95 protein-coding genes, 1 pseudogene and 1 riboswitch (2 of these 97 cut by a window edge) are annotated in these 115,343 nt (G+C 63.1%); of the genes and pseudogenes, 52 read left to right on the top strand and 44 right to left on the bottom strand.

Annotated elements, in window-relative coordinates; genetic code table 11:
- The 3 genes from AAHM40_RS05135 to AAHM40_RS05125 form a co-directional block, all read left to right on the top strand.
- Positions 1 to 241, top strand: the end of a protein-coding gene (locus AAHM40_RS05135; protein WP_342243699.1) for a transporter substrate-binding domain-containing protein. The gene continues 551 nt to the left of window position 1, outside the view; 241 of the gene's 792 nt are visible here — the last part of the coding sequence; its start codon lies beyond the left edge, outside the window; it ends in the stop codon at positions 239 to 241.
- 80 nt (positions 242 to 321) lie between these two features.
- Positions 322 to 1,284 (top strand): amino acid ABC transporter permease, encoded by a 963-nt coding sequence (locus tag AAHM40_RS05130; protein WP_342243698.1) that lies wholly within the window; start codon positions 322 to 324, stop codon positions 1,282 to 1,284.
- Complete coding sequence (locus tag AAHM40_RS05125) at positions 1,277 to 2,011, top strand: amino acid ABC transporter ATP-binding protein (protein WP_342243697.1); 735 nt, start codon at positions 1,277 to 1,279, stop codon at positions 2,009 to 2,011. The genes AAHM40_RS05130 and AAHM40_RS05125 overlap by 8 nt, the downstream gene beginning before the upstream one ends.
- 120 nt (positions 2,012 to 2,131) lie before the next feature.
- On the opposite strand, the gene AAHM40_RS05120 is transcribed toward AAHM40_RS05125, so the two are convergent.
- The 10 genes from AAHM40_RS05120 to ubiE form a co-directional block, all read right to left on the bottom strand.
- On the bottom strand, positions 2,132 to 2,554 hold the full coding sequence (locus AAHM40_RS05120) for a UPF0158 family protein (RefSeq protein ID WP_342243696.1): 423 nt from the start codon (positions 2,552 to 2,554) through the stop codon (positions 2,132 to 2,134).
- A gap of 39 nt (positions 2,555 to 2,593) precedes the next feature.
- Positions 2,594 to 3,301, bottom strand: a complete 708-nt coding sequence (locus tag AAHM40_RS05115) for a 16S rRNA (uracil(1498)-N(3))-methyltransferase (RefSeq protein WP_342243695.1) — start codon at positions 3,299 to 3,301, stop codon at positions 2,594 to 2,596.
- On the bottom strand, positions 3,298 to 4,098 hold the full coding sequence (gene tatC, locus AAHM40_RS05110) for a twin-arginine translocase subunit TatC (protein ID WP_342243694.1): 801 nt from the start codon (positions 4,096 to 4,098) through the stop codon (positions 3,298 to 3,300). The genes AAHM40_RS05115 and tatC overlap by 4 nt, the downstream gene beginning before the upstream one ends.
- The gene (tatB, locus tag AAHM40_RS05105) at positions 4,095 to 4,613 is read right to left on the bottom strand and encodes a Sec-independent protein translocase protein TatB (protein ID WP_342243693.1); all 519 of its coding nucleotides are present in this window, start codon (positions 4,611 to 4,613) and stop codon (positions 4,095 to 4,097) included. The genes tatC and tatB overlap by 4 nt, the downstream gene beginning before the upstream one ends.
- Positions 4,614 to 4,619: 6 nt before the next feature.
- The gene (locus tag AAHM40_RS05100) at positions 4,620 to 4,877 is read right to left on the bottom strand and encodes a twin-arginine translocase TatA/TatE family subunit (RefSeq protein WP_028629820.1); all 258 of its coding nucleotides are present in this window, start codon (positions 4,875 to 4,877) and stop codon (positions 4,620 to 4,622) included.
- Between the two features lie 25 nt (positions 4,878 to 4,902).
- Positions 4,903 to 5,238, bottom strand: coding sequence for a phosphoribosyl-ATP diphosphatase (locus AAHM40_RS05095; protein ID WP_342243692.1), 336 nt, complete (start codon positions 5,236 to 5,238; stop codon positions 4,903 to 4,905).
- On the bottom strand, positions 5,231 to 5,632 hold the full coding sequence (gene hisI / locus AAHM40_RS05090) for a phosphoribosyl-AMP cyclohydrolase (RefSeq protein ID WP_342243691.1): 402 nt from the start codon (positions 5,630 to 5,632) through the stop codon (positions 5,231 to 5,233). The genes AAHM40_RS05095 and hisI overlap by 8 nt, the downstream gene beginning before the upstream one ends.
- A gap of 78 nt (positions 5,633 to 5,710) precedes the next feature.
- Positions 5,711 to 7,303, bottom strand: coding sequence for a ubiquinone biosynthesis regulatory protein kinase UbiB (gene ubiB / locus AAHM40_RS05085; RefSeq protein WP_342243690.1), 1,593 nt, complete (start codon positions 7,301 to 7,303; stop codon positions 5,711 to 5,713).
- Positions 7,300 to 7,917, bottom strand: a complete 618-nt coding sequence (locus AAHM40_RS05080; protein ID WP_342243689.1) for a ubiquinone biosynthesis accessory factor UbiJ — start codon at positions 7,915 to 7,917, stop codon at positions 7,300 to 7,302. Before AAHM40_RS05080 ends, ubiB begins: the two co-directional genes overlap by 4 nt.
- Positions 7,917 to 8,687 (bottom strand): bifunctional demethylmenaquinone methyltransferase/2-methoxy-6-polyprenyl-1,4-benzoquinol methylase UbiE, encoded by a 771-nt coding sequence (gene ubiE, locus AAHM40_RS05075; protein ID WP_342243688.1) that lies wholly within the window; start codon positions 8,685 to 8,687, stop codon positions 7,917 to 7,919. The genes AAHM40_RS05080 and ubiE overlap by 1 nt, the downstream gene beginning before the upstream one ends.
- Before the next feature lie 130 nt (positions 8,688 to 8,817).
- On the opposite strand from ubiE, the gene AAHM40_RS05070 reads away from it, so the two are divergent.
- From AAHM40_RS05070 to AAHM40_RS05060, 3 genes are all read left to right on the top strand, one after another.
- Entirely contained in the window at positions 8,818 to 9,093 is a 276-nt protein-coding gene (locus tag AAHM40_RS05070; RefSeq protein WP_342243687.1) for a polyhydroxyalkanoic acid system family protein, read from the top strand.
- Positions 9,094 to 9,269: 176 nt separating this feature from the next.
- Positions 9,270 to 9,701 (top strand): phasin family protein, encoded by a 432-nt coding sequence (locus tag AAHM40_RS05065; RefSeq protein ID WP_342243686.1) that lies wholly within the window; start codon positions 9,270 to 9,272, stop codon positions 9,699 to 9,701.
- A gap of 10 nt (positions 9,702 to 9,711) precedes the next feature.
- On the top strand, positions 9,712 to 10,641 hold the full coding sequence (locus AAHM40_RS05060; RefSeq protein WP_342243685.1) for a phasin family protein: 930 nt from the start codon (positions 9,712 to 9,714) through the stop codon (positions 10,639 to 10,641).
- A gap of 48 nt (positions 10,642 to 10,689) precedes the next feature.
- Here the strand turns inward: AAHM40_RS05060 and AAHM40_RS05055 are convergent, their stop codons facing one another.
- From AAHM40_RS05055 to AAHM40_RS05010, 10 genes are all read right to left on the bottom strand, one after another.
- The gene (locus AAHM40_RS05055; RefSeq protein ID WP_342243684.1) at positions 10,690 to 11,304 is read right to left on the bottom strand and encodes a TetR/AcrR family transcriptional regulator; all 615 of its coding nucleotides are present in this window, start codon (positions 11,302 to 11,304) and stop codon (positions 10,690 to 10,692) included.
- 75 nt (positions 11,305 to 11,379) lie between these two features.
- The gene (gene phaC, locus AAHM40_RS05050) at positions 11,380 to 13,062 is read right to left on the bottom strand and encodes a class II poly(R)-hydroxyalkanoic acid synthase (protein ID WP_342243683.1); all 1,683 of its coding nucleotides are present in this window, start codon (positions 13,060 to 13,062) and stop codon (positions 11,380 to 11,382) included.
- A 172-nt stretch (positions 13,063 to 13,234) separates the two neighbouring features.
- The gene (gene phaZ / locus AAHM40_RS05045; RefSeq protein WP_342243682.1) at positions 13,235 to 14,092 is read right to left on the bottom strand and encodes a poly(3-hydroxyalkanoate) depolymerase; all 858 of its coding nucleotides are present in this window, start codon (positions 14,090 to 14,092) and stop codon (positions 13,235 to 13,237) included.
- A gap of 153 nt (positions 14,093 to 14,245) precedes the next feature.
- Positions 14,246 to 15,925 carry a class II poly(R)-hydroxyalkanoic acid synthase gene (phaC, locus tag AAHM40_RS05040; RefSeq protein ID WP_342243681.1) on the bottom strand — a complete coding sequence of 560 codons (1,680 nt, stop codon included), beginning with the start codon at positions 15,923 to 15,925 and terminating at the stop codon, positions 14,246 to 14,248.
- A gap of 276 nt (positions 15,926 to 16,201) precedes the next feature.
- Entirely contained in the window at positions 16,202 to 16,576 is a 375-nt protein-coding gene (locus AAHM40_RS05035; RefSeq protein ID WP_342243680.1) for a DUF971 domain-containing protein, read from the bottom strand.
- A gap of 59 nt (positions 16,577 to 16,635) precedes the next feature.
- A complete protein-coding gene (gene hslU, locus AAHM40_RS05030) occupies positions 16,636 to 17,973 on the bottom strand; it encodes an HslU--HslV peptidase ATPase subunit (protein WP_342243679.1) in 1,338 nt (445 codons plus the stop codon).
- A 29-nt stretch (positions 17,974 to 18,002) separates the two neighbouring features.
- Positions 18,003 to 18,533, bottom strand: coding sequence for an ATP-dependent protease subunit HslV (gene hslV / locus AAHM40_RS05025; RefSeq protein WP_028629805.1), 531 nt, complete (start codon positions 18,531 to 18,533; stop codon positions 18,003 to 18,005).
- Positions 18,534 to 18,628: 95 nt separating this feature from the next.
- Positions 18,629 to 19,345: an SPOR domain-containing protein gene (locus tag AAHM40_RS05020; protein WP_342243678.1), complete on the bottom strand. Its 717-nt coding sequence runs from the start codon at positions 19,343 to 19,345 to the stop codon at positions 18,629 to 18,631.
- Positions 19,346 to 19,351: 6 nt separating this feature from the next.
- Complete coding sequence (argS, locus tag AAHM40_RS05015; RefSeq protein WP_342243677.1) at positions 19,352 to 21,091, bottom strand: arginine--tRNA ligase; 1,740 nt, start codon at positions 21,089 to 21,091, stop codon at positions 19,352 to 19,354.
- 138 nt (positions 21,092 to 21,229) lie between these two features.
- Positions 21,230 to 23,452: a primosomal protein N' gene (locus AAHM40_RS05010; protein ID WP_342243676.1), complete on the bottom strand. Its 2,223-nt coding sequence runs from the start codon at positions 23,450 to 23,452 to the stop codon at positions 21,230 to 21,232.
- A 167-nt stretch (positions 23,453 to 23,619) separates the two neighbouring features.
- Between AAHM40_RS05010 and rpmE the strand changes: the two genes are divergently transcribed.
- The 4 genes from rpmE to AAHM40_RS04990 all read left to right on the top strand — a co-directional run bounded on the left by rpmE (position 23,620) and on the right by AAHM40_RS04990 (position 27,476).
- Positions 23,620 to 23,832: a 50S ribosomal protein L31 gene (gene rpmE / locus AAHM40_RS05005; protein WP_028629801.1), complete on the top strand. Its 213-nt coding sequence runs from the start codon at positions 23,620 to 23,622 to the stop codon at positions 23,830 to 23,832.
- A 26-nt stretch (positions 23,833 to 23,858) separates the two neighbouring features.
- Entirely contained in the window at positions 23,859 to 24,659 is an 801-nt protein-coding gene (locus AAHM40_RS05000) for a thermonuclease family protein (protein WP_342243675.1), read from the top strand.
- On the top strand, positions 24,656 to 26,107 hold the full coding sequence (locus tag AAHM40_RS04995; RefSeq protein WP_342243674.1) for a M48 family metalloprotease: 1,452 nt from the start codon (positions 24,656 to 24,658) through the stop codon (positions 26,105 to 26,107). The genes AAHM40_RS05000 and AAHM40_RS04995 overlap by 4 nt, the downstream gene beginning before the upstream one ends.
- A gap of 100 nt (positions 26,108 to 26,207) precedes the next feature.
- Positions 26,208 to 27,476, top strand: a complete 1,269-nt coding sequence (locus AAHM40_RS04990; protein ID WP_342243673.1) for a malic enzyme-like NAD(P)-binding protein — start codon at positions 26,208 to 26,210, stop codon at positions 27,474 to 27,476.
- 126 nt (positions 27,477 to 27,602) lie between these two features.
- Here AAHM40_RS04990 and AAHM40_RS04985 read toward each other — a convergent pair.
- Positions 27,603 to 28,342 (bottom strand): annotated as a pseudogene (locus tag AAHM40_RS04985) (transposase).
- Between the two features lie 110 nt (positions 28,343 to 28,452).
- Positions 28,453 to 30,888, bottom strand: coding sequence for a penicillin-binding protein 1A (locus AAHM40_RS04980; RefSeq protein ID WP_342243672.1), 2,436 nt, complete (start codon positions 30,886 to 30,888; stop codon positions 28,453 to 28,455).
- 184 nt (positions 30,889 to 31,072) lie between these two features.
- Here AAHM40_RS04980 and AAHM40_RS04975 point away from each other — a divergent pair, with 184 nt between their 5' ends.
- The 12 genes from AAHM40_RS04975 (at position 31,073) to AAHM40_RS04920 (ending at position 47,724) form a co-directional block, all read left to right on the top strand.
- Positions 31,073 to 32,137 carry a pilus assembly protein PilM gene (locus tag AAHM40_RS04975; RefSeq protein ID WP_342243671.1) on the top strand — a complete coding sequence of 355 codons (1,065 nt, stop codon included), beginning with the start codon at positions 31,073 to 31,075 and terminating at the stop codon, positions 32,135 to 32,137.
- The gene (locus AAHM40_RS04970; protein ID WP_028630567.1) at positions 32,137 to 32,733 is read left to right on the top strand and encodes a PilN domain-containing protein; all 597 of its coding nucleotides are present in this window, start codon (positions 32,137 to 32,139) and stop codon (positions 32,731 to 32,733) included. Before AAHM40_RS04975 ends, AAHM40_RS04970 begins: the two co-directional genes overlap by 1 nt.
- Entirely contained in the window at positions 32,730 to 33,353 is a 624-nt protein-coding gene (pilO, locus tag AAHM40_RS04965; protein ID WP_342243670.1) for a type 4a pilus biogenesis protein PilO, read from the top strand. The genes AAHM40_RS04970 and pilO overlap by 4 nt, the downstream gene beginning before the upstream one ends.
- Positions 33,350 to 33,883: a type 4a pilus biogenesis lipoprotein PilP gene (gene pilP, locus AAHM40_RS04960; RefSeq protein WP_342243669.1), complete on the top strand. Its 534-nt coding sequence runs from the start codon at positions 33,350 to 33,352 to the stop codon at positions 33,881 to 33,883. Before pilO ends, pilP begins: the two co-directional genes overlap by 4 nt.
- A 57-nt stretch (positions 33,884 to 33,940) precedes the next feature.
- The gene (pilQ, locus tag AAHM40_RS04955; RefSeq protein ID WP_342243668.1) at positions 33,941 to 36,037 is read left to right on the top strand and encodes a type IV pilus secretin PilQ; all 2,097 of its coding nucleotides are present in this window, start codon (positions 33,941 to 33,943) and stop codon (positions 36,035 to 36,037) included.
- Between the two features lie 5 nt (positions 36,038 to 36,042).
- Positions 36,043 to 36,561, top strand: coding sequence for a shikimate kinase AroK (aroK, locus tag AAHM40_RS04950; RefSeq protein WP_280284964.1), 519 nt, complete (start codon positions 36,043 to 36,045; stop codon positions 36,559 to 36,561).
- A gap of 51 nt (positions 36,562 to 36,612) precedes the next feature.
- Positions 36,613 to 37,716 carry a 3-dehydroquinate synthase gene (gene aroB / locus AAHM40_RS04945; protein ID WP_342243667.1) on the top strand — a complete coding sequence of 368 codons (1,104 nt, stop codon included), beginning with the start codon at positions 36,613 to 36,615 and terminating at the stop codon, positions 37,714 to 37,716.
- Positions 37,717 to 37,725: 9 nt separating this feature from the next.
- Positions 37,726 to 39,384, top strand: a complete 1,659-nt coding sequence (locus tag AAHM40_RS04940; protein WP_342243666.1) for an AAA family ATPase — start codon at positions 37,726 to 37,728, stop codon at positions 39,382 to 39,384.
- A 252-nt stretch (positions 39,385 to 39,636) separates the two neighbouring features.
- Positions 39,637 to 44,082 (top strand): glutamate synthase large subunit, encoded by a 4,446-nt coding sequence (gene gltB, locus AAHM40_RS04935; protein WP_342243665.1) that lies wholly within the window; start codon positions 39,637 to 39,639, stop codon positions 44,080 to 44,082.
- Between the two features lie 36 nt (positions 44,083 to 44,118).
- Positions 44,119 to 45,537, top strand: a complete 1,419-nt coding sequence (locus tag AAHM40_RS04930) for an FAD-dependent oxidoreductase (protein WP_342243664.1) — start codon at positions 44,119 to 44,121, stop codon at positions 45,535 to 45,537.
- Between the two features lie 132 nt (positions 45,538 to 45,669).
- Complete coding sequence (gene hemE, locus AAHM40_RS04925) at positions 45,670 to 46,737, top strand: uroporphyrinogen decarboxylase (RefSeq protein ID WP_342243663.1); 1,068 nt, start codon at positions 45,670 to 45,672, stop codon at positions 46,735 to 46,737.
- A gap of 222 nt (positions 46,738 to 46,959) precedes the next feature.
- Positions 46,960 to 47,724, top strand: a complete 765-nt coding sequence (locus tag AAHM40_RS04920; RefSeq protein WP_280284958.1) for a ParA family protein — start codon at positions 46,960 to 46,962, stop codon at positions 47,722 to 47,724.
- Between the two features lie 53 nt (positions 47,725 to 47,777).
- Here the strand turns inward: AAHM40_RS04920 and AAHM40_RS04915 are convergent, their stop codons facing one another.
- The 4 genes from AAHM40_RS04915 to AAHM40_RS04900 form a co-directional block, all read right to left on the bottom strand.
- Positions 47,778 to 48,602, bottom strand: a complete 825-nt coding sequence (locus AAHM40_RS04915) for a universal stress protein (protein WP_342243662.1) — start codon at positions 48,600 to 48,602, stop codon at positions 47,778 to 47,780.
- Positions 48,603 to 48,675: 73 nt separating this feature from the next.
- On the bottom strand, positions 48,676 to 49,119 hold the full coding sequence (locus AAHM40_RS04910) for a PaaI family thioesterase (RefSeq protein ID WP_342243661.1): 444 nt from the start codon (positions 49,117 to 49,119) through the stop codon (positions 48,676 to 48,678).
- Between the two features lie 197 nt (positions 49,120 to 49,316).
- Positions 49,317 to 49,751, bottom strand: coding sequence for a thioredoxin TrxC (trxC, locus tag AAHM40_RS04905; protein WP_342243660.1), 435 nt, complete (start codon positions 49,749 to 49,751; stop codon positions 49,317 to 49,319).
- Positions 49,752 to 49,819: 68 nt separating this feature from the next.
- Positions 49,820 to 50,794 carry a sulfite exporter TauE/SafE family protein gene (locus AAHM40_RS04900; RefSeq protein WP_342243659.1) on the bottom strand — a complete coding sequence of 325 codons (975 nt, stop codon included), beginning with the start codon at positions 50,792 to 50,794 and terminating at the stop codon, positions 49,820 to 49,822.
- Between the two features lie 249 nt (positions 50,795 to 51,043).
- On the opposite strand from AAHM40_RS04900, the gene AAHM40_RS04895 reads away from it, so the two are divergent.
- A complete protein-coding gene (locus AAHM40_RS04895) occupies positions 51,044 to 51,739 on the top strand; it encodes an aspartate/glutamate racemase family protein (RefSeq protein WP_342243728.1) in 696 nt (231 codons plus the stop codon).
- Positions 51,740 to 51,818: 79 nt separating this feature from the next.
- On the opposite strand, the gene selO is transcribed toward AAHM40_RS04895, so the two are convergent.
- The 4 genes from selO to AAHM40_RS04875 all read right to left on the bottom strand — a co-directional run bounded on the left by selO (position 51,819) and on the right by AAHM40_RS04875 (position 61,260).
- Entirely contained in the window at positions 51,819 to 53,279 is a 1,461-nt protein-coding gene (gene selO / locus AAHM40_RS04890; RefSeq protein WP_342243658.1) for a protein adenylyltransferase SelO, read from the bottom strand.
- Between the two features lie 41 nt (positions 53,280 to 53,320).
- Positions 53,321 to 56,650: a mechanosensitive channel MscK gene (gene mscK, locus AAHM40_RS04885; protein WP_342243727.1), complete on the bottom strand. Its 3,330-nt coding sequence runs from the start codon at positions 56,648 to 56,650 to the stop codon at positions 53,321 to 53,323.
- Positions 56,651 to 56,817: 167 nt separating this feature from the next.
- On the bottom strand, positions 56,818 to 58,560 hold the full coding sequence (locus tag AAHM40_RS04880) for a potassium/proton antiporter (RefSeq protein WP_342243657.1): 1,743 nt from the start codon (positions 58,558 to 58,560) through the stop codon (positions 56,818 to 56,820).
- Positions 58,561 to 59,457: 897 nt separating this feature from the next.
- Positions 59,458 to 61,260: an acyl-CoA dehydrogenase gene (locus AAHM40_RS04875; protein ID WP_342243656.1), complete on the bottom strand. Its 1,803-nt coding sequence runs from the start codon at positions 61,258 to 61,260 to the stop codon at positions 59,458 to 59,460.
- 136 nt (positions 61,261 to 61,396) lie between these two features.
- Between AAHM40_RS04875 and AAHM40_RS04870 the strand changes: the two genes are divergently transcribed.
- Complete coding sequence (locus tag AAHM40_RS04870; protein ID WP_342243655.1) at positions 61,397 to 62,236, top strand: 23S rRNA (adenine(2030)-N(6))-methyltransferase RlmJ; 840 nt, start codon at positions 61,397 to 61,399, stop codon at positions 62,234 to 62,236.
- Here AAHM40_RS04870 and AAHM40_RS04865 read toward each other — a convergent pair whose 3' ends face one another.
- The 5 genes from AAHM40_RS04865 to aceE form a co-directional block, all read right to left on the bottom strand.
- Complete coding sequence (locus AAHM40_RS04865) at positions 62,237 to 63,487, bottom strand: HD-GYP domain-containing protein (protein ID WP_342243654.1); 1,251 nt, start codon at positions 63,485 to 63,487, stop codon at positions 62,237 to 62,239.
- A gap of 67 nt (positions 63,488 to 63,554) precedes the next feature.
- Positions 63,555 to 64,202, bottom strand: a complete 648-nt coding sequence (gene msrA / locus AAHM40_RS04860) for a peptide-methionine (S)-S-oxide reductase MsrA (protein ID WP_342243653.1) — start codon at positions 64,200 to 64,202, stop codon at positions 63,555 to 63,557.
- A gap of 70 nt (positions 64,203 to 64,272) precedes the next feature.
- Positions 64,273 to 66,969, bottom strand: coding sequence for a putative bifunctional diguanylate cyclase/phosphodiesterase (locus AAHM40_RS04855; protein ID WP_342243652.1), 2,697 nt, complete (start codon positions 66,967 to 66,969; stop codon positions 64,273 to 64,275).
- A 256-nt stretch (positions 66,970 to 67,225) separates the two neighbouring features.
- A complete protein-coding gene (aceF, locus tag AAHM40_RS04850) occupies positions 67,226 to 69,202 on the bottom strand; it encodes a dihydrolipoyllysine-residue acetyltransferase (protein WP_342243651.1) in 1,977 nt (658 codons plus the stop codon).
- A gap of 11 nt (positions 69,203 to 69,213) precedes the next feature.
- Positions 69,214 to 71,859, bottom strand: a complete 2,646-nt coding sequence (gene aceE, locus AAHM40_RS04845) for a pyruvate dehydrogenase (acetyl-transferring), homodimeric type (protein WP_342243650.1) — start codon at positions 71,857 to 71,859, stop codon at positions 69,214 to 69,216.
- A gap of 280 nt (positions 71,860 to 72,139) precedes the next feature.
- On the opposite strand from aceE, the gene glnE reads away from it, so the two are divergent.
- From glnE to AAHM40_RS04770, 15 genes are all read left to right on the top strand, one after another.
- Positions 72,140 to 75,073, top strand: coding sequence for a bifunctional [glutamate--ammonia ligase]-adenylyl-L-tyrosine phosphorylase/[glutamate--ammonia-ligase] adenylyltransferase (gene glnE, locus AAHM40_RS04840; RefSeq protein WP_342243649.1), 2,934 nt, complete (start codon positions 72,140 to 72,142; stop codon positions 75,071 to 75,073).
- Between the two features lie 42 nt (positions 75,074 to 75,115).
- A complete protein-coding gene (locus AAHM40_RS04835; protein ID WP_280284942.1) occupies positions 75,116 to 76,039 on the top strand; it encodes a branched-chain amino acid transaminase in 924 nt (307 codons plus the stop codon).
- A 93-nt stretch (positions 76,040 to 76,132) separates the two neighbouring features.
- The gene (gene waaF, locus AAHM40_RS04830) at positions 76,133 to 77,176 is read left to right on the top strand and encodes a lipopolysaccharide heptosyltransferase II (RefSeq protein WP_342243648.1); all 1,044 of its coding nucleotides are present in this window, start codon (positions 76,133 to 76,135) and stop codon (positions 77,174 to 77,176) included.
- Positions 77,177 to 78,238: a lipopolysaccharide heptosyltransferase I gene (gene waaC / locus AAHM40_RS04825; protein ID WP_342243647.1), complete on the top strand. Its 1,062-nt coding sequence runs from the start codon at positions 77,177 to 77,179 to the stop codon at positions 78,236 to 78,238.
- On the top strand, positions 78,238 to 79,359 hold the full coding sequence (locus tag AAHM40_RS04820; RefSeq protein WP_342243646.1) for a glycosyltransferase family 4 protein: 1,122 nt from the start codon (positions 78,238 to 78,240) through the stop codon (positions 79,357 to 79,359). The genes waaC and AAHM40_RS04820 overlap by 1 nt, the downstream gene beginning before the upstream one ends.
- Positions 79,356 to 80,171, top strand: a complete 816-nt coding sequence (rfaP, locus tag AAHM40_RS04815; protein ID WP_342243645.1) for a lipopolysaccharide core heptose(I) kinase RfaP — start codon at positions 79,356 to 79,358, stop codon at positions 80,169 to 80,171. The genes AAHM40_RS04820 and rfaP overlap by 4 nt, the downstream gene beginning before the upstream one ends.
- Positions 80,168 to 80,905 (top strand): lipopolysaccharide kinase InaA family protein, encoded by a 738-nt coding sequence (locus AAHM40_RS04810; protein ID WP_342243644.1) that lies wholly within the window; start codon positions 80,168 to 80,170, stop codon positions 80,903 to 80,905. The genes rfaP and AAHM40_RS04810 overlap by 4 nt, the downstream gene beginning before the upstream one ends.
- Positions 80,902 to 81,657, top strand: a complete 756-nt coding sequence (locus tag AAHM40_RS04805) for a lipopolysaccharide kinase InaA family protein (RefSeq protein ID WP_342243643.1) — start codon at positions 80,902 to 80,904, stop codon at positions 81,655 to 81,657. Before AAHM40_RS04810 ends, AAHM40_RS04805 begins: the two co-directional genes overlap by 4 nt.
- Positions 81,654 to 83,111 (top strand): lipopolysaccharide kinase InaA family protein, encoded by a 1,458-nt coding sequence (locus tag AAHM40_RS04800; RefSeq protein ID WP_342243642.1) that lies wholly within the window; start codon positions 81,654 to 81,656, stop codon positions 83,109 to 83,111. The genes AAHM40_RS04805 and AAHM40_RS04800 overlap by 4 nt, the downstream gene beginning before the upstream one ends.
- A 4-nt stretch (positions 83,112 to 83,115) precedes the next feature.
- A complete protein-coding gene (locus tag AAHM40_RS04795; protein WP_342243641.1) occupies positions 83,116 to 84,873 on the top strand; it encodes a carbamoyltransferase family protein in 1,758 nt (585 codons plus the stop codon).
- Entirely contained in the window at positions 84,857 to 85,771 is a 915-nt protein-coding gene (locus AAHM40_RS04790) for a glycosyltransferase family 2 protein (RefSeq protein WP_342243640.1), read from the top strand. The genes AAHM40_RS04795 and AAHM40_RS04790 overlap by 17 nt, the downstream gene beginning before the upstream one ends.
- On the top strand, positions 85,768 to 86,724 hold the full coding sequence (locus AAHM40_RS04785) for a glycosyltransferase (RefSeq protein ID WP_342243639.1): 957 nt from the start codon (positions 85,768 to 85,770) through the stop codon (positions 86,722 to 86,724). Before AAHM40_RS04790 ends, AAHM40_RS04785 begins: the two co-directional genes overlap by 4 nt.
- Before the next feature lie 8 nt (positions 86,725 to 86,732).
- The gene (locus AAHM40_RS04780; RefSeq protein ID WP_342243726.1) at positions 86,733 to 87,611 is read left to right on the top strand and encodes a glycosyltransferase; all 879 of its coding nucleotides are present in this window, start codon (positions 86,733 to 86,735) and stop codon (positions 87,609 to 87,611) included.
- Position 87,612: 1 nt separating this feature from the next.
- Positions 87,613 to 88,617, top strand: coding sequence for a glycosyltransferase family 2 protein (locus AAHM40_RS04775; protein ID WP_342243638.1), 1,005 nt, complete (start codon positions 87,613 to 87,615; stop codon positions 88,615 to 88,617).
- A 131-nt stretch (positions 88,618 to 88,748) separates the two neighbouring features.
- Positions 88,749 to 89,912 carry an O-antigen ligase family protein gene (locus AAHM40_RS04770; protein ID WP_342243637.1) on the top strand — a complete coding sequence of 388 codons (1,164 nt, stop codon included), beginning with the start codon at positions 88,749 to 88,751 and terminating at the stop codon, positions 89,910 to 89,912.
- Here the strand turns inward: AAHM40_RS04770 and AAHM40_RS04765 are convergent.
- A complete protein-coding gene (locus AAHM40_RS04765) occupies positions 89,870 to 90,472 on the bottom strand; it encodes a lipopolysaccharide kinase InaA family protein (RefSeq protein ID WP_342243636.1) in 603 nt (200 codons plus the stop codon). The two genes, AAHM40_RS04770 and AAHM40_RS04765, sit on opposite strands and share 43 nt — an antisense overlap.
- A 56-nt stretch (positions 90,473 to 90,528) precedes the next feature.
- Between AAHM40_RS04765 and msbA the strand changes: the two genes are divergently transcribed.
- The 6 genes from msbA to AAHM40_RS04735 all read left to right on the top strand — a co-directional run bounded on the left by msbA (position 90,529) and on the right by AAHM40_RS04735 (position 98,793).
- On the top strand, positions 90,529 to 92,325 hold the full coding sequence (msbA, locus tag AAHM40_RS04760; RefSeq protein ID WP_342243635.1) for a lipid A export permease/ATP-binding protein MsbA: 1,797 nt from the start codon (positions 90,529 to 90,531) through the stop codon (positions 92,323 to 92,325).
- Positions 92,326 to 92,386: 61 nt separating this feature from the next.
- Positions 92,387 to 93,283 carry a GNAT family N-acetyltransferase gene (locus AAHM40_RS04755; protein WP_342243634.1) on the top strand — a complete coding sequence of 299 codons (897 nt, stop codon included), beginning with the start codon at positions 92,387 to 92,389 and terminating at the stop codon, positions 93,281 to 93,283.
- Between the two features lie 4 nt (positions 93,284 to 93,287).
- Positions 93,288 to 94,724, top strand: coding sequence for a PIG-L deacetylase family protein (locus tag AAHM40_RS04750; RefSeq protein WP_342243633.1), 1,437 nt, complete (start codon positions 93,288 to 93,290; stop codon positions 94,722 to 94,724).
- A 45-nt stretch (positions 94,725 to 94,769) separates the two neighbouring features.
- Positions 94,770 to 96,191 carry a bifunctional D-glycero-beta-D-manno-heptose-7-phosphate kinase/D-glycero-beta-D-manno-heptose 1-phosphate adenylyltransferase HldE gene (gene hldE, locus AAHM40_RS04745; RefSeq protein WP_342243632.1) on the top strand — a complete coding sequence of 474 codons (1,422 nt, stop codon included), beginning with the start codon at positions 94,770 to 94,772 and terminating at the stop codon, positions 96,189 to 96,191.
- A 105-nt stretch (positions 96,192 to 96,296) separates the two neighbouring features.
- A complete protein-coding gene (locus AAHM40_RS04740; protein WP_342243631.1) occupies positions 96,297 to 97,577 on the top strand; it encodes an acyl-CoA dehydrogenase family protein in 1,281 nt (426 codons plus the stop codon).
- A gap of 10 nt (positions 97,578 to 97,587) precedes the next feature.
- Positions 97,588 to 98,793, top strand: a complete 1,206-nt coding sequence (locus tag AAHM40_RS04735; protein ID WP_342243630.1) for an acyl-CoA dehydrogenase family protein — start codon at positions 97,588 to 97,590, stop codon at positions 98,791 to 98,793.
- Between the two features lie 60 nt (positions 98,794 to 98,853).
- Here AAHM40_RS04735 and AAHM40_RS04730 read toward each other — a convergent pair whose 3' ends face one another.
- From AAHM40_RS04730 to AAHM40_RS04715, 4 genes are all read right to left on the bottom strand, one after another.
- Complete coding sequence (locus tag AAHM40_RS04730) at positions 98,854 to 99,759, bottom strand: metal ABC transporter ATPase (protein WP_342243629.1); 906 nt, start codon at positions 99,757 to 99,759, stop codon at positions 98,854 to 98,856.
- Between the two features lie 26 nt (positions 99,760 to 99,785).
- A complete protein-coding gene (locus AAHM40_RS04725) occupies positions 99,786 to 100,595 on the bottom strand; it encodes an aldo/keto reductase (protein ID WP_342243628.1) in 810 nt (269 codons plus the stop codon).
- On the bottom strand, positions 100,592 to 101,767 hold the full coding sequence (locus AAHM40_RS04720; RefSeq protein ID WP_342243627.1) for an NAD(P)/FAD-dependent oxidoreductase: 1,176 nt from the start codon (positions 101,765 to 101,767) through the stop codon (positions 100,592 to 100,594). The genes AAHM40_RS04725 and AAHM40_RS04720 overlap by 4 nt, the downstream gene beginning before the upstream one ends.
- A gap of 74 nt (positions 101,768 to 101,841) precedes the next feature.
- Positions 101,842 to 102,174 (bottom strand): DMT family transporter, encoded by a 333-nt coding sequence (locus AAHM40_RS04715; RefSeq protein ID WP_342243626.1) that lies wholly within the window; start codon positions 102,172 to 102,174, stop codon positions 101,842 to 101,844.
- Between the two features lie 92 nt (positions 102,175 to 102,266).
- On the opposite strand from AAHM40_RS04715, the gene AAHM40_RS04710 reads away from it, so the two are divergent.
- Entirely contained in the window at positions 102,267 to 103,151 is an 885-nt protein-coding gene (locus AAHM40_RS04710; protein WP_028630618.1) for a LysR family transcriptional regulator, read from the top strand.
- 36 nt (positions 103,152 to 103,187) lie between these two features.
- Positions 103,188 to 104,453 carry a lipid IV(A) 3-deoxy-D-manno-octulosonic acid transferase gene (gene waaA / locus AAHM40_RS04705; protein ID WP_342243625.1) on the top strand — a complete coding sequence of 422 codons (1,266 nt, stop codon included), beginning with the start codon at positions 103,188 to 103,190 and terminating at the stop codon, positions 104,451 to 104,453.
- A gap of 184 nt (positions 104,454 to 104,637) precedes the next feature.
- Here the strand turns inward: waaA and AAHM40_RS04700 are convergent, their stop codons facing one another.
- From AAHM40_RS04700 to AAHM40_RS04690, 3 genes are all read right to left on the bottom strand, one after another.
- The gene (locus tag AAHM40_RS04700) at positions 104,638 to 105,228 is read right to left on the bottom strand and encodes a cupin domain-containing protein (RefSeq protein WP_342243624.1); all 591 of its coding nucleotides are present in this window, start codon (positions 105,226 to 105,228) and stop codon (positions 104,638 to 104,640) included.
- A gap of 61 nt (positions 105,229 to 105,289) precedes the next feature.
- Entirely contained in the window at positions 105,290 to 107,245 is a 1,956-nt protein-coding gene (locus AAHM40_RS04695; RefSeq protein WP_342243623.1) for an oxidoreductase, read from the bottom strand.
- A 223-nt stretch (positions 107,246 to 107,468) separates the two neighbouring features.
- Positions 107,469 to 108,908, bottom strand: coding sequence for a TolC family outer membrane protein (locus AAHM40_RS04690; RefSeq protein ID WP_342243622.1), 1,440 nt, complete (start codon positions 108,906 to 108,908; stop codon positions 107,469 to 107,471).
- 218 nt (positions 108,909 to 109,126) lie between these two features.
- A riboswitch (TPP riboswitch) is annotated at positions 109,127 to 109,233 on the top strand.
- 89 nt (positions 109,234 to 109,322) lie between these two features.
- Here AAHM40_RS04690 and thiC point away from each other — a divergent pair.
- Complete coding sequence (gene thiC / locus AAHM40_RS04685; protein WP_342243621.1) at positions 109,323 to 111,206, top strand: phosphomethylpyrimidine synthase ThiC; 1,884 nt, start codon at positions 109,323 to 109,325, stop codon at positions 111,204 to 111,206.
- A gap of 126 nt (positions 111,207 to 111,332) precedes the next feature.
- Positions 111,333 to 112,634 (top strand): putative hydroxymethylpyrimidine transporter CytX, encoded by a 1,302-nt coding sequence (gene cytX, locus AAHM40_RS04680; RefSeq protein WP_342243620.1) that lies wholly within the window; start codon positions 111,333 to 111,335, stop codon positions 112,632 to 112,634.
- On the opposite strand, the gene AAHM40_RS04675 is transcribed toward cytX, so the two are convergent.
- Entirely contained in the window at positions 112,591 to 113,331 is a 741-nt protein-coding gene (locus AAHM40_RS04675; protein WP_342243619.1) for an RsiV family protein, read from the bottom strand. The genes cytX and AAHM40_RS04675 overlap by 44 nt on opposite strands.
- A 196-nt stretch (positions 113,332 to 113,527) precedes the next feature.
- Here AAHM40_RS04675 and AAHM40_RS04670 point away from each other — a divergent pair, with 196 nt between their 5' ends.
- The 3 genes from AAHM40_RS04670 to cpdA form a co-directional block, all read left to right on the top strand.
- Positions 113,528 to 114,145 carry an NUDIX domain-containing protein gene (locus AAHM40_RS04670; protein WP_342243618.1) on the top strand — a complete coding sequence of 206 codons (618 nt, stop codon included), beginning with the start codon at positions 113,528 to 113,530 and terminating at the stop codon, positions 114,143 to 114,145.
- Positions 114,136 to 114,591 (top strand): DUF1249 domain-containing protein, encoded by a 456-nt coding sequence (locus tag AAHM40_RS04665; protein WP_342243617.1) that lies wholly within the window; start codon positions 114,136 to 114,138, stop codon positions 114,589 to 114,591. Before AAHM40_RS04670 ends, AAHM40_RS04665 begins: the two co-directional genes overlap by 10 nt.
- A gap of 138 nt (positions 114,592 to 114,729) precedes the next feature.
- On the top strand, positions 114,730 to 115,343 hold the 5' portion of the coding sequence (gene cpdA / locus AAHM40_RS04660; RefSeq protein WP_342243616.1) for a 3',5'-cyclic-AMP phosphodiesterase. The gene runs 202 nt beyond the window's last position; the window shows 614 of its 816 coding nt (coding positions 1-614); its start codon is at positions 114,730 to 114,732; its stop codon lies off the right edge, out of view.

Here is a 115,343-nt window from a genome sequence, read left to right as displayed (position 1 = left end):
CGCCTTCATCTACGACGCCCCGTACAACGTGGTGGCGGTGAACAAGGCCGGCGCCGGCAAGCTGGTGTTCCTGGAAGAGCCCTTCACCTTCGAGCCCCTGGCCTTCGGCCTGAAGAAGGGTGACTACGACAGCATCAACTGGATCAACAACTGGATGCACCAGATCCGCCACGACGGCACCTACGATCGCATCCATGCCAAGTGGTTCAAGAAGACCGACTGGCTTAAAGAGATGGAATAAGTCAGCTGACGCTGGCTTTGACAGGCCCGGCCCACAAGGCCGGGCCTGCCTTTTGTACCCCGCCATGAGCGAGATTTCCCGTGACTAGTAAACATCGCCGCACCTGGCCCTGGCACGTCCTGACCGGTCTGATCCTGGTCGTGACGGGCTGGGGCCTCTGGTACTCCACTTCACTGATTTCCTACGAATGGCGCTGGAATCGCGTGCCCCAGTACTTCGCCTACCAGGCAGAGGAAGGTCAGCGCGCAGCCGACTACGGCAGCGTCAGCGCCATTGCCGATGCCGGCGATAACGCCCGTGTGACCCTGACCGCCGAGGGTGGTGAGGAACAGGTGCTGGAAGTGGCCCGCGACAGCCTGCAGGTGAGTCAGGGCGACGATGTTTCCGAAGGCGACCTGATTGGCGTGACCCGCCACTGGGCTGCCGGTCCGTTGCTCTGGGGGCTCTGGACCACCCTGTGGATTTCCGTGGCCTCCGGCGTCTTTGGCTTGCTGATTGGTCTGGTGACCGGCCTTTGCCGCCTGTCCAGCAACCCCACCCTGCGCGACCTTTCCACCGTGTACGTCGAACTGGTACGCGGTACGCCGCTGCTGGTGCAGATCTTCATTTTCTACTTCTTCATCGGTACCGTGCTGAACCTCTCCCGCGAGTTCGCCGGGGTGGCGGCGCTGGCGCTGTTCACCGGCGCCTATGTGGGTGAGATCGTCCGCGCCGGGGTGCAGTCCATCGCCCGCGGCCAGAACGAGGCCGCGCGCTCACTGGGGCTGACCGCGGGCCAATCCATGCGCCATGTGATCCTGCCGCAGGCCTTCAAGCGCGTGCTGCCGCCGCTGGCCGGGCAGTTCATCAGTCTGGTGAAGGACACCTCGCTGGTTTCGGTGATCGCCATCACCGAACTGACCAAGAGTGGCCGCGAAGCGATCACCACGTCCTTCTCCACCTTCGAGATCTGGTTCTGTGTCGCAGCCCTCTACCTCGTGATCAACCTGCCGCTGTCGCAAATCGCCAGCCGTCTGGAGCGGAGGCTCGGGAAAAGTGATTGAAGTCCGTAATCTGGTGAAAGTCTTCGATGCCCGCGGCCATGAAGTGCGGGCTGTGGATAACGTCACCACGCAGGTGAAGCGTGGTGAGGTCGTGGTGGTGATCGGTCCCTCGGGCTCGGGTAAATCCACCTTCCTGCGCTGCCTGAACGGCCTGGAAGAGCTGGACTCCGGTTCGGTGAGCATCGACGGCGTCGACCTCGCCAACCCGAAAACCGACGTGAACGCCTACCGCCGAGAGGTAGGCATGGTATTCCAACATTTCAATCTGTTCCCGCACATGACCGTGCTGGAGAACCTCTGCCTGGCTCAAAAGGTCGTGCGCAAGCGCGGCAAGGCCGAGCGCGAGGCCAAGGCCCAGGCGCTGCTGGCCAAAGTGGGCATCGCACAGAAGGCCAACGAATACCCCTCGCGTCTCTCGGGCGGCCAGCAGCAACGCGTGGCCATCGCCCGCGCCCTGTGCATGGAGCCCAAGGTGATGCTGTTCGACGAGCCCACTTCGGCTCTGGACCCGGAAATGGTCGGCGAAGTGCTGGACGTGATGAAGCAGCTCGCCCAGGAAGGCATGACCATGGTCTGCGTGACCCACGAAATGGGCTTCGCCCGCGAGGTTGCCGACCGGGTGCTGTTCTTCGATCACGGCAAGCTCCTGGAAGATGCGCCCCCCGCGCAGTTCTTCGAGAAGCCCCAGGACGCGCGCGCGCAGAGCTTCCTGCGGCAGGTGCTGTAGGGGCGAATTCATTCGCCAAGGGCGGCGCAGCTGCCCCTTTGACGCCCAAAGGCAGGCCTGCGGCCTGCTTGGCGATTCAAATCGCCCCTACAAGGAATGGGTACGGCTCAACGCCAGGCTTCAATGCAACGGCGTGGCCGGACGCAGTTCGTTCTCTTCCAGCCAGTCCTGGGCGAGCTCGCGCAGGCGGGCGGCTTCGAACTGGTGCCAGGCTTCCAGCAGTACCGGGTATTCCATCAGCACGTGGCGGAAGGTGCGTACGGGCTTGCGGCCCGCGAGGGCCTGTTGCAAGGCGGCGAAGGCGTGGGGATGGACCACTTCGCTGAGGAATTCCTGCATCAACGCCAGCTCATCGCCCTGGCCGAGCGGCTCCACCAGCAGGAAACGCTCTGGCTCGTCGCGCAGCAGGGCTTCGAGTTCGGGGTCGGCGTCTTCTTCGGGAATCAGCAGGACTTTGCCGCTGAGCAGGTCCAGGTAATGGTCGAGGCCGGCGGTGTTGAGGGCGAAGGCGAGTTGGTCGAGGTCGATGGTCAGCGGGCGCATGGCTCAATCTCGATGTCGAAAGGATGCCGCCAGCCTGCCTCAGAAAAGCCGGGCGAGCAATGCGGTTACCGCTGTCTCGACGCGCAGGATGCGCTCGCCGAGTTGCACCGGCTGCAGGCCGGCCTCGCGCAGTTTCTCCACTTCATAGGGAATCCAGCCGCCTTCCGGGCCAATGGCCAGGGTGATGGGGTGGCTAACCGCGCGCGGGCAGGGCGGGTAGTCGCCAGGATGGCCTACAAGACCCAGGGTGTTGGCGGCGAGTTGCGGCAGGCGGTCCTCGACGAAGGGCTTGAAGCGCTTCTCGATGATTACCTCGGGCAGGACGGTATCCCGCGCCTGTTCCAGCCCCAGGATCAACTGCTCACGGATGGCAGCTGGTTCGAGGAAGGGGGTTTGCCAGAAACTCTTTTCCACGCGGTAGCTGTTCAGCAGCACCAGGCGCGGCACGCCCATGGCAGCAACGGTCTGGAACACGCGGCGGAGCATCTTTGGCCGTGGCAGCGCCAGCAGCAGGGTGATGGGCAGCTTCGCAGGAGGCGACTGGTCGAGGCTGACTTCCAGTTCTGCGCGGCTGGCTTCGAGGCTCAGCAGGCGGCCCTGACCCATTTGTCCGCCAAGGCGGCCAACTCGCAGGCTGTCGCCGGTCTCGGCGCGGTGTACCTCATGCAGGTGCTTGAGGCGACGGCCTTCGAGGCGTGCGCGGTCCGCCGCGATGAAGTCGGCGTCTTCGAGTAGAAGCAGATTCACGGGCGGGTAGCAGGCGGTTGGTCGCCGTCTTCGGGTTCTTCGGCGCCGTCATCCGGATGGTCGCCGCGCTTGCGGATCATGCCGCCGAAGAACACGCCGACTTCGAACAGCAGCCACATGGGCACGGCCAGCAGGGTCTGCGAGAAGATGTCCGGCGGGGTCAGGATCATGCCCACGACGAAGCAGCCAATGATCACGTAGGGGCGGATGCGCTTGAGGTAGGCAACGTCGACGATGCCGATCCAGATCAGCAGGATCACCGCCACGGGAATCTCGAAGGCCACTCCGAAGGCGAAGAACAGCGTCATCACGAAGTCGAGGTAGCTGCTGATGTCAGTCATCATCGACACGCCTTCCGGGGTCACGCTGGCGAAGAAATGGAAGATCAGCGGGAACACCAGGAAGTAGGCGAAAGCCATGCCGGCGTAGAAGAGGACGATGCTCGACACCAGCAGCGGCAGGGCAATGCGTTTCTCGTGCTTGTACAGGCCCGGTGCGATGAAGCCCCAGACCTGGTGCAGGATGACCGGCATGGCGAGGAAAAGCGCCACCACCATCGTCAGTTTGAATGGCGTGAGGAAGGGCGAAGCCACGTCGGTGGCGATCATGGTCGCGCCTTCCGGCAGGTACTGGCGCAGGGGCGCGGATACCAGGGTGTAGATCTTCTGGGCGAAGTAGAACAGGCCGGCGAAGATCAGGAAGATCGCCGCCACGCAGCGCAACAGGCGCGTACGCAGTTCGGTGAGGTGCGAGACCAGGGGCATTTCCTGGTCTTGTTCCGGCTTCTGGTCGCTCATGGGATGCGGGACGGCTGCTGCGGTTCGATGGGGGCCTGTGGCTGGGGAGCCGACGTGGCGTTGGGCGCCTGGGCGGGCGTGCCCGGGCCGGGCTGGTTCGGCGTGGCCGGAGCTGGAACCGGAGCTGCCGCAGTCGCCGCCGGAGCTGGCGCTGCTGTTGCCGGTGCTGCTTGCGCGGCCGGTGCTGCGGGTGCGGGGTTCGCGGGAGCGGGAGCGGGCGGCGCAGTGTCGCTTTCAGGCTCGGCTTCGGAAAGCAGGGATTCGGCGGTCGGAGGCACAATGCTCTCCTTGATCTGCTTCTCCAGCGCCATGATGTGTTCGTTATGCAGCTGGCGACGGATCTCGTCGGCGCCGATTTCGCGCTCGACCTCGGTCTTGATCGCATTGAAGCTGCGTTTCAGGCGACCGATCCACAGGCCGGCGGTGCGCGCCGCGCCGGGCAGCCGTTCAGGCCCGAGCACCAGGAGGGCGATCAGGCCAATCAGCAGCAGTTCACCAAAGCTGATACCGAACATGGGGCATCAATCCTTGCGGGTCACCGGGTCCTGCACCTTCTGCGCCTGACCGTCGATGGTGTGCGGCTGGTTCAGCGGGGTGTTGGATTGCTGCGCGGCGGGTTGCTCGGGCTTGGCACCTTCTTCTTCGGTGTTCATCGCCTTGCGGAAGCCCTTGATGGCGTCGCCGACGTCGGAGCCAAGGGTCTTCAGGCGCTTGGTGCCGAATACCAGGACGACGACGATGAGAATGACCAGCCAGTGTTTCCAGTCGAAAATACCCATGGAGTGTTCCTCTTGATTGTCTTTGTCAGGCGGAAGGCTCGCGGGCAGCCTTTTCGGCGTGCCCGGACAGGCCAAAGCGACGGTCCAGTTCATCGAGCACGGCCTGCGGGTGCTGGCCGAGGGCGGCGAGCATGACCAGGCTGTGGAACCAGAGGTCGGCGGTTTCGTAGATCAGGTCGCTGTGGTTGCCGCTGACGGCGGCGTCCTTGGCGGCGAGGATGGTTTCCACCGCTTCTTCGCCGACCTTTTCCAGGATCTTGTTCAGGCCCTTGTGGTACAGGCTGGCGACATAGGAGCTGTCAGGCGCGGCATTCTTGCGCTCTTCCAGCACTTCGGCCAGGCGGGCGAGGGTATCACTCATGGCTGTGTCCTGCGGCGTAGATGGCATGCGGGTCCTTGAGCACGGGGTCGACGGTCTTCCATCCGCCGTCCTCGAAGACGCGGTAGAAGCAGCTTTCGCGTCCAGTATGGCAGGCGATGCCGCCCAGTTGCTCGACCAGCAGGATGATGACGTCGGCGTCGCAGTCCAGGCGCAGCTCGTGGAGGCGCTGCACATGGCCGGACTCCTCGCCCTTGCGCCACAGCTTGCCACGGGAGCGTGACCAGTAGATGGCGCGATGCTCGGCAACGGTGAGGGCGAGGGCTTCGCGGTTCATCCAGGCCATCATCAGCACGCGGCCCGTCTTGTGGTCCTGGGCAATCGCCGGGACCAGGCCTTCGGTATTCCAGTGAATCTCTTCCAGCCAGTCTTTCATCGTGTCTTCCACAACTGGGCCGGCCTCACGCGGCCGGCACTCGGATCGAAATAGTGTGCCAGTGCCACTCGGGGCTGGCTATCGGCGCAGCACCAGATATAGACCGCCGGCCAGCATCAGCCAGCTGGGCCAGGTTTCGGCCGTGGGGGCCAGGCCTTGCGTGGCTGCGCCGGCGATCAGCAGGGCACCGAGCAGACGTGCCGGCCACTGGGCGCCAATCGGTTGTTCGACCTTCTGCGGGGCGCCTGTAGGCCGGGCCAGGCGCTCCAGCGTGTCGCGCGCAATCTGCGACAGGTGCGGCACCTGCTCGGCCTGTTGCTGCAGGTTGCGCAGCAGGTGCAAAGGGCTGACCCGTTCGCGCATCCAGCGCTCGAGGAACGGCTGCGCAGTACTCCACAGGTCCAGGTCGGGGTAGAGCTGGCGGCCCAGGCCTTCGATGTTCAACAGGGTTTTCTGCAGCAGCACCAGTTGCGGCTGGACTTCCATATTGAAGCGGCGCGCGGTCTGGAAGAGGCGTAGCAGCAGCTGACCGAAGGAGATGTCCTTGAGCGGCTTCTCGAAGATCGGTTCGCAGACCGTGCGGATGGCCGCCTCGAAATCGTTGACCTTGGTTTCTGGCGGCACCCAGCCGGAATCGATGTGCAACTGCGCCACGCGGCGGTAGTCGCGCTTGAAGAAGGCGATCAGGTTGCGCGCGAGGTAGTCCTGGTCCTCGGGGGTGAGGCTGCCGATGATGCCGCAGTCAATGGCGATGTACTGCGGATTCCAGGGCTGGCGGGTGGCAACGAAGATGTTGCCGGGGTGCATGTCGGCGTGGAAGAAGCTGTCGCGGAACACCTGGGTGAAGAAGATCTCGACGCCGCGCTCGGCCAACAATTTCATGTCGGTGCGCTGGTCGGCGAGGGTGGCCAGGTCGGTCACGGGGATGCCGTAGATGCGTTCCATCACCAGTACCTTGGGGCGGCACCAGTCCCAGTAGACCTGCGGGACGTAGAGCAGCGGCGAGCCGTCGAAGTTGCGCCGCAGCTGGCTGGCGTTGGCCGCTTCGCGGAGCAGGTCGAGCTCGTCGTAGATGGTCTTCTCGTAGTCGCTTACCACTTCCACTGGGCGCAGGCGGCGGGCATCGGCGGACACGCGCTCGGCCAGGCCTGCGAGCGTGAACAACCAGGCGAGGTCCTGGCGGATGATCGGCCGTAGGTTGGGGCGGATCACCTTGACGACCACTTCCTCGCCGCTCTTGAGCTGGGCTGCGTGGACCTGGGCCACCGAAGCCGAGGCCAGCGGCTCGACGTCGAAGCGGGCGAACACTTCGCTGACTTTGGCGCCGAGTTGTTCCTCGATGCGCTCAACGGCCTTCGCCGGTGCGAATGGCGGTACCTGGTCCTGCAGGCGCGCCAGTTCATCGGCCATATCCGGCGGCATCAGGTCGCGACGTGTGGAGAGCAATTGGCCGAACTTGATGAAGATCGGGCCGAGGTCTTCCAGGGCCAGACGCAGGCGCTCGCCACGGGACAGGGTCAGTTCCTTGCGCGGTAGCCAGCGCCAGGGCAGGACATAGCTCAGCGTGCGCAGCCACCAGGGCAGCGGCAGTTCGAGCAGCAGGTCATCGAGGCGGTAGCGGATGACGACCTGCTGGATGCGCAACAGGCGGCGGGCGGCGAGCAGCTTCATGCGTTGGGCTTGAGTCTCTGGTTCAGACGCTCGACGCGGGCGTCGAGGCGGTCGAGGGCGAGCTTGAGGCGATCCAGTTCAGCGAAGCGCGCGTCGGCTTCACGGCGGCCCACCAGGGTACGTGACTCCTCGGCCAGGTAGTCGGCGAGGTTCTGGCGCAGGCTTTCCAGGCCCTGTCCGGCCCAATTTACGCGGCTCTTCAGGTGGCCGGCGAGCAGTTGGGTACCGACCGGGCCTAGCCAACGCGACAGCTCATACTCCCAGTCCAGTTCCAGGTCCTGGAGGATGGCGGCCAGTTCCAGCAGCGCAGCACTGTCGCCTTCCAGGGTGACTTCCGGGCTGTGCAGGACGGCGGTCTTCTCCCGCGTGGTGGCCAGCTTCAACAGGCTGCTTGCTGGCGCGCGCAGGCGGCAATCGGCAGGGGCGGACCAGTGGGCGGAAAGCTTAAGGCCATCGCCGCCGGGAAGCAGGAAAAGGGTGAGTGCCGGGCTCTGGCAGTCGACTTCGATGACACTGCCTTCCAGAGCGGCCATGCGCGGCAACGCGGTGCTGTCCAGGGTCAGCACCCGGTTGAGGCCGAGCTCGATACCGGCCAGCAGCGCCTGGGTCAGCATCAGGGCTTGATGCCGCGGTGCAGGGCGACGATGCCGCCGGTCATGTTGTGGTAGGTGACGCGTTCGAAGCCGGCCTCGACCATCATCGCTTTCAGGGTTTCCTGGTCAGGGTGCATGCGGATCGACTCGGCCAGGTAGCGGTAGCTTTCGGCGTCGTTGGTGATCAGCTTGCCCATCAGCGGCAGGAGGCTGAAGGAGTAAGCGTCATAGGCCTTGGACAGCAGACCGCTGGTGGGTTTGGAAAACTCCAGGACCAGCAGGCGGCCGCCCGGTTTGAGCACGCGCAGCATGGAACGAATGGCTTCGTCCTTGTGGGTGACGTTGCGCAGGCCGAAGGCGATGGTGACCACGTCGAAGTGGTTGTTGGGGAAGGGCAGCTTCTCGGCATCGGCCTGGACGAAGCTGACGTTGCCGGCGACGCCACTGTCCAGCAGCTTGTCGCGGCCCACCTTGAGCATGGAGGCGTTGATGTCGGCCAGCACCACTTCGCCGGTCACGCCTACCAGGCGCGAGAACTGGCGGGTGAGGTCACCAGTGCCGCCGGCGATGTCCAGCACGCGGTTGCCCGGGCGGACTCCGGACAGCTCGATGGTGAAGCGCTTCCACAGGCGGTGGACGCCGCCGGACATCAGGTCGTTCATCAGGTCGTACTTGGCTGCCACCGAGTGGAACACCTCGGCGACCCTGTCGGCCTTCTGGCTCTCGGGGACCTGTTGATAGCCGAAGTGGGTCGTGGGTTCGGCGTCGTTGCCTTTACGAGGATCGGTCATGTCGCTGCCACCGGAATTGAATGGCGGTCATTCTAATGCCCGCGTCCGGCTTTGTCTTGGCAACGGCGTGCGGCGGCCAGGGTGGGCGCGCTATAGTCGCGCGACCGAAAGTCGCAGTCAGGAGTTGTCAATGTCCCGTATCCACGTCGAACGTTTCCATTCCCTAGGCCACGAGGCCGTCCGGGAGAAAGCCGAAAAACTGGCTGAGCGCCTGGCGCGCGAGTACGACGTGCGTTACCAGTGGCGCGGCGACACCCTGGAGTTCAAGCGCAGCGGCGCCGAAGGGGCGATCGAGGTGAGTAGTGCCAAGGTGCGTGTGGAGGTCAAGCTGGGCCTGTTGCTGTCCGCTATGAGCGGGAGCATCAAGCGGGAAATCGAGAAGGCGCTGGATGAGTATCTGGTCTGAACCAGGACTTTCTTCGGGGTCGCTTTGCGGCCCTTCGCCAATGGACTCGCTCCCGCCCGCACCTCGGCCGGAATGCCTCATCCCGCGGCTAGTATGCGGTTTCTAATTTTCCTCGCTACCTTGCGCTCAAGTCCTGAAAAAGGGCGAGTCATCTACCATTCCGCGTGAGGTGCACCATGGCCAAAGTAGCCGTCAAGAAGAAAGTCGAGAAAGCCGAAAGCAAGTCCACCGTCGTTGCCGACGTGAAGCTCTATGCCCGCAAGATCTGGCTGGCTGGCCTGGGTGCCTACGCCAAGGCTGGCGCCGAGGGTGTCGACTACTTCAAGGAGCTGGTGAAGGCCGGCGAAGGCGTCGAGAAGCAGGGTAAGAAGCTGGTGGACGAGCAGGTCGAAGCCGCCAACACTCAGTTCGACAGCGTCAAGAACAGCGTCACCGGCGTGAAGGAAAAGGTCGAGGTTCAACTCGACAAGATCGAGAAGGCTTTCGACAACCGAGTGGCCAGTGCCCTCAACCGCATTGGTATTCCCTCCCGGCAGGACGTTGAGGCACTCTCTGCTAAGCTTGATGAGCTGAGCGCGTTGCTCGAGCACGTCGCGCGAACCAAATAAGGAGAGCAGGATGGCTGGCAAAAAGAAAACCGATAAAGACACCAACTCCTGGATCGGCGAGATCGAGAAATACTCGCGCCAGATCTGGCTGGCTGGCTTGGGGGCCTACTCGAAGATCAGCAACGACGGCAACAAGCTGTTCGATACACTGGTCAAGGACGGTGAGAAGGCTGAAAAGCAGGCCAAGACCGAGGTGGACAAGCAAGTAGACGCGGTCAGGTCGAAGGTCGGCTCCCGCGTGGGTACGGCCAAGTCCAAGGTCGAAGAGGTCAAGGGCAAGGCGATCGGCAAATGGGGCGAGCTGGAAGAGGCTTTCGACAAGCGTCTGAACAGTGCCATTTCCCGTCTTGGCGTGCCCAGCCGCACTGAAGTGAAGGATCTGCAAGGCAAGGTGGATGCCCTGACCAAGCAGCTCGAGAAACTCACGGGCGTGTCGGCCAAATCGGTCAAGCCTGCAGTTAAGGCGGCTGCCAAACCTGCGGCTAAACCCGCTGCCAAGCCGGCTGCCAAGGTCGCCGCTGCGAAACCTGCAGCCAAGGCCGCGGCCGCCAAACCCGCCGCTGCGAAGCCTGCAGCCAAGCCTGCTGCCAAAGCCGCGGCGAAACCGGCTAACAAGCCGGCCGCAACGGCTAAACCGGCAGTGAAAGCCGCTGCCAAACCTGCTGCCGCGAAGCCAGCTGCCGCTGCCAAACCGGCCGCAGTGAAGCCCGCTGCCAAGCCGGCGGTTGCCAAACCTGCTGCCGCCAAGCCTGCCGCCGCGAAGAAACCTGCAGTGAAGAAGCCCGCTGCGCCAAAGGCTGCCAAGCCTGCTGCACTTGCCGCGAGCCCGGCTCCGTCTGCTCCGGCCGCCGCAGCTGCTCCGGCTCCCAGCGTGGTACCGGCGGCACCGGCGGCACCGGCTCCGGCAGCATCGGCAACACCGCCGACCAGCCAGTCCTGAGCTTTATCGGTATGACGCAAACGCCCGGCTTGTCCGGGCGTTTGCGTTTCAGCCTTCCAGATAGCGCCTGGCCAGGCTCTCTGCGGCGTGTCGCGCGCCGGGCCGCAGATGCGGAGCGACCAGCATCATCACCTGATAGACCACCAGACGAATCTCGCCGCCGCTGCCCAGCACACGTTGGTAGTCGAGGGAGAACAACAGCGTAAGGGTGATCTGCTCCACCAGTTGGCCAAGGGCGTCGGTATCACTGGTCAGCTGATGCTCCGCCTTGAGCCGGGCCAGAAGAGAGGCCAGGGTCCGTTTGAGGTCGTTCAGCCAATTGCGCATGCCGCGGGCCAGCTTCGGCAGGCGTCCGGCCAGGTTGGACAGGTCTTGGAACAGGAAACGGTACTGGGACAGGCGCTCGACGATCAGGTGCAGGAACAGCCAGTAGTCCTCGGCGTCGAGTTGTGCGTCGGCGGGTGGGTCGAGCAACGGCGCGAGTTCGTCCTGGAATCGCGCGAACAACTCCATCACCAGCGGTTCCTTGCCATGGAAGTGGTAGTAGAGGTTGCCAGGGCTGATGCCCAGTTCGGTGGCGATTTCCAGGGTGGTGACGTTGGGTTCGCCGTTGCGGTTGAACAGGTCGAGGGCGCATTCGAGGATGCGGTCGCGGGTTTTCATCCAGGGTTCTTGCCAAACGTTCCGTAGAAGGGGGAAGGACCGGTCGGTGCATTGCCCGGCCGGTCTTCAAGGGTGTCATCGCACGTGTACATAGGTGCCAGGCGCGGCTTCCATGGGCGGGTAGTCCTGGTTGCCCAGGGCCATGATGGTTTCCCGCTGCTCGCCGGAGCGCTCCTGGATCCAGCCCATCCACTGCTGCCACCAACTGCCTTGTACGTGTTTGGCGTCGTAGTACCAGGCGCGTGGGTCGGAGGTCAGCTTGCCATTCTCGTAGAAGTTGGCCTTGGGGTTGCCCGGCGGGTTGAGGATGCTCTGGATGTGGCCGCTGTTGGACAGCACGAAGCGGCTGTCGCCGCCCAGCAGCAGGGTCGAGCGGTAGACCGCGTCCCAGGGCGTGATGTGGTCGTTGATGCCTGCGACGCTGAAACTGTCTACCGTGACTTTCTGCAGATCGATCGGGGTGCCGCAGATTTCCAGGCCGCCGCTGCGGGCCAACGGGTTGTGCTTGAAGAAATCCAGCATGTCGCCGTGCAGCGCCGCGGGCAGGCGGGTGTTGTCATTGTTCCAGTAGAGGATGTCGAAGGCCGGGGGTTCGCGACCCAGCAGGTAGTTGTTGACGAAGTAGTTCCACACCAGGTCGTTGGGACGCATCCAGGCGAAGACCTTGGCCATATCCTTGCCGTCCAGCACGCCTGCCTGGTACGAACGGCGCTTGGCAGCTTCCAGGGTTTGCTCGTCGGCGAAGAGCGCTGCGGGGCTGTCCACTTGACTGTCCAGCAGGCTGACCAGGTAGGTTGCACTGGTGACTTTGCGCAACTGGCGGCGGGCTTGCAGGTGGCCCTGAAGTGCGGCGATGGTCAGTCCGCCAGCGCAGGCACCTATCAGGTTGACTTCCTTGCTGCCGGTGATCGCGCGGCAGGCTTCGAAGGCTTCTTCCAGCGCCTGCACGTAGGTGGACAGGCCCCATTCGCGATGGCGTGCATCGGGGTTGCGCCAACTCACCATGAACACCTGCAGACCGTTCTTCAGGGCGTACTGGACGAAGCTCTTGTCCGGGGCGAGGTCGAAGATGTAGTACTTGTTGATTTGTGGAGGCACCACCAGCAACGGGCGCAGGTACTGCTTTTCGCTCATGGGCTTGTACTGGATCAGTTCCAGCAGCTCGTTGCGGAAGACCACCGCGCCGGAGGTCGTGGCGAGGTTACGGCCAACCTCGAAGGCATGCTTGCTGACCTGGCTGGGCATTCCGTCGTTGTGCAGCAAGTCGTCTACCAGGTGGCTGAGCCCCTTGATCAGGCTGAAACCGCCGGTGTTGAAGAGCTCCTTCACGGCCAGCGGGTTGAGCAGGCTGTTGGTGGGGGAGAGGGCGTCGCTCAATTGGGCGAGGACGAAACGGGCGCGGGCGCGGTCGTCGTCGCTGAGGTCGCTCTCGTCAATCCAGGCGCTGAGCTGCTTCTGCCAGGCCAGGTAGACCTGCAGGCCGCGGCGGTAGAAGGGGTTGTGCTGCCAGGAGGGGTCGACGAAGCGGCTGTCCTGCGGATTTGGCTGGTGCAGGGTATCGCCGAGCAGCACGCGACCGACCTGGCCGCCAAAGGCGATCACATGCCGTGCGCTGTGCACCGGATGCCGCAGTCCTTGCAGTGCCAGGTTGCGTACGGTGGAAAACAGATCCTTGCCGCGCAGGCCGACAATCGCGTTCTGTGCATTCATGAAGGCGGCAGGAACCGGCAAGGTGCCCGGGATTTGTTTTTCTCGCATGGGGCAACGCTCCGTATTCGGTCCGTGGTTCTGGAGGTCTACAGCAAAGGTTGTACCATCAGTAGCTCGAAGTGCATTCCAGACTATCGCGGGCAGAATTCAAGTTGATGACAATGCGCACCGCTCTGGTTCGGGCGTCAATGCACCGCCCCACAAGGGAGCGGTTGCGGTGTTAACCGCTCCGTAGCGACACAGCCTGGGGGTGGATTACCGCCCGCTGACGTTCCTCGGCGAGGAACTTCATGATGATCGGCGCCACCGTTTCAGCGCGGGTCACCAGGAACAGGTGGCCGTCGTCGATCACGTGGAGTTCTGCATTGGGGATGCGCCAGGCCAGCAAGCGCATGTTCACCAGCGGGATGATCGGGTCGTCGTCGCCGGCCAGCACCAGGGTGGGTTGGCGGATGCGGTGCAGCCAATGGATGCTGGTCCAGCCGAGCCCGGCGAAAAGCTGCCAGTAATAGCCCAGCTTGCCGGATGAGCGCACTTTGCTGGCGTGGGCCATGGCCAGGCTGGGATCACGGCGGAAGGCGCCGCCGTAGATGTCCGGGGCGATATGCACGCCGTAGGACGGCTGGATGTAGCGTCGCGGACTGGCCATGCGCCAGAGCACCTTGGGTTTGCCCGGCACCATCACGGCACCGGCTGAGGTGGCCGCGAGGATTAGCTTCTTGCAGCGCTCCGGATAATCGTGAGCGAACTGCTGGGCCAGGGCGCCGCCCCAGGACACGCCAATGGCGCTGACCTGGCCGTAGTCCAGGTAATCCAGCATGCGCGCGGCGAGCTTGGCCAGACCGGAGAAGCGGTAGGGCGTACTCGGGGTGGACGATCCGCCGACACCGGGCACGTCGAAGGCGATCACCTCCAGGTCCGGGTCGAGTGCCTGGACGAAGGGGAACACCAGTTCGAGGTTGGCGCCGATGCCGTTGAAGATCAGCAGCGGCGTCATGTGCGACTGACCTGGGCGTACGGCGGTACGGATGGTTTGGCCGTCCAGGTCGATGGTTCGGAATACGAAAGGTAGCGGCATGCGCGGAGCCCTATTGATTAGAAAGTCGGGAGAAACCAACCGTGGCTTCTCCCGAATCCGCCAGGCTATGCCTGACCAACGCCACTGGCAGTTGCCAGCGGCGCGCAAGGCACATCCCGGTGCCATGGGCAGTGGTGCGCAGGGCGCAATCTCTCATCGCTCGTGCACATAGGTGCCGGGCGAGGCTTCACCGGCCGGGAAGGCCTTGTTGCCCAGGGTGAAGCTGGCTTTCTTGGTCTTGCCGGAGCGTTCGCCGATCCACTGCTGCCAATGCAGCCACCAGGAGTCAGCGTGCTTGGTCGCATTCTCCAGCCAGACCTTCGGATCCTTCGGCATCTCGCTACCCGTGGAGAAGCGTGCCTTGGGGTTGCCCGGTGGGTTGAGAATGCTCTGGATGTGGCCGCTGTTGGACAGCACGAACTCGCATTTGCCGCCCAGTAGCAGTGCCGAGCGGTAGCAGGCTTCCCAGGGGGTAATGTGGTCGGTGGTGCCGGCAAGGCAGAAGAAGTCGCTGGTGACTTGCTTCAGGTCGATGGGCGTGCCGCAGACCTCCAGGGCGTTCGGACGGGTCAGGGCATTGGTCTTGAACATCTCCACCAGTTCGCCATGGAACGCTGCAGGCAGGCGCGTGGTGTCGTTGTTCCAATAGAGGATGTCGAAGGCCGGCGGTTCGTTGCCAAGCAGGTAGTTGTTGACCCAGTAGTTCCAGATCAGATCGTTGGGGCGCATCCAGGCGAAGACCTTGGCCATATCCTTGCCTTCCAGTACGCCGGCCTGGTACGAGCGGCGCTTGGCGGCTTCGAGGGTCTGTTCATCGGCGAACAGCGCTACCTGGGAATCGAGGTTGAAGTCGAGCACGCTGACCATTTGGGTGAAGGCATTGACCTTGTTCTCACCAATGGCCTGGTAGTGGCCGAGCAGGGCGACCGTGGTGATACCGCCGGAGCACGCGCCGAGCATGTTGAGGTCCTTGGCGCCGGTGATCTTCAGGATGACGTCGATGGCCTCCTTGAGGGCCTCGATGTACGTGGACAGGCCCCACTCGCGCTGCGCCTTGGTCGGGTTGCGCCAGCTGACGATGAAGGTCTGCAGGTTGCTGCGCAGGCAGAAGCGCGCCAGGCTCTTCTCCGGCGACAGGTCGAAGACGTAGAACTTGTTGATCTGGGGCGGCACCACGAGTAGCGGGCGTTCGTACACGCTCTCGGTGATGGGCTTGTACTGGATCAGTTCCAGCACATCATTGCGGAAGACCACCGCACCTTCGGTCGTGGCGAGGTTCTGGCCGACCTCGAAGGCATCCATGTTGACCTGGCTCGGCATGCCGCCGTTGTTCACCATGTCCTTGGCCAGATGGGAAAGGCCATCCAGCAGGCTTTTGCCGCCGGTCTCGAAGAACCGTTTGACTGCGGCCGGGTTGGCCATGCTGTTGGTGGGCGCCATGGCCTCTGTCATCAGGTTGATGACGAAGTGGCCGCGACTGGTGTCCTGTTCAGAGAGTTCGCTTTGCTCGATCCAGCTATGCAGCTCCTTGCGCCAGGCGAGGTAGGTCTGAAGATAGCGTTTGTACAGCGGGTTCTGGCTCCAGGCCGGATCATTGAAACGACGGTCATCGGCTTCCGGTTGCAGACCGGACTGGCCAAGCAACACGTTCTTCAATTCCAGGCCGAAATGGGCGACGTGTTTTGCACTGTGGAAAGGTTGCTTGATGGCTTGCAACAGCACCATCCGTGCTGAAGACAGCAGGTCCTTGCCGCGGATACCTATCACCGGATTGAGGTTCAGGGTGTTGTCCGAGGCCTGGCGCTGCAGGTCTTCATTGTTCTTGTTGCTCATCTACGACGCTCCATTGTCCTGAGTCGAACAGCGCCCTGGCGGATTAGCGCGCTGACACGCTCGGGTTACCGGGAAGGCGAAGCGAACTTCGCGTATTTCTCTGTATCTGGCGATGCCAAATGCATGGAACTTGCCAGAACTTGGTTACCCGAGTTTGTCAGTTTGCGCAAGCGGACCGCAGAGAGTTCGCTGCAGCGGGAGTATGTCGCGAGCGTTTAGAAAATGCGCCCTAACCTTGGGCGGCAAGGGCCGGGATGGGGCGCGGCCTGCACCGCTTCAGAGCATGAGTTTGACCACCGATTCGTCAGGGTCGCGCGAACGGCCCGCAGCTGCGAGCTCTTGCAGATAGTCGTTCCACAGCGCTTCCTGACGGGTGGCGAGCTGATAGAGGTAGTCCCAGGTGAAGAGGCCGCTGTCGTGGCCGTCGTCGAAGGTCAATTTCAGGGCATAGTTGCCGGCCGGTTCCAGCTTGCTCAAGCCGACATTCAGCTTGCCGTACTGGAGGATGGGCTTGCCGTGACCCTGGACCTCTGCCGAGGGAGAGTGCACGCGCAGGAACTCGGCGCTCAGGGTGTAGCTTTCCTCCGGGCCGTACTTCAGGGTCAGGGTCCTGGAGGCCTTGTGCAGTTCGATACCGCTGGGGATTCGCATTTCGAAGTCTCCAAAAAACAGAAAGCCGGCGAGTGCCGGCTGTCCGTGATACGCGCCTATCAGAGAATGTAGCGCGAAAGGTCCTCGTCCTGTGCAAGCTCGCCGAGATGGCCGTTGACGTAGGCCGCATCGATGAGGATCGGTGTCTCGTCATGCTGCGCGGCGAGGTCGCCAGCGCTGAAGGACACCTCTTCCAGCAGGCGTTCGAGCAGGGTGTGCAGGCGTCGGGCACCGATGTTCTCGGTCTTCTCGTTGACCTGCCAGGCAATCTCCGCCAGGCGCTTGATGCCGTCCGGAGCGAACTCGATGTTCAGGCCCTCGGTCTTAAGCAGCGCGCTGTACTGCTCGGTCAGCGAGGCGTGGGGCTCGGTGAGGATGCGCTCGAAGTCTTCCGGGGAGAGTGCCTTAAGCTCCACGCGGATCGGCAGGCGGCCCTGCAGTTCCGGCACCAGGTCGCTGGGCTTGGACAGGTGGAAGGCGCCGGAGGCGATGAACAGGATGTGGTCGGTCTTCACCATGCCCAGTTTGGTGTTCACGGTGCAACCTTCGATCAGCGGCAGCAGGTCGCGTTGCACACCCTCGCGGGATACATCGGCGCCGCCAACGTTACCGCGCTTGGCCACCTTGTCGATCTCGTCGATGAAGACGATACCGTTCTGTTCCACCGCTTCCAGGGCGGCCGCTTTCAGCTCTTCCTCGTTGACCAGGCGCGCGGCTTCTTCGTCGCGCACCAGCTTCATGGCTTCCTTGACCTTCAGCTTGCGGGTCTTGCGCTTGCCTTTGCCGAGGTTGGAGAAGAGGCTCTGCAATTGGTTGGTCATTTCCTCCATGCCGGGCGGGGCCATGATTTCCACGCCAGCCGGGGACTCGGCCACTTCAATGTCGATTTCCTTGTCATCAAGCTGGCCTTCGCGCAGACGCTTGCGGAACAGTTGGCGGGTGTTGGAGTCCTCACGCGGCTGCTCATCGCCAAAGCCGGTGCGGGCCGGGGGCAGCAGGGCGTCGAGGATGCGGTCTTCGGCGGCGTCTTCGGCGCGGTAGCGTACGCGGTGCATTTCCTGCTCGCGCATCATCTTCACGGCGGCATCGGCCAGGTCGCGGATGATCGATTCGACGTCACGGCCGACGTAGCCAACTTCGGTGAACTTGGTGGCTTCCACCTTGATAAACGGCGCATTGGCCAGCTTGGCCAGGCGACGCGCGATTTCGGTCTTGCCGACACCGGTCGGACCGATCATCAGGATGTTCTTTGGCGTCACCTCGGCGCGCAGTTCGACCGGCAGCTGCATGCGGCGCCAGCGGTTGCGCAGGGCGATGGCGACGGCGCGCTTGGCGTCGTCCTGGCCAACGATGTGGCGGTTGAGTTCGTGGACGATTTCGCGGGGCGTCATGGACATGAAAATTGCTCCATTGCGGGACAGCGGCCTTACTCGGCGCTGTCCAGCTCCTCGATGGTCAGGTTCTGGTTGGTGAACACGCAAATGGTGCCGGCGATGTTCAGGGCGGTCTCGGTCACTTCGCGAGCGGACAGTTCGGTGTGTTGCAGCAGCGCCAGGGCAGCGGCCTGGGCGAAGCCGCCACCGGAGCCCATGGCGATCAGGCCGTGCTCGGGTTCGACCACGTCACCATTGCCGGTGATGATCAGAGAGGCATCCTTGTTGGCGACGGCGAGCATGGCTTCCAGGCGGCTCAGGGAGCGGTCGGTGCGCCAGTCCTTGGCCAGCTCGACGGCGGCCCGGACCAGGTGGCCCTGGTGCTTTTCCAGTTGGCCTTCGAAACGTTCGAACAGGGTGAAGGCGTCGGCCGTGGCGCCGGCGAAGCCGGCCAGGACCTGGCCGTGATAGAGGCGACGGACCTTGCGGGCGTTGCTCTTCATGACGGTGTTGCCGAGGGAAACCTGGCCGTCGCCGCCCATGACGACTTTGCCGTTGCGGCGGACTGAAACGATGGTGGTCAAGGGGAGAGTCTCCACGCAGCGGGGCGAAATGCCCGAATGGAAACTCAGATGGGGGGCCTTGCCCGGGTTTTCAACCGGGCAAGGTAATCAGCAGCTCAACGGCTTTGGCGCTGCTGTAACAGCAAATTGCTGAATCCGCTGCCGGCGAGCTGCTTCTGTGCCGAGGCGAGCTGCTCGCGATTGGCGAAGGGGCCGACCAGCACGCGATACCAGGTTTCTTCGCGAACGGTGCCGGACTCCACTTGGACGTTCTGTCCGAGCAGGATGATCTGAGCGCGCACGCGGTCGGCGTCGTCGCGCTTGCGGAACGAGCCGGCCTGGAGGAAGAACTGGTTGGTGACCGGCGCCTTGGCCACCACCGGCGGCGGGGGCGGCGTCTCGCCGTTCAGGGCGGCCTGGGCGCGTGCAGCATCAATCTTGGCGGCTTCTTCCGGCGTGACCGGCTTCTGCTCGGCCGGTGTGGGCGGCGTCTCCTTGGGCACCGCTTCCGGCGGCACTATCACTTCCGACTCCGGCAGCAGGGTGTAGAAGTCGTACTTCGGCTTCGCCGGTTCCTGGGGGGGCGGTGTCGTCGGCTTGGCCTGGGGCTTCCCGGCATCACTGCCGGCCTTGCCGCTGGCGGCACCGGTCGCGGCCTGCTCTGGCTTGGTCCGGCGCACTTCGTCGCGGCCCGGCTCGAGCTGGTTCAGGAAAACCACGAAGCCACCGATGACCAGTCCTATGGCGAGCCAGACCCAGCCGGGCACTGGTTTCTTGGCCGGCGCCTGGTAGCGGCTGGCCCCGCGCTTGGGTGCAGCTTTTTTCTTCGCCATAGTCCGTTACATGCGTTCCAGGGTTTGCAGGCCGAGCAGCTCAAGACCCTGTTTCAGGGTGCGGCCGGTCAGCGCGGCGAGGCGCAGGCGACTCTGCTGGGTGGCCTGGTCGTCGGCGGTGAGGATCGGGCAGTTCTCGTAGAAGCTGGAGAACAGGCCGGCCAGGTCGTAGAGGTAGGCGCAGAGGAGGTGCGGGACGCCCTTCTCAGCGACGTTGCCCAGGGTATCGGCGAACTGCGCCAGCTTGGCAGCCAGGGCCTGTTCCTGGTCGGCGACAAGGATGATCTGGCCATCGACTTCGGAGAAGTCCTTGCCGAGCTTGCGGAACACGCTGGCTACGCGGGTGTAGGCGTAGAGCAGGTAGGGGGCCGTGTTGCCCTCGAAGCTCAGCATCAGCTCGAAGTTGAAGCTGTAGTCGCTGGTGCGGTGCTTGGACAGGTCGGCGTACTTCACAGCGCCGATACCTACGGCACGGGCAATCAGGCGCAGCTCGGCCTCGTCCAGCTCAGGGTTCTTGCCTTTGACCAGGTCGTAGGCGCGCTGTTCGGCTTCGTCCAGCAGATCGATCAGCTTCACGGTGCCGCCATCGCGGGTCTTGAACGGGCGGCCGTCAGCGCCGTTCATGGTGCCGAAGCCCATGTGCTCCATCTCGAACGACGCGGGCACGAATCCAGCGAGGCGCGCAGCAGCGAAGACCATCTGGAAGTGCAGGGCCTGGCGCTGGTCGACGAAGTACAGCGCACGGTCGGCCTTGAGTACGTTGGCGCGGTAGCGGGTGGCGGCCAGGTCGGTGGTGGCGTAGAGGTAACCGCCGCCAGCCTTTTGCACGATCAGCGGCAGGGGGTTGCCTTCGGCGTTCTTGAACTCGTCCATGAACACGCACAGGGCACCGTCGCTCTCGGTGAGCAGGCCTTTGGTGCGCAGGTCGGCAACGACGTTCGGCAGGTCGTCGTTGTAGGCGCTCTCGCCTTTCACGTCAGCCATGGTGAGCTTGACGCCCAGGCGGTCGTAGACGGCCTGGCAGTGGCTCAGGGAAATGTCGTTGAAACGGTTCCAGAGGCGCAGGCAATCGGGGTCGCCGGCCTGCAGCTTGACCACCAGCTCGCGGGCGCGGTTGGCGAACTCTTCGGACTCGTCGAAGCGCTTCTTGGCAGCGCGGTAGAAAGACTCCAGGTCGCTCAGCTCGGCATCGCTGCCCACCGGCTGTTCCTGCATGTACGCCAGCAGCATGCCGAACTGGGTGCCCCAGTCGCCCACGTGGTTCTGGCGGATGACGGTGTCACCGAGGAACTCGAGGACCCGGGCTACACCGTCACCGATGATGGTGGAGCGTAGGTGGCCAACGTGCATTTCCTTGGCCAGGTTCGGTGCCGACAGGTCGACGACCACGCGTTGCTGCGGGCCGTTCTTGCGCACGCCGAGGTGGTCGTCGGCCAGGGCGGCCTCCAGGCGTTGGGCCAGGGCCTGGGTGTTCTGGAAGAAGTTGAGGAAGCCGGGCCCGGCGATTTCCACCTTGGCCACTTGCTCGTCCTGGGGAAGGGCTGCGATGAGCTTCTCGGCCAGGTCGCGTGGCTTCATGCCGGCGGGTTTGGCCAGCATCATGGCGATGTTGCTGGCGAAGTCGCCGTGGCTCTTGTCCTTGGTGTTTTCCACCTGGATGGCCGGGCTGAGGCCCTCGGGCAACACGCCCTCGCTGGCGAGTCGGGTCAGGGCTTGCTGGATCAGCTGGCGAATGGTGTCTTTCATCTTCTGCTCTTCCGGCCGCCCCGGAGAGGGCTGGCACTGGTTGAAAACTGTGCATTATCGGTGGGCTGCGGCAGCAGCTTCAAGTTTTAAGCTGCGAGCTGCAAGGACCAGTGGGTGCTGTCGGTCGGTTGGTCCGCGCTAGAACAGGTCAATAGGGTCGACATCCAGCGACCAGCGCACTGTGCGACCGCCAGGCAACTGCTCCAATACCTGGCTCCAGGGCGTCAGCAGACGGTGTAGCGGCGCGCGGGCATGGGCCTGCAGCAGCAATTGTGCTCGATAGCGGCCGGCACGGCGTTCCATGGGCGCGGGCACCGGCCCCAGGAGTTCGACGCCATTGAGGCCCATCTCGGCCAATTGCTGCTCGGCCTCGAGGCAGGCGCTGTCGAGAAACGCTTCCGCCTGGCCAGGCTTGTGCGCTTCGGCACGCAGCAGGGCAAGGTGGGCGAACGGTGGCAGGCCAGCGGCTCGGCGCTCCGAGAGCGCCTGCTCGGCAAAGGCGAAATAGCCCTGTTCGGTGAGTTGTACCAGCAGCGGATGATCGGCCAGGTGGGTCTGGATGATCACCCGGCCCGGCTCCTCCGCACGGCCAGCGCGTCCGGCGACCTGGACGATCAACTGGGCCATGCGCTCGCTGGCGCGGAAGTCGGCGGAGAACAGGCCGCCGTCGGCATCGAGGATGGCCACCAGGGTCACTCGTGGGAAGTGGTGCCCCTTGGCGAGCATCTGGGTGCCGACAAGGATGCAGGGCTCACCGCGCTGGATGGTGGCGAACAGCTTGTCCATGGCGTCTTTACGCGCGGTGCTGTCACGGTCGATGCGCAGTACCCGCGTTTTCGGGAAGAGGATTGCCAGGCGCTCTTCCGCGCGCTCGGTGCCGGCGCCGACGGGGCGAAGGTCAACCTTTCCGCAATCGGGGCAGCATGCCGGCTGGCGCTGGGTGTGGCCGCAATGGTGGCAGCGCAGTTCGTTGAAGCGCTGATGCAGGGTCATGCGCGCATCACAGCGCGGGCATTGGCTGATCCAGCCGCAGTCATGGCACAGCAGGGTGGGTGCGAAGCCGCGGCGATTGAGAAACACCAGCACTTGCTGGCCGGCGGCCAGGGTCTGTGCGATTGCCTGCTGCAACGGTATGGAGATGCCGGAGTCCAGCGGCAGGCTCTTCACATCCAGGCGCAGGAAACGTGGCTGTTTGGCGCCACCGGCCCGCTGGGTCAGGCGCAGCAGGCCGTAACGACCGGCGTGGGCATTCTGCAGGCTTTCCAGGGAGGGTGTGGCTGAGCCCAGCAGGATTGGGGTGTTCTCCTGGCGGGCGCGTACCAGGGCAAGGTCGCGGGCGTGATAGCGCAGGCCTTCCTGCTGTTTATACGAGGCGTCGTGCTCCTCGTCGATGATGATCAGGCCGGGATTCTTCAGCGGTGTGAAAAGTGCCGAACGCGTGCCGATGACGATATCGGCCTCACCGTCGCGGGCGGCTAGCCAGGCATCTAGACGTTCGCGGTCGTTGACCGCCGAGTGGAGTAAGGCGATCCGTGCGTTGAAACGTCGCGAAAAACGCTCAAGGGTCTGCGGGCCAAGGTTGATCTCGGGGATCAGCACCAAGGCTTGCTTGCCGGCTTCAAGGGCCTGGCGGATAAGTTGCAAGTAGACCTCGGTCTTGCCGCTGCCGGTCACGCCCGCCAGGAGCAGGGCGTTGAAGCTGCCAAAGGAGGCGTGGACGGCATCGAAGGCCGCGCGCTGTTCCGGGTTCAGCGGGAGTTCCGGCTGGGCCAGCAGCGGGCCGTGGCGTTCGCTGGGGACATGGCGGCGCACTTCGACGCGGGCCAGGCCCTTCTCCAGCAGGATATCGAGGCTGTCCTTGTTCAACTGCAACTGGGCGAGCAGTTGGTGGGCTACGCCATGGGGGTGCTGGGCAAGGGTGGCCAGGGCCTGGCGCTGGCGTGGCGCGCGGGCCAGGCGCGGATCGTCGACGCTGGCACCGGGGGCTGCATGCCAGAAGCGCTCCTGCCGCGCTTCGGCCGGTTCGCCCTGGCGCAACAGCACTGGCAGTGCCCAGCTCAGGGTGTCGCCCAGGCTGTGCTGGTAGTACTGGGCGGTCCACAGACACAGCTTGAACAGCGGCGGCGGCAGGGGCGGTCGGCTGTCCAGTAGTTCGAGGGCGGGCTTGAGCTTGTCCGCGGGCACTTCGCTCGTCTCCGCCAGCTCAACCAGCACGCCGATGATCTCGCGACGGCCGAAGGGAACGCGCAGGCGCACACCTGGCTGCAGGGCGGCACGCGGCACGCCGGCAGGCGCCCGATAGTCGAACAGGCGGCGCAGCGGAGAGGGCAGGGCAAGGCGCAGAATGAGGGCGTCGGGCAAGCGGGCGATCCCTTCGGAAAAGGCGCGATCTTAGCATGGCCCGCCGCGACGGCCGGTGTGGCCGGCTGGTTGCAACGCCCCCGCACTCTGGTATCATCCGCCGCCTGTTTCCGTGCGGTGCTCGACATAGGGTCGGGTGGCGGCACGCCAGACCTGAGGATCAAGCAATGAAACCGGAAATCCATCCCGAGTACGTAGCGATCGAAGCTACCTGCAGCTGCGGTAACGTCATCAAAACCCGCTCCACCCTGGGTAAGAACATCAGCCTCGACGTATGCTCCGAGTGCCACCCGTTCTATACCGGTAAGCAGAAGGTTCTGGACACCGGCGGCCGTATCGATCGCTTCAAGCAGCGTTTCGGCGTGTTCGGCACCAAGTAAGGGTCCGGGCAGCCCGGGAAGGCCCAGTGGCCACGTCCCCGCTGACAAAAAAGGCGCCTCTAGCAGGCGCCTTTTTCTTTTTCTGGGCACTGAGTTTCGCCCTGCAGGCCGCCTGCCCGGCTCCGGGTAAGCTTCCTACTTATAAAGTCCGAAAAGTCGTTGATGGCGACACCCTGCGTCTGACCGATGGGCGAAGCATTCGTATGATCGGTCTGAATGCGCCCGAGTTGGCGCGCAAGGGGCGGTCGGATGAACCCTACGCCAAAGCGGCACGCCAGCGCTTGGGCGAGCTGGTGAAGTCCAGCGGCGGATGGGTGGGGCTTCGGCTCGGGCGCGAATCTAAAGACAGGTACGGTCGGACGCTGGCGCACCTGTACGACAGTCGCGGACGAAACCTTGAGGAGTACCTGCTTGCCGAGGGCTTGGCGTTTCGCATCGCCATTGGCCCCAACGCCGCCTTGAGTGACTGCCACGCTATCGCCGAGCGCGCGGCGCGCCGGGCTGGTCGTGGGCTTTGGCGTCGCCCGCCCCTGCAGTCGCCCTGGCAGCTGCGGCAGAGTGGCTTTGCGCTGGTGCAGGGGCGAGTGACGAAGGTTGATCGCAACCGCGGCGGCGTCTGGCTCCAGCTGGAGGGGCCGCTGGTATTGCGGATCGAGCTGAAGCAATTGCGCCAGTTCGATGCGGCCGCGCTGCAGCGCCTGGTGGGGCGGCGTGTAGAGGCGCGGGGCTGGGTAATTGACCGCGCGCGTAGGGGCGGCGTTAATACGAGGGATTCCCGCTGGATGCTCCCCCTTACCCACAATGGAATGCTCGAGGTGATTCGATGAGATCCGCTGCGCTCGTCATGGCGCTACTGCTTGCTTCTTCCCAATTGGTCGGTTGTGCAGTCAACCCTGCAACCGGTAAGACCAACTTTGTGATGATGAGCGAGCAGCAGGAGCTGGATCTCGGACGCCGCTACAACCAGGAAATCGCCAAGCAGAATCCGCGATACGCGGATGAAAAGCTGCAGGCCTATGTGCAGGAAGTGGGTGCGCGTGTCGCCCGTCACAGTCACCGCAATAACATCCCCTACCTGTTCACCGTGGTTGACTCACCTGATATCAACGCCTTCGCTCTGCCGGGTGGCTACATCTATATCAACCGCGGACTGCTGGCGTACCTGAGCTCTGAGGCTGAACTCGCCGCGGTGCTGGGGCACGAAGTGGGGCATGTCACCGCGCGGCACAGCGTGCAGCAGCAGAGCCAGTCCACCGCCTGGAACATCCTCGGGCAGGCGGTGGCCATCGGTACCGGTGTCGGTGCCGCCGGCGACCTGACCAATGTACTGGGTACCGCATTCGTGCGTGGCTATGGGCGCGATATGGAGCTGGAGGCTGACGGTCTCGGAGCCCAGTACCTGGCGCGCAGTGGTTATGACCCCCAGGCCATGATCGACGTGGTGAAAGTGCTGAAAAACCAGGAGGAGTTCGCCCGCGACCAGGCTCAGCGCAAGGGTCAATCCGCGCCACCGTCGGGTTATCACGGGCTGTTCGACACGCACCCTGACAACGATACCCGTCTGCAACAGGTGGTGGGGCCGGCAAGCGCGCTGGCTGGCGGCAATCAATTGGTGAACCGGGAGGTATTCCTCAAGCATCTCGAGGGACTACCTTTCGGCGATTCGGCGGAAACTGGCGTGCGTCGTGACCAGAACTTCTACCACGCCGAACTGGATTTCACACTGCATTTGCCGGACGGCTGGGGGCTGGTCAATCGCCCTGATGCGGTGATCACCCACAGCGCCGACCAACAGGCATTCATCGCCATGACTCTGGATGGCCGCAAGCCAACCCTGACGCCTGCAGACTACCTGCGACAAAAGGCCGGTCAGCGCCTGTCCATGGAGGAGCCGTTGCAGCAAGCGGGGCTACAAGGGGCTACTGCGGTGCTTCCGGGTACTCCGGCGCGGCGAGTGGCGGTGATCTACAAGGACGACAAGGCGTACCTGTTCGTCGGTGCCATTCGCAATCGGGCCTCGCTGGAAAGCCAGGACGATCACTTCATGTCTGTTATCAAGAGCTTCCGCCCGCTGAAGAAGGAAGAGTACGCCCTGGCCCAGCCATTACGACTGCACCTGATCCAGGTGAAGTCGGGGCAGACCATTGCCAGCCTGGCTAGAGAGAGCAAACTGCCGGGTACGCAAGTGGATCTGGAAAATCGTATTCGATTGCTCAATAATTTGTATCCAATCGGCGAGCCGAGGCCAGGAGATTGGCTAAAAGTCTTACGTTAGAGGGGTTGACGCCGGGTGACTGAACGGTCTTGTTAGCCCCATGCATCTTGCGTATGCTCGCCCGTCACGTCTGTCACAAGCAAAAAGCGGAAATGCCAAAATGTCTGATCTGAAAACGGCCGCTCTCGAATACCATGCCCAACCCCGCCCCGGGAAACTCAGTGTCGAGCTGACCAAGCCGACCGCTACCGCCCGCGACCTGTCGCTGGCTTACAGCCCGGGCGTTGCCGAGCCGGTACGCGAAATCGCGCGTGATCCCGAACTGGCCTTCAAGTACACCGGCAAGGGCAATCTGGTAGCGGTTATTTCTGACGGCACTGCCATCCTCGGTCTGGGCAACCTTGGCCCGCTGGCCTCCAAGCCGGTGATGGAGGGCAAAGGCGTTCTGTTCAAGCGTTTCGCAGGCATCGACGTATTCGACATCGAAGTGGACGCTGAAAGCCCGCAGGCCTTCATCGATACCGTAAAGCGCATTTCCATTACCTTCGGTGGCATCAACCTCGAAGACATCAAGGCGCCCGAGTGCTTCGAAATCGAGCGTACCCTGATCGAGCAGTGCGACATTCCGGTGTTCCACGATGACCAGCACGGCACGGCAATCGTGACCGCTGCCGGCATGCTCAATGCCCTGGAAATCGCAGGCAAATCTCTGGCCGAAGCCAAGATCGTCTGCCTCGGCGCCGGTGCTGCCGCGATCTCCTGCATGAAGCTGCTGGTGAGCATGGGTGCCAATGTCGAGAACATCTTCATGATCGACCGTAAAGGCGTGATCCACGCCGGTCGCGACGACCTGAACCAGTACAAGGCCGTGTTCGCCCACGAAACCGACAAGCGCACCCTGTCCGAAGCACTCGACGGTGCGGACGTGTTCGTCGGCCTGTCCGGCGCCAACCTGCTGAGTCCGGAAGACCTCAAGCGCATGGCGGCCAACCCGATCGTCTTCGCCTGCTCCAACCCGGACCCGGAGATCAAGCCGGAGCTGGCTCACGAGACCCGCAGCGACGTGATCATGGCCACCGGTCGTTCCGACTATCCGAACCAGGTCAACAACGTTCTGGGCTTCCCTTTCATCTTCCGCGGTGCCCTGGACGTGCGCGCCACCCGCATCAACGAGGAAATGAAGATCGCCGCCGCTAATGCCCTGCGCGACCTGGCCAAGGAGCCGGTACCGAAGGACGTCTGCGATGCCTACAACGTGGCATCCCTGGAGTTCGGTCGTGAGTACATCATTCCGAAGCCCATGGACAAACGCCTGATCACCGTGGTTTCCGATGCTGTGGCCAAGGCCGCCATCGAGTCCGGCGTAGCGACCCTGCCGTATCCGAAGCACTATCCGCTGACGTCGGTGGATGACGTGTTCAACGGCTAAGTCGAGAGGTAATAAGAAGCCCCGCACTACAGGCCGTGTGAAAACTCCCTGAGTGCAGGCCACACCAACGCCCCGACTGGTTCGGGGCGTTGGCGTTTCTGGGTAATCGAAAGAGAGGAGCGGGATTTATCCCATCAACTCGATCAACCGATGGGCGCCGAGCACGTTGAGGGCTCGTTTCAGGTTGTAGGCGTTTACCGCCAGGGGCGTTTCCGTGCGTGCGTCCTGCAACTGGCGGAGCAGGAAGCGGCCGTTGCCCAGGATCCACTGCTTCAGGTTGCCGAAGGGGTGTTCGACGATGGATCGGCGCCTGACCATCATCTCCGGGTGCGCTTGCATCCGCTGCTGCATCCGCGCAAACGCCGCTTCATGGGCATGCCGGGTCATGTGTCGACGCCGGGGGTTGGTGCGCTGCGGCTTCAACGGGCAGTCACTGCAGTCGCTGCGTACGGCGTAGATGCGCTGGCTGCCCTTGACCTGTTTGAGCGGTAGCCACTGGCCCGCCGGACACGGGTACTGGTCGGTTTCCGCGTCCTAGCTAAAGGCACTGCGGTCGAACAGCAGTGTGTCACCCGCCCCAGCAGCCACATCACCTCGACATTGCGCCGGCACTTGGCCTCCAGGCGACGGGAAGAGCGGATGCGCTGGAAGTAGCCGTACAGGTAGAGCTTGAGCAGGTCCGCCGGGTCGTAGGGCGGACGCCCGGTTCGACCCGGCTGTGCCTTGCTGAAACCCAGCACCTGCAGATCCAACCGCGCCACGTAGACCTCGATCACCCGCACCAGGTGGTCTTCGGGAACCCGCTCGTCCAGCGACGGCGGAAACAGGCTGTCCTGACCGCGCGCCTCTCCCTGGATGAAGCCCATAAACGACAATGCCCGTATCGAACGATACGGGCATTGTCTTCAGCCTCGACTCAGACGGCTAGGCTTTCACATGGTCTGAATCGCGGGGCTTTTTATTGGGCGCCTGTTCCTCAGAACAGGTCGATGGGGGCAGCCTCGTCGGCGGGCAGCGGGCTGCCGGGGATGGCCAGGCCCGGATCCAGCTCGCTCATTGGCGGCGGTGTGTCTTCGCTCTTGAACAGCTCGAAGAACCCATCTGCCGTGCCGGGGCTGGCGGCGCGACCGCTCAGGGGATCGATGCGCAGGGTCAGTAGGCCTGCGGGCTCGGGCTGGACGTGGGCCGGCTTATCCTTCAAGGCCGTGCCCATATAGTTCATCCAGATCGGCAGCGCGACGGTGCCGCCGTACTCATGGCGGCCCAGGCTTTCCGGCTGGTCGAAGCCAACCCAGACAGTGGTGACGTAGTCTGCGTTGTAGCCGGAGAACCAGCTGTCCTTCGATTCGTTGGTGGTGCCGGTCTTGCCAGCGATGTCGTTGCGACCCATGGACAGCGCACGGCGACCGGTTCCGCGTTTGATCACATCCTGCAGCATGCTATTGAGGATGTAGGTGGTGCGCGGGTCGACGATGCGCTCTGCAGTGGCCGGTGTCTGGCTTTGGGGGGCAGAGGCGTCGGTGGAGGCGAGCAGGGTATCCGGCGCGGCATTCGCCTGTGCGACTTCGCTGGATTGCGCCTCGCTCGCTGGAACTCGAGGCGGATTGGCAACGAACAGGACCTTGCCGTCGCGGCTTTCGATGCGATCGATCAGATAAGGCTGCACCTTGTAGCCGCCGTTGGCGAAGGCGCTCCAGCCCCCGGCGATCTCCAGTGGAGTGAGGTTGGCCGTGCCAAGCGCCATGGATAGGTTGCGCGGCAAGTCATCCTTGTTGAAGCCGAAACGGCTGATGTAGTTCAGCGCATAGTCGATGCCGATGGCCTGCAGTACGCGGATCGACACCAGATTGCGCGACTTGTACAGGGCTTCGCGCAGGCGGATCGGGCCGAGGAAGGTGTTGTTGTCGTTCTTCGGGCGCCAGGCTTCTTCCATACCTGCTTCCTGAAAGACGATGGGGGCGTCGTTCACCAGGCTGGCGGCGGTGAAACCGTTGTCCAGGGCCGCGGCATAAAGGAACGGCTTGAAGCTCGAGCCCGGCTGGCGCTTGGCTTGCGCGGCGCGGTTGTAGTTGCTCTGCTCGAAGGAGAAGCCGCCGACCAGGGCACGAATGGCGCCGTCATTCGGATCCAGTGAAACCAGGGCGCTCTGCGCAGCGGGAAGCTGAACGAAGCGCAGGCTTCCATCGGCCTGACGCTGTACGCGAATCAGATCACCGACCTGGGTGACGTCAGCGGGCTGTTGCGGGCGTGGGCCGAGGCTGTTGGTGTTAAGGAAGGGGCGGGCCCACTTCATGCTGTCCCAGCTCACAGCCTCTTCCTGCCCACTCCGGGTCAGGACCAGGATGCCGCTCTTCTCTACCTGGGTGACGATGGCTGGCTCCAAGCCACCAAGAGACTTCTGCTTGGTCAGTTCCTGCAGCCAGGTTTCCTTGGTCATACCCGGTAGGCGGGTTTCCGGGCCGCGGTAGCCGTGGCGTTGGTCGTACTCGATCAGGCCTTCGCGCAGGGCAGTGTTGGCGGCTTGCTGGAGGTCGCTGGGGACGGTGGTGGTGACGCGGAAACCTTCAGTGTAAGCGTCACTGCCGTAGCGGCCGACCATCTCGGCGCGGGCCATCTCGGCAATATAGGGCGCGGCCAGTTCAGGCGTGGGAACGTGGTAGCTGGCATTGATCGGCTCGTTGAGTGCCTGCTGGTAGCGGGCGTCATCGATTCGGCCAAGCTTGTACATGCGTCCGAGGATCCAGTCGCGTCGTTCCTTGCTGCGCGTCGGATTGACCAGCGGATTGAAGCGCGAGGGGGCCTTGGGCAGGCCGGCGATCATTGCCATCTGTGCCAGGCTGAGTTCGCGAATGGACTTGCCGTAATAGACCTGTGCGGCGGCTTCGATACCGTAGGCGCGGTTACCGAGGTAGATCTTGTTCACATAAAGTTCAAGAATTTCATCTTTGCTGAGTTCCCGTTCAATTTGCAGGGCTAGCAATATTTCATTGATCTTGCGGGAGAAACTTCTTTCGCTGGTGAGGAAGTAGTTTTTCGCCACCTGCATGGTGATGGTGCTGCCGCCTGTCTGGATGTGGCCAGTCTTCAATAATTGCGTGGCAGCGCGCATCAGGCTGGTGAGGTCGACGCCATAATGGTTTGCGAAATTGTCGTCCTCGGCAGCCAGGAGGGCCTTGATGAAATCCGGCGGGATGTCGGCGAAACGCACTGGCGAGCGGCGCATCTCGCCGAACTCCGCGATCAGCTTGCCATCGCTGCTGTAGACGCGCAGCGGGATCTGGAGCTGAATCCTGCGTAGCGAGTCGACGGACGGAAGGCTGGGGCTAAGATAGAGGTAGGCGCCGCTGAAACTGAGCAGCAGGCCACAGAAAACGGCGACGAGGGACCACCAGAAAAACTTCAGCAGGCGCATCAAGGCTTATGGATTTCCAGACAAAAGAATGAGTTAAGCGAAAGACGATGATAAAAGGCAAAAGCCGATCACATTATAAGCGTTTTTTTTCCGGGGGAGCCATTTGCGCTTCTGTCAAGACTGCTATTTAATGTGGAAAAACATAAATCGTCCGTAAGTCTCGGACGCTGATAGGAAATCGGTCGTGCTAGGGCTCTTCAATAAGAAAGCGAATTCGCTGTTGGGGATCGACATCAGCTCGACCTCAGTCAAGCTCCTTGAATTGAGTCGCTCGGGAAGCCGCTTCAAAGTGGAGTCCTATGCCGTCGAGCCACTCCCACCAAACGCGGTTGTCGAAAAGAACATCGCCGAGCTGGAGGGCGTTGGGCAAGCGCTTTCCCGTGTGGTCACGAAGGCGCGTACCGGTGTCAAGGCTGTCGCGGTGGCCGTGGCCGGTTCGGCCGTGATCACCAAGACCATCGAAATGGAAGCCGGGCTCTCCGATGATGATCTGGAGAACCAGCTGAAGATCGAGGCCGACCAGTACATCCCCTATCCGCTGGAAGAAGTTTCTATCGACTTCGAGGTGCAGGGGCCATCCGCGCGCAACCCGGAGCGAGTCGACGTACTACTGGCAGCTTGCCGGAAGGAGAACGTCGAAGTGCGCGAGGCCGCGCTTGCGCTGGCCGGCCTCACTGCCAGGGTGGTCGACGTTGAAGCCTATGCGCTGGAACGCGCCTATTCGCTGCTTTCGGCCCAGTTCGGTGATTCGCATGACGAGTTGACGGTAGCGGTCGTTGATATCGGCGCCACCATGACCACCCTCAGCGTCCTGCACAACGGGCGCACCATCTATACCCGTGAGCAGCTCTTCGGTGGTCGCCAACTTACCGAAGAGATCCAGCGGCGTTATGGGCTTTCGGTCGAAGAAGCTGGCCTTGCCAAGAAGCAAGGTGGTCTTCCGGATGACTACGACAGCGAGGTTCTGCAACCGTTCAAGGATGCAGTCGTCCAGCAGGTTTCCCGCTCGCTTCAATTCTTCTTCGCCGCGGGTCAGTTCAACGATGTGGATTACATCCTCCTGGCGGGTGGTACGGCTTCGATTCCCGATCTGGATCGGCTGATCCAGCAGAAGATCGGCACGCCGACCCTGGTTGCCAACCCATTCGCCGACATGGCGCTGAGTAGCAAGGTCAATGCGGGCGCGCTTGCTAGTGACGCGCCGGCGCTGATGATTGCTTGCGGCTTGGCGATGAGGAGTTTCGACTGATGGCGCGCATCAACCTACTCCCCTGGCGGGAGCAACTGCGCGAGGAGCGCAAGCAGCGCTTCCTGGTGGCAATGGGAGCCATTCTGGCGCTGGGCGCCGGTGCAGTGTTCCTGGGTGACCAGTACCTGAACAGCGCCATCGAGAACCAGCAGGCGCGCAATGACTTCGTTCGCAAGGAAATTGCTGTCCTGGATGCCAGGATCAAGGAAATCAGCGAGCTGAAGACCCGTCGTCAGCAGCTTCTTGAGCGGATGAAGATCATTCAGGACCTGCAGGGCAATCGACCGATCATTGGTCGTGTATTCGACCAGTTGGTGCGTACCCTGCCCGATGGTGTCTTCTTCACCGGTCTGAAAATGACCGGGAAAAGCATCGCTATTGTTGGCGCCGCCGAGTCGAACAACCGGGTTTCCAACCTGATGCGTAATCTGGATGCCTCGGAGTGGCTGGTTTCGCCGAATCTCACCGAGGTCAAGGCGATTACTGCGGGGGCAGTGGACCAGGCCAACGTGTTTCAGTTGACCGTGCAGCAGACCCAGCCGGGCTCCGAAGAGGAAAACGGCAAGAACGCCGCCACCAAAGGAGCCGCGAAATGAGTTTCTCCGACTCCCTCGAAAGCCTGCGCAAGATCGATCTGGCCGATCTGGACGTCAACAACCTGGGGTCCTGGCCCATTGCGGTCAAGGTCATCACTTGCATACTGCTGCTGATACTGGTGCTGGCGCTGGGTTACAACTTCCATCTCAAGGATCTTGAGCTGCAACTGGACTCGAAGCGTGCCGAAGAGGTGACTCTAAAGGAGCAGTTCGCTGCCAAGGCTTTCCAGGCCGCGAACCTGGAAGCCTACAAGGAGCAGATGAAGGAGATGGAGACCTCCTTCGGTGCCCTGTTGCGTCAGTTGCCAAGCGACACCGAAGTGCCGGGCTTGCTGGAAGACATCACCCGTACAGGTCTGGGCAGCGGTCTCGAGTTCGAAGAGATCAAGTTGCTGCCGGAGGCTGCCCAGCAGTTCTATATCGAGCTGCCGATCCAGATTTCGGTGGTTGGCGGTTACCACGACCTGGCGACCTTCGTCAGTGGCGTCGCCAGCCTGCCGCGAATCGTCACCCTGCATGATTTCGACATCAAACCTGTTGACCAGGACAGCGGCTCCAAGTTGCGTATGTCAATCCTGGCCAAGACTTACCGCTACAACGACAAGGGGCTGCAGAAATGAGTAGTCCTCGCGCCCGCTTGGCACTTTGTGCCCTTATGCTCGCCAGTCTTTCCGGTTGCGGTGCTGGCAGCGACTTTGGTGACCTCCAGGCTTATATGGATGAGGTGCGCGCTCGCCCGAAGGGGTCCATCGAGCCCTTGCCGAAATTCCAGCCTTATGAAGCCTTCACGTACAGTGCTTCGGCATTGCGCAGCCCCTTCCAACCGCCGATCAAGATCGATCTGGCCAAGCAGCAAAAGGGGTCGAAGGACGTTCATCCGGACGAGACCCGCGTCAAGCAATTCCTAGAGGGCTTCAACATCGAGTCCTTCGAAATGGTCGGTACCCTGTCCAATGGCTCGGGAACCTTTGCCTTGATCAATGGTGCAGGAGGGGTGCATCGGGTCAAGGTGGGTGACTATCTGGGGCGTAACCACGGCCGCATCGTTGGCATCGATGAAGCCAAGGTCGACGTGGTCGAGATTGTCCCGGATGGAGAAGGCGGATGGCTGGAACGTCCGCGGAGTCTCGCGCTCAGAGAGCGCTCTTGAGGGCGAGGTGAATCACCGATGAAGAATAACTACCGGTCTGCACAACGGAACCAGATGATGAAAAGCTCGCTATCGCGCCTTGGTATCACGCTATTGGCTGCACTGCTGTCGCCAGCGCTGCTGGCTGCGAACCTGCAGGCGCTGGATGTTGCGGCCCTTCCGGGCGACAGGGTTGAACTCAAGCTGGCTTTCGACGAGCCGGTGGTCGCTCCCCGTGGCTATACCATTGAGCAGCCTGCGCGCATCGCCCTGGACCTTCCAGGCGTGTCGAACAAGCTAGGCACCAAGAACCGAGAGTTGGGCGTAGGCAACGCCCGCAGTGTGACGGTGGTCGAGGCCAAGGACCGCACCCGTCTGATCATCAACCTGTCTACTCTGGTGCCCTATAGCACTCGTGTGGAGGGTCGAAACCTTTATGTCCTGGTGGGAGATTCCGCGTCCGCCGCTCCGCGCACCACGGCGTCCGCGCCAGCTCCGGCTGCTGCCCCCCTGACGGCTTCGCAGCCGGTCAAGAGCTATGGCCGTGCCGATCGCGCCATCGAAAACATCGACTTCCAGCGTGGTGAGCAGGGTGAGGGCAATGTGGTCATTACCCTGTCCGACCCTAGCGTCAGCCCCGACATTCAGGAACAGGGCGGCAAGATTCGCCTGGACTTCTCCAAGACCCAGCTGCCAGAACCTTTGCGTGTACGCCTGGATGTGAAGGACTTCGCTACTCCGGTGCAGTTTGTCAGCGCCTCGGGTTCCGGCAGCAACGCCAGCATCAGCATCGAACCTACCGGCTTCTATGACTACCTGGCCTACCAGACCGACAACAAGCTCACCGTTAGTATCAAGCCGCTGACTCAGGATGATGTGGAGAAGCGCAGGGCGGAGCGGTTTGCCTACTCTGGCGAGAAGCTGTCGCTGAATTTCCAGGACATCGATGTGCGCTCGGTATTGCAGCTGATTGCCGACTTCACCGACTTGAACCTGGTCGCTTCGGACACCGTGCAGGGCAACATCACCCTGCGCCTGCAGAATGTCCCGTGGGATCAGGCTCTGGACCTGGTGCTGAAGACCAAGGGCCTGGACAAGCGCAAGGTCGGCAACGTGCTGCTGGTCGCGCCGGCTGACGAAATTGCCGCTCGCGAGCGTCAGGAATTGGAATCGCAAAAGCAGATCGCCGAACTCGCTCCCCTGCGTCGTGAGCTGATCCAGGTGAACTACGCGAAGGCTGCGGATATCGCCAAGCTGTTCCAGTCCGTCACCAGCGGCGACCCGAGTGCCGCCGGTACCGATGAGCGCGGCTCCATTACCGTGGATGACCGCACAAATAGCATCATCGCCTACCAGACCGAGGACAAGCTGGGCGAATTGCGCCGCATCGTTGCCCAACTGGATATCCCGGTTCGTCAGGTAATGATCGAGGCGCGCATCGTCGAAGCCAACGTCGACTACGACAAGGCCTTGGGTGTCGAATGGCGTGGCGCGAGCATTGGTGACAACAACTTCGTTGTCGGTGGCGGTGGCGCCGGTCGCCCGGGTGCTTCGCAGGCAGGCAACGTGAACCTGGCGAACGCTCCATTCGTCGACCTTGGTGCCAGCGACCCTACCTCGAGCATTGGTATCGGTTTCATCACCGATAACACCATTCTCGACCTCGAGCTGTCGGCCATGGAGAAGACCGGCAACGGCGAGATCGTGTCGCAACCCAAAGTGGTCACCTCTGACAAGGAAACTGCAAAGATCCTGAAGGGTTCCGAGATTCCCTATCAGGAGGCCAGTTCCAGCGGCGCCACCAGCACGTCCTTCAAGGAGGCGGCCCTGTCCCTCGAGGTGACTCCGCAGATCACCCCGGACAACCGCATCATCATGGAAGTCAAGGTCACCAAGGATGCTCCGGACTTCGCCAACGCCCTGAACGGCGTACCGCCGATCAACAAAAACGAAGTCAACGCCAAGGTACTGGTCAACGATGGTGAAACCATTGTCATAGGTGGGGTATTCTCCAACACCCAAACCAAGGCGGTGGACAAGGTGCCCTTCCTCGGCGACCTGCCCTTCCTCGGCCGCATGTTCCGTCGCGACGTGGTTCAGGACAAGAAATCCGAGCTACTGGTATTCCTCACTCCCCGTATCATGAACAACCAGGCAATTGCGGTGAGTCGCTGATATCGGTGCGAAATTTGATTCTGATCGGCCCGATGGGGGCAGGAAAAAGCACCATCGGGCGTTTGCTTGCAAAAGAACTGCGACTTCCCTTCAAGGACTCCGATAAGGAAATCGAACAGCGCACCGGAGCGAATATCCCTTGGATATTCGACGTCGAGGGTGAGCAAGGCTTTCGTGATCGTGAACAGGCGATGATCGAAGAGCTCTGTGAGCAGGACGGTGTCGTCCTGGCGACTGGCGGCGGCGCAGTGTTGCGTCCGGCCAACCGCCAGGCCTTGCGCTGTGGCGGGCGGGTTGTCTATCTGCATACCTCCGTTGAGCAGCAGATCGAACGGACCGCTCGGGACCGCAATCGCCCGCTGCTGCGCTCGGCTGATCCGGGAAAGGTCCTTCGCGACCTGATGGCGATTCGCGATCCGCTCTATCGCGAGATCGCCGATATCATCATCGAAACCGACGAGCGGCCGCCGCGCCTTGTGGTGCAAGAAATACTGGCGCGCCTGCAGGCACTGCCGCCCCGTTAATGCGCGGGCGGAACTGCGCTATCCTTTAGCCCTTTTTATGTCGGGGGCCCCATGCGGACACTTCAGGTCGATCTTGGCGAGCGTAGCTATCCCATTCATATAGGTTCCGGGCTGCTGTCGCAGCCGGAGCTCTTCACGCCGCATATCGCGGGTCGGCAGGTGGCTGTCGTCACCAATGAGACTGTGGCGCCCCTCTATCTTGAGAAACTGACCCAGACCTTGCAGGGCTATTCGGTATTACCGGTTGTGCTGCCCGATGGCGAGGCCCATAAGAACTGGGAAACCCTGCAGTTGATCTTCGACGCCCTGCTGGGCGCGCGCCATGATCGGCGTACCACCGTTATTGCCCTTGGGGGCGGTGTTATCGGTGATATGGCCGGCTTTGCTGCAGCTTGCTACCAGCGTGGCGTGGACTTCATCCAGGTACCTACCACTCTGCTGTCCCAGGTGGACTCCTCCGTCGGTGGCAAGACTGGGATCAACCATCCGTTGGGAAAGAACATGGTCGGCGCCTTCTATCAGCCCAAGGCGGTGATCATCGACACGGACAGCCTGCGCACCCTGCCGGAACGCGAACTGTCTGCCGGCCTGGCCGAGGTAATCAAGTACGGCCTGATCTGTGACGAGTCGTTCCTGCCCTGGCTCGATGAGAAGATGCCTGCCCTGCGCGGCCTCGACGCCGGCGCCCTGACCGAAGCCATCGAGCGCTCCTGTGCCGCCAAGGCCAGGGTGGTCGGGGTGGATGAGCGTGAGTCTGGTCTGCGCGCCATTCTCAACCTGGGCCATACCTTCGGCCACGCCATCGAGACTCAGCAGGGTTACGGTGCCTGGTTGCACGGTGAGGCGGTATCGGCGGGTACCGTCATGGCCCTTGAGATGTCCAGTCGTCTGGGCTGGATTTCAACAGACGAGCGCGATGCGGCTATTCGCCTCCTGCGCAGTGCCGGCTTGCCGGTCGTACCGCCGACGGACATGACGCCGGAACAATTCCGCCAGCATATGGCCGTAGACAAGAAGGTGCTCGATGGCCAGTTACGCCTGGTGCTGCTGCGCCGAATAGGCGAAGCCGTCGTGACTGCCGAATATTCGCGCGATGTGCTGGAGGCCACCTTGGCCGCCGACTATCGCGCCCTGGCCGACAAGCTTGGAGAGTAAAGGATTCCCATGAGCAGCCTGCACGCCGACGAGGCCTACCTCGGTCATTACCAGTTCACCCATGACCCGTTCGCGGCGCGGGTGCCTGGCTTCAAGTTCTTCCCTGCCCAGCGCAAGCCGGTGCTTGGTCAGCTACACCATCTGGCGCGCTATAGCCAACTGATGCTCGTGGTGAGCGGTCCGCATGGCAGCGGCAAGACCCTGCTGCGTCAGGCCCTGGTCGCCAGCACCAACAAACAGGCCGTGCAGAGTCTCGTGGTATCGGCTCGCAATTCGGTCGAAGCCGGAGGTCTGCTACGGCAGATCGCCCAGGGGTTGAGTGTTGCCCAGGCTGACGTGCGTTCCATTCTGGCCCAGGTTGCCCAGCTCGCCCTGACCGGCCAGGAGGTGTATCTCCTGGTGGATGACGCCGAAGAACTGGATGACGCGTCTCTCGATAGCCTGCTGGCCTTGGCCGAGGGCAATGTCGAGGCGCGCACTCACGTATTCCTGTTTGGTGAAGACTCCTTGCTGGCACGCCTCGATGCTCTGGCTGAAGGGGAGGAGCGCTTCCATGTCATTGAGCTGCAGCCCTACAGTCAGGAAGAAACCCGTGAGTACCTCGCTCAGCGCCTCGAAGGTGCTGGTCGTGGCATCGAGTTGCTGAGCGATGAGCAGGTGGAAGAGATCCACCTGCAATCCGGCGGCTGGCCCGGTTCGATCAATCAGGTGGCACGTGATTTCATGGTCGAAGCGATGCTTGCCGAGCGTGGCGCGTCGCGGAAATCCGCTACCGGCTTCAGCCTGCCGAAGAAGCACCTGCTGGCCCTTGCAGTAGTCGGGGTCGGCGTGGTTGCTGCCTGGATGATGCAGGGGCGCAACGAGGGCAATGCTGAGACTGCACCCGCCGCCCAGGTGCCGTTGGGGCAGGCACCAGCCGGCCAGGCTGGCAGTCAGGATGATTCTGGCGCGCCGGCTGTCGAGTTTGCAGGTTCCTCCCAGCCGCTGCCGTTGCCGTTGGTGGGAGAAGCCCAGCCGGTAATTCGCGAACCGCTGGCGCAGGCAGCTGGCCAGGGTGAGCCGGAAGATGCTCCGGCACCCGATGCGACCGCCAATGTGCCGCCTACCGTCACCACCGTTGCACCGCCCCAGGGGGCGACAGCCAGTCCAGCGCCTGCATCAGTAGAACCCATTGCGTCGTCGCAACCGTTGCCCCTGCCGACTCAGCCTGTCGCAGCTGTGCCTGTTGCCCCGGTCGCACCCGCCAAACCTGCCACCCCGGCTCCGACATCGGCGGCCGTTTCGGCCCCGGCTTCCAAGCCGGCCCCTGCGCCGAGTCAGGCTGCGGCCAAGCCGGTTGAGAAACCTACGTCGGCGCCTGCGGCCGCTGCTGCGGGTGGGAGTGCGGGCAATGGTTGGTATCGCAGCCAGACCGGCAATCATTTCGCCCTGCAGGTGCTTGGCACCAGTTCGGAAAACAGCGCCAAAGCCTTCGTTCAGCAGAATGGCGGCCAGTACCACTACTTCAAGAAGCAGTATCAGGGCAAGGCGCTCTATGTCGTGACCTATGGCAGTTTCCCCAGTCGCACTGCTGCCCAAGCTGCGATCAAATCCTTGCCGGCCAAGGTCCAGGCTGGTAAACCCTGGCCCAAGACCTTCGCCAGCATCCAGCAGGAGATGGCTCGCTAGTTCCGCGCGAGCCTGATCCCTCGCCTTCTGACCGGGTGGTCGCTAGCACGGCCTCCTGGTTCATTCATTCATTTTTGCGACATCGACTTTCACTAGTTGGCCGCTAAGATTTGTGGTCGACCAATGGGCTATGTACAATGACCTCCCTTTGCCTACGCAAAAGCTGGCGACAAGTCCGGCGCGTATGGTAAGGAGTTGAATTACAAAGCAATTCTGCCTTTTTCTTAAGGCAGCCCTGGTGAGAGTTCCCCTATGAAAGCAGGTCTGTACCATCCTGATGAATTCAAGGATAACTGCGGTTTCGGCTTGATCGCCCATATGCAGGGCGAGGCGAGCCACCATCTTCTGAAAACCGCCATCGAAGCCCTGACCTGCATGACCCACCGCGGCGGCATCAACGCCGACGGCAAGACCGGCGACGGTTGTGGTCTGTTGATCCAGAAGCCCGATCTTTTCCTGCGCGCTATTGCCAGGGAGACTTTCGCGGTCGATCTGCCGGCCCAGTACGCCGTTGGCATGGTTTTCTTCAACCAGGACCCGGTTCGTGCCGAAGCGGCTCGCGAGAACATGAATCGCGAAATCCTCGCCGCGGGCCTGCAACTGATCGGCTGGCGCAAGGTTCCGGTGGACACCAGCGTCCTTGGCCGTCTGGCCCTCGAGCGCCTGCCGCAGATCGAGCAGGTATTCATCGGCGGTGAAGGTCTGGGTGACCAGGAGATGGCGGTCAAGCTGTTCAGCGCCCGTCGTCGCTCCTCCGTGGCCAACGCCGCTGACGCCGACCACTACATCTGCAGCTTCTCGCACAAGACCATCATCTACAAAGGCCTGATGATGCCGGCCGACCTGCAGCAGTTCTACCCGGACCTGGGTGACGAACGCCTGCAGACCGCCATCTGCGTCTTCCACCAGCGCTTCTCTACCAACACCCTGCCGAAGTGGCCGCTGGCGCAGCCCTTCCGCTTCCTCGCCCACAACGGCGAGATCAACACCATCACCGGTAACCGCAACTGGGCGGTAGCCCGTCGCACCAAGTTCGCCAACGAGCAACTGCCCGACATCGATGAGCTCGGCCCGCTGGTCAACCGTGTGGGTTCCGACTCCTCCAGCATGGACAACATGCTCGAGCTGATGGTTACCGGCGGCATCGACCTGTTCCGTGGCGTGCGCATGATCATCCCGCCGGCCTGGCAGAACATGGAAACCATGGATGCCGACTTGCGCGCTTTCTACGAATACAACTCCATGCACATGGAGCCCTGGGACGGCCCTGCCGGCGTCGTGCTGACCGACGGCCGCTACGCCGTTTGCCTGCTCGACCGTAACGGCCTGCGTCCGGCTCGCTGGGTCACCACCAAGAACGGCTACATCACCCTCGCCTCGGAAATCGGTGTGTGGGATTACAAGCCGGAAGACGTGATCGCCAAGGGCCGTGTCGGCCCGGGCCAGATCCTCGCGGTGGATACCGAGACCGGCCAGGTCCTCAACACCGAAGACATCGACAACCGCCTGAAGTCGCGCCATCCGTACAAGCAGTGGCTGCGCCAGAGTGCCGTGCGCATCCAGGCCAAGCTCGACGACGACCACGGCGTGGCCAGCTACGACAGCGACCAGCTCAAGCAGTACATGAAAATGTTCCAGGTCACCTTCGAGGAGCGTGACCAGGTACTGCGCCCGCTGGCCGAGCAGGGCCAGGAAGCGGTTGGTTCCATGGGAGACGACACCCCCATGGCCGTGCTGTCTCAGCGCGTGCGTTCGCCGTTCGACTATTTCCGTCAGCAGTTCGCGCAGGTCACCAACCCACCGATCGACCCGCTGCGTGAAGCCATCGTCATGTCCCTGGAGATCTGCCTCGGTGCCGAGCGCAATATCTTCAGCGAGTCGCCTGACCACGCTACCCGCGTGATCCTCAGCAGCCCGGTGATCTCCCCGGCCAAGTGGAGCGCGCTGATGAGCCTGGATCGTCCAGGCTTCGAGCGGCAGATCATCGACCTGAACTACGAGGAAAGCCTCGGCCTCGAAGCAGCCGTGCGCAACATGGCCGACCAGGCTGAAGAAGCCGTGCGCTCCGGCAAGGTCCTGTTGGTTCTGACCGATCGCCACATCGCGCCCGGCAAGCTGCCGGCCCACGCCTCCCTGGCCGTCGGCGCCGTGCATCACCGTCTGGTGGAGAAGGGCCTGCGTTGCGACTGCAACATCTTGGTCGAGACCGCCACTGCCCGCGACCCGCACCACTTCGCCGTGCTGGTGGGCTTCGGTGCTTCCGCCGTGTACCCCTTCCTCGCCTATGAAGTGCTGGCCGACCTGATCCGCACCGGCGAAGTGCTGGGCGATCTGTACGAAGTCTTCAAACACTACCGCAAGGGCATCTCCAAGGGCCTGCTGAAGATCCTGTCGAAGATGGGCATCTCCACGATTGCTTCCTACCGTGGCGCGCAGCTGTTCGAAGCCGTCGGCCTGTCCGAAGAAGTGGTGGACCTCAGCTTCCGTGGCGTCGCCAGCCGCATCAAGGGTGCTCGCTTCGTCGACATCGAGTCGGAGCAGAAGCTGCTGGCCAATGAGGCCTGGAATAACCGCAAGGCCATCCAGCAAGGCGGCCTGTTGAAGTTCGTCTACGGCGGCGAATACCACGCATACAACCCAGACGTAGTGAATACCCTGCAGGCCGCTGTGCAGCAGGGCAACTACGAAAAGTTCAAGGAATACACCGCGCTGGTGGACACCCGCCCGGTGTCGATGCTACGCGACCTGCTCAAGGTCAAGACCATCGACCAGCCGCTGCCGCTGGACGAGATCGAGCCGCTGGAGTCCATCTTCAAGCGCTTCGATGCGGCGGGTATTTCCCTGGGCGCGCTGTCTCCCGAAGCGCACGAAGCACTGGCCGAAGCCATGAACCGCCTGGGTGGCCGTTCCAACTCCGGTGAGGGCGGTGAAGACCCGGCGCGCTACGGCACGGTGAAGAGCTCCAAGATCAAACAGGTGGCGACCGGCCGCTTCGGCGTCACCCCGGAATACCTGGTCAACGCCGAAGTACTGCAGATCAAGGTCGCCCAAGGCGCCAAGCCCGGTGAAGGTGGCCAGCTGCCCGGCGGCAAGGTCAACGGCCTGATCGCCCGTCTGCGTTACGCAGTGCCTGGCGTCACCCTGATTTCGCCGCCGCCGCACCACGACATCTACTCCATCGAAGACCTTGCCCAGCTGATCTATGACCTCAAGCAGGTCAACCCGCAGGCGCTGGTCTCGGTGAAGCTGGTGGCCGAAGCGGGCGTTGGCACCATCGCCGCTGGCGTGGCCAAGGCCTATGCTGACCTGATCACCATCTCCGGCTATGACGGTGGTACCGGTGCATCCCCGCTGACCTCCATCAAGTACGCGGGCAGCCCGTGGGAACTGGGTCTGGCGGAAACCCACCAGACCCTGCGCGGCAACGACCTGCGTGGCAAGGTCCGAGTGCAGACCGACGGCGGCCTGAAAACCGGCCTCGACGTGATCAAGGCGGCCATCCTCGGCGCCGAAAGCTTCGGCTTCGGTACCGCACCCATGATCGCCCTTGGCTGCAAGTACCTGCGTATCTGCCATCTGAACAACTGCGCCACTGGCGTCGCCACCCAGAACGACAAGCTGCGCAAGGACCACTTCATCGGCACCGTCGAAATGGTGATGAACTTCTTCACCTACATCGCCGAAGAAACTCGCGAATGGCTGGCCAAGCTGGGCGTGCGCAGCCTGAGTGAGCTGATCGGCCGAACCGACCTGCTGGAAATGCTGCCGGGTGATACCGAGAAGCAGGGCCACCTGGATCTCAGCCCGCTGCTGGGCAGCGACCACGTGCCGGCTGACAAGCCGCAGTTCTGCATCGTTGAGAAGAACCCGCCCTTCGACCCGGGCCTGCTGGCCGAGAAGATGTGGGACATCTCCAAGGCGGCTGTCGAAGGCAAGACCGGCGGCTTCTACGACCTGGACATCTGCAACTGCGACCGCTCCATCGGCGCGCGGATTTCCGGCGAGATCGCCCGTCGCCACGGCAACCAGGGCATGAAGGATGCTCCGGTGACCTTCCGCTTCCGCGGTACCGCGGGCCAGAGCTTCGGCGTGTGGAACGCTGGTGGCCTGAACCTCTACCTCGAAGGCGATGCCAACGACTACGTGGGCAAGGGCATGACTGGCGGCAAGGTGGTCATCACTCCGCCCAAGGGCAGCCCCTTCAAGAGCCAGGAGTCGGCCATCGTTGGCAACACCTGCCTCTACGGTGCTACGGGTGGCAAGCTGTTCGCCGCAGGAACTGCAGGCGAGCGCTTCGCCGTGCGTAACTCCGGCGCCCACACCGTGGTGGAAGGCACCGGCGACCACTGCTGCGAGTACATGACCGGCGGTTTCGTCTGTGTCCTGGGCAAGACTGGATATAACTTCGGATCCGGCATGACTGGCGGTTTCGCCTACGTACTGGACCAGGACAACAGCTTCGTCGACCGGGTCAACCACGAACTGGTGGAAATCCAGCGCATCAGCAACGAGTCCATGGAGGCCTACCGTAGCCACCTGCACAGCGTGCTGGTCGAATACGTGAAGGAGACTTCCAGCGACTGGGGTGCCCACCTGCTGGAAAACCTGGACGATTACCTGCGCAAGTTCTGGCTGGTCAAGCCGAAGGCCGCGAGCCTCGCTTCGCTGCTCTCCAGCACCCGTGCCAACCCGCAATGACAACAGCGCCTGAAGTGGTTTGATGAGGTTTTTTTAATGACTGAACGTCTGAACAACGACTTCCAGTTCATCGAGGTCGGGCGCAAGGATCCGAAGAAGAAGCTTCTGCGCCAGCGCAAGAAGGAATTCGTCGAGATCCATGACCTGTTCAAGCCGCAGCAAGCGGCTGACCAGGCTCACCGCTGCCTCGGCTGCGGTAACCCGTATTGCGAGTGGAAGTGCCCGGTGCACAACTTCATTCCGAACTGGCTGAAGCTGGTATCGGAAGGCAACATCCTGGCCGCCGCCGAACTGTCGCACCAGACCAACACCCTGCCGGAAGTCTGCGGCCGCGTGTGCCCGCAGGACCGCCTTTGCGAAGGCGCCTGCACCCTGAACGACGGCTTCGGCGCCGTGACCATCGGCTCGGTGGAGAAGTACATCACGGACACCGCCTTCGCCATGGGTTGGCGTCCGGACATGTCCAAGGTCAAGTTCACCGGCAAGCGCGTCGCCGTCATCGGTGCGGGCCCGGCTGGCTTGGGCTGTGCCGACGTACTGGTGCGCAACGGCGTGACCCCGGTGGTCTTCGACAAGAACCCGGAAATCGGCGGGCTGCTGACCTTCGGTATCCCCGAGTTCAAGCTCGAAAAGCACGTGCTGAGCCGTCGCCGTGAAGTCTTCACCGGCATGGGTGTCGAATTCCGCCTGAACACCGACGTGGGCAAGGACGTGACCATGGAGCAACTGCTCGAGGAATTCGATGCAGTCTTCATGGGCATGGGCACCTACACCTACATGAAGGGCGGTTTCCCGGGTGAAGACCTGCCGGGCGTGCACGACGCACTCGACTTCCTGATCGCCAACGTCAATCGCAACCTCGGCTTCGAGAAGTCCCCCGAAGACTTCGTCGACATGAAGGGCAAGCGCGTAGTGGTCCTGGGTGGTGGCGACACCGCGATGGACTGCAACCGCACCTCCATTCGCCAAGGCGCCAAGGCCGTGACCTGTGCCTACCGCCGTGACGAAGAGAACATGCCGGGTTCGCGCAAAGAGGTGAAGAACGCCAAGGAAGAAGGCGTGAAGTTCCTCTTCAACCGCCAGCCCATCGCCATCGTCGGCGAAGACAAGGTGGAAGGCGTGAAGGTGGTCGAGACCCGTCTCGGCGAACCGGACGCCCGTGGCCGTCGCAGTCCCGAGCCGATCCCGGGCTCCGAGGAAATCATCCCGGCTGAAGCCGTGCTGATTGCCTTCGGTTTCCGCCCGAGCCCGGCGCCCTGGTTCGAGCAGTTCGACATCCGCATCGACAACCAGGGCCGTGTGGTCGCTCCCGCGCAGTCGCAGTTCAAGCACCAGACCAGCAACCCGAAGATCTTCGCCGGTGGCGACATGGTCCGTGGTTCCGATCTGGTGGTAACGGCGATCTTCGAAGGACGTACGGCCGCCGAAGGCATCCTCGACTACCTGGGCGTCTAAGCGGCGCATCCACGCCGCCTGGTTGGCTGAGGCTCGCGGCATTTCGTCGCGATGGACAAAAGGCACGGCACCCGCCGTGCCTTTTGCATTGGGCTCTGCGAAAATGCCCGCACTTTTTCGTTGGACACTGCCATGACCGTCTTGAAGAACGACCGTTTCCTCCGCGCCCTGCTCAAGCAGCCCGTTGATGTCACTCCCGTCTGGATGATGCGCCAGGCCGGTCGTTACCTGCCGGAATACCGTGCCACCCGTGCCAAGGCCGGCGACTTCGTCAGTCTGATGAAAAACCCCGAGTTGGCCTGCGAGGTCACCGTCCAGCCGCTGGATCGTTATCCCCAGCTGGACGCGGCAATCCTCTTCTCCGACATCCTCACCATCCCCGACGCCATGGGCCAGGGGCTGTACTTCGAGACCGGTGAAGGTCCGCGCTTCAAGAAAGTCGTGAGCAGCCTGGCCGACATCGAAGCCCTGCCGATCCCGGACCCGGAGCAGGACCTGGGCTACGTGATGGACGCCGTCCGCAACATCCGCCGTGAACTGAACGGCCGTGTGCCGCTGATCGGCTTCTCCGGCAGCCCCTGGACCCTGGCCACCTATATGGTCGAAGGCGGGTCCAGCAAGGATTTCCGCAAGTCCAAGGCGATGCTCTACGGCAACCCGCAAGCCATGCACGCTCTTCTGGACAAGCTGGCCCAGTCGGTGACCGTCTACCTGAACGGCCAGATCAAGGCCGGCGCCCAGGCGGTGCAGATTTTCGATTCCTGGGGCGGCAGCCTCTCGGCGGCGGCCTACCAGGAATTCTCCCTGGCCTACATGAAGAAGATCGTCGACGGGCTGATCCGCGAGCACGACGGCCGTCGCGTACCGGTGATCCTCTTCACCAAGGGCGGTGGCCTCTGGCTGGAATCCATGGCTGACAGCGGCGCCGAAGCCCTGGGCCTGGACTGGACCTGCGACATCGGCAGCGCCCGCGCCCGCGTTGGTGACAAGGTCGCGCTGCAGGGCAACATGGACCCCTCCGTGCTCTACGCCAACCCGGCGGCCATCCGCGCCGAGGTGGGCCGCATCCTCGCCGCCTATGGCAAGGGCTCTGGCCACGTATTCAACCTCGGTCACGGCATCACTCCGGAAGTCGACCCGGCCCACGCTGGCGCCTTCTTCGAGGCAGTGCACGAACTGTCGGCGCAGTACCACGGCTGAGATCCGTGCAATGGAAAAGGCCGCTTTCGCGGCCTTTTCTAATTGAACCTGATGAGCTCACCGCGCTGGGCTTCTGGAACCTGGTCGATGGCGAGCAATTGAGGAGTCCTTCGGGTGGCTTTTTGATGTCACTTGTTTGGCGCAAGCATCTTGCCGGAGGCCTCGCCCTTGTCATGGGCATTGCATAGAATCCGACACTTATCAGGCTCAGTGAGGTGTGCGATGCGGCGCGTGGTTTTCAATCAGAAGGGCGGTGTCGGCAAGTCCAGCATTGCCTGTAACCTGGCGGCGGTGAGCGCTTCGCAGGGGTATCGCACCCTGTTGATCGACCTCGACGCCCAAGCCAACTCTACCCACTACCTCACCGGCCTGACCGGTGAAGATATCCCCATGGGGATCGCCGACTTCTTCAAGCAGACGCTCTCGGCTACCGCCTTCCGCAAGGGCAAGGTGGATATCTACGAAACGCCCTACGACAACCTCCACGTGGTGACCGCCACGGCTGAGCTGGCCGACCTCCAGCCCAAGCTCGAGTCGAAGCACAAGATCAACAAGCTGCGTAAGTTGCTGGACGACTTGGCCGAAGACTACGACCGGATCTACCTGGATACGCCTCCTGCATTGAACTTCTATACGGTTTCTGCCTTGATCGCCGCTGATCGCTGCCTGATTCCCTTCGACTGCGACAGCTTTTCCCGCAATGCGCTCTACGGGTTGCTTGCAGAAATAGAGGAGTTGAAGGAGGACCACAACGAGGGCCTGGAAGTGGAGGGCATTGTGGTCAACCAGTTCCAGCCGCGGGCGACCTTGCCCCAGCAGTTGCTGGATGAACTATTGGAGGAGGGGCTGCCGGTGCTGCCGGTCAACCTGATGATGTCGGTGAAGATGCGCGAGTCGCACCAGGCCTGCAAACCGCTGATCTACCTCGATCGCAACCATAAGCTGACCCAGCAGTTCGTCGAGCTGCACGACCTGCTGGAGAGTTGATGGCTCGGTAAGGGACTGCCTCTTGTTCGCCCCGGCTTGCCGGGGCGAATGCGTTATTTGACCAGCAACAGGTCGGCGGGAGGGTTTTGCAGGTAGCGCAGGGCGAGGCTGCCAAGCAGGGCTTGCGAAATCAGGCTACGGCCGTGGCTGCCGAGGGCGAACAGTTGTGGGCGCAGGCTGGCGATGCCGTCGTCCAGCGCCTTGGGGAGCGAGCCGCGCAGCACTTCCACCTCCACTGTGGGGGATCGGTCGGCCAGGCTGGTCAGTTCGTCTTCCAGCAGCTTCCCCAGTAGCGCTTTCTGGGTTTCCAGGAAACTGCCCGAGTTGGCACTTCTGGACAGCAACCTGTTGCCCAGCTCCATCACATTCAGTGCGGTCAGGTGGGCCTCCTGGGGAAGCAAGGCGCAGCCCTTGCGCAGGGCGTCGCAGGCGCAGAGGGAGAAGTCCAGTGCGGCGACCGCACGTTGGTAAGGCTGTTCAGGTCGTTCCCCGACTACCAGAAGCAATGGCGTGGTGAGGTGGCGGGCGACCCGCTCCAGCGTGGTGCCGATGAAGAGCTCGGGTGCGTTGTGGTGGTGCCGGCCGATAACTAGCAGGTCAGCCTGACTGTCGCCTGTTTCCTCGAGAATCTCCTGTGCCGGACGGCCCTTGCGCAGCAGCACCTGGCAGTCCTCGGCGCCCAGCTGTGCCAGGCGTTCAGTGAAATAGTGTTGGGCCGCGTCCCGCAGGTTGCCCTGGACAGCATTGGGCAGGTGGTCCTCGAGAACGTGCAGCAGGGACAGGCGGGCGTTGTGCTGGCGGGTCAGCTGGATGGCACGGCGCAGGGCAATGTCTGCTTCGTGGCTGAGGTCATGGGCGACAAGGATGTGCTGAAACATGGTGGGGGCCTCCTCTGAGGCTCGCACTCTGCGACTTTTCGTCACCCGCCATTTTGATCCAGGGCAAGGCCGATCAATGGGCTCGCATCTGGTAGAGCCCGCGGCTCTGCGCAACCACTTCGCCGTCGGCGTCCAGTAACTGCAGTTCCAGCAGGTAGTCGGCCTTACCGTTGGTTTCGGCCTCTTGCTGGATGCGCGTGATTTCCTCGCTGCCCATGCGTGCTTCGACCGTAATGTCCCCCTTGGCGGGGCGGCGGAAGCGCAGGTTCATTTCCTTGACGATGGGGTAGAAGCGGCGGCTGTCGAAGCTGGTGAGAAAAAGCGCGCCGCCGGGTACTTCGGCCAGGGTGAAGAGTGCCCCGGCGTAGAGCGTGCCGATGTGGTTCTGGTTACCTTCGAGGGGCATGCGCAGGCGCACATGGCCGCGCTCCAGGACCTCGGCCTTGAGGCCGCTGCGTTTGACGAAGGCGATCTGTTCCTCGGTCAACTGGCGAACCAGTTCGATGGGCATGGACATGGCGGACTCCGGTGTGGGCGACTTCCAGAGCCTAATCGTCGCGTGCGCGCCGGCAATGACCGGGACGGTCAGCGTGGCTGACCGAAACGCTCATGCCCTGGCTCTTGTAGGAGCGAGCTCTGCTCGCGAGCGGCCCCGCAGTGAAACTTCGCGAGCAAGAACTCGGCGTCCCCCTCGCTCCTACGGGAACATGCCCATCAGATGCCTTGGTTTTTCAGCCAGGCGAGCAGTTGCGGCAGTGGCAGGGCGCCGCTCTGGCGGGCGACTTCGACGCCGCCCTTGAACAGGATAAGGGTGGGGATTGAGCGGATGTTGAGCTGTCCGGCCAGTTGGCGGTTGGCCTCGCTGTCCAGCTTGCCCAGGCGGCAGCGGCCCTGGAGTTGGCCAGCAGCCTGTTGGTAGGTCGGCGCGAAGGCCTTGCAGGGGCCGCACCAGTCGGCCCAGACGTCCACCAGCAGCGGCAGATCGCCACGCAGCTGCTTGGCGAAGCTGGCCTCGTTCAGGTCGAAGGGTGCGGCGGGCAGCACGGCGGCCTTGCAGTGGCCGCAGCGCGGCGCATCGCCCAGGCGGGCGGCGGGAATACGGTTGAGGCCCGCGCACTCTGCGCAGGGGATCATCAGCGGGTCGGTCATGTGAAGCTCCAGTGGCGGACTTCACAGATCTGGAGTCGCGCAGGGCGGAAATCAACCCGCAATCGCCCTCAGCGCAGGGCGATGAAGATGTTGTAGGCGCTGATCAGGGTGATCAGGCAGCCGACAATGATGAGCAGGGTGCGCGACGACAGCTTCTTGCACAGCAGGGCGGCGAAGGGCGCGGCGAACAGGCCGCCGAAGACGAGACCGGCGACCATCTTCCAGGTGTCCGGCTCGCCGGCCAGGAGAATGAAGGAAGTGGCACTGGAGATGGTCAGGAAGAACTCGGCGAAGTTGACCGAACCGATGGTGGTGCGCGGATCGCTGCCCGAACCGATCAGGCTGCTGGTGACCACCGGGCCCCAGCCACCGCCACCGGCGGCATCGACGAAACCGCCGAACAGCGCCAGCTTGGCGACGTGGTTGGGCGCGCGGCGCTTGGCCACGTGGCGGTAGGCCTTGCTCAGGATGTACAGGCCCATCAGCAGCAGGTAGGCGGAGATGAATGGCTTGAGCACCGCACCGTCGAACTGGGTGATCAGCACGGCGCCGAGGACGGCACCGATGATGCCCGGCAGCAGCAGGCGCAGAAACAGGGACTTGTTGACGTTGCCCAGCTTGACGTGGGAAATGCCCGACAGGCCAGTGGTGAACACTTCGGCGATGTGCACGCTGGCGCTGGCAGCAGCGGGAGTGGCGCCGGTGCTGAGCAGGAAGGTGGTAGCCGTGATGCCGTAAGCCATGCCCAGCGCGCCGTCGATGACCTGGGCGAAGAAGCCCACCGCCACCGCGCTCCAGAAGCCTTTGCTGGTCAGGGCGTTCTCGATGATCTCGAAGCCACTGCCGCCGCCGTTATCGAAGAACAGGCGCCAGGCCAGGAAGCTCAGCAGGCCGACCAGAATCAACACCGCAACCCACATCGCGGCTCGCAGGACGGGATGGTCGTCGGGATGCGAGACGAAATCTTCGACGGGCGGAATCCGCAGTGCTTCGTGTTCGGTGTTGATCGAACTCTGGCTGAGGTCGAGGTTGCGAATCTTCATGCGGGCACAGCGCCTGACAGTGGGTGGTAGAACAGGCTGGAATAAGCAGGCCGCGAAGATAATCCGCTTTGCTTAGAGAGTCTAAGAAGATTTATGCAGGTTTATATTCCATTTTGTGAGTGAAGCGGGCCGTGCGCCGATGGGAGAAGGCTGGCTCAGCTGTATCCCCGGGTTGACCTGTAACTGTATTCCCGATCTGCGGCTGGCCTGGGCTAGGCTGGGGCTTTCCAATCGGAGGAGAGGACGGTGATGCGGACCTTGGGCGTGCTTGGCGGAATGAGCTGGGAATCCACCGTCACCTATTACCAACTGCTCAATCGGGGCGTGCGAGAGCGCCTTGGTGGACTGCATTCGGCGCCCCTGCTGCTGCACTCGGTGGATTTCGCGCAGATCGCCGCACAGCAGAAGGCCGGTGAATGGGAGGCTGCCGGCCAGGTGCTGGCCGAGGCTGCAAAGGGCCTGGCGGGCGCCGGCGCGACGGCGCTGCTGCTGGCCACCAACACCATGCACAAGGTGGCCGCGGCCATCGAGGACGCCGTGGATATCCCGCTGCTGCACATAGGCGACGCCGTTGGCCAGGCGCTGCGCGAGCGGAGCATCGAACGTGCGGCCTTGCTCGGCACTCGCTTCACCATGCGGGAAGATTTCTACCGGGAACGCCTGGATCGGCGCTTCGGCATCCACGTACGGGTGCCCGACGCTGCGGCCATAGCGGAGATCGACCGGATCATCTTCCAGGAGCTCTGCGTAGGCCGGTTCCTGCCAGCCGCCCAGGCCTTCTACCTCGACCAGTTGGCGGCGCTGAAGGCCGAGGGTGCCCAGGCGGCGATCCTCGGTTGCACAGAGATCGGTCTGCTGCTGGAGGGGTGCGACTCGCCGCTGCCGCTGGTGGACAGCGCCGAGCGGCATGTGGCGATGGGGTTGGAATGGATGCTGGAGGACTGAAACCCGCTGCGGGTTCCCAGGGGGCCGCTGCGCGGCCCTTGGCGAATGAATTCGCCCCTACAGGTAGGACCTTTCCCGATCAGGACGAGCAGCTGATCTCCAGGTGCTTGCCCCATTCTGGCGGGCGTTCGGCATAGCGCTCCATGCCCGGTTGTTCGTCGAAGGGGCGGGAGAGCACGGCGTGCAGCTGGCGCACCTCGGCATAGTCACCCTGCTGGGCCGCCTCGATGGCGCGCTGGGCGAGGTAGTTGCGCAGGACGTACCTGGGGTTCACCGCGTGCATTCGGGTACGGCGTGCTTTCTGGTCGTCGCCCTCCAGCGCCGCGCGGGCCTGGTAGTCGGCGGCCCAGGTATCGAAGCCTGCCAGGTCGACGAAGTCTTCCCGCAGCTTGCGCAATGCCTGCTTCGGACTCTCCTCGCCCAGACGGCGGAAAAACTGGTTGTAGTCCACGGCACTGCCTTGCATGAGTTGCAGCAGGCGCTGCACTCGCGCCTCGTCTTGCTCGTCAGCTGAGGTGAAGCCCAGGCGACGGCGCATCAGGTCCAGGTAATGGGCCTGATAGAGCGGCAGGAACAGGTTGAGGGTCTCTCGCAGCTGGTCCACGTCGACGAAGGGCGTCAGCGCCTGCGCCAGGGCCGCGAGGTTCCAGTGGGCGATGGGCACCTGGTTGCTGAAGCTGTAGCGGCCGCTGTCGTCGGAGTGGTTGCAGATGTGGTTGGCATCGAAGTCGTCGAGGAAGGCGTAGGGGCCGTAGTCGAAGGTGATACCGAGGATCGACATGTTGTCGGTGTTCATCACCCCGTGGCAGAAGCCGTAGGCCTGCCAAAGGGCGATGAGTTCGGCATTGCGTTCCAGCACTTCGCGGAAGAACGCGGCCCAGGGTTGCTCCTGCTCCAGGCATTGGGGGAAATGGCACTCCATGACGTGTCGCCCCAGGGTTTCGAGCTGCTCGTGCTGGCGCGTGTAATAGAAGTACTCGAAGTGACCGAAGCGTACGTGGCTCGGCGACAGGCGCAGCAGCATGGCGCCGGTTTCGCGCGTTTCCCGGTACACCAGGGTCGAGGAGCCGGTCACGCACAGTGCGCGGCTGGTGGGAATGCCCAGGGCGTGCAGGTATTCACTGGCGAGGAATTCGCGGATCGAGCTGCGCAGCACCGCGCGGCCATCGCCCATGCGCGAGTAGGGCGTCTGGCCGGCGCCCTTGAGGTGAAGGTCCCAATGCTCGCCGGCATCGTTGAGCACCTCGCCCAGCAGCAGCCCGCGGCCGTCACCCAGGCGCGGGTTGTAGGCCCCGAACTGGTGCCCGGAATAGACCATCGCGCGTGGCTCAGCCTCGGACCAGAGTTTGTGCCCGGAGAACAGCTCGGCGAACACCTGGGTGTCGGCTTCAACCGGGTCCAGGTCGAGCAGGGCCATGGCTGCCGGACTGGCCACCACCAGGCGCGGCTCCGCGATGGGCTCGGGCAGCACCTCGGTGGAGAAGGCATCACCCAGGCGGGCGAAACGGTTGTCGAACTGCAGGTCGTCGAGTCTTTTCATGGGCTCAGCTTGTCATGCCGCCGTCGGCGCTGGAAGTGGACTCATCTGGCTTCCGGGACCGGTGCCTTGTCCTTGATCGGTATGCCTTCGGCGTCGGTATCGCCATGTTTGTCGATCCTGCGGGTGAGGGTGACGTCCATCTTCGGCGTACTGGAGGTATTGATGTCGTGCTCTTTGAACAGCTGGTCGATGCGACGGTTCAGTTCGTCCGTGGCCAGGCCTCTGTCGCTGAGCTCGCGCACGTAGATCTTCAGCTCGTGATCTAACGTGGCAGGGCCATAGGCTTTCAGCTGCACGGTGGGTGCCGGGTCGCGGAGTACGCGCGGGTTCTCCTGAGTGGCTTGCAGCAGCAGCTTGCGCACCATTTCGAGGTCGAGATCGCTGCTGCGGTTGACGCTGTACTCCAGCACGATGCGGGTGACGGTGTCGGTCAAGGTCCAGTTGATCAGTTGGCTGGTAAGGAAAGTCTGGTTTGGGACGATCACTTCCTTACGGTCGCTGTCGGTGATGTGGGTGGCGCGGATGTGGATACGGTTCACCGTGCCGGTGACAGTGCCGATGGTGACCAGGTCGCCGATGCGCACGGGCCGCTCGAACAGCAGGATCAGGCCGGAGATGAAGTTGGCGAAGATCGCCTGCATACCGAAGCCGATACCCACCGAGAGGGCGGCTACCAGCCATTGCAGCTTGTCCCAGCTGACGCCGAGCGTAGACAGCGCCGTGACAAAGCCAATGCCAGCAATGGCATAGGACAGCAGGGTGGTCGTGGCGTAGGCGCTGCCCTGGGCCAGCTTCAGCCGGGATAGCACCAGGACCTCCAGCAGGCCTGGCAGGTTGCGCGCGAGCGCCGTGGTAATGCCGGCGATGATCAATGCACCGAGCACGTCCAGCAGGCTGATGGGCACCTGAGTGGCGGCATTGCCGGTGCCGGTGGAGTACTGGTAGAGGGTGATCTGGTCGAGGTAGGCGAACACGCTGATCAGGTCGGCCCAGACCAGGTACAGGCAGGCGATGAACACACCCAGCAGCGCCAGGCGGATAAGGCGCAGCGACTGCTGGTTGACCTTTTCGATGTCGAGGGTCGGCTCTTCCACCACGACCTCTTCGCCCTCGGCATTCTCCTTGGTCTGTGCCTGGCGCTTGGCGAGCACCCGCTGGTAGGCGAGGCGCCGGGCCGCCACCGAGAGGCCGCGGACGAAGGCCGCCTCGACCAGCAACAGGACAATCACCAGGTAAAGAGAGGTAATCAGCCGATCAGTGAGTTTGAGCGAGGTGTAGTAGTAACCGAAGCCCACCGCGACGATGAAGACCAGCGGAACCAGCGTGAAGGCGACGCCGATCAGCAGGCGGAAAGGTGACGTCTGCTCGCGCATGGGTTCGGCCAACAGCAGGTTGCTCAGCACAAGGGTCATCAAGGCATAGCAACTGAGCACTACGATGATGCCGATGATGTCGTCTGCCAGCGCCGCAGGTTGGTGCTCGGCGACGGTGACGATGGCTACCAGCGCCATGACCACGCCACCCAGGCGACGGATCTGACTGCGCAGGAAGGCGACCCGCGGGCGGTCCCAGTGAAAGTGCAGTTCGGCGATGCCACCCGGTGCAAGGACGCGGTAGAGGGTATAGAACACCATCCAGGCCTGGGCCATCTCCATAAAGGCGGCGCCCAGGGTGGCGTTTTGGCCGCGGGCGTCGATCTGCAGGGCGAAACCGCAGAGGACCAGGAACAGGCTGACCGGCAGGGCGAGCATCACGGTGAGGAACAGCGCCATTGGTGTGTGCAGTTGGCTGTCACGCTTGAAGTGGCCGACGTCCTGGTTGATCTCGTGGAGCTTGGCGTACAGGTAGCGACGCTTCCATAGCAGGCCGCCGATTACCAGAAGCAACGGCAGGAACAGCCAGGGACGGTCCACCAGGCCCTCGCCCAATTCGCGCAGCCCTGCACCCCAGGGCATTTCTGCCAACTGGCGTTCCAACAGGTGCGGGGTGGATTTCAGCCAGTTGAGGTCCAGAGGCTTGTTGCTCGGAATCCAGAACATCTGCTCGTCGAGGGTGTTGCGCAAGGCCAGGGAGGTCTCCTGCAATTGCTTCTGGTTGAGCTGCAGGGTGATGGATTCGTTGAGCAGGGTGTTGAGCTCACGACTCAGGCGATCGAGTAGCTCGGCGCGGGTGGTGACCAGTTCCATCAAGGTCGTACGCAGTTCAGCTGTCACTTGCTCGGGCGGCTGCTCGGCGAGCAGGCCGTCAACATAAGCCTGCTGGTTGCTCAACTGGTCGCGCTGCTGATTCAGCTCGAACTGGTAGAGACGGATATCGGCGATCTCATCGGCCAGGTTCTTGTCCAGGTGCAGTTGGGGTAGAGCCTGCTTCTGCTGGTAGAGGATCTTGGCCAGCAGCAGGCTGCCCTGGAGTACGCTGATCTGCTCTTCCAGGGCCTGATCGGCCTGGCTGAGGTTGTCCAGTTGCTGGCGGGTCTGCAGGTTCTGCTGGGTCAGCTCGTTGAGACGGTCGGTGGCACGCAGCAGGTAGTCGGACATCTTCAGGTTGATGGCGCTTTCTTTCGCGAGCAGGCTGTCCGGCGTCGCCTTGTCAGTGTCGCGGGAGAGTTCGGCCACCGTCTGCTCCGAGCTTTCCCGGCGCATCTCGTTGATCAGCGACTGCAGGTCCTGGGTTTCCTGCTCAAGGCGGCGGATGCGCTCCATGAGCAGGTCGCGCTGGCTGTTGCCGAGGTCCTGCAACAGGCTGTTGCCCGCCAGCTCTTCGCGGCGCAATTCGGTCTGGGCAGCGAGGGCGGCCTGCTCGGCGCTGAGCAGGTTGCGCTGATTGTCGCTGATGGTCTTGCCGTTCTCCTTGCCGGTCTTGAGGTTGTTGTTGATCTGCTGGATACGCGTCTGGTTGGTACTGATCTCGGCCTGGGCCCGCTCCGGGCGGGTCTGGGAGGTGATGATCAGGCTGTTGGCGTCGGCCAGTGACTTCTGCCGCTCGGCCAGTTCGTTGCTGCGCTCATCCAGCAGCTTTTCCAGTTGCGCGAGTTCGGATTTGCCATAACGCTCTTTCACCGCGATGGGCGGGCTGTTCTTCAGCCGCATCAGTTCGCGCTGTGCGTCATTGACCAGGCGGGGAGCATCGCTCAGCTGGCGCTTGAGCGCTGTCAGGGCCTGCTGGCTTTCCTGCTGGTTGGCCACGAAGGTCTGAGTCTGTTCCTCGAGCGAGGGCTTGTCCTGGGCTTCGCCTTCGGCAGCCTTGCTCTCGGTTGGCGCGGCAGTCGGTTTGGGCAAGGCAGCACCGACGGTGGGGGCAGCTTGCAGGTAGGCCGGAGTCAGGCAGAGGCCCAGCAGGGTGGCAGCAAGAAAGGTGCGCAAGGAGGCAATCATCGCGATCGGGTAACTCGGGTTCAAATGCGGCTAATGATATGCCACGACGGCCTTTGCAGGGCTGTCTGGCACGAGCGGTAGTGATCCGGGTTCGCGCATCGGCGAACCCATGGTTTCCATGGTGGGGGCCTGACGACTCGGGAGGGCCGTCCTAGACGCGTCCTCTAGAGGAACAGCCCCGGACGACCCTGCCCTTCGGGGAATTTGACGCCCACTTTGCGTACCTTGTTCCCCTCCATCAGAGCAACGGTCCAGGTCAGACCGTTCCATTCCACCTGGTCGCCGACCACCGGCTCGCCGCCGATTTCGTGGGCAATGAAACGGCCCAGGGCCTGGTGGCCATCCAGCGCGCCGAGCTTGAGGCCGTAGAGCGCGGCCACCGCAGACAGCTGGGCATCGCCTTCCAGGACAAAGTCGCCGAAGAAGCGCAGGTCCAGCCCGCGCTGCGGCGCCTGGCTGAACAGTTTACCGAGGGCAGAGAGGTCATGCTCGTGGCCGACGACACAGAGGATGTCGCCAGCCTCCAGGGTGGTACTGCCTGATGGGTGCAGCAGCTCCTTGCCGCGGAACAGTGCGGCGATGCGGGTGCCTTCCGGCATTTTCAGCTCGCGCAGGGCGGCGCCGATGCACCACTTCTCGGCCCCCAGGCGGTAGACGAACAGCTCCCACTCGCTGGTGGGGTGCACTTCCAGGCCCGCGCGGGAGATCGGCGCGGGCTCAGGCGGGACCGTCACTCGCAGCAGCTTGGCGGCCCAGGGCAGGCTAGTGCCTTGCAGAACCAGGGACACCAGCACGATGAAGAAGGCGACGTTGAAGAACAGTTGGGCATTGGGCAGCCCGGCCATCAGCGGGAACACGGCGAGAATGATCGGCACCGCGCCGCGTAGGCCGACCCAGGCAATGAAGGCCTTTTCGCGGTCGTGGAATGCGCGGAAGGGCAGCAGGCCGAGGAACACTGACAGCGGACGGGCAAAGATGATCATCCACAGCGCCAGGCCCAGGGCCGGCAGCAGGATCGGGAGCATCTCGTGTGGCGTGACCAGCAGGCCGAGCACCAGGAACATACCGATCTGCGCCAGCCAGGTGAGGCCGTCGAGCATGTGCAGTATGCCGTGGCGCGAGCGGATTGGCCGGTTGCCGAGGTACAAGCCGAAGAGGTAGACGGCGAGGATGCCACTGCCGTGTACGGCGTTGGTCACGGCAAACACCAGGATGCCGCCGGCCACTACCAACAGGGGATAGAGGCCGTTCGCCAGGGTCAGGCGATTGATCAGTTGCAGCATCAGCCAGCCACCGACGAAGCCCAGCAGGGTGCCGATGCCGAACTGCTGGACGATGTGTACGACAAAGGTCCAGCTGAAGCCGGTCTGGCCGGTGGCGAGCATCTCGATCAGGGTCACGGTGAGGAACACCGCCATCGGGTCGTTACTGCCCGACTCGATTTCCAGGGTGGCGCTGACGCGCTCGTTGAGGCCGCGTCCACCCAGCAGGCTGAACACCGCTGCGGCGTCGGTGGAGCCGACGATGGCGCCGATCAGCAGGCCTTCCAGGGTGCTTAGGTTGAATAGCCAGGCGGCAGCCACACCGGTCAGTCCTGCGGTGACCAGCACCCCGATGGTGGCCATGGACAATGAGGGCCAGAGCGCCACACGGAAGGTAGCGGCACGGGTTCGCATGCCGCCGTCCAGCAAGATGATCGCCAGCGCCAGGTTGCCCACCAGGTAGGCCTGGGAATAGTTGTTGAAGGCGATGCCGCCAGGGCCGTCGCTGCCGGCGAGCATGCCGACCACAAGGAACACGACGAGGATGGGGACGCCGAAGCGCGACCCGAAGGCGCTGACCAGAATACTCATGCCTACCAGCACCGCGCCGATCAGGAACAGGCTATTGACGGTGGTGGCATCCACTGGTGGCTCCTTGCATGGGGGAGGGACTATGGGGCATGCAGGGGGCGCATGCGGACGAATTCTAACCTGCGGGCGGCAGCGCGCTGCAAGCTTTACATGCAGAGTTCTTGCCAGGGGGGAGGCGCTGATTGGAAGGACAAATCCAGGGAGGGTTCCCTTGGAATTTTCTGCAGTCGATTACACCTGGAAAAACCGGGGCATAGAAAGGTTCTTCGCAGGGTTTCGGGGAAAAGCGGCGTAAGCTGGATTGGCAATCCGGTGTGAGGGTGTTGGCTTGTTGTTCGGTGGTTCAGCTCATTGCCGAGTGGGTGTCGACTTTCTGTTTCGCCCTCCCGGGCGACTCCCTTTGGCAGTCGCCCCAAAGGAAGCAAAACGCTTGCCCCGCCATCCGGGTTTGGCTTCGCCAAACTCCCCTCCCTCCATCATTGCGCCAGGGGCACGGCGCGAAGGGCCATCCATGGCCCTACACGCCTCTCGCGGCATCCATGGCCCTACACGCCTCTCGCGGCATCCATGCCGCTCGTCCCCCTCTGCAACGATTCCGCTCGGCCTACTGAAGGGGCGTTGTCGCTGCCCCACCGCTTCTGCCGAGATTCAGGCAACGCGTGGGCATCAGGAGGCTGCGCCGTTTCAGGCGCGCGTCACCCCTCTCCCACCGGGGCGAAGAGGCACGCTTTCGGAAGCACCGCTTCCGGTGCCGATGAGCGACTGAGCGCGAAGCGATCAGGCCGGGGCGCAGGGCGGGGGAGGGGGAGAGGGATGCAACCGGCCGCACGCTGCCAATCAAGGGCACTCACACAATATTGCTAGCCGTTGTGCGCCACTTCCCCGAAATTCTGCGTTGAACCATAAAAAAGCCCCGCATGTGCGCGGGGCGTGAAGAACCCTGGAAAAGGGTCAGAACCAGTTGTCTTGCATAGCCAGGCAGGTGTCGTCGCGGGCTTCGAGCAGTGTCAGCTCGTGGTGGCAGCCGGGCACTTCCCAGGTGAGGAAGTAGCGTGCGGCCTGCAGCTTGCCCTGGTAGAAGTCGGCGTCTGCTGCATTGCCACGGGCCAGTCCCTGTTCGGCGCGGATGGCCTGTTCCAGCCAGCGCCAGCCGATCACCGTATGGCCGAAGACTTTCAGGTACAGCGCCGAATTGGCCAGGGCCTGGTTGACCTTGCCCTGCATCAGGTCGCCGAGCAGCGCCAGGGTGACGTTGGATAGGCGCGCCAGCAGGTGCTCCAGCGGTTGGCGCAGGGCGGTCAGCGACTCGTATTCGGCGGCGCGCTCGCAGCAGCCCTGGATCAACCGGGTCAGTTGCTTGAGGCCGGCACCCTTGTTCTGCGCCAGCTTGCGGCCCAGCAGGTCGAGGGACTGGATGCCGTGGGTGCCTTCATGGATGGGGTTCAGACGGTTGTCGCGGTAGTACTGCTCCACCGGGTATTCGCGGGTGTAACCATGGCCGCCGAGTATCTGGATCGCCAGCTCGTTGGCCTTGAGGCAGAACTCCGAAGGCCAGGATTTGACGATCGGGGTGAGCAGGTCGAGCAGCTCGTGGGCCTGCTGGCGCTCCTCCTCGGTGGCCAGCGTCTGCGTATCGTCGAACAGGCGCGCCGAGTACAGGCCAAGGTCGAAGGCGCCTTCCACATAGGCTTTCTGGGTCAGCAGCATGCGACGCACGTCGGCGTGCTGGATGATCGAGACTTGGGGCGAGGTTGGGTCCTTGCCGTCTGGCAGTCGACCCTGCGGGCGCTCGCGGGCGTATTCGAGGGAATAGAGGTAGCCGGCGTAGCCGAGCATCACCGCGCCCATGCCGACACCAATGCGCGCCTCGTTCATCATCTGGAACATGTAGGAAAGGCCGGTGTGCGGTCTGCCTACCAGATAACCGACGCAATCACCGTTATCGCCGAAGTTCAGCGCAGTAGAGGTGGTGCCTCGGTAGCCCATCTTGTGGAAGAGGCCGGCCAGGATCACGTCGTTGCGCTTGCCGAGGGAGCCATCGTCGTTGACCAGGAACTTGGGCACGATGAACAGCGAGATGCCCTTCACGCCGGGCGGGGCGTCCGGCAGCTTGGCCAGGACCATGTGCACGATGTTGTCCGCCAGCGGGTGGTCGCCGCCGGAGATGAAAATCTTGTTGCCCTTGATGCGATAGGTGCCATCGGCGGCAGGTTCGGCGCGGGTACGGATGTCCGAGAGGGACGAGCCGGCATGGGGTTCGGTCAGGGCCATGGTGCCGAAAAAGCGGCCATCGATCATCGGTTGCAGGAACCGCTGTTTTTGCTCGTCGCTGCCGAAGCTCTCGATCAGGTTGGCCGCGCCCATGGTCAGGAACGGGTAGGCCGAGCTGCCGACGTTGGCGGCCTGGAAGTGGGCGAAGCAGGCCTGGGACAGCAAGGTCGGCAACTGCATGCCGCCTTGTTCGAAGCTGCGGGTGGCGTTGAGGAATCCGGCTTCGAGGAAGGCGTCGACTGCCGGCTTCACTTCCGGGATCAGGGTGGCGGCGCCATCGACGTACTCCGGCTCCTGCTCGTCGCCTTTGCGGTTGTGCGGAGCGAAGAACTTTTCGGCGATGCTGCGGGCGGTGCCCAGGGCTGCGTCAAAGGTTTCGCGGTTGTGGTCGGCGAATCGCTCGCGCTGGGTCAGGGCTTCGGCGTCCAGCACTTCGTAGAGTTCGAAGGCCAGGTTGCGGGAACTGAGCAGGGTCTCGGACATGGTGGCTCTCCGGTGGGATCGTCTGAGTCTAGATCGGTGAATGAAGGGCGCCTAGCAACATCCATGAGCGTGATAAAGGGGGTGAAGCCGTGGTGAGCCACTGGCTGATAGAATGCGCGCCTTGCGAGGACTCTCCATGAACTACCGCCATGCCTTCCACGCCGGCAACCACGCCGACGTACTCAAACACTTGACCTTGGCCCGCCTGATCGCCCTGCTGTCGCGCAAGGAGGCCCCCTTTGCCTACCTCGACAGCCATGCCGGCGTCGGCCTCTATGACTTGCTGGGGGACCAGGCCAGCCGCACCGATGAATGGCGCGAGGGCATCGGTCGCCTCTGGGACCTGCCCGACCTGCCGGCACCGATGGCCGACTACTTGCAGGTGATCCATGAGATGAACCCGGATGGCAGCCTGCGTTTTTACCCCGGCTCGCCGGAATTGGCGCGGCGCCTGACGCGTCCCCAGGACCGCCTGCAACTGAACGAGAAACACCCGGAAGACGGCCTGCTGTTGCGGGACAACATGGCCGGTGACCGCCGTGTCGCCGTGCACCTGGGGGAAGGGTGGCACCTGGCGCGGGCGCTGCTGCCTGTGGCGGAAAAGCGCGCGCTGATGCTCATCGATCCGCCCTTCGAAAAGGCGGACGAACTGGAGCGCTGTGTCACCGCCCTGAAGGAAGCCATCGGCCGCATGCGCCAGACGGTGGTCGCCATCTGGTACCCGATCAAGGACCAGCGCCAGCTCAAGCGCTTCTACCAGGGGCTGCAGGCCAGTGGCGCGCCCAAACTGCTGCGTGCAGAACTGCGGGTGCATGCGGCTGACACTGCGGATTCCGGGCTGAACGGTTCAGGCCTGGTCATCGCCAACCCGCCGTGGGGCATCGAGGACGAACTGCGCCAGGTCCTGCCCTGGCTCGCCGAGCGCCTGGCGCAAAGCAAGGGTGGCTGGCAACTGGACTGGCTGATCGCCGAGTGATCAGCCTCGTCCGGGGCGAGGCTCCACGTAGTAGGTCAGTTGTTGCCGCGGGTTGAGGTATTCCAGCACCTCCAGCGGTAACTGCGCCGGCCGCAGGCTGCGGGCGATGGACAGGTGCGACTCCTGTTCCAGGTCGAGGATCAGCGCCTCCTGTTTGGGCACGTCCGGGGCGTGGACGATCAGGGTCGGTCGCAGCGGCTGGCCCGGGTTTATGCCCAGTACGAGGGCGTAACGCTCGTCATCCAGCTGCACCAGGCTGCCGGGCGGGTAGACGCCCATGGCACGTATGAATGCCTTCAGGGCCACCTCGTCGAAGTGTGAACGCTGCTGCTTGAACATCAGCGCCAGGGCCTCATGGGGGCTGAGGGCGTTTCGTGGGTCGAGCGGGTTGCACAGGTTGTCGAACTGGTTGGTGATGGCCACCAGCTTGCTCAGCCGACCGATGCCCGCCTCCCGCAGGCCGCGGGGATAGCCGCTGCCGTCGCAATGCTCGTGGTGCTCGTGGATGATGCGTAGCACCTCGTCGTCCAGCATCAGGCGTTGACCCATGCGCAGGCCGAATTCGGTGTGCAGTTGCAGGAACTGCTGCTCGGCGCGGGTCAGGGGCTCGGGCTTGAGCAGTACCTTGCTCGGCACTTCCATCTTGCCGATGTCATGCAGCAGGGCGCCAAGTCCCAGGCTGTGGCAGGCCTCGCTATCAAGGCCGAGCTGGCGGCCCAGCAGCAGCGCCAGCACGGTGACATTCAGGGCGTGGTAATAGCTGTCCTCGGCCCCCTTGCTGGTAATGCTGTGCAGCACGACACCGGGTTCTCCCAGCAGGGTTTCCACCAGCCCGCCGACGATGACGCCGGCATGCTGGATCGCCTCCTCCGGACGGCTGCGCAGGGTCTGGTTGAGGTTCTTGACCTGCTGGCTGGCCTGAAGGAACCGGCGGTCCACCTCGGCTACCCGCCGACGCAGTTCGCGGAGCTTTTCGGCTCGAGCCTTGCGCGCGCGAGTCTCTGAGTCTTCAGGTGGCGGGGCTGGCACCGGCACTTCGGGCGTTTCAAGGGGCAGGGGCTTGCAGTCGCTGCGAGCGGGGTCGTAGCGCAGCCGCTGAAGGCCCAGCGCCTGCAAGGCACGAACCTGCCCTTCATCCTTGATTTTGAAGTTGCTGAAGGTGAAGTCGTGCTCCAGCCAGCTCAGCTCCAGCTGGATATAGAGGCCGATGCAGAGCTGGTCGGGATGGATGTAGTGAGTTTGGGGCGACATACCGGAGGCTGGGTGGCGATTGGCCACGTGAGTCTAACCCTTCGACAGTCACCCCGCCTGCCCGACTTCAGGCGGGCAGGCAGACCCCAGTGCCGCCCAGGCCGCAGTAGCCGTCGGGATTCTTCGCCAGGTACTGCTGGTGATAAGCCTCGGCGTAATAGAAGGCTGGCGCCTCGCGGACTTCGGTGGTGATGGCGCCGAATCCGGAATTCTCCAGCTCGGCCTGGAAGCGCTCCTGGCTCGCACGGGCGGCGGCCAGTTGCTCTTTGTCATAACAGAAGATGGCGGAGCGGTACTGGGTGCCAACGTCATTGCCCTGGCGCATGCCCTGGGTCGGGTTGTGGGCTTCCCAGAACACCTTCAGCAGCTCGTTGAAGCTGATTTTTTGCGGATCGAACACCACCAGTACCACCTCCGTGTGCCCGGTCAGGCCGGAGCAGACTTCGTCATAGGTGGGGTTCGGGGTGAAGCCGCCCGCGTAGCCGGCAGCCGTGGTCCAGACCCCCGGCTGTTGCCAGAAGCGCCTTTCAGCGCCCCAGAAACAGCCCAGGCCGAATTGCGCCATTTGCAGGCCGGCGGGGAAGGGGCCTTGCAGCGGGCGACCATTGACGTAGTGGCTGTCGGGCACCGGCATCGGTGTCTCGCGGCCGGGCAGGGCCTGAGCGGCGCTTGGCAGCTCGAGTTTGTGAGCGAGTATTTGCGAACGCAGGACCATCAGCCGTCTCCTCGGGATTGCAATGAATCCCGATGTTACCCCGATTGCGCAGTCGTTTTTCAACGACTGTTCAGACGCCTTTGCGGCAGGGGTAGCGGACGAGGTTTTCGAACAGGTGCTTGCCGGAGATCGGTTTGTCGAACAGGTAGCCCTGGCCCACATCGCAGTGCTGCCGGCGCAGGAAGCCGAGCTGGGCGGCCGTCTCGATACCTTCGGCGACCACCTTGAGTTTGAGCTTGTGAGCCATGGCGATCACGGCAGACGTGATCTCCTTGTCGTCCTGGCTGTCGGGGATGTCCTTGATGAAGCTGCGATCGATCTTGATCACGTCGATGGGGAATTTCTTCAGGTAGCTGAGCGACGAGTAACCGGTGCCGAAATCGTCCATGGCCAGGGTCAGGCCAAGGTTTTTCAGATGGTTGAGCTGGTGCCGGGTGTCTTCGGTGGCTTCCAGCAGCAGGCCTTCGGTGAGTTCCAGCTCCAGGTGCTTCGGTGGTAGCTGCTCTTCATGGAGGATCGCAGCGATGGAACCCACCAGGTCCGGGTCGCTGAACTGCTTAGGCGACAGGTTGATGGCCACCTGTAGGTCGCCTAGCCCGGCAGCGCTGAGGCGTTTGCACATGCGGCAGGCTTCTCGGATCACCCATTTGCCGATGGGAATGATCATGCCGGTCTCTTCCGCCACGCTGATGAACTGGTCCGGGCTGATCATGCCCTTTTCCGGGTGGTGCCAGCGCAGCAGGGCTTCCATGCCGAGCAACTGGCCGGTCTTCAGGCAGAGCTTGGGTTGGTAGAAGACTTCCAGCTCGTTCTGTGCCAGGGCGCGGCGCAGGTTGTTTTCGACGAATAGCTTGTAGCTGGCCTCGGCATTCAGAGCCTCGGTGAACAGCTGCAGCTGGTGCTTGCCGTTGGCCTTGGCCTTGTGCAGTGCCAGGCCTGCGTGCTTCATCAGGGTCTGCGGGTCGCGCCCGTGCTGCGGCGCACAGGCGAGCCCCAGGGAACCAGTGACGTTGATCAGTTGGTTGTCGACGAACAACGGCTTGTCCAGGGTTTGCAGGACCTGGGCGGCGATGCGTTGGCCGCTATCCAGGTCGGCACCGTCAAGCAATACGGCAAACTCGTTGCTGGCAAAGCGCGCCAGGATGCCGTTGGGGCTCAGGCTATTGCGCAGGCGCCGGGCCAGGCTTACCAGCAACTTGTCCCCAGTCTGGTGGCCGAGGCTGTCGTTGATCCGCTTGAAGTTGTCGATGTCCACCAGCAGCAGGCAGAGCGGGGTCTCGCGGTCGCTTTGGAAGCGCTCTTCGAGGGTGCGGATGAAGTAGGGACGGTTGCCGAGGCCGGTGAGGTTGTCGGTATAGGCCAGCTTCTCGATGCGCTGCTGGGCCAGTTTGCTTTGGGTGACGTCTTCGTAGATGCCGATGTAGTGGGTGAGCTCGCCGTCCTCGCCAAATACTTTTGAGATCGACAGCTGGCCCCAGTAAGGCTCGAGGTTTTTGCGCCGGCTGCGGAATTCGCCTTGCCAGCTATTGCAGGCCGCTAGGCCGGAGCCGGTGTCGAATAGCAGTTCACTGAGGTTTTCCAGGGCTGGCAGGTCCGACAGTCGGCGACCGTGCACTTCGTCGGCACTGTACTGGGTGATGGCGGTGAAACTGGGATTGACGTACTCCACCAGGCCGTCGCGATCGACCAGCAGGAAGGCGCTGGCACTTTGCTCGACGGCGCGCTGGAACAGGTGCAGCGCGCTGGTAGCGTGGCGCCGCTGCTGATTCACCAGCACCTGTGCAAACTGGTCGGCCAGCTCGCCGGCGAAGGCGATCTCGTCGGTCTGCCAGACGCGTGGCGCGCCCGTATGTTCCAGGCAGAGCACGCCGACCACTTCGCCACCGATGCGGATGCTGGCGTCGAGCATCGCGCTGATGCCCTGGGGCTTGAGGTAACCCTTGGCCAGTTCGCTGGTGCGCGGGTCGCTCTGCGCATTGTGGGCGTCAATGACACGTCCGCTTTGCAGGGCATCGAGGTAATGCGGGAACTGGCTCATCTCCATGGCGCGCGGGTGTACATGGTGGTCCTGGTCGCGGCGGAACAAGCTGACCGCTACCAATTGGGTGCCTTCGAGCATCCAGATGCCGGCACGCGCTACGTCGTAGGCTTCGCAGGCAGCCTGGGTGATGAGCTGGGCGGCTTCCTCGGCTGGGTTGCTGGACATGTAACGATGTCGCGCCAGGCGGACGATCAGGCTCTGTTGGGCACGGGAGCGAACCAGGTGTTGCAGATGGTCGTCCTGGGAACGCTTGTAGAGCTCCAGGGATGTGCGCAGCCGGCTGTTCTGGGCCTCCAGATCGAGGTTTTTCAGCCGTTCCTGGTGCTCCGGTGACTCGCCGGCCACCAGCAGGTAGCCACGCAGCAGCTGCCGCCCGTGCTGCTGGAACGGCTCGCCGACTTCCTGCAGGAGCAGTGGGCCCTTGGGCGTGTGCAGGGTGTACTGGATGGAGTAATGCGGGTGCGCGGCCAGTTGAAGTTGCACCTCGTCGTGCAACCGGTAGCGGATCTCCGGTTCCATCAGGCTGGCGTAAGGGGCGTCGATCAGGGCGCAGAGTTCGCTGGCCGGCAGGCCGAATGTGCGTTCGCAGGCAGGGTCGAGAAAGAGCATCGCCCAACTGGCCTCATTGAGCCGCTCGAAACGCATCAGGCCCAGCCGCGAGGGGACGGGCAATTGCGTCACTATCTCGGCCACCGTACGGCTGGTGGCATCGGGATGGCTCTTCATTGGGCGCTAGGCTTCCACTTCTCTGACCGGAAGAGGGTCCGGCCTACTTCTTGAACGCATCGGGCAAGGGTGCATCATGATGATGGCACTGGCAAGCGCGCCGCACCGTGCTTTTCGCGAGTGGAGAAAAGACGGTTGGAAATGTGCGGAACCGCGCAGTCACCGAGAGGGTGGGGGATATCCAGCAGCAAAAAAAACCCCGCCTCAGGGGGCGGGGTTGAGGTACGAGCGTGGCGTGCTCGCGAATTGCAAACGGTTACAGCAGCATGGTGCGGATATCCGCCAGCACGTCGCCGAGGCGCTTGGTGAAGCGCGCGGCAGCAGCGCCGTTGATCACGCGGTGGTCGTAGGACAGCGACAGCGGCAGCATCAGACGCGGCTGGAAGGCCTTGCCATCCCATACCGGCTGCATCGCGGCCTTGGACACCCCGAGGATCGCCACTTCAGGCGCATTGACGATCGGCGTGAAACCGGTGCCGCCAATGTGGCCGAGGCTGGAGATGGTGAAGCAGGCGCCTTGCATGGCATCGGCGGACAGCTTCTTGGTGCGCGCTTTCTCCGCCAGTTCGGCGGCTTCGGCGGCCAGCTGCAGCAGGCTCTTCTGGTCGACGTCGCGAATGACCGGCACCAGCAGGCCGTCCGGGGTGTCCACGGCGAAGCCGATGTGCACGTACTTCTTGCGGATCAGCGCCTTGCCGCTGGGGGCCAGGGAGCTGTTGAAGTCCGGCAGTTCCTTGAGCAGGTAGGCGCAAGCCTTGAGCAGCAGCGGCAGGACGGTCAGCTTGACGCCGGCCTTTTCCGCCACGGCCTTCTGGGCAACCCGGAAGGCTTCCAGCTCGGTGATATCGGCCGAATCGAATTGGGTCACGTGCGGGACGTTGAGCCAGCTGCGATGCAGGTTGGCGGCACCCACCTGCATCAGGCGGGTCATGGCCACTTCTTCGATTTCGCCGAACTTGCTGAAGTCCACAACCGGGATCGGCGGGATGCCAGCACCACCGGTTGCACCGGCGGCGGCCGGGGCTTCCTTGGCCTTCTGCATCATGGCCTTGACGTAGGCTTGCACGTCTTCCTTGAGGACGCGACCGTGCGGGCCAGTGGCCGGGACTGCGCTCAGCTCGACGCCGAACTCGCGGGCCAGTTGGCGAACCGCCGGGCCTGCGTGGACCTTGGCCCCGCTGGAACGGGCCGGGATGCCGGTGGTGCTTGCAGCCGCTGCGGCCAGCGAGGCAATAGCAGTGACCTCGGCGGCTGCGACCGGGTGGGCGCCCTCGGGTACGCGATGGACCGGTTGCTCTGCGGCCGCTGCGGGAGCAGCTCCTGCGACCTTGAGCTTGAGGATCAGGTCACCGGTACCGACTTCGGCGTCCAGCTTCACTTCGACGCTTTCCACCACGCCGGCGGACGGCGAGGGGATTTCCATGCTGGCCTTATCGGACTCCAGGGTGATCAGCGACTGCTCGGCTTCGACGGTATCGCCGGCCTTGACCAGTACTTCGATGACCTTGGCCTTGCCGGCCGAGCCGATGTCCGGAACCTTGATGTCCTGCACCGATGCGGCTGCCGCCGGGGCAGGCGCTGGCGCGGCAGCCGGTGCGGCGGCAGGTGCAGCGGCAGGTGCAGCGGCCTGGGCCGGGGCCGCGGACAGTGCTGCTCCGGCTACTCGCAGCTTGAGGATCAGGTCGCCAGTGCCGACGTCAGCATCCAGCTTGACCTCGACGCTCTCCACCACGCCGGCGGCAGGGGAGGGAATCTCCATGCTGGCCTTGTCGGACTCAAGGGTGATCAGGGACTGCTCGGCTGCCACCGTGTCGCCGGCCTTGACGAGAACCTCGATGACCTTGGCGGTGCCGGCAGAGCCGATATCCGGGACGAAGATTTCCTGCACGCTGGAGCTGGCGGTCGCAGAGGCAGCAGCCGGCGCCGGGGCAGCGGGCTTTTCTTCGGCCTTGGGGGCGGGAGCCGCGGCCGGAGCGGGCGCTGGAGCTGCAGCTGCAGCACCCTCGACTTCCAGCTCCAGCAGTTCGTCGCCCTCTTTCAGGCGATCGCCCAGCTTCACCTTCAGGCTCTTGATCACACCGGCCTTGGGCGCGGGAATCTCCATGCTGGCCTTATCAGACTCCAGGGTCAGCAGGCTCTGATCGGCTTCGATGCGGTCGCCAACCTTGACGAACAGCTCGATCACTTCACCTTCGCCGCTGCCGATGTCGGGTACGCGAATCAGTTCACTCACAATGCGTCTCCTCAGCAGTCCAGCGGGTTGCGTTTTTCAGGATCGATACCGAACTTGGCGATGGCCTCGGCCACGACCTTGGGTTCGATCTCACCGCGATCCGCCAGGGCTTCCAGGGTCGCGAGGACCACCCAGTGACGGTCAACCTCGAAGAAGTGACGCAGTTTCTTGCGGGTGTCGCTGCGGCCGAAACCGTCTGTGCCGAGAACCTTGTATTCCTTGCTCGGTACCCACTGACGAATCTGGTCGGCGAAAAGCTTCATATAGTCGGTGGAGGCCACGACCGGACCCTTGCGGCCGGCCAGGCACTGCTCGATGTAGGTCTGACGCGGCTTCTGTTCCGGGTGCAGGCGATTGTGACGCTCGACCGCCAGGCCTTCGCGGCGTAGTTCGTTGAAGCTGGTGACGCTCCAGACGTCAGCGCCGACATTGAACTCGTCGCGGAGGATCTTCGCCGCTTCGCGGACTTCGCGCAGGATGGTGCCCGAGCCCAGGAGCTGCACGTGGTGGGCGGCGTCCTTCTTGTCTTCTTCCAGCAGGTACATGCCCTTGATGATGCCTTCTTCGGCCCCGACCGGCAGCGCGGGCTGCTGGTAGGCCTCGTTCATCACGGTGATGTAGTAGAAGATATTCTGCTGCTCTTCGGTCATCTGGCGGATGCCTTCACGCACGATCACCGCCAGCTCGTAGCCGTAGGTGGGGTCGTAGGTGCGGCAGTTCGGGATGGTGGCCGCCATCAGGTGGCTATGGCCGTCTTCGTGCTGCAGGCCTTCGCCGTTCAGAGTGGTCCGGCCGGAGGTGCCGCCGATCAGGAAGCCGCGAGCACGGCTGTCGCCGGCTGCCCAGGCCAGGTCGCCGATACGCTGGAAGCCGAACATCGAATAGAAGATGTAGAACGGCAGCATCGGCTGGTTGTGGTTGCTGTAGGAGGTGCCGGCCGCGATGAACGAGGACATGGCGCCCGCTTCGTTGATGCCTTCCTCGAGGATCTGGCCCTTCTTGTCCTCCTTGTAGAACATCACCTGGTCCTTATCCACCGGCTCGTAGAGCTGGCCGACCGAGGAGTAGATGCCCAACTGGCGGAACATGCCTTCCATGCCAAATGTACGGGCTTCGTCCGGGATGATCGGGACGATGCGCTGGCCCAGTTCCTTGTCCTTGACCAGCTGCGCAAGGATGCGCACGAAGGCCATGGTGGTGGAGATTTCACGATCGCCCGAACCGTCGAGGATGGCCTTGAGGGTCTCCAGCGGCGGAGTGGGGATGCCGAAGCTGTTGACGCGGCGCTGCGGCATGTAGCCACCCAGGGCGGCGCGGCGCTCGTGCAGGTACTTGTACTCGGCGCTGCCTTCCTGCGGACGGTAGAACGGCAGTTTTTCCAGGTCGGCGTCGTTGACCGGGATGTCGAAGCGGTCGCGGAACTGCTTCAGGCTCTCGACGTCGACCTTCTTGGTGTTGTGGGCGGTGTTCTGCGCTTCGCCCGCGCCGGTGCCGTAGCCCTTGATGGTCTTGGCCAGGATGACGGTGGGCTGGCCCTTGTGGTTGACCGCCTGGTGGTAGGCCGCATAGACCTTGTAGGGGTCGTGGCCGCCACGGTTGAGTTTCCAGATCTCGTCGTCGGAGAGGTCTTTGACCATGTCCTTGAGCTCTGGCGAGTTGAAGAAGTTTTCGCGGACGTACGCGCCGTCCTTCGCCTTGTAGTTCTGGTACTCGCCGTCGACGACTTCGTCCATGCGGCGCTGCAGGGAGCCGTCGGTGTCCTTGGCGAACAGCGGGTCCCAGAACCGGCCCCAGACCACTTTGTTCACGTTCCACTGGGCGCCGCGGAAGACACCTTCCAGCTCCTGGATGATCTTGCCGTTGCCGCGAACCGGGCCGTCAAGGCGCTGCAGGTTGCAGTTGATGACGAAGATCAGGTTGTCCAGCTTCTCGCGGCCGGCCAGGGAGATGGCGCCAAGGGATTCCGGCTCGTCGCACTCGCCGTCACCCATGAAGCACCAGACCTTCTGCTTGCCGGCGGGGATGAAGCCGCGGCTTTCCAGGTACTTCATGAAGCGGGCCTGGTAGATGGCCTGAATCGGGCCGAGGCCCATGGATACTGTGGGGAACTGCCAGAAGTCCGGCATCAGCCAGGGGTGCGGGTAAGAGGACAGGCCCTTGCCGTCCACTTCCTGGCGGAAGTTGGTCATCTGCTCTTCGCTGATGCGGCCTTCGAGGAAGGCGCGAGCATAGATGCCGGGGGATGCGTGGCCCTGATAGAAGATCAGGTCGCCACCGTGCTCCTCGGTAGGAGCCTGGAAGAAGTAGTTGAAACCGATGTCGTAGAGGGTCGCCGAGGAAGCGAAGCTGGAAATGTGACCGCCCAGATCCGGGTCGTGCAGGTTGGTGCGCATCACCATCGCAAGGGCGTTCCAGCGCACCATCGAGCGAATGCGGCGTTCCATGAACAGGTCGCCAGGCATGCGTGCTTCGTGGGTTACCGGGATGCTGTTGCGATACGGCGTGGTAATGGCGTAGGGCAGTTGGGTGCCGCTGCGGGTGGCCAGCTCACCCATGCGGGTCAGCAGGTAATGCGCGCGGTCTTCGCCTTCTTTGTCGAGTACGGACTCCAGGGAATCCAGCCATTCCTGGGTTTCGACGGGATCGAGGTCTTGCATGGCTTGCTCCAGGGCGGAAAGGCTTCCAGAATCGGATGCCAGTGGTCACGGCCGGCCTTGTGGGGCGGTCGCGGCGAAATTCTTGTTACCGGGGGTAGGGCCGGGCTCGTGTAGTTTTACTACAAATCGACGAAGGTTTCAGCACTCTGGATACAATCTTTCGTAGTAAAACTACAGACTGCGCGGCGCAGTCGGCTGAAAGCCCCGAGTTAGAGCTGTTCCGCCACCGCTGCGCCAGCTGCGGGTCCAGCCTCGGCCCGCAGCCCAGAAAGGATAGACCATGAGCTTGCCGTCGCTGGCCGCCTTGTCGGCCACCCTCCAGCCCAGCGCCGATCGGGCGCTGTCTGCTTTCCGCACTGCCCTCGCTGATCAGTCCCAGGACTTCGACAGCTGGCCCGACGAGCGGCGGCAAGCCTTTGGGCGAGTCAGTGCCGCCAGTGATTTCGTCGCCGAACAGGCGCAGCGCGATCCGCTCATGCTGCTGGCGCTGGCTGCCTCTGGTGAGTTGGAGCGACCGCTGGCACCCGGCGAGTTGCGCACCCAGGTCGCGGAGCTGCTGGAAGACTGCGTGGAAGAAGACGACCTTGGGCGACGGCTGCGCCGCTACCGCCACCGCCAGCAGTTGCGCATTATCTGGCGCGACCTGACCCGTCAGGCGGATCTTGCGGAAACCTGTCGCGACCTCTCCGACCTCGCAGACGCCTGCATCGACCTCGCTTACCACTGGCTTTACAGCCGCCATTGCGCCCAGTTCGGCACGCCCATCGGCCGTCGCTCTGGCCTTCCACAGCATCTGGTAGTGCTGGGCATGGGCAAGCTTGGGGCCCATGAACTGAACCTGTCCTCGGACATCGACCTGATCTTCGGCTACCCCGAGGGCGGTGAGACTGAAGGTGCCAAGCGCGCCCTGGACAATCAGGAGTTCTTCACGCGCCTCGGCCAGCGGCTGATCAAGGCGCTGGACGCCATCACTGTGGACGGATTCGTCTTCCGCGTGGATATGCGCCTGCGTCCTTACGGCTCATCCGGGTCGTTGGTATTCAGCTTCAATGCGTTGGAGCAGTACTACCAGGACCAGGGGCGTGACTGGGAACGCTACGCCATGATCAAGGCGCGGGTGGTGGGCGGCGACCAAGCGGCTGGCGCCCAGTTGCTGCAGATGCTGCGTCCCTTCGTCTATCGCCGCTACCTGGACTTTTCTGCCATCGAAGCGCTGAGGTCGATGAAGCAATTGATCCAGCAGGAGGTGCGGCGTAAGGGCATGACCGAGAACGTCAAGCTCGGCTCCGGAGGCATTCGCGAAGTTGAGTTCATCGCCCAGGCCTTTCAACTGATTCACGGCGGCCGCGACCTCAGTCTGCAGCAGCGACCGCTGCTGACGGTACTGGAGACCTTGGAGGGTCAGGGCTACCTGCCGCCGCCGGTGGTTGCCGAATTGAAAGAAGGCTACGAATTCCTCCGGTATACCGAACATGCCTTGCAGGCAATCGCCGACCGCCAGACGCAGATGCTGCCGGATAGTGAGCTGGATCGAGCGCGTGTCGCCTTCATCATGGGTTTTGACGGCTGGGAGAGCTTCCATGAGCGCCTGATGCACTGGCGCGGGCGTGTCGAGTGGCATTTCCAGCAGGTGATCGCCGATCCGGATGACGAAGAGGGGGGCGACGGTGAAAGCTGCATCGGTGGCGAATGGCTTCCGCTCTGGGAAGAGGCGCTGGACGAGGAGAGTGCATGCCGTCAGCTGGGCGAAGCCGGCTTCGCCGAGCCCGTTGCAGCCTGGCGCCGCCTTACCGACCTGCGCAATGGCCCGCAAGTGCGTGCCATGCAGCGCCTCGGACGCGAGCGGCTGGATGCTTTCATACCGCGCCTGCTGAGCCTGACCGTGGAGCATCACACGCCTGACCTGGTGCTGGAACGGGTGCTGCCCATGGTGGAAAAGGTAGCGCGCCGTTCCGCCTACCTGGTGCTGCTGACCGAAAACCCCGGCGCCCTGCAGCGTTTGATTGAGCTCTGTGCGGCCAGCCCCTGGATCGCCGAGCAGATCACCCGCTTCCCGCTGTTGTTGGATGAGCTGCTCAATGAGGGCCGCCTCTACCGTCCGCCGCTGGCGCCGGAGCTGGCGGCCGAACTGCGCGAGCGCCTGACGCGGATACCCGAAGACGATCTGGAGCAGCAGATGGAGGCCCTGCGCCACTTCAAGCTGGCCCACAGTCTGCGGGTAGCGGCTTCGGAAATAGCCGGCACCTTGCCGCTGATGAAGGTCAGCGACTACCTGACCTGGCTGGCCGAGGCCATTCTCGATCAGGTGCTGGCCCTTTCATGGCGCCAGACCGTGGCCAAGTACGGCATGCCGAAGCGCGCCGACGGCAGTCTCTGCGATCCGGACTTCGTCATCGTCGGCTATGGCAAGGTGGGAGGCCTCGAGTTCGGCCATGGCTCGGATCTGGACCTGGTGTTCATCCATGATGGCGATCCCCAGGCCGAAACCGATGGCGACAAACCCATCGACGGCGCGCAGTTCTTCACTCGCCTGGGGCAGCGCATCATCCATTTGCTGACAACCCAGACCACCTCCGGAGCCCTGTACGAGGTGGACATGCGCTTGCGTCCATCCGGTGCGGCGGGCCTGCTGGTCAGTTCCCTGGGTGCCTTCCAGCGCTACCAGGAGAACGAAGCCTGGACTTGGGAGCACCAGGCGCTGGTGCGTGCGCGGGTGCTGGTGGGCTCGCCGCGGGTCGCCGCCGCCTTCGAGCAGGTGCGCCTGGCGGTGCTCGGCCGCGAGCGCGATTTGCCCGGGCTGCGCGCAGAGGTGAGCGAGATGCGCGCCAAGATGCGCGGCAACCTTGGCACCCGCGAAACCGCTGCCGGAACAGGGTCGAGTGCCTTCGAGGCCGCGGCCTCCTTCGATCTGAAGCAGGATGCCGGCGGTATCGTCGATATCGAATTTATGGTGCAATATGCGGCCCTGGCCTGGTCGCGACAGCACCCTGAACTGGTGCGTTACACCGATAACATCCGCATTCTGGATGGCCTGGAGCAGGCAAACCTGCTGGCTGGCGACGAGGTGCGCCTGCTGCAGGAAGCCTACAAAGCCTACCGTTCAGCGGCCCACCGCCAGGCCTTGCAGAAGCAGCCTGGGATAGTGAGCGGGGACCAGTTCCACGCGGAGCGCCATGGCGTGATGCGGATCTGGCGTGAACTGGGTCTGAACTGACCCGGCTGGCTGAACCAATCGAATTCTTGAGGAGCTGGCAATATGTCGATGGCCGATCGTGATGGCGTGATCTGGTATGACGGCGAACTGGTGCCGTGGCGCGAAGCAACCACTCACGTCCTGACCCACACCCTGCATTACGGCATGGGCGTGTTCGAAGGCGTACGCGCCTACAACACTCCGGACGGCACTGCCATCTTCCGCCTGCAGGCTCACACTGACCGCCTGTTCGACTCTGCTCATATCTTCAACATGCAGATTCCCTTCTCCAAGGAAGAGATCAACGAAGCCCAGCGCGCCGCGGTTCGTGAGAACGGCCTGGAAAGCGCCTACTTGCGGCCGATGGTGTTCTTCGGCAGCGAGGGCATGGGCCTGCGCGCGTCCGGTCTGAAGGTGCATGTGATCGTCGCCGCCTGGCACTGGGGCGCCTATATGGGCGAGGAAGCACTGGTCAATGGCATCAAAGTGCGTACCAGCTCCTACACCCGCCACCACGTCAACATTTCCATGACGCGCGCCAAGGCCAACGGCAACTACATCAACTCGATGCTGGCCCTGCAGGAAGCCATCTCCGGCGGCGCCGACGAAGCCATGCTGCTGGACCCGGAAGGCTATGTGGCCGAGGGTTCGGGCGAGAACATCTTCCTGGTCAAGGACGGTGTGGTGTACACCCCGGAAGTGACCTCCTGCCTCAACGGCATTACCCGCAGCACCATCCTGACCCTGGCTGGCGAGCTGGGTATCAAGGTCGTGGAGAAGCGCATCACCCGTGACGAGGTGTACATCGCCGACGAGGCCTTCTTCACCGGTACCGCCGCCGAAGTCACCCCGATCCGCGAAGTGGATGGCCGCAAGATCGGCATCGGTCGTCGTGGTCCGGTGACCGAGAAGCTGCAGAAAGCCTACTTCGACCTGGTGACCGGCAAGACTTCCGCCCACGGCGAGTGGCGCACCCTGGTCAAGTAATCCGACTAAGCTGCACGCGGCAAGCCGCAAGCTGCAAGTGGTCCGCACCGCTTGGAGCTTGCGGCTTGTCGCTTGAGGCTTGAAGCTGCCCTTATGAAAATACTGATCGTAGGACCCTCCTGGGTCGGCGACATGGTGATGGCGCAGACACTCTTCCAGTGCCTGAAGGCCCGCCATCCCGACTGCGAGATCGACGTGCTGGCCCCTGAGTGGAGCCGGCCCATCCTTGAACGCATGCCGGAAGTGCGCCAGGCGCTGAGTTTCCCCGTCGGCCACGGCGTGCTGGATATCGCCACGCGGCGCAAGATCGGCAAGTCCCTGCTGGGGCAGTACGATCAGGCCATTCTCCTGCCCAACTCGCTGAAGTCGGCGCTGGTGCCCTGGTTCGCCGGCATTCCCAAGCGCACCGGTTGGAAGGGCGAGATGCGCTACGGCCTGCTGAATGACATTCGCGTTCTCGACAAACAGCGCTACCCGCTGATGATCGAGCGCTTCATGGCCCTGGCCTTCGAACCGGGCGCCGAGCTGCCCAAGCCCTATCCACGCCCTTCGCTGCGGATCGATCCGGCCAGCCGCGACGCCGCCCTGGCCAAGTTCGGCCTGGATCGGGATCGCCCTGTGCTGGCGCTCTGTCCGGGTGCCGAGTTCGGCGAGGCCAAGCGTTGGCCCGCCGAGCACTACGCCAAAGTGGCCGAACTGAAGATCCGGGCCGGCTGGCAGGTCTGGTTGTTCGGCTCGAAGAACGACCACCCGGGGGGCGAAGACATCCGCATGCGCCTGATCCCGGGCCTGCGCGAAGAAGCGGTCAACCTCGCCGGTGAAACCAGCCTGGCCGAGGCCATCGACCTGATGTCCTGCGCCGGCGCAGTGGTGTCCAACGACTCTGGGCTGATGCACGTGGCCGCCGCCTTGGCGCGACCGCTGGTGGCGGTTTACGGTTCGACCTCGCCGCAGTTCACCCCGCCCCTGGCCGAACAGGTGGAGATTGTCCGCCTCGGCCTGGAGTGCAGCCCCTGCTTCGAGCGCACTTGCCGCTTCGGCCATTACAACTGCCTGCGCGAGCTCAAACCGCGCCCGGTGATCGAAGCCCTGGACCGCCTGGTGCCGGACCCGCTCGAGCTGGTGGAGAGTCGCTGAGTGCGGGTACTGCTGATCAAGACGTCTTCCCTGGGCGATGTCATTCATACCTTGCCAGCGCTCACCGATGCTGCGCGGGCGATTCCCGGCATCGAGTTCGACTGGGTGGTGGAAGAGGGTTTTGCCGAGATACCGGCCTGGCATCCGGCGGTGGCGCAAGTCATTCCGGTGGCGATTCGCCGCTGGCGCAAGAATCTCTGGCAGACCCTGAGAAGCGGCGAATGGCGCCGCTTCAAGCGCCGTCTGCGGGAAACCCGCTATGACCTGGTGATCGACGCACAAGGCTTGCTGAAGAGCGCCCTGCTGACCCGTTACACCAAGGCGCCGGTGGTGGGGCTGGATCGTGATTCGGCCCGCGAGCCGGTGGCCAGCCACTTCTATGATCGCCGCTATCCGGTGGCCTGGGGGCAGCACGCAGTCGAGCGCGTGCGCCAGTTGTTCGCCCAGGCACTGGACTATCGGGTGCCTGAAGGGGTGGGCAATTACGGTCTGAATCGCGCCCAACTGGCCGACGCTCACAGCGGTGCGCCCTACCTGCTGTTCCTCCATGGCACCACTTGGGAGACCAAGCACTGGCCGGAGAAGTATTGGCGCGAACTTACCGAGCGCGCCTGCGACCATGGCTGGCACGTGCGGCTGCCCTGGGGCAATCCGACGGAAAAAGCACGTGCCGAACGCATCGCCGAAGGCTTGGAAAAGGCTGCAGTGCTCCCCAAGTTATCCCTGGCGGGGATGGCCAAGGTCGTGGCCGGCGCCCGCGCCTGCGTGGCGGTGGATACTGGTCTCGGCCACCTGGCTGCCGCTCTGGATGTGCCGACCCTGTCACTTTACGGCCCGACCAACCCGGGTTTCACCGGCGCTTATGGGCGGTCGCAGATCCATTTGGGCAGCGACTTCCCCTGCGCGCCCTGCTTGAAGAAGGTCTGTGCCTACAAGCCGACAGTGGAGGATCGCCGCCTGTTCGATCTGGAAGGTGAACAGCCGCTATGTTTTACCCGGCTGAATCCGCAGCGCGTGGCGACCCAGCTGGAAGCCCTTCTGCTGACTGAGGATATCCACTGATGCAACTGGCATTCGTGCTCTACAAGTACTTTCCCTTCGGTGGCCTGCAGCGTGATTTCATGCGCATCGCCCTGGAGTGCCAGCGTCGTGGTCATGCCATTCGCGTCTACACCATGATCTGGGAGGGCGACGTCCCGGAAGGCTTCGAGGTGCTGATTGCACCCGTCAAAGCGCTGTTCAACCACAAGCGCAATGAGAAATTCACCGCCTGGGTCGAGGCGGACCTGGCGCGCCGCCCGGTGGATCGCGTGGTCGGCTTCAACAAGATGCCGGGTCTGGATGTCTACTACGCCGCTGATCCTTGCTTCGAGGACAAGGCGCAGACCTTGCGCAATGGCCTCTACCGCCGCTGGGGTCGCTACAAGCACTTCTCCGATTATGAGCGCGCGGTGTTCGCCCCTGAATCGAAGACCGAAGTGCTGATGATCTCCGAGGTGCAGCAGCCGCTCTTCGTCAAGCACTACGCCACGCCGGCCAAACGCTTCCACCTGCTGCCGCCGGGTATCGCCGCCGATCGCCGCGCACCGGCCAACGCTACTGACATCCGCGCCGAGTTCCGCCGTGAGTTCAAGCTGAATGATGACGACCTGTTGCTGGTGCAGATCGGTTCCGGCTTCAAGACCAAGGGCCTGGATCGCAGTCTCAAGGCCGTGGCCGCGCTGCCGCGTGAACTGCGCAAGCGCACTCGCCTGATCGTTATCGGCCAGGACGATCCCAAGCCTTTCCTGCTGCAGATGAAGACTCTGGGCATTTCCGACCAGGTGGACATCCTCAAGGGGCGCAGCGATATCCCGCGCTTCCTGCTGGGTGCCGACCTGCTGATCCACCCGGCCTACAACGAGAACACCGGCACTGTATTGCTGGAGGCTCTGGTTGCAGGGCTGCCCGTGCTGGTCACCGACGTCTGCGGCTACGCCCACTACATCGCCGAGGCGGACAGCGGCCGCGTGCTGCCCAGCCCATTCGAGCAGGACGGCCTCAATCGCACGCTTGTCGAGATGCTCGCCGACTCGGCCGCCCGCGCGCGCTGGAGCGCCAACGGCCTGGCCTTTGCCGACAGCGCCGACCTTTACAGCATGCCGCAGCACGCAGCGGATGTGATTCTCGCGGAGCGCCCATGAAGCTTGTCCTGAAGCCCCCTTTCGAGCACCTCTGGGCCGGGCGTGACGCCTTCGTCGAGGTGGAAGCGCTCCAGGGCCAGGTCTACCGAGAGCTGGAAGGTCGTCGCACCCTGCGCACCGAAGTGGCCGGCAGCGGCTACTTCGTCAAGATCCATCGCGGCATCGGCTGGGGTGAGATCGTCAAGAACCTGATCACTGCGAAGGCGCCCGTGCTGGGCGCTGGCCAGGAATGGACGGCCATCCAGCGCCTGCACGAGGCCGGTGTGCCGACCATGACCGCCGTTGCCTTTGGCGAGCGCGGCAGCAATCCGGCGAGCCAGCACTCCTTCATTGTCACGGAAGAGTTGGCACCCACGGTCAGCCTTGAAGACTACTGTGTCGATTGGCCGAGCAGTCCGCCGCCGGTACGGCTGAAGTGGGCGTTGATCGAGGAAGTGGCACGCATGACCGGCACGATGCACCGGGCCGGGGTCAATCATCGCGACTGCTATATCTGCCACTTCCTGCTGCACACGGCACGGCCGGTGACCGCCGACGACTTCAAACTGTCGCTGATTGACCTGCATCGTGCGCAAACCCGTGCCGCAACTCCCAAGCGCTGGCGCGACAAGGATCTGGCCGGACTCTACTTCTCGGCGCTGAACATCGGCCTGACCCGGCGTGACAAGCTGCGTTTCCTCAAGGCCTACTTCCGCCAGCCACTGCGCCAGGTCCTGAGGGATGAAATCGGTCTGCTGGCCTGGCTCGAGCAGAAGGCCGAGCGCCTGCTCTCGCGCTATGAGCGCAAGTACGCCGGGGGAGGAGAGGCGTGAGCCAATGGAAACTGGCCGAGGGGCTGGAGACTGAGGTCGCGGAGCTGTTCGGTGACCTCGACAAGGTATTTGCCGTGGAAGGTGATTGGATCACCGGCGACCCGCTGTCCGAGGTGCTGCGGGTGGAGCACCGTGGCGTGCGCTACTACGTCAAACGCTACTGGGCAGCGGGCAAGGGTTTGCGTCGCTGGTTCGGTCGGCCGCGAGTCAAGGCCGAATGGCAGAACCTCAAGTACTTCACCAAATGGGGCATTCCCACTGCGCCTGTTGTGGGGTGGGGACAGGAACGTCGTGCTGGCGTTTTCCACCGTGGTGCGCTGATCACTCGGGAGCTCGAGGGCACGGTCGACATGGCGGAAATGGCCAGGCAGGGCGATTCGCGTCTGAGCGATCCGCGCTGGGTCGACCGCGTCAGCCGGCAGTTGGCAAAAGCGACCCGAAGCCTGCATCAGCATGGCTTCGCCCATAACGACCTGAAGTGGCGCAACCTGCTGGTGGACGAAGCCGGCGAGCTGTTCCTGATCGACTGCCCTACCGGTACTTTCTGGTGGGGGCCCTTCCTGCACTATCGGGTGATCAAGGATCTGGCCTGCCTGGACAAGGTGGCCAAGCACCATCTCAGTCGCAGCCAGCGTCTGCGCTTCTACCTGCAATACCGGGATCAATCGCGCCTGCGCAGCCGCGACAAGCGCCAAGTGCGGCAGATCCTCAAGTTCTTCGAGGGACGCGAATGAGCGACTTCATCGCTGCGGCGGATCGCGAGATTCTCGCCCGCCACGGCCTGGACAGTTTCGAATCGCTCTGGGCCTTGCGCCTGGAGGCGGTCGATGAGCCCAATACCGGTCGTGGTGGCTGGAGCAGTGTGTTCCGCCTGGATCTGGGTGAGGCCACCTACTACCTCAAGCGACAGAGCAACTTCCTTAGCCGCAACCTGCTGCGACCTATCGGCGAGCCCACCTTCGCTCGCGAGTTCCGCAGCATTTGCCGCTACCAGAAGCTGGGCGTTCCGGCCTTGCAGGCGGCCTTCTTCGGCTATCGCCTGGTTGAGGGCGAGCGTCGCGCCATCCTGCTGACCCGTGCCCTGGATGGTTGGCGCGAGCTCACCGGTTGGCTGGAAGCGTGGCCCGCAATGGCCGCAGGGAAGCGCTCGGCGATCATCGTCGCGGCGGCGGATCTGGCGCGGCGCCTCCATGACGCTGGCCAGGTGCACGGTTGCTTCTATCCCAAGCACGTATTCCTGCGGGAGACCCAGGCCGGATTCGAGGCTTGTCTGATCGACTTGGAAAAGACCCGGCCCTTGCTGCTGGGGCGTCGCGACCGGGTCAAGGATCTGGAGGCCTTGGTGCGGCGCGCTGATGCCTGGGGCGAAGCCGAGGTACGCGAACTACTGTCCGGCTACCTGGAGCGCGGGCAGGATTCGGCGGACGTGAATGACTGGCTGGCACGCCTCGCCAGTCGCCGGCGTGACAAGGAACGCGCTCAATGACTCTGGCTGACCTGGCCCGTGCGGGGCGAACCCCGCAGCTTCCCATTCACCTTGATGTGGCTGGCGGCCTGGAGTTGCAGAGCCTGCTGCGGGTGCTGCCCGGGCAGCGTTACGTGGGCGTGGCGATGTGGCAGGGCCGCAAGGTGCTGGCCAAGCTGCTGGTCGGCGCCAAGGCCGAGCGGCATTTCCAGCGCGAACTGACGGGCGCGCGCGCCCTGCATGAACAGGGCATCGATTCCCCCGCGCTTCTGAATGAAGGGCAGCAGCCAGGGCAAGGTGGTTGGTTGCTGTTCGAATATCTGGACTCAGCGGAAAGTCTCTGGGATGCCTGGCGCCAGGTGGAGCGCGATGCCCTGTTGTCCGACGGTCAGCAAGCCGTGTTGGGCGAAGCGCTTGGGGTCATTGCACGACTGCACTTGGTCGGGCTCGCCCAGGAAGACCTGCACCTGGACAACCTGCTGCGTCAAGGTAGCAAGCTGCACGTGATCGACGGCGGCGGTATCCGCGCTGAAAACCCCGGCAATCCACTGCCGAGGGACAAGGTCCTGGCCAACCTGGGCATCTTCTTTGCCCAATTGCCGGCGGAGCTGGACGCCTTTCTGGAAGAGCTGCTGGTGCACTACCTGCTGGTCAACGGCGAGCATGCATTGCCGCTGGAGGCCCTGGAGAAAGAAATCGCCCGGGTGCGACGCTGGCGTCTGGGTGACTACATGAAAAAAATCGCTCGTGATTGCAGCCTGTTCAGTGTCGTTCGCGGCGCATTCGGCCTGCGCGCGGTTCGTCGCGAGGCGGAAGCGGGGCTCGAAAGGCTGCTGCAGGCGCCGGACGCCGCGATTGAGCAGGGTCGCTCACTGAAGCAAGGGGCTACCGCCACGGTGGCGGAAGTCCAGATCGACGGACGCAAACTGCTGGTCAAGCGTTACAACATCAAGGGTCTGCTGCACTGGTTGACGCGCTTCTGGCGCCCGAGTCGCGCCTGGCACAGTTGGCGCGAGGGTAACCGTCTGGAGTTCCTTTGCATCGCTACGCCACGTCCGCTGGCCGTGCTCGAGCGGCGTTTTCTCTGGCTGCGCGGCCGGGCCTACCTGATTACCGAATATCTCTCCGGGCAAGATATAATCGCCCGTTTTCGACCCTATCTGGACAACCCTGATGGGGCTGGTGCTCCACCGGAAGCCGAGCTGCAAGCTCTCGACCGACTGTTCGCTGCGCTTATCCGCGAGCGCATCAGTCACGGCGACTTCAAGGGCTACAACCTGTTCTGGCATGACGGCCGCTGGACACTGATCGATCTCGATGCCGTGTACCAGCATCGCAACGAGCGCAGCTTCGCCCGGGCCTATGCTCGCGACCGCGCGCGCTTCCTGCGGAACTGGCCGGCCGAGTCGGCATTGCACCAGCTACTGGATAAACGATTACCGCAGGTGCCAAGCACCTGCCCTGAAAGAGGCTAACCCCGTGGCATTGACGATTCTCGGCCTTTCCGGCGCCCTCAGCCATGATCCCTCCGCCGCGCTCTATATCGACGGCAAGCTGATCGCGGCCGCCGAAGAAGAGCGCTTTGTGCGCGACAAGCACGCGAAGAATCGCATGCCCTACGAGTCGGCCAAGTATTGCCTGGAACAGGCCGGTATCAAGCCTTCCGACGTCGACGTCGTGGCCATTCCCTTCGCGCCCATCAGCCTGTTCGGCAAGGCCCGCTGGCAATACGCCAAGCGCTACTGGTATGCCCCGGATCGTGCGCTGGACGCCATCCTCATGGGCAACCGTCGCTACAAGCGCTATCGCAAGAAGATCGTCTGGTGCCTGGAACAACTGGGGTTCGATGCCAAGAAGGTGAAGATCGAGCCGGTGGAGCACCACCTGGCCCATGCTTCCAGCGCCTACCACTGCTCAGGCTTCAAGGAAAAGACCGCGATCCTTGGCATCGACGGCAAGGGCGAGTACGCCACGACCTTCTTCGGTTGGGGCGAGAACGGCAAGATCCACAAGATCAAGGAGTTCTACGATCCGGACTCCCTCGGTGGCCTCTACGGCGCAATCACCGAGTACCTCGGTTTCGAGATGCTTGATGGCGAGTTCAAGGTCATGGGCATGGCGCCCTACGGTGACGCCGCCAAGTACGACTTCTCGCGTCTGGCCAAGTTCGAGAACGGCGAGTTGATCATCAACACCGACTACGCCAACGTCATCGGCTTCCGCCGCTACAAGGAAAACGGCAAGGGTTTCTACTTTTCGCCCAAGTTGATCGAGTGGCTGGGCCCGAAACGCCAGGGCGACATTGCCGACGACCCCTACATTCACTACGCCGCCAGCATGCAGGCTCTGTTCGAGAAGCTGGCGCTGGAGATGATGGATTATTACCTCGGCGACATCATCCGCCAGACCGGCAAGATCGCATTCGCCGGCGGTTGCGCGCTGAACGTCAAACTGAACCAGAAGATCATCGCCCGTCCGGAGGTGAAGGAGCTGTTCGTCCAGCCCGCGTCCGGCGACGCCGGTACCTCGGTGGGTGCCGCTGCCTACGTCTCGGTCAAGCGCGGCGTGCCGGTCGAGAAGATGGAACACGTCTACCTCGGTCCGGCGTTCAGCAACGAAGACGTCATTGCCGCCTGTGCCAGGCACCCGCAAAAGCCGGTGTTCAAGCGCATCGAGAACACGCCGCAGCGCATCGCGAAGATCATGGTCGACGGCAACCCGGTGGCCTGGTTCCAGGGCCGCATGGAATTCGGCCCGCGCGCCCTCGGCGGCCGTTCCATCATTGGTTGCCCGAGTGCGGTCGGCGTGGCCGACCGCATCAACGAGCAGATCAAGTTCCGTGAGCGCTGGCGCCCCTTCTGCCCGTCGATGCTGGACACCGTTGCGCCGCAGATGCTCAAGGTCGATCACCCGTCGCCCTTCATGACCTTCACCTTCGAAGTCAACGAAGAGTGGAAGACCCGCGTGGCCGAAGTGGTGCATGAGGATGGCACGTCCCGTGCCCAGGTCCTGGAACGTCGCCACAATCCCCGCTGGTATGACCTGATGAAGGAACTGGAAGTCCTTACCGGAAACGGCGTGTCCCTGAACACTTCGCTCAACCGTCGCGGCGAGCCGATGATCTGCTCGCCCACCGATGCGCTGAACATGTTCTACGGCTCGGACCTGCAGTACCTGATCATGGAAGACATCCTCGTCGTCAAGGAAGGCAAAGACTGGTATGACAATGTCGGCTAAGCCGCTGCTTAGCGTCATCATCCCTACCTACAACTATGCGGGCGTGCTCCCGCGTGCCGTGGAGTCGGTGCTGTCCCAAGCCACCCCGGAGGTCGAACTCTGGGTAGTGGACGACGGCTCCACCGATGACACCCCGGCAGTCTTCACTGCCCTGAGTCAGCGCTACGGTGCGGTCTTCCAGGGCGTTCGCCAGACCAATGCCGGTCCCTCAGCCGCACGCAATAACGGCGTGCAGCTGGCCCAGGGCAACTACGTCCTGTTGCTGGATGCGGATGACGAGCTGGCGCCCGATGTGCTGCCTGACCTCTGCGAGCGGCTGCGTCAGCAGCCCGACGTCGGCCTCTGGCTGGCCGGTCATGTCGCCGTCCAGCCCGACGGCCGCGAACGCGGACATCCTGCCAGCAGCGTTCCCGGCGACGTCTTGCAACGCCTGAAGGATTACCTGCTGGGCAAGAAGATCGCCCTCAGCCATGGCGCCTGCGTGTTCCTTCGCGAGCTGCTGCTGGAGCGGCCTTATCCTGAACACCTGCGACACAGCGAGGACATTCCCGTGTTCGCCTACTGCCTGACCCAGCGTCAAGTAGAAGTCCTCGACTTGATGCTCGCACGTATCCACAAGCACCCCGGCAGCCTGCGCCACAACGCCGAAGCAGCTCGCAAAGTGGGGCTTGCGCTGGTGGATGAAGTCTTTGCGAAGCTGCCGGCCAGCCTGCATTCGATCAAACCCGCCTATCGTGCTCAACGTTGCCTGTCGCTGTTCCGCACCTGCCTGCTTGCGGGCGATCAGGAAAGCGCCCGCGAGTACTATCGCGAGGCAGTGCGAACGGACTGGCGGGTGATTTTCAAGTTGTCGTACAGCCGCAAGGCCCTGCGTCTTTGGCTGCGCCGAAACCCATGAAAGTCCTGGCGCTCAGCTCGGCCGGACGAGAGCCCGACTTTTCCTGCGTTTATGAACGACTCCGGGGGCAGGTCGATCTCGATCTGAAAATCCTCGACAAGGACGCTCAGCGCAATTTGCGCCGCACGCTGAGCGGTGTGGACCTGTCCGCTTATGATCGGATCCTTGTCGACCTTCATTTCAAGAACATCTATCGGCAGACCCGATTCCTCAGCAGGCTTTCCGGCCTATTGATCTACGAGGAAGACGCGTGCCAGAACTATTTGGACAGTTCCCGCTGGCGCGGTTGCTTCAGCCGCTTCTACAGGGCGTTGCCCAACGCACGAGTCGTCGTGACCGGAGCCAGCGTTGCTGAGCGATTGAAGGGCGAAGGTTTCAAGGTCCACTTCATTCCCAAGGGCTATGACCCGCGATTGATCTTTCTCGAAGGGGGGCGGCGGGATATTGAACTGGGCTTCATAGGCCGGACCGCCAGCGCTGCCTATCAAGACCGGAAACGGTTGCTGGATCGCCTGGCGGCAGAGGATTCGCTGCAACTATTGCGCACTGCCCCAGGAGAGCCCTACCGGAAGATGCTCAACCGGATCCGCTTTTTCGTCAGTGCCGACGTTGGCCTTGGTGAGTACATGGCGAAGAATTTCGAGGCCATGGCCTGCGGTTGTGTCGTGCTGGCCTGGCGGCAAGGCAGTGAGGAGCCTGCTATCGGCCTTGAAGATGGTGTTCACCTGCTTTTGTATTCTGACCTAGAAGAATTGCGCGGGCATCTGTCCAGGCTACGCGAAGATTCGAGTCTGGAGCAGGCCATAGCCGAGGCGGGTAGACGATTCGTCGAGCAACACCTCTCCCACCTTCTATTGGCAGAGCATCTCTTCAATGTGCTGGAAGAACCCTGGCCGTCAATCGAGCCCATTTCCTCCTGGCAGTCATTCTGGCACCGGATCAACCCATTTTGAGCAATCCCATGTCCTTGACGAACGATGCCCACCAGCCGTTGGTGAGCGTGATCATCGCCTCATACAACCACGCGCCCTACATCGAAGCGAGCATTCGCAGTGTGCTGGAGCAGAGCTATCCGAACATTGAGCTGCTGGTGGTGGATGATGGGTCCGGCGACGACAGCGTCTCACGCATCCAGGCGCTGCAAGCAGTGCATGGTTTTGACTTTCGCTGCCAGGCCAACAAGGGATTGTCGAGAACTCTCAATGAAACCATCGCACGAGCGAAGGGTAGCCTGATCGCCCCCTTCGGCTCGGACGACATCATGCTCCCGGACCGCATTGCCAAGCAGGTCGCCTACATGGCCGACAAGCCAGAAGTAGGCATTTGCGCAGGTGATATACAGACCATCGATGCGGCCGGAATCCCCAGCGGCAAGCCGCGTGGGCTTACATTGCGGCGTCTGGATTTCGAGGATGTGTTTCTTGATCGCAAGCCGGGGGCGCCGGCCCCGACGCTACTGTTTCGTCGTGAGGCGCTTGAGCGGGTCGGCGGGTTCGAGCCAGACGTCCGTCTCGAGGATCTGATGATCGAATTGAAGATCACTCACGCTGGGTACTTCATAGACATCCTGGGCGAGCCCCTGGCGCTCTATCGGGTACACGACACCAACACTTACAAGAACTACCGCTTCATGGTGGATAACGTACTGAAGACCTATGCGCGCTTCAGTGACCACCCTGCTTATCCCGAGGTCTGCGCGCGTTTCCGCAATTCGATGCTGCTCAAGTGCGCCCGCCAGGACAAGGTACTTGCCCGCGAACTGCTTGCCGGTCTGCCCTTGAGTGCATGGAACCTGAAGACACTACGGGGGCTCTTTCGCATGCTTTCTCGGAAGGGCTGATATGGGAACAACACTTCGCAGTCAGCCGGTCGATCACAAGGTCTCCGTCGTAATCCCCTGCTACAACTACGCCCGTTTTCTGACGCGCACCATCGAATGCCTTCGACAGCAGAGTTACGAGAACTGGGAAGCCATCATCGTCGATGATGGCTCGACCGATGGCACTGAAACAGTTGCGTCTGGCCTGATGGCCGAGGACTTCCGAGTCCGGTATGTACGTCAGAGTAACGCAGGAACCTCGGCGGCCAAGAACACGGGGATACGACTTGCTCAGGGAGACTTCATCCTTTTTCTCGATGCTGATGACCTTATAACGCCGGATAAGCTAAGGGCTCACATTGAGCACTTCGAGAGTAATCCGCATATAGATATTTCCTATTCGCGGTTCCGCTATTTCGAAGAAACGCATGAAAACAGGTTGTTTACCAAGCTTGACCTGTCCTCTGTCAAGGAGTGGTCAAAAGTTATAAATGGTCGTTATGAGGTTGCACTCCCTGTGTTCCTAAGGGGCAACAACATGGCTATTCATGCTGCGGTGGTCAGAAAAGCGCTTGTCGAGAAGGTCGGTCTATTCGATGTTGAGATGCGCGCGCTCGAAGATTGGGATTACTGGCTGCGCTGCATCCTACATGGCGCCTATATAGCGTTTCTGGACAATCCGCAGGCACTTGCCTTGACCAGGGTGCACCGCGCAAGCGCCACGCATAAGGTGGACTTTTCGGCCTACAAGGAAGCCGTATATGAGAGGGTCTTGCTGGAGGCGGACAGGATTTGCCAGGAAGGCGACGAGCGATTCTATAACTTTGTGAAAAAGGAAGTGCGTAGCCTTGAGCGGAGGAACAGGAATCGTCTGTTCAGGAAGAACCGCGCCGCGGTCCAGAAACATATCCTTGCGTCGGGTCTTTTAAATTTTCATGATTTGTCCGGGGTCCTCAGAGAATTTGGGTTTTTGAGTTGCATCAGGGTATACCTGGGTGCGTTAAAACAATATTTATTTAAGCGATGACTGAGTTTTTTGTTATGGATAGAGAGCGGTTGGGGATTTGGCTTTCTCGTCTGGCAGTTTTGGGTGTGGTTTGTTTTCTGTGTGCTCCTTGGGTCTTGCCAAGCAATACGTACTATCACCGACTCGTCATCTTGTTTCTCTGGATTCCGGCGTTTTGGCATTTTTGCCTGTTCCACAGGAGTTATCCGAAGATTCACAAGGTTTTTGCTGGGCTCTATCTCGCAATTTCGATTTGGTACATGTTCGTTGTTGTCATGAGTTCTGACGGATGGGACGAGGTTCGCGAGCTAAAATTGCCCTTTTACATCGCTCTCAGTCTATTGGGCGTCATGGTCGCCGCCATGCACCTCAAGGAACGGTTCCGGGATCTCTTGTTGTTGTGTTGCATATTCGGTGGTTTTGCTGCCGGGGTTACTTGCCTGTACCTCTATGTCACGCAAGGCTACGTTCTTCACCATCGGATCGCTTCCGTTGGCGTGTGGCGGGTCATCATCCCAGCTGCGCAAGCAACTGGAGCATTGGCGATCGTGACGGCAATGCTTGGGTTGGAGCACAGGCGTCATGCGTGGGTCATCCCGGCTGTATTGCTGGCTCTGGTTGGGTATGCGGCCTTTCTCTACTTCAATCAGAGCCGCTGGGTTTGGGTTAGCCTGATGCTGTCCCTAGTGGGCGTAGGGATGTTGTTGCGGAGCAGAATCGTCTATGTAGTGGTTGCAATTTCTGTGGTGTTGATCGCAGTTATCATGGTCTTCAAGCCTACGCTTATGATGAGTCGAGGCTTGTCGTATCGTCCCGAGTTGTGGATGGGCGGATTCTCTCTGATGTTGGAGAATTGGCTATATGGCCTTGGCTTCAAGGAGTACTGGATCCAGATCGCGGAACTGAAAACCAGTGCTCGCCATCCACACAACTTGTTTCTGGATATCGGAATTAGGTTCGGAGTCCTTGGTTTGCTGCTCTGGATAGGTATCTGGTGCTGGGCTGGCTGGGCAGCATTCAAGCATCGCAAGGCTCCAGTGGGCAGAGCTGCGGTCGCCCTGTGGCTGTATTCCGGAGTCGTAGTACTGACGGAGGGAACCGCTCCTTGGGTCAAGCCTTCACCGATCTGGTTCGTTACCTGGTTGCCCGTTGCTCTGGTGCTGGTGATAGACGCGCTAGCCAGGCGGGCCGGTCAGGACCGAGTGCTACCGGTTCAGGTGCCTGGAGGCTCTACGCAGGGGAATGATCGAAGAACTGAACTTACGACTGGGCCTCACCGTGACTTCGAACGAGATTCGGCCAAGCTCTGCCCATAAGCCTGTAACAGGCTCTGCCAGGGGAAGTCGTCGATCTGGCTGCGGCGTAGATAGCCTCTGAGGTGCTCAAGGTTTCTTCGTGCCAATCGACTGCTGAGTGGACCACGCTTGAAGCGCATGTCGAGGAAGTCGATGAGGCCGAAACCGCCTTCCGGCAAGCGCAGGATGTTGCCCAGGTGGAGCGAGCGGAAGTAGATACCGCGCTGGTGCAGGGCACGGATGAAATTCGCGAGTTCGGGCAGCAACGCGTCGAACTCGGGGCGCACGTGGCGATACAGCTGGTCCAGCGAGTGTCCTGGCAGGGGCTCATAGAGGCAGGCGCTGACGGCCTGGACCTTGTCTAGCCACATGCAATCGCTGACCTTTGGTGTCGTGATACCGCGTTCGGCAAGCAGTTCGGCGTTTCGGGCGAAACGTTGTGCAGCAGGGCGCATGCGGGCGAGCCAGAGTCGGCGGCGTGGCCGGAAAATCTTCAGCAATTGGCCGTCCGGCTGGCGCAGGACCTTGGGGCCGCGGCCGTCTTTCTCCAGGACCTCGCCTTTGTCGAGCCACTGCTGCATTTCGTTCGCTGGTACAATCCGCATCTATTTTCTCTGAGTAGCAATAGGGATCGAGAGTGGCCAATTCTAACCAGCAATCGGATCTCCAGGTTTATCTGCGGTTGCTGCGCTATGTCAGGCCGTATGTTGGTTTTTTCATTCTCAGCATCATCGGATTCCTGATCTTCGCGTCGAGTCAGCCGATGCTGGGCTACGTGCTCAAGTATTTCGTCGATGGGCTGGCCGATCCGCACGCTGCCTTGCTCCCGCATATTCCCTACCTCAAGGACATGAACCTGATACAGGCTGTGCCTGTGCTGATCGTGCTGATCGCTATCTGGCAGGGTGTGGGTTCGTTTCTCGGCAACTTCTTCCTGGCCAAGGTTTCACTGGGACTTGTGCATGATCTGCGAGTGGCGCTGTTCAATCAGTTGTTGCTTCTACCCAATCGCTACTTCGACAACAACAACTCGGGCCACCTGATTTCGCGCATCACGTTCAACGTTACCATGGTCACGGGTGCCGCTACCGATGCGATCAAAGTAGTGTTCCGAGAAGGGATGACGGTGATCTTTCTGTTTGCCTCGCTGTTGTGGATGAACTGGAAGCTGACATTGGTGATGGTTGCGATTCTGCCGCTGATTGCGCTTATGGTCGGCAGTGCCAGTCGAAAATTTCGCAAGCAGAGCAAGAAAATCCAGGTCGCTATGGGCGACGTCATGCACATATCTTCGGAGACCATCCAGGGGTATCGCGTGGTGCGTAGCTTTGGCGGTGAGCCTTACGAACAGCAACGCTTTCTGGACGCCAGCAACGGTAATACCGACAAGCAACTGAAGATGATCAAGACCGGGGCGGTCTATACCCCGATGTTGCAACTGGTCATTTACAGCGCAATGGCGCTGCTGATGTTCCTGGTGCTTTTCCTGCGGGGCGATGCATCCGCGGGCGATCTGGTGGCTTACATCACTCTGGCGGGACTCCTGCCGAAACCAATCCGCCAGTTGAGCGAAGTGAGTTCGACCGTTCAGAAAGGGTTGGCTGGCGCCGAGAGTATCTTTGAGCAACTCGACGAGAAGCCGGAAGTCGACAACGGAACCATCGAAAAGGAGCGCGTCGTTGGCCGCCTGGAAGTGCGCAATCTCAGCTTCCAGTACCCCGGCACAGACAAACCGGTGCTGCAGGACATCAGCTTCGAGGCCGAACCGGGCCAGATGGTCGCTTTGGTGGGGCGCTCCGGTAGCGGCAAGTCCACCCTGGCCAATCTGATCCCGCGTTTCTACCACCATGAACACGGACAAATCCTGCTGGATGGCGTCGACATCGAGGACTATCGCCTGCGCAACCTGCGTCGCCACATCGCCCTGGTGACCCAGCAGGTGACCCTGTTCAACGACTCGGTAGCCAACAACATCGCTTACGGCGATCTCGCCGGCGCACCGCGCGAGGATGTCGAGCGTGCGGCCGAGGCGGCCTACGCCAAGGAGTTCGTCGACAGGCTGCCGCAAGGCTTCGATACCGAGGTGGGCGAGAACGGTGTGCTGCTGTCCGGCGGACAGCGCCAGCGACTGGCCATTGCCCGGGCGTTGTTGAAGAATGCCCCAGTGCTGGTGCTAGACGAAGCGACGTCGGCCCTTGATACCGAGTCGGAACGGCATATCCAGGCGGCGCTGGATCGTGTGATGGATGGCCGTACCACCCTGGTCATCGCCCATCGTCTTTCGACCATCGAGAAGGCGGACCTGATCCTGGTCATGGATCAGGGACGAATCGTCGAGCGTGGCACCCATGCCGAGCTGCTGGCCATGAACGGTTATTACGCCCGGCTGCATGCCAACCAATTCGCAGACGAGGCTCAGTCGGAGGCGGGCTGAGCGGCATCCACTTCATCGCTAATCAAGGAAGGGCCGGGTCTTAACTCGGCAAGGCAAGGTTTTGCTCAATAGATTCAGACTGTACCGGGAGCATGGATGGGAGTCGGTCGATGCCGGTTCCTACCGTAGCGTCTGGGCGCGTTTCGGCGGCAGCGTCATCACTCACCCGCAGGTCGTTGAGCGTTTGTCCGCGCTGGCGGGCATTCCAGTGCGTTACCTCGGGTACCGTGCAGGTGGCGATCTCCAGGCTGCCATTCCTACCTGGGGGCGGAGTCTGGCGCTCTGCCGGCAGGTGCTGAAGCGCAAGGGAATGCGCAACCTGTTCGACCTGGGCAACGCCGAGGTCATACTGCCGGTCGCTCCAGGTGCAGGAATCGCGCTTCGTCACGAAGGCGCCTATCTCTCCGAACTCAATCTGTCCGGTTTCCGCAGCCTGCGTCCGCAGAAAGCGCAGTTGGCAATGGCTCGCGCACCTGAAGCCTGGTCGAAGAAATTCCGCTACAACCAGCGTCGCGAGCTGCGCCTTTTCGAGGAAGCGGGTGGCGAAGTGAGGCCAGTGGCGGGCTTCGCGCCTGCAGAGCTGGCGGCGATCTATACCGAGCTGTTCGAACGACGATGGGGTTTCGAAGTTCCGGGCAAAGGTAATCTGGCTGAGGTCTTCAGGCTGTTGCATGAGTACCTCAGTGGCTCGTTGCTGCTGCTCGATGGCGCGCCGGTTGCCATTCAGGTGCTGTACAGGGCCGAGTCGCCAGACTGGATCAGTTACGAGTACATCAACGGCGGCGTTGATCCTCGTGCGCACCATCTCAGTCCAGGTAGCGTTCTCAGCTTCATCAATACCCAGGCCGCCTGGGAGGATGCCCGGGCCAGGGGCAAGATGCTCCGCTACTCGTTCGGTCGAGCCGACCGCGAATACAAGGATCGTTGGTGCGACAGGGTTGCCGCATTTCGGGTGTAAGTGAATGGAAACACGTAAACAGCAACTGCTGCGTCGGCATCGCCGCGGCAAGCGTCTCTTCATGGTCGCAGCCCTGCTGGTCCTGGCGGCGCTCGATTGGTTCGGCAACTGGAACAGCCTCCCGGTTCTGTTGGTCCTGGCCTGGATCGCCCATGAGGCCTGGTTTGCCGACCATCTCTTCTATTCACCGCGGGAAGACTATCGCTACGTTTTTCCCGACTTTTCGCCTGGCGTCGAGGGCGTTATCCACAAGCGCGAACTGCAGCTGGACCCTGGCCGACTGCCAGCTAGCGCCGACACGCTGATCCTTGCTGTCGAACTTCGCAGCACCTGGCTGGGGCGCTGGCTGGATCCCCACGTCCTGATCCAGGACGGCCAGTCCGTGGATCGTCAGGACTTCGAACGTGGTGCGCGGGGCCTTCGCTATCTCAATCTGTCCGGCCTGTTTCCAGCCCTGCGCGAGGGGCGTTTGCGCCTGCAGGGGCGATTCTGTCGCCTGGGTCCTGAGGTCAGGTTGCATACCTTCGACAATCCGGACTACGCCTCGCGGCGCGTGATGATCATCGCGCCTCACGCCGACGATGCCGAGCTGGCGGCCTTCGGCCTTTACAGCCGCTGCGCCGAGGCCAGTATCGTGACCCTGACCCAGGGTGAAGTCGAGGCGCAGAACTACCGCAGGCTGGGGCTTGACAAGGCTGCCGCGTCGCGCTTGAAAGGGCGCCTGCGCAGCTGGAGTAGTCTGGCGGTACCGCTCTGGGGTGGCGTACCGGCCAGTCGCTGTGTGCAATTGGGGTACTACTGCATGCAGCTGGCTGCCATGGCAGCCGAGCCGAACAAGCCTTTCGCGTCGCGGGAGTCCGGCGAAGCGGATATCCGCAGCGCGCGACGCTTCAATCCCCTGGGGCTGCCAGGCGATCTGGACGGTGTGCCGACCTGGAACAACCTGGTAGGCGATCTGGCCGCCCTGCTCAAGCGCTTCCGCCCCGAGGTAGTGGTCCTGCCACATCCAGAATTGGATCCGCACCCCGACCACATTCAGGCCAGCCGTGCCCTGGTCGAGGCGGTCGAGCGCAGCGGCTGGCAACCCAGTGTCCAGCTCTTGTACGCCAATCATCTCTACGACAACGACCGCTGGCCCATGGGGCCCGCGTGCAACGGCATCAGCCTGCCGCCACGGCAGGAGCCGTTGCCGGCCGATGGGCTATGGAGTCCTCGGCTCGGGGCTTCTACCCGCATGGACAAGGCCCAGGCACTGGCCATGCAACATGATCTGCAGGCGCCCCTGCCGTTCAAGAAGCGCTTGCGTCGTGTCATCCAGTGGCTGCTGGTGGGCCGACGCTGGCCCGATGTCGGCCAGGACGATTTCTTCCGCAAGGCAGTGCGCCGCCACGAGCTGTTTTGGGTGCGCCCGACGTCCAATCGAGAGCCTCGGGTCAACTGAGCTGCTATGGTATGATCCGCGCCGTTTTTGACGTCCGGAGACTCCATGAAGCTGTCCATGCCCCGATTCGATCAGGCCCCCGTTCTGGTGGTAGGCGACGTCATGCTTGACCGTTACTGGCATGGCGGCACCTCGCGCATCTCGCCCGAGGCGCCGGTGCCCGTGGTCAAGGTGGATCAGATCGAGGACCGTCCCGGCGGCGCCGCCAACGTTGCGTTGAATATCGCCGCCCTGGGTGCTCCGGCCATGCTGGTAGGTATTACTGGCGTCGACGAAGCAGCCGACAGCCTTACCGACAGCCTCAACGCCGCTGGCGTCGATGTGCACTTCCAGCGTCTCAACGAGCAGCCGACCATCGTCAAGCTGCGGGTCATGAGCCGTCACCAGCAGTTGCTGCGCATGGACTTCGAAGAAGCCTTCCAGACCGACGCCGAGGCCCTGGCCGCGGAAGTCGAGCGCCTGCTGCCCGAAACCAAGGTGCTGGTGTTGTCCGACTACGGCAAGGGCGCGCTGAAGAACCACCAAGTGCTGATCCAGGCTGCTCGTCGTCGCGGTGTACCGGTGCTGGCCGATCCCAAAGGCAAGGACTTCAGCATCTATCGCGGCGCCAGCCTGATCACCCCGAATCTCAACGAATTCGAAACCATCGTCGGCCGCTGCGCCGATGAGGCCGAACTGGTTGCCAAGGGGGCAGCGCTGATGCAGGAGTTGGACCTGGGCGCCCTGCTGGTCACGCGTGGCGAGCATGGCATGACTTTGCTGCGCCCCGACCACTCTCCACTGCACCTGCCGGCCCGCGCCCGCGAAGTGTTCGATGTCACTGGCGCCGGCGACACTGTGATTTCCACCCTGGCTGCTGCGCTGTCCGCTGGTGAAGAGTTGCCTCAGGCCGTAGCCCTGGCCAACCTTGCCGCCGGTATCGTTGTCGGAAAGCTGGGTACGGCTGCTATCAGCGCGCCGGAACTGCGTCGCGCCGTGCAGCGCGAGCAGGGTTCCGAGCGCGGCGTGCTGAGTCTGGATCAACTGCTGTTGGCCATCGAGGATGCCCGCGCCCATGGTGAGAAGATCGTCTTCACCAACGGCTGCTTCGACATTCTCCACGCCGGCCATGTGACCTACCTGGAACAGGCCCGCGCCCAAGGTGATCGCCTGGTACTGGCGGTCAACGATGACGCTTCGGTCAGTCGCCTCAAAGGGCCGGGTCGTCCGATCAACAGCGTCGAGCGACGCATGGCTGTACTGGCTGGACTCGGTGCGGTGGATTGGGTCGTGAGCTTCCCCGAAGACACCCCCGAGCGGCTGCTGAGCCAGGTCAAGCCCGATGTGCTGGTCAAGGGCGGCGACTATGGCATTGACCAGGTGGTCGGCGCCGATATCGTCCGCGCATACGGCGGTGAAGTAAGGGTGCTTGGCCTGGTGGAGAACAGCTCCACTACGGCGATCGTCGAAAAAATCCGCAGCAAGTAATCCTTCGTCACTGGCAGCATTGCCAGTCGCTGGTGTCGGCCCGGTCATAGGCGTCCGGGCCGATGCCAACCATCATCCCGGCATCCTCACCCTGCATGGAGTGCGATGCCGATGTCTCCCAACGCACAGGGCCTTGCCCTGGCCTTGCTCAATCGTGTGGCCCAGGCCCATTGGCCTGATCGTTTCAAGCTGCGCAAGGCATTCGAGAAGCTTCTCTACGGTGGTACTCGCGCCGGCTTCATGCTGGCCGCGCGGCATGCACGCAAGTCCCCGCGCTCGGCCAGTCCGGGTGAACTGTTCGACCTCTCGCTATCCGACGAGCAGCGGATGCTGGTAGAGATGCTGGAATCCTTCGCGCTGGAAACCTTGCGCCCAGCCGCTCACGGCGCAGACTCACGCGGCACGGTGCCGGCCGACCTGCTCAACCAGGCCCACGCGCTCGGACTGGCCCACTACGGAGTGGGCGAGAGCCAGGGCGGCCTGGCTGGAGAGTGCACTGTCCTTACCAACGCGTTGATGGCCGAAGCCTTGAGCAAGGGCGATCTGAGCCTGGCCGCCGCGATCCTGGCGCCGCTTTCGGCGGCCAACTGCATCCGTCGATGGGCATCGCCAGAACAGCAAGCCGCCTGGCTGCCGGCCTTCATTGGAGAACAGCCAGCACCACGCATGGCCATTGCGGTGAGCGAGCCCGCAGTGTTGTTCGATCCCCACAAGCTGGCCACCCGCGCGCGGAACAGGGGAAAACACTATGTGCTCAGTGGAGAGAAGTGCCTGGTGCTCGACGGGCTGGATGCCAGTCGCCTGATCGTTGCCGCTGAAACGGGCCGCGGCGTAGCGCTGTTTCTCGTCGAGACCGGCAGCAAGGGGCTCGAGCTGCGCCCGGAACCGGCCATGGGCCTCAAGGCCTGTGGTACGGCGAGAGTCCGCCTGAAGGGGGTGAAGGTTCCGGCCGAGAATCGGCTGGCTGCAATCGATTTCGACTACCGGCGATTTCTCGATCTCGGCCACCTGGCCTGGTGCGCCCTGGCCCTGGGGACCGCCCAGGCCGCCCTGGACTATGTGATCGACTACTGCAATGAGCGGACGGCCTTTGGCGAGCCCATCAGCCACCGCCAAGGCGTGGCGTTCATGGTTGCGGACATCGCCATCGAACTGGATGCCATGCGCCTAATGGTCTGGCGTGCTTGCGCCCTGGCCGACCGGGGGGAGGCGTTCCAGCGCGAGGCCTATCTGGCACGCCTGCTCTGCGCCGAAAAGGCCATGAAGATCGGCACCGACGCCGTGCAAGTGCTCGGTGGCCATGGTTTCACCCAGGAACACCCGGCCGAGCGCTGGTACCGCGACCTGCGCGCCGTTGCCTTGATGAGCGGCGGCCTGCACCTGTGAGGACGGCAGCATGAATCTGGAACTCCCGAAGAAATTCCGTGCACTGAGCAATCGGGCCCATCAGGTTGCAGCCGAGTACTTTCGGCCTCTATCGCGCAAGTACGACAAGGCTGAACATGCCTATCCCCGCGAGCTGGACCTGCTGTCAGCACTGCTGGATGGCATGAACGCCGGTTCTCCGGAGTCCGTGGGCGCGGGTTCTGCGAGCAAGCGTGGCGTCGGTGGGGAAGAGGGTGTGCGCAATGGCGGCAACCTGTCCGCGCTGGTCGGCGTGATGGAGCTCTGCTGGGGCGATGTCGGCCTGCTCCTGGCCATGCCACGCCAAGGCCTGGGTAATGCTGCCATAGCCGCCGTGGCCAACACGAAGCAGCTCGAGCGTTTTCGCGGCACCTGGGCGGCCATGGCGATCACCGAACCCGGTTGCGGCTCGGACTCGGCGGCGATCCGCACCACGGCGGTGAAGGATGGCGACCATTACGTGCTCAATGGCGAGAAGATCTTCGTCACCTCGGGCGAGCGTGCCGACGCGGTGGTCGTCTGGGCGACCCTGGACCGCAACCTGGGGCGTGCAGCGATCAAGTCCTTCGTGGTGGAGAAGGGGACTCCCGGCATGAGCGTTACGCGCCTGGAGAAAAAGCTCGGTATCAAGGCCTCGGATACTGCTTCGATCAGTTTCAACGATTGCCGGGTGCCGGCGGCGAACCTGCTGGGCAATGCCGAGATCGATGTGCAGAAGGGCTTTGCCGGGGTGATGGAAACCTTCGACAACACCCGCCCGCTGGTGGCAGGGATGGCGGTCGGGGTCGCCAAAGCGGCCCTGGACCGGACGCGCGAGCTGCTGGCCGGAGTCGGCTGCCGGTTCGACTACCGCACGCCATTGCTCGCCGCCAGCCACGCCGAAGCGACGCTCTACCGCCTGGAGGCCGAGTGGGAGGCCGCACGTCTGCTGACTTTGAAGGCCGCCTGGATGGCCGACAACCGGCTACCTAATTCCAAGGACGCCTCTGCCGCCAAGGCGAAGGCCGGGCGCGTGGCCAACGAAATCACCCTCAAGTGCGTGGAGCTGGCCGGTGCCCTGGGCTACGGCGAAGACGAACTGCTGGAGAAATGGGCGCGGGATTCGAAGATCCTCGACATCTTCGAAGGTACCCAGCAGATCCAACTGCTGATTGTGGCGAGGCGATTGCTGGGCAAGAGTTCGAGTGAGCTGAAATAACGACGGCCCCCGAAGGGATAAGGCTTCAGCGACGATGGGGCGGCTTGGGTGCCCCATCGTTCAGCAAGCGACCCTCTTTCCCAACGGCTGGGCCGTCCCCACCCGCGCTAGCCAGTCCCGCCAGCGCACACGTTCTTCGTGCACCAGCCAGCCGTCCTGCTCCGCGAAGCTCTCCGAGAGCCAGACTCCACGGGTGCTGGCGGCCTTGAACTCGCCGTTGCGCAGGGTCAGCAGCTCGCCGGTGGGCAGGCCCTGGCGCAGCGGCAGCAGGTAGATATCGGGTCGACGTCGCTCCAGGCTGGCCACCAGTTGGCCGTCCCGCAGCACCTCGTCGACATGGAAGAGGCTGATCTGGTGGCTTTCCCGCGGCAGCTCCAGGCGCAAGTCGTAGACCAGTTGCAGGGATGCGGTAGGCAGGTGGACATAGGCTTCGGGGCGTTCCAGCAGGATCAGCTTGCCGTTGCGCACGGGGCGTGCAGCCCCGGACAGGGGGCTGAGGCGGAAGTGGTTGGCCTCGCGGTATCGCAGGTGCCGCTGATAGGGCGTGGGCAGCCAGGTATCGGCGAAGCGTCCGGCGAGCCAGCCTTCCGGTGTTTCGATCAGGCATTCCTCCGCGACTTCCTGAATGGCGGTGAGCAGCGGCAGGTTCAACTCGTGGGCCGGGACGTAGCCGGAAATCAGCTTGAGAACGGTGTCGCCGCGATCCTGCCGGCGCTGGCGCACCAGCAGCCAGTAATCGCGACCTTGCAGGTTCAGGGTCAGCCGCACCGAAACGCCGAGGTTCGCCAGCTCCACCGCGAAGCGCCGGCTGTCGTTGACCTGCACCGGGCGGCGGCGCTCCAGCATCTGGGTGAAGTTCAGCGGGCGCCCCAGGCTCTGGTAGTTCAGGGCGTCGGCACTGGCTTCGACATGCAACGGGAGGGTCTTGAACGCGTTGGGGTCCTTGCGGGCGAGGATTCGCGGCATGTCGGCTCCTTCAGGGTAGGGGTCGGCTAGCAACGACCCCCGATGACGTTGGCGGCCGTCGCGACATTATGGGACAGATGCAGCGGGTTGATGGTCCCGATTATTGCGCTGGTCACCCCGGGATGACCGAAGATCAGTTCGAAGCTGGCGCGCACCGGGTCAATGCCTGCGCCGAGGCAGGCGTGGCCGCTGGCCAGGCCCTTCTTGATCAGGATGCCCTTGTTCTGTTGCACCGCGAAGTCGAGTACCGGCTTCTCGCCCTGCTCGTTGAGGTTGTAGGTGACCATGGCGCAATCACCCTGTTCCAGGGCCAGCAGACCACCTTCAACAGTCTTGCCGGACAGGCCAAAGGCACGGATCTTTCCGGCTTGCTTGAGTTCGGCGAGGGTCTCGTAGACGCCGCTTTCACGCAGGATGGTCAGGTCGTTGCCGTCAGAGTGCACCAGCACCAGGTCGATGAAATCGGTTTCCAGGCGCTTCAGGCTGCGTTCGACGGAGAAGCGCGTGTGTTCGGGGCTGAAGTCGAATCGCGAAACGCCGCCCTCGAACTCCTCGCCCACCTTGCTGACGATCACCCAGTGCTGGCGCTGACCGCGCAGCAACGGACCCAGGCGCTCCTCGCTACGACCGTAGGCCGGCGCGGTGTCGATCAGGTTGATGCCGAGGTCGCGGGCCAGGGCCAGCAGTCGAAGGGCTTCGGTATCGTCGGGGATGGTGAAACCGTTGGGGTACTTCACGCCCTGATCCCGCCCCAGCTTGACGGTGCCCAGGCCGAGCGGGGAAACCACCAGGCCGGTGTTGCCCAGCGGGCGATGGAACGTGTGCAGGCCGTTCATCCCAGCAGCTCCTCCCAGGCCGGTTGCGCCACGGGCGGGCGAGGCAGCGTGGGCAGCGCGTGGCAGGCGGCCGGGCGCAGGCCGTCGCGCTCGAAGGCAGCCAGCACGCGGTCGGCGAAGTCCGGCGCCAGGGCCAGTTTGGTCGGCCAGCCCACCAGCAAGTGGCGGTGTTCGCTGACGAAGGCGTTGTCTGGGCGTACCAGGCCACTTTGGGCCGGCTCGGCGCGATCCACTCGCAGGGTGGCCCACTGCGCAGCCGACAGGTCGACCCAGGGCAGTAACTGGCGCAGTTCCTGTTCGGCGACGGCAATCTGCTCCGCTTCGTTGCGGGCCACGCCCTCGGCCTCGGCCAGGTCGCCGCCCAGGTACCAGACCCACTGGCCGTCGGCGGCCGGGTGACTGGTGACGGTAATGCGTGGCTTGGGCCCGCCGCCCAGGCAGTGGGCGTAGAGCGGTTTCAGACTGGGCGCCTTGACCATCACCATATGCAGTGGGCGGCGCTGCATGGTCGGTTGGCTCAGGCCCAGGGCCTCGAGCAGTGCCTGGTTGCCGGCGCCGGCGCTGAGGACGATGCGCTGGGCGCGGACTTCGCGGCCGTCGATGCGCAATCCGACAAGCTGGCCATCGTCGTTCAGGGGCTCGAACTCGTGGGCGGCCAGCAGGCTGTCGCCAGCTAGGTCGGCCAGACGCGCGATCAGGCTGGGGACATCCAGTACCAGTTCGGCGAGGCGGTAGACCTTGCCCTTGAACTTCGGGTGCTGCAGTGCCGGTGGCAGGTCGCTGCCCTTGACCTGGTCGACGCGACCGCGCACCGCCTTGCTGGCGAAGAAGCTGGTGAGGTTGCCGGCGAGGGTGCCGGGCGACCAGAGGTAATGGGCATCGGAGAGCAGGCGTACGCCGCTGAGGTCCAGTTCGCCGTTACCAGCCAGGGCCTCGCGCCAGCGCCGTGGCATGTCGGCGATGGCTTCGGAGGCACCGGTCAGGGCGCCGTGCAGGGCGTACTTGGCGCCACCGTGGATGATCCCCTGGGACTTCACGCTCTGTCCGCCGCCGAGGCTGGCGTTTTCCACCAACAGGGTGGCGAAGCCTTGCTTGCGCAGACGGGCGTTGAGCCAGAGGCCGGCGATGCCGCCGCCCAGGATGAGCACATCGGTGGAAAGGGATTCGGCCATGGGTCGCAGGCGCCTCGAAAAAAACAGGGGCGCAGTATAGCGCCCCTGTCGTTCCACCGATTGAGCAACTGGTTTCAGTGGCCGGTGCTGTTCGAGAAGAGCTGGATCACCACGACGCCGGAGACGATCAGCCCCATGCCGAGCACGGCGGGGACGTCCAGCTTCTGCTGGTAGAGCACCAGGGCAGCGACACTGACCAGCACGATGCCGAGTCCGGCCCAGATGGCGTAAGCGATACCCACGGGGATGCTGCGCACCACCAGTGTCAGCATCCAGAAGGCGATGGCGTAGCCACCGATCACCAGAATCAGCGGCAGGGGTTTGTTGAAGCCGTCGATGGCTTTCATTGAGGTGGTGGCGACCACTTCGGCGGCAATGGCGATAGCAAGGTAGATGTAGCCGGTCATGGTCAGGCCTCCTGTGTAATGGCGCGAATTCTAAGACTTCCGCTGATGGGATAAAGTGATTACCTATCTGTATTGGAGATAGGTTTTTCGCCATGCAATGGAGTCTGGAGCAGATTCGCCTGTTCGTCGGCGTCGCCGAAGGTCAGTCCTTTTCCGCCGCCGCGCGCCAGCTTCGGCGTGCACAGTCAGCCGTGAGCAGCGGCATCGCGCTGCTGGAGGAAGACCTCGGCGTGTTGCTGTTCGAGCGCAGCAGCGGCCGCCAGCCACGTTTGACCGCGGCTGGCCGTGCGCTGCTGGAGGAGGCTCGGGAAGTGCTGCGCCAGTGCCAGCGCCTGGATGCAAGGGCCCTGGGGTTGGCCGGGGGGGAAGAAGCTCGACTGAGGTTGGCCCAGGATGAAGCCATGCCCTATCAGCCGGTCCTGGCCAGCCTTGAGGCTCTGGGGACGGCCTTTCCCATGCTGGAAGTGCAGCTGGCCAGCAGCGCCCAAGGCGACGTGGCGCGCAAGCTGCTGGAGCGCCGTGCCGACCTCGGCCTGCTGTTCCACCATGAGCAGATGCCCGACGCACTGGAACGCCAGCGACTGGGCACTATTGAAATGGTTACGGTTTGCGGCGCCGGTCACATCCTGGCAGCGCAAGGCCATGCGGAGCGGCGCGAGCTGGTGCGGCACCGGCAGATCCTGATGGCACCTCAGGACAGCCACTATACGGGCGGTGAGCAACTCGGCCCGCAGGTCTGGCGCGCCGATAGCTTCTATGTCATGGCGGAGTTGGTAATGCGGGGGTTGGGTTGGGCGTGGTTGCCGCGCCATGTGGCGCAGTACCCGGCCTATCAGGGGCAATTGGTGGAGCTGCGCAGTGACTGGACGCCTCCCTCGCTGGTGGTGGAACTGGTCTGTCGTCGTGATACGGCCCTGGGGCCGGCAGCGCTCTGGCTGGCCGATAGCCTGGCTGAGCATCTGCAGGCTATGGGCTAGTGCGATCAGCGGCGAGTCACGCTAAGCTCCGCGCCCATGAATCGCACCCTCTATACCCTGTTGTTTCATCTCGGTCTGCCGCTGGTGGCCGTGCGCCTGGCCTGGCGTGCCTGGCGTGCACCCGCATACGCGCGGCGCATCGGCGAACGCTTCGCCCTCGGCCTGCCGACGATCAAGCCGGGAGGGATCTGGGTCCATGCGGTGTCGGTGGGCGAAAGCATCGCCGCAGCGCCCATGGTCCGTGCCCTGCTGGAGCGCTATCCGGACCTGCCCATTACGGTCACCTGCATGACCCCCACCGGTTCCGAGCGCATCCGTGCCCTGTTCGGTGACCGGGTGCAACATTGCTACCTGCCCTATGACCTGCCTTGGGCAGCGGCGCGCTTCCTTGATCGGGTGCGGCCGAAGCTGGCGGTGATCATGGAAACCGAACTCTGGCCCAACCACATTCACCAGTGCGCCCGCCGTGGCGTTCCGGTGGTGCTGGCCAACGCGCGGCTTTCCGAGCGATCGGCGCGCGGCTATGCACGCTTTGGCAAGCTCACCTCGCCCATGCTGGCTGAGCTGAGCTGGATCGCGGTGCAGACTGAGGCTGAAGCTGCGCGCTTCCGCGCTCTGGGCGCGCGTCCTGAGTGCGTGGGCGTCACAGGTTCGATCAAGTACGACCTGCGCATTGACCCGGCGCTGTTGCAACGTGCCGGCGAGCTTCGCAGCCTGTGGGGCGCCGAAGTCCGGCCAGTGTGGATCGCCGCCAGTACCCACGCGGGGGAGGACGAAGTCGTTCTCGCCGCCCACAAGACGCTGTTGGCGCAGCGTCCTGATGCCCTGTTGATCCTGGTGCCACGTCATCCGGAGCGTTTCGGTCCGGTGTTCGAACTATGCCGTCGCGAAGGCCTGGCGACCGTTCGCCGCTCCAGCGGCGCTTTGGTGGCGCAAACCGATTCAGTGCTGGTTGGCGACACCATGGGCGAACTGCTGTTCCTATACGCGCTGGCGGACATCGCCTTCGTAGGTGGCAGCCTGGTACCCAATGGTGGCCACAACTTGCTGGAGCCGGCAGCGCTAGGAAAGCCGGTGCTGTCGGGGCCGCATCTGTTCAACTTCCTTGAGATCGCCGCGCAGCTGCGTGACGCCGGGGCGTTGGCCGAGGTGGCTGATGCCTATCAACTGGCGGCGCAGGTGGGGGAACTCTGGATCGATACCGGCCGTGCCGAGGCCATGCGTGAAGCGGGGCTGGGTGTGCTCAGGGCCAACCAGGGCGCGTTGGAGCGGTTATTGGGCGGGATTGCGCGGTTGCTGTGACCCCGTAGGGCTTGAAGGGCAGACCTTCGACCTGCTTGGCGAATGAAATGGCGATGTCTGCATGACGTGTTGTAGCCAGCTCCTGCAAGGCTCTTGGCCGGAGGGTAAATCGCTCGCAACAGCTAACGCAGGCATAGCGAATGAATTCGCCCCTATAGGAAAAGCCCCTGACTGGCAGTGCTATTCAGAACGTCGGCGGCGTGATTACCCACAGGATCAGCGCATCCTTCTCGCCGGGATTGCCGTAGCGGTGCGGCTCCTGGCTGGAGAAGCTGAAACTGTCACCTTTCTGCAGATGGAAGTGGCGCTCGCCGACCCAGAGCTCGAATTCGCCGCTCAACACATAGCCGGCTTCCTCGCCCTCGTGGCTGTAGCTCTCTTCACTGTAGGTGCCGGGGGGGAAGCGTGAGTGGAGCAGCTCCAACTGGCGCAGGGGCTGCGGGCTGAGCAATTCGTCAGTAATGCCGTCTTCGTAGTGCAGGCTGGTGCGGGCGTTGCGGCGCACCACGTAGCCACGGTCGGCTTCGCTGGTGGGGGCTTCGCTGGCGAAGAACCACTGGATGGTCACGCCCAGGCTACGGGCGATATTGAACAGTGCCGGGATCGAGGGATATGCCAGGTTGCGTTCCAACTGGCTGATATAGCCGGCCGTGAGCTTGCTCTGTTCGGCTAGCTCGCTGAGGGTCAGGCCCCGGCGTTTGCGCAGCGCGCGGATGCGCGTGCCGAGGAATTGGCTCTCGGCGTTGGCGTTCGGCGATGGCAGGCTGGGGCTCATGGTTCCCTCCATGGGGCACGGGATCGCGGCATTGTATGGCAGCGATGATCGCCGGCGACACTCAGATATCCCAGGCCAGCTTCAGTCCCTCGTAAATGGCTTCTTCGACGGTGCGTGGGGCCAGGCAGTCGCCGATTCGGCGGAACTCCACCAGGCCTCGCAGTTCGCTGCCCAGATCATCCACCGGTTCGTGGCCCTGGCAGAGCACCAGGGTGTCCACCTCTTCGAACAGCATCGGCTCGCCGCAAGTGGCGTGCATCATGTACACCGTGCTGTCGTCGCAACCGTAGAGGCGTGCGTAGGGGGTGACCGGGATGCCCAGCTTGTGCAATTCGCCGGCCATCTGGTCGCGCACATAGAGCGGCAGGCTCTCGCCACAGTGAGGGCCGTTCACCGCCAGGCGCACCTGATGGCCATTGCGCGCCAGGCGCTCGGCGATGCCGGGGGCAATCCAGTCCCCGCGCCAGTCGGTCACCAGCACCGAACGGCCCAGCTGTACGTCGTCGCGCAGGACCTGCCAGGCGTCCACCACCTGCAGCTCGCCGCCGCGCTCGAATGCTGGCCAATAGGGTCTGGCGCCGGTGGCGAGGATCACCAGGTCGGGACGTTCGCGCTCCACCAGGCTGCGGTCGACGCGGACGTTGCGTTGCACCTGCACGCCGGCCAGTTCCATCTCCCGTTGCAGGTTGGTGGCTGCCCCGCCGAACTCCGCCCGCCGGGGTAGCAGCTGGGCCAGGAGGACCTGGCCGCCGAGTTGGCTTCCGGCTTCATACAGCGCTACCTCGTGGCCGCGTTGGGCGGCCACTGCGGCAGCCTTCATTCCTGCGGGGCCGCCGCCCACCACCATCACACGCTTGCGCACGCTGACCGGCTTGGGGGCGTCGTAGGTGAGTTCGCGGCCGGTTTCCGGGTGCTGGATGCAGGAGATGGGGTAGCCGCGGTGGAAGTGGCCGATGCAGGCCTGGTTGCAGGCAATGCAGGCGCGAACGTCATCGCTGCGGCCGGCGGCGGCCTTGTTTGGCATTTGCGGGTCGCAGATCAGCGCGCGGGTCATGCCGCAGACGTCGGCCTGCCCGCGAGCAAGAATGGTTTCCGCTTCCTGGGGCTGGTTGATTCGCCCCGTGACGAAGAGCGGGATGTCCAGGCGCGCCTTGAAGCTTCCCGCCGTGGGCGCCAGGTAGGCGGGTTCGATCGCCATGGGCGGCACGATGTGGATGGCGCCGCCGAAAGAAGCCGAAGTACCGGCGACCAGGTGCACATAATCGAGCTGCCCCTGCAGCGCAAGCACGGCGGCCAGGGATTCGTCCTCGGTCAGGCCTTGCGGGTCGCGCTCGTCGGCGGAGATGCGCAGCCCGACGATGAAGTCCTCCGAGCAGCTGGCGCGAACCGACTCGATTACCTCGCGGAGAAAGCGCAGGCGCGCCGACAGGTCGCCGTTGTAGCCGTCCTCGCGGCGATTTACCCGGGGGTTAAGGAATTGCGCCGGTAGGTAGCCATGGCTGGCGACTATTTCCACGCCGTCGAGTCCGGCCTCGCACAGACGGCGGGCGGCGGCACCGTAGCCGGCGACTATCTCGTCGATCATCGGCTGGTCCAGGGCTCGCGGCATTACCCGGAAGCGCTCGTTGGGCGAGGCCGAGGCGGACCAGGCCACTGCCAGCAGGCCGTCGCTGGACTCCATGATTTCCCGGCCCGGATGGAAGATCTGCGACAGCACCACGGTGCCCTCGGCATGGCAGGCCTTGGCCAGGCGGCGGTAGCCCTCGATGCAGGCATCTTCGGTGGCCATCAGTACGTGGGAGGTGTAACGCGCGCTGTCGTGCACCCCGGCCACCTGCAGCACGATCAGGCCAACGCCGCCCTTGGCTCGGGCGCGGTGGTAGGCGACGAGCTGGTCGTTGACGAGGTTGTCGGCAGGCATCGAGGTGTCGTGTCCGCTGGACATGATGCGGTTCTTAAGGCGTTTGCCGCGGATTTCCAGGGGTTCGAAGAGGTGCGGGAAGGTGGCGCTGGACATGGAGGCTCCTGAGGGCCTTATGGCCCGACTCGTTCTCGTTGCGCCATGAAAATTTACTAACAGTAAAAAATCAACTCGTTTATTTACTTGTCGCGTTGGGCTCAATCCGAGATAGCAGAGTTTCCTGACGGCAGGCGGTGGTGCTCACAGGGGGGCTTCGCGTCAGCGCACAGAATGAAAAAGCCCGGCTGTGATGCCGGGCTTCTTGGTGTTGCAGCAGGACTCAGTACTCCGGGTCGCCGCGCAGGCTCGCTTCTGCCGCTTTGGCCAGATCGGGCGGGAGGAAGTCCTTGTCCGGGTCGTAGTCCGGCTTGAGGAAACTGGCCAGGGCTTCCAGGTCGCCCGGGCTGAGAGTGCCGGCGGCCTGTTTCAGGCGCAGGTTGTCGAGGATGTAGTCGTAGCGGGCGTTGTTGTAGTCGCGCACGGAACTGTACAGCTGACGCTGGGCGTCGAGCACGTCGACGATGTTGCGGGTACCCACCTGGTAGCCGATTTCGGTGGCTTCCAAGGCGCTCTGGTTGGAGATGATCGACTGCTTGCGTGCCTTCACCTGTTCAACGTCGGTGTTCACCGCGCGGTGGAAGTTGCGAGTGTTCTGCACCACTGTGCGGCGCAGGCTTTCGCGTTGCTGCTCGGTCTGATTCAGGCGCTGGTAGGACTCGCGCACCTGAGAGCTGGTCAGGCCACCGCTGTAGATCGGAATGTTCAGCTGCAGGCCAATGCTGCGCTGTTCGACGTCGCCGCTGAATTGCTGGGTGCTGCCGGGCGTGTTGCTGAAACCCAGGCTGTCGTTGTCGCCTTTCTGGTAGCTGGCAACCGCGTCCAGGGTCGGTGCATGGCCGGCCTTGCGCTGGCGCAGGGTCTCTTCGGCGGCATCGACGGCGTAGTTGGCGGCCTGCAGGTTGAGGTTCTGCTGGGCAGCGGTGTCGACCCAGGCCTTGGCGTCGTTGGGCGCAGGCACCACGACCGGAAGGGTGTGGAGGATGCCCTCGAGGGAGGCGTACTCGCGGTTGGTCAGGGTCACCACGGCCTGGAAGGCGTCTTCCACGTCGCGCTCGGCGATTATCCGGTTGGCGCGGGACGTGTCATAGCCGGCCTGGGCTTCCAATACGTCGGTCTTGTCCGAGAGGCCGACGTCGAAACGTTCGTTGGCCTGGTCGAGCTGGCGCTTGAACGCCGCTTCCTCAGCCTTGGTCGAAGCCAGGTTGTCCTGGGCGCGCAGCACGGCGAAGTAGGTTTCGGCGGTCTGCAGGATCAGGTTCTGCTGGGTCGCGGAAAAGTCCAGGGCGGCCTGTTCGGTGCTGGACTCGGCAGCCTTCAGCTGGAACCAGCGGTCGGCACGGAAGATCGGTTGGCTCAGGGTCGCCTGATAGGCAAGGCCACTGCGCGAGGCGGTGCTGGAAGGGTCGTCCAGCTTGGTCCGGGTGTCGTCGGCCGTGGCGCCGCCGTTTATCTGCGGCAGCAGGCCGGAACGAGCCTGGGGTACGGCCTCGCGTTGCGCTTCGTAGTTGGCACGAGCGGCGGCGAGGTCGGCATTGTTGTCGACGGCGTCCTTGTAGACGGTCACGAGGTCCGTCTTGGCTGACAGGGGGGCATCTACGGCCCAGGCGGTTCCGGCAAATGCGGATGCCACGGCGATGGCCAGCGAGAGTCTGCGCAGCATGATCAATCCTGGATTCTGAGGTGTCGGGCAAGGCTACGGGGCCGCTGGAGGCGGGTCAAGACGCCCCACCGGCGGCCGAAGTGTAGTTTGCGACAAGCTATGTTGCCTGCTTGCAACAATCGATGGCGATTGAGCGCGTTGCGTCACTTCACGACGCGCTGGTCATAGTATTCTGACCACCGGGTTGGTTTTATCCATCAGGCTTGTTTAGACTGCGCGAGTTCTTGTCGGGGTGCCTCGAATCGGAGGCTGAGATCGGAGAGTTCCGGATCCCGTTGAACCTGATCAGGTTAAGGCCTGCGTAGGGAACAAGATGTGCCTTCCCACCCCGTACTCCGGGAGGCCCCTCTCGGCACCAGTCCTGGTGCACTCTGCCTTCAGGTTCGCTCCGACATCTTCCCCAGGAGCCAGCCGATGACCGCAAAACAACAAAAGAACCTGAGCGAAAGCGCCCAGGTCGACCAGCAATCCATCCAGCCTTTCCCCCGTTCGCAGAAAGTCTATGTGCAGGGCTCCCGCCCGGATATCCGCGTGCCCATGCGCGAAATCAGCCTGGATGTGACGCCGACCGCCTTTGGTGGCGAGATCAATGCCCCGGTTACCGTCTATGACACCTCCGGCCCCTACACCGACCCGAGCGTCACCATCGACGTGCGCAAGGGTTTGGCCGATGTGCGTTCGTCGTGGATCGACGATCGCGGCGACACCGAGCGCCTGCCCGGCCTGACCTCCGAATTTGGTCAGCGCCGCCTGGCAGATGCCGAGCTGTCGGCCATGCGCTTCGCCCACGTGCGTAACCCGCGCCGGGCCAAGGCAGGTCGCAACGTCACTCAGATGCACTACGCGAAGCAGGGCATCATCACGCCCGAAATGGAATACGTCGCCATCCGCGAGAACATGAAGCTGGCCGAGGCGCGTGCCGCCGGCTTGCTGAAGGATCAGCATCCGGGGCAAAGCTTCGGTGCCAGCATCCCGAACGAAATCACCCCCGAGTTCGTCCGCGAGGAGATCGCTCGCGGTCGCGCCATCATCCCGGCCAACATCAACCATGTGGAGCTGGAGCCGATGATCATCGGCCGCAACTTCCTGGTGAAGATCAACGGCAACATCGGCAACTCGGCCCTGGGTTCCTCCATCGAGGAAGAAGTGGCCAAGCTGACGTGGGGTATTCGTTGGGGTTCGGACACCGTGATGGACCTGTCCACCGGCAAGCACATCCATGAAACCCGCGAGTGGATCATCCGCAACTCGCCGGTGCCCATTGGCACCGTGCCGGTCTACCAGGCGTTGGAAAAAGTTGGCGGTATCGCCGAGGACCTGACCTGGGAGCTGTTCCGCGACACCCTGATCGAGCAGGCCGAGCAAGGCGTGGACTACTTCACCATCCACGCCGGCGTGTTGCTGCGCTACGTGCCGCTGACCGCCAAGCGCGTCACCGGCATCGTCTCCCGTGGCGGTTCGATCATGGCCAAGTGGTGCCTGGCCCACCACAAAGAGAATTTCCTCTACACCCACTTCGAGGAAATCTGCGAAATCATGAAGGCCTACGACGTCAGCTTCTCGCTGGGCGATGGCCTGCGTCCGGGCTCCATTGCCGACGCCAACGATGCCGCTCAGTTCGGCGAGCTGGAAACCCTCGGCGAGTTGACCAAGATCGCCTGGAAGCATGACGTGCAGACCATGATCGAGGGCCCCGGCCACGTGCCGATGCACCTGATCAAGGAGAACATGGACAAGCAGCTGGAGTGCTGCGACGAGGCGCCGTTCTACACCCTCGGCCCGCTGACCACTGACATCGCGCCCGGCTACGACCACATCACCTCCGGTATCGGCGCCGCGATGATCGGCTGGTTTGGTTGCGCCATGCTCTGCTACGTGACCCCCAAGGAACACCTGGGCCTGCCGAACAAGGATGACGTGAAGACCGGCATCATCACCTACAAGATCGCCGCCCATGCCGCCGACCTTGCCAAGGGCCATCCGGGCGCGCAGATCCGCGACAATGCGCTGTCCAAGGCGCGCTTCGAGTTCCGTTGGGAAGACCAGTTCAACCTTGGCCTGGACCCGGATACCGCGCGTGCCTTCCACGACGAGACCCTGCCGAAAGACTCTGCCAAGGTGGCGCACTTCTGCTCCATGTGCGGGCCGAAGTTTTGCTCCATGAAGATCACCCAGGAAGTCCGCGACTACGCCAAGGAAAACGGCCTGACCGACGAACAGAAGGCCATCGAGGCCGGCTTTGCCGAGCAGTCCGGACGCTTCAAGGAAGAGGGTTCGGTGATCTACAAGCAGGTGTAGCGACCTGCCATGTGACCCTGGACAGGCGCTGACCTGTCACACCCAAGCTGGAAGCCGGGCCTTGTGCCCGGCTTTCCGGTTTGTGGATAACTCGATAACTAACGTCCAAGCGGGGCGCCTGCCAACGTGAACACCCCCTCCAGCTATTCGCCGTCCATTCCGGTCGCCTTCGACCAGCGCGTTCTCGGCACGCGTGATCTGTTTTCTCTCTGGTTCTCCCTCGGCCTCGGCCTGATGGTGCTGCAGACCGGTGCGCTGCTGGCGCCGGGTCTGGGTACCAGCGACGCGCTGCTGGCGATCCTCCTCGGTACCGGTGTCGGGGTGCTGCTACTGGGTTCGGCGGCGATGATCGGTAGCGACACGGGCCTGGCCGCCATGGCATCGATGAAGCTCAGCCTGGGGTCGGCGGGTGCAACCCTGCCGGCCTTGCTCAACCTGCTGCAACTGGTCGGTTGGGGTGCCTTCGAAATCATCGTCATGCGTGACGCCGCCGGGCTGCTGGTGGCTCGCGGCCTGGGCGAAGACAGCCTGTGGACCTCGCCTACACTCTGGACCCTGGTGTTCGGTGCCTTGGCCACCCTGCTGGCGGTAGCCGGCCCGCTGGCCTTCGTGCGGCGCATCCTGCGGCGCTGGGGCATCTGGCTGCTGCTGGGCGCCTGCGTCTGGCTGACCTGGGACCTGCTGAATCGTGCCGATCTCACGGCCCTGATGGCGCGCGCCGGCGACGGTTCAATGAGCTTCGCCCTGGGTTTCGACATTGCCATCGCCATGCCGTTGTCCTGGTTGCCTCTGATCGCCGACTACTCGCGCTTCGGCCGTCGCGGTGGTGGCGTATTCGTGGGTTCCGCGCTGGGCTTCTTCATCGGCTGCCTGTGGCTGATGGGTCTGGGCGTGGCTTACACCCTGGCCTTCGCCGAGGGCAGTGATGCCAACGCCTTGCTCCTGGCCCTGGCTGGCGCCGGCATGGGCATTCCGCTGCTGCTGATCCTGCTGGACGAGTCGGAAAAGGCCTTCGCCGATATCCACTCGGCGGCGGTATCCAGCGGCATTCTGCTACCGCTCAAGGTGGAGCAACTGGCCCTGGCTATCGGCGTTCTCTGCACGCTGATCGCCTGGTTCGCACCGCTGGCCGAGTACCAGAACTTCCTGCTGCTGATCGGTTCGGTGTTCGCGCCGTTGTTCGGTGTGGTGCTGGTGGATCACTTCATCCTGCGTCGTCGTCGTGCCGAGCTGGCACCGCGTGTGGCGCTCCGCTGGGACACGCTGCTGGCATGGTGCTGCGGCGTCGCGATCTACCACCTGTTGGCCAATCGCTGGCCGGAACTGGGTGCAACCCTGCCGGCGCTGCTGGCGGCCGGCGGGTTGCAGTGGGTATTGGGGCGCTTCAACCGCGTCCGGGGAAATACTGGGGCTTCAGTATTCCGTTGAGTTGCGGGTAGGGGATGCGGATCTCCGGATGACCGCTGGAGTAGGGCGCGATGCTGTAGACGTCGTACTTGAGCAGCATGGCGCCAAAGCCCAGGCCCACGTTGGCAGTGCGTTCGAACGGCCAGGTCTTGATGAAGTCGGGGTCCTGGTCGAGCTTGTTGGCTGCGAGCCAGCGGCGGTGGGCCTGCTCCGCGACCTTCCAGAAGGCGTCTTCCTGGCCGGGGAGCAGCATGTCGCCGAGGCTCAGCGGCTTCTCCAGCTTGCGGTCGTAATTGATGAAGCCGCGCCCCGGCATTCCGTGGGCGCCGCCGGTAAAGAGGTAGCTGGATAGCTCCACCAGCACCAGTTTGTCGTGCTGCTCCAGCACCTTGGCTTGCAGGTAGCTGCCCCAGCCCGGGTCGGCGCTGGCGAGGAAATCCTTCTCGTAGGATTCGAGCGAAGCCGGTAATGGAGCCCCCGGGCTGTCCTGGGTCATCTGCAGCAGGCGCTGGTTGATCAGCGCGTTGAGCTGCGGTTCGCCTTCGAAACTGATGGTGTCGATGTTCACCAGCGGGCATGTCTCGCCCTGGCAGCCGGGTTTCAGGTGTTCCCAGGCGTGGCGCTGCGGCTCCAGCTTGTCGCTGCCACCGGGCAGCATCTGGCAAGCGCTGAGCAGGACGCCGAGGCTGGCGGTGGCGAGGAATCTGGCAAGGGGCATCGGTTTCATCGTCGGGAGCTTGTTCCGGAAAAGTGCAGGCTTCGACTGCCGCCCGGGCCATGAGTTCGTGCTTGCGGGGCAGCCTATCGCCGCGCATCTTCCCAGCCTGCGCCCCATCTGCAAAGAGGCTGCAGCCCATGCGGCCAAGGGGTAGGATGCGCGGATCAATGCTTTCCGCAATCAATGAGACCTTCCCATGACCGAAACTTTCAAACCGGGCCCCGACGCCGTCGAGGTAGTCGAACAAGAAACCTGTTTCCAGGGTTTCTACCGCCTGGACCGACTGAGTCTGCGTCATCGGTTGTTCTCCGGCGCCATGGGCCCGGTCATCCATCGAGAGCTCTTCGTCCGTCATGATGCTGTCTGCGTGCTGCCCTATGATCCGCAGCGGGATGAGGTTGTGCTGATCGAACAGTTCCGTGTCGGCGCCTATGGCAAGAGCGAGAGCCCCTGGCTGCTGGAACTGGTGGCCGGGCTGATCGATAAGGACGAAGAGCCGGAGGATGTCGCCCGTCGGGAAGCCATCGAAGAAGCCGATCTGCAGTTGACTTCGCTGTGGCCGATCACCACCTACTATCCTTCACCAGGGGGCTCCAATGAGCGTGTGCATTTGTTCCTCGGGCGATGCGTAAGCAGCGGCGCAGGCGGGGTACACGGGCTGGCGGAGGAGGGCGAAGATATTCGCGTGCACGTGCTGCCGCTGGAGGACGCCCTCGCCTTGATGCGCGAAGGGCGGCTGGACAACGCCGCAAGCATGCTGGCCCTGCAGTGGCTGGCGCTGAACCGTACTGAAGTCAGGGGGTTATGGACGTGAATCTGTTGCGCGATCGCTACCGGGTCGATCTCGTCGGGCTGCAAGCAGCCTGCGAGGCGAACTACGCGCGCCTGATGCGTCTGCTCCCGCAGATGCGTGAGGTGCGCGGTTCCCGTCGCGTCGCGTTGAGCCAGGGTGAGCGCCTGCTTGGGGTACTGGCCCTGGAAGTGGTCGAAGCCTGCCCCTACACCACCACGCTGCAAGTGCGTCAGGAGCACAGCCTGCCCTGGTTGCCGTCGCCGCAACTGGAGGTGCGGGTCTACCATGACGCGCGCATGGCGGAAGTGGTCGGTGCCGAGCATGCACGGCGTTTCCGCAGCGTGTATGCCTATCCCAATGCCGATATGCACCAGCCCGACGAGAAGAGCCAACTCAACCTGTTCCTCGGGGAATGGCTGAGTCATTGCCTGGCTTGTGGCCACGAGCTGGAACCGGTCGTCCTCTAGGTTCGCTTCGAATTTGGCTGGCGACGTGTCGGCCCACTGCGATCCACAACCGCTAACTGTGAACCATTCCCGCTTCGCGGGTTTACCCGTTGCGCGCGCAGCAACCATAATCTGAGCATTCCGCCCAAGGAGAAGGCCTTGCCCAATCCACTCCCTCTTGCCGCTGACGAGTCGGTGCTGCTGGTGCAGCTCTCCGACAGCCACCTGTTCGCTGAAGCGAACGGCAAGCTGCTGGGCATGGAGACCCGCGACAGCTTGCAGCGGGTGATTGAACAGGTGCTGCAGGAGCAGCCGAGTATCGATCTGGTGCTGGCCACGGGCGACCTGTCCCAGGACGGTTCGGCAGAGTCCTACCAAGCTTTCCTCGAGCTGGTTGCGAACATCCCCGCGCCGGCCCGCTGGTTCCCGGGCAACCATGACGAAGTCCCGGTGATGCAGGAGGTTTGCGTTGGAACCTCGGCGCTGGAGCCCATCGTCGACTTCCCCCACTGGCGCCTGGTGCTGATGGATTCCACCATCGCCGGTGCCGTGCCCGGACATTTCCCCGCCGAGCAGCTGGAGCTGCTGGAAAGCGCCCTCGAAGGTGCCGGCGGGCGTCATGTGCTGGTCAGTTTTCACCATCATCCGGTACCTATCGGTTGCGCCTGGATGGACCCTATCGGCGTGCGCAACGCCGAGAGCCTGTTCGCCGTGCTGGATCGTTATCCACAGGTGCGGGCGCTGCTCTGGGGCCACATCCACCAGGAGTTCGA

It is taken from the genome of Pseudomonas sp. OTU5201, assembly GCF_038440135.1.
Taxonomy (GTDB): Bacteria; Pseudomonadota; Gammaproteobacteria; order Pseudomonadales; family Pseudomonadaceae; genus Metapseudomonas; species Metapseudomonas resinovorans.
This window is presented reverse-complemented; position numbering and strand designations above follow the sequence as displayed.

Coding starts and splice junctions, on each gene's coding strand:
- AAHM40_RS05120 (WP_342243696.1), bottom strand. CDS start 2,554: ATGCGCCCGCTGACCATCGACCTCGACCAACTCGCCTTCGCCCTCAAC.
- tatC (WP_342243694.1), bottom strand. CDS start 4,098: ATGAGCGACCAGAAGCCGGAACAAGACCAGGAAATGCCCCTGGTCTCG.
- tatB (WP_342243693.1), bottom strand. CDS start 4,613: ATGTTCGGTATCAGCTTTGGTGAACTGCTGCTGATTGGCCTGATCGCC.
- AAHM40_RS05100 (WP_028629820.1), bottom strand. CDS start 4,877: ATGGGTATTTTCGACTGGAAACACTGGCTGGTCATTCTCATCGTCGTC.
- AAHM40_RS05095 (WP_342243692.1), bottom strand. CDS start 5,238: ATGAGTGATACCCTCGCCCGCCTGGCCGAAGTGCTGGAAGAGCGCAAG.
- hisI (WP_342243691.1), bottom strand. CDS start 5,632: ATGAAAGACTGGCTGGAAGAGATTCACTGGAATACCGAAGGCCTGGTC.
- ubiB (WP_342243690.1), bottom strand. CDS start 7,303: ATGAAGCTGCTCGCCGCCCGCCGCCTGTTGCGCATCCAGCAGGTCGTC.
- AAHM40_RS05080 (WP_342243689.1), bottom strand. CDS start 7,917: ATGCTGACCCAGGCGCTGCTGGCCGGTATCGAGCTCGGCCTCAACCGG.
- ubiE (WP_342243688.1), bottom strand. CDS start 8,687: ATGACCGATCCTCGTAAAGGCAACGACGCCGAACCCACGACCCACTTC.
- AAHM40_RS05070 (WP_342243687.1), top strand. CDS start 8,818: ATGTCCCGTATCCACGTCGAACGTTTCCATTCCCTAGGCCACGAGGCC.
- AAHM40_RS05065 (WP_342243686.1), top strand. CDS start 9,270: ATGGCCAAAGTAGCCGTCAAGAAGAAAGTCGAGAAAGCCGAAAGCAAG.
- AAHM40_RS05060 (WP_342243685.1), top strand. CDS start 9,712: ATGGCTGGCAAAAAGAAAACCGATAAAGACACCAACTCCTGGATCGGC.
- AAHM40_RS05055 (WP_342243684.1), bottom strand. CDS start 11,304: ATGAAAACCCGCGACCGCATCCTCGAATGCGCCCTCGACCTGTTCAAC.
- phaC (WP_342243683.1), bottom strand. CDS start 13,062: ATGCGAGAAAAACAAATCCCGGGCACCTTGCCGGTTCCTGCCGCCTTC.
- phaZ (WP_342243682.1), bottom strand. CDS start 14,092: ATGCCGCTACCTTTCGTATTCCGAACCATCGACCTGGACGGCCAAACC.
- phaC (WP_342243681.1), bottom strand. CDS start 15,925: ATGAGCAACAAGAACAATGAAGACCTGCAGCGCCAGGCCTCGGACAAC.
- AAHM40_RS05035 (WP_342243680.1), bottom strand. CDS start 16,576: ATGCGAATCCCCAGCGGTATCGAACTGCACAAGGCCTCCAGGACCCTG.
- hslU (WP_342243679.1), bottom strand. CDS start 17,973: ATGTCCATGACGCCCCGCGAAATCGTCCACGAACTCAACCGCCACATC.
- AAHM40_RS05020 (WP_342243678.1), bottom strand. CDS start 19,345: ATGGCGAAGAAAAAAGCTGCACCCAAGCGCGGGGCCAGCCGCTACCAG.
- argS (WP_342243677.1), bottom strand. CDS start 21,091: ATGAAAGACACCATTCGCCAGCTGATCCAGCAAGCCCTGACCCGACTC.
- rpmE (WP_028629801.1), top strand. CDS start 23,620: ATGAAACCGGAAATCCATCCCGAGTACGTAGCGATCGAAGCTACCTGC.
- AAHM40_RS04995 (WP_342243674.1), top strand. CDS start 24,656: ATGAGATCCGCTGCGCTCGTCATGGCGCTACTGCTTGCTTCTTCCCAA.
- AAHM40_RS04990 (WP_342243673.1), top strand. CDS start 26,208: ATGTCTGATCTGAAAACGGCCGCTCTCGAATACCATGCCCAACCCCGC.
- AAHM40_RS04980 (WP_342243672.1), bottom strand. CDS start 30,888: ATGCGCCTGCTGAAGTTTTTCTGGTGGTCCCTCGTCGCCGTTTTCTGT.
- AAHM40_RS04970 (WP_028630567.1), top strand. CDS start 32,137: ATGGCGCGCATCAACCTACTCCCCTGGCGGGAGCAACTGCGCGAGGAG.
- pilO (WP_342243670.1), top strand. CDS start 32,730: ATGAGTTTCTCCGACTCCCTCGAAAGCCTGCGCAAGATCGATCTGGCC.
- pilP (WP_342243669.1), top strand. CDS start 33,350: ATGAGTAGTCCTCGCGCCCGCTTGGCACTTTGTGCCCTTATGCTCGCC.
- pilQ (WP_342243668.1), top strand. CDS start 33,941: ATGAAAAGCTCGCTATCGCGCCTTGGTATCACGCTATTGGCTGCACTG.
- aroB (WP_342243667.1), top strand. CDS start 36,613: ATGCGGACACTTCAGGTCGATCTTGGCGAGCGTAGCTATCCCATTCAT.
- AAHM40_RS04940 (WP_342243666.1), top strand. CDS start 37,726: ATGAGCAGCCTGCACGCCGACGAGGCCTACCTCGGTCATTACCAGTTC.
- gltB (WP_342243665.1), top strand. CDS start 39,637: ATGAAAGCAGGTCTGTACCATCCTGATGAATTCAAGGATAACTGCGGT.
- AAHM40_RS04930 (WP_342243664.1), top strand. CDS start 44,119: ATGACTGAACGTCTGAACAACGACTTCCAGTTCATCGAGGTCGGGCGC.
- hemE (WP_342243663.1), top strand. CDS start 45,670: ATGACCGTCTTGAAGAACGACCGTTTCCTCCGCGCCCTGCTCAAGCAG.
- AAHM40_RS04920 (WP_280284958.1), top strand. CDS start 46,960: ATGCGGCGCGTGGTTTTCAATCAGAAGGGCGGTGTCGGCAAGTCCAGC.
- AAHM40_RS04915 (WP_342243662.1), bottom strand. CDS start 48,602: ATGTTTCAGCACATCCTTGTCGCCCATGACCTCAGCCACGAAGCAGAC.
- AAHM40_RS04910 (WP_342243661.1), bottom strand. CDS start 49,119: ATGTCCATGCCCATCGAACTGGTTCGCCAGTTGACCGAGGAACAGATC.
- trxC (WP_342243660.1), bottom strand. CDS start 49,751: ATGACCGACCCGCTGATGATCCCCTGCGCAGAGTGCGCGGGCCTCAAC.
- AAHM40_RS04900 (WP_342243659.1), bottom strand. CDS start 50,794: ATGAAGATTCGCAACCTCGACCTCAGCCAGAGTTCGATCAACACCGAA.
- AAHM40_RS04895 (WP_342243728.1), top strand. CDS start 51,044: ATGCGGACCTTGGGCGTGCTTGGCGGAATGAGCTGGGAATCCACCGTC.
- selO (WP_342243658.1), bottom strand. CDS start 53,279: ATGAAAAGACTCGACGACCTGCAGTTCGACAACCGTTTCGCCCGCCTG.
- AAHM40_RS04875 (WP_342243656.1), bottom strand. CDS start 61,260: ATGTCCGAGACCCTGCTCAGTTCCCGCAACCTGGCCTTCGAACTCTAC.
- AAHM40_RS04870 (WP_342243655.1), top strand. CDS start 61,397: ATGAACTACCGCCATGCCTTCCACGCCGGCAACCACGCCGACGTACTC.
- AAHM40_RS04865 (WP_342243654.1), bottom strand. CDS start 63,487: ATGTCGCCCCAAACTCACTACATCCATCCCGACCAGCTCTGCATCGGC.
- msrA (WP_342243653.1), bottom strand. CDS start 64,202: ATGGTCCTGCGTTCGCAAATACTCGCTCACAAACTCGAGCTGCCAAGC.
- AAHM40_RS04855 (WP_342243652.1), bottom strand. CDS start 66,969: ATGAAGAGCCATCCCGATGCCACCAGCCGTACGGTGGCCGAGATAGTG.
- aceE (WP_342243650.1), bottom strand. CDS start 71,859: ATGCAAGACCTCGATCCCGTCGAAACCCAGGAATGGCTGGATTCCCTG.
- glnE (WP_342243649.1), top strand. CDS start 72,140: ATGAGCTTGCCGTCGCTGGCCGCCTTGTCGGCCACCCTCCAGCCCAGC.
- AAHM40_RS04835 (WP_280284942.1), top strand. CDS start 75,116: ATGTCGATGGCCGATCGTGATGGCGTGATCTGGTATGACGGCGAACTG.
- waaF (WP_342243648.1), top strand. CDS start 76,133: ATGAAAATACTGATCGTAGGACCCTCCTGGGTCGGCGACATGGTGATG.
- AAHM40_RS04820 (WP_342243646.1), top strand. CDS start 78,238: ATGCAACTGGCATTCGTGCTCTACAAGTACTTTCCCTTCGGTGGCCTG.
- rfaP (WP_342243645.1), top strand. CDS start 79,356: ATGAAGCTTGTCCTGAAGCCCCCTTTCGAGCACCTCTGGGCCGGGCGT.
- AAHM40_RS04805 (WP_342243643.1), top strand. CDS start 80,902: ATGAGCGACTTCATCGCTGCGGCGGATCGCGAGATTCTCGCCCGCCAC.
- AAHM40_RS04800 (WP_342243642.1), top strand. CDS start 81,654: ATGACTCTGGCTGACCTGGCCCGTGCGGGGCGAACCCCGCAGCTTCCC.
- AAHM40_RS04790 (WP_342243640.1), top strand. CDS start 84,857: ATGACAATGTCGGCTAAGCCGCTGCTTAGCGTCATCATCCCTACCTAC.
- AAHM40_RS04785 (WP_342243639.1), top strand. CDS start 85,768: ATGAAAGTCCTGGCGCTCAGCTCGGCCGGACGAGAGCCCGACTTTTCC.
- AAHM40_RS04780 (WP_342243726.1), top strand. CDS start 86,733: ATGTCCTTGACGAACGATGCCCACCAGCCGTTGGTGAGCGTGATCATC.
- AAHM40_RS04775 (WP_342243638.1), top strand. CDS start 87,613: ATGGGAACAACACTTCGCAGTCAGCCGGTCGATCACAAGGTCTCCGTC.
- AAHM40_RS04765 (WP_342243636.1), bottom strand. CDS start 90,472: ATGCAGCAGTGGCTCGACAAAGGCGAGGTCCTGGAGAAAGACGGCCGC.
- AAHM40_RS04750 (WP_342243633.1), top strand. CDS start 93,288: ATGGAAACACGTAAACAGCAACTGCTGCGTCGGCATCGCCGCGGCAAG.
- hldE (WP_342243632.1), top strand. CDS start 94,770: ATGAAGCTGTCCATGCCCCGATTCGATCAGGCCCCCGTTCTGGTGGTA.
- AAHM40_RS04740 (WP_342243631.1), top strand. CDS start 96,297: ATGCCGATGTCTCCCAACGCACAGGGCCTTGCCCTGGCCTTGCTCAAT.
- AAHM40_RS04735 (WP_342243630.1), top strand. CDS start 97,588: ATGAATCTGGAACTCCCGAAGAAATTCCGTGCACTGAGCAATCGGGCC.
- AAHM40_RS04730 (WP_342243629.1), bottom strand. CDS start 99,759: ATGCCGCGAATCCTCGCCCGCAAGGACCCCAACGCGTTCAAGACCCTC.
- AAHM40_RS04725 (WP_342243628.1), bottom strand. CDS start 100,595: ATGAACGGCCTGCACACGTTCCATCGCCCGCTGGGCAACACCGGCCTG.
- AAHM40_RS04720 (WP_342243627.1), bottom strand. CDS start 101,767: ATGGCCGAATCCCTTTCCACCGATGTGCTCATCCTGGGCGGCGGCATC.
- AAHM40_RS04715 (WP_342243626.1), bottom strand. CDS start 102,174: ATGACCGGCTACATCTACCTTGCTATCGCCATTGCCGCCGAAGTGGTC.
- AAHM40_RS04710 (WP_028630618.1), top strand. CDS start 102,267: ATGCAATGGAGTCTGGAGCAGATTCGCCTGTTCGTCGGCGTCGCCGAA.
- waaA (WP_342243625.1), top strand. CDS start 103,188: ATGAATCGCACCCTCTATACCCTGTTGTTTCATCTCGGTCTGCCGCTG.
- AAHM40_RS04700 (WP_342243624.1), bottom strand. CDS start 105,228: ATGAGCCCCAGCCTGCCATCGCCGAACGCCAACGCCGAGAGCCAATTC.
- AAHM40_RS04695 (WP_342243623.1), bottom strand. CDS start 107,245: ATGTCCAGCGCCACCTTCCCGCACCTCTTCGAACCCCTGGAAATCCGC.
- AAHM40_RS04690 (WP_342243622.1), bottom strand. CDS start 108,908: ATGCTGCGCAGACTCTCGCTGGCCATCGCCGTGGCATCCGCATTTGCC.
- thiC (WP_342243621.1), top strand. CDS start 109,323: ATGACCGCAAAACAACAAAAGAACCTGAGCGAAAGCGCCCAGGTCGAC.
- AAHM40_RS04675 (WP_342243619.1), bottom strand. CDS start 113,331: ATGCCCCTTGCCAGATTCCTCGCCACCGCCAGCCTCGGCGTCCTGCTC.
- AAHM40_RS04670 (WP_342243618.1), top strand. CDS start 113,528: ATGACCGAAACTTTCAAACCGGGCCCCGACGCCGTCGAGGTAGTCGAA.
- AAHM40_RS04665 (WP_342243617.1), top strand. CDS start 114,136: ATGGACGTGAATCTGTTGCGCGATCGCTACCGGGTCGATCTCGTCGGG.